General features: G+C 60.9%; 98 protein-coding genes, 7 tRNA genes and 3 rRNA genes (1 of these 108 running past the window's edge). 52 read left to right on the top strand and 56 right to left on the bottom strand.

From position 1 onward, the window contains the following. From rplJ to tyrS, 18 genes are all read right to left on the bottom strand, one after another. Window positions 1–249 carry the 5' end (the start) of a 50S ribosomal protein L10 gene (rplJ, locus tag ACVWZP_RS23785; RefSeq protein ID WP_016969477.1) on the bottom strand. It extends 252 nt beyond the left edge of the window, so only the first 249 of its 501 coding nucleotides appear in the window; the start codon lies at window positions 247–249; the stop codon falls past the left edge of the window. A gap of 199 nt (window positions 250–448) precedes the next feature. After that, window positions 449–1144, bottom strand: coding sequence for a 50S ribosomal protein L1 (gene rplA / locus ACVWZP_RS23780; RefSeq protein WP_003232403.1), 696 nt, complete (start codon window positions 1142–1144; stop codon window positions 449–451). After that, entirely contained in the window at window positions 1144–1575 is a 432-nt protein-coding gene (gene rplK / locus ACVWZP_RS23775; RefSeq protein ID WP_003176435.1) for a 50S ribosomal protein L11, read from the bottom strand. Before rplK ends, rplA begins: the two co-directional genes overlap by 1 nt. A 116-nt stretch (window positions 1576–1691) precedes the next feature. After that, a complete protein-coding gene (gene nusG, locus ACVWZP_RS23770; RefSeq protein WP_003176436.1) occupies window positions 1692–2225 on the bottom strand; it encodes a transcription termination/antitermination protein NusG in 534 nt (177 codons plus the stop codon). 9 nt (window positions 2226–2234) lie between these two features. Beyond that, on the bottom strand, window positions 2235–2603 hold the full coding sequence (secE, locus tag ACVWZP_RS23765) for a preprotein translocase subunit SecE (RefSeq protein ID WP_003194658.1): 369 nt from the start codon (window positions 2601–2603) through the stop codon (window positions 2235–2237). A 45-nt stretch (window positions 2604–2648) separates the two neighbouring features. Beyond that, window positions 2649–2724: transfer RNA gene (locus tag ACVWZP_RS23760), tRNA-Trp, on the bottom strand. A 161-nt stretch (window positions 2725–2885) separates the two neighbouring features. Further along, window positions 2886–2961 (bottom strand) — tRNA-Thr (locus tag ACVWZP_RS23755). A gap of 26 nt (window positions 2962–2987) precedes the next feature. Further along, window positions 2988–3061 (bottom strand) — tRNA-Gly (locus ACVWZP_RS23750). 24 nt (window positions 3062–3085) lie between these two features. Beyond that, window positions 3086–3170: transfer RNA gene (locus ACVWZP_RS23745), tRNA-Tyr, on the bottom strand. A gap of 142 nt (window positions 3171–3312) precedes the next feature. Further along, the gene (locus tag ACVWZP_RS23740) at window positions 3313–3759 is read right to left on the bottom strand and encodes a hypothetical protein (RefSeq protein WP_017848796.1); all 447 of its coding nucleotides are present in this window, start codon (window positions 3757–3759) and stop codon (window positions 3313–3315) included. Between the two features lie 7 nt (window positions 3760–3766). Continuing rightward, window positions 3767–4516 carry a pantothenate kinase gene (locus ACVWZP_RS23735; RefSeq protein WP_017848795.1) on the bottom strand — a complete coding sequence of 250 codons (750 nt, stop codon included), beginning with the start codon at window positions 4514–4516 and terminating at the stop codon, window positions 3767–3769. Then, on the bottom strand, window positions 4506–5465 hold the full coding sequence (birA, locus tag ACVWZP_RS23730; RefSeq protein WP_017848794.1) for a bifunctional biotin--[acetyl-CoA-carboxylase] ligase/biotin operon repressor BirA: 960 nt from the start codon (window positions 5463–5465) through the stop codon (window positions 4506–4508). The genes ACVWZP_RS23735 and birA overlap by 11 nt, the downstream gene beginning before the upstream one ends. Window positions 5466–5632: 167 nt before the next feature. Next, window positions 5633–5748 (bottom strand): 5S ribosomal RNA (gene rrf, locus ACVWZP_RS23725). Between the two features lie 156 nt (window positions 5749–5904). Continuing rightward, window positions 5905–8796: ribosomal RNA gene (locus tag ACVWZP_RS23720) — 23S ribosomal RNA — on the bottom strand. A 247-nt stretch (window positions 8797–9043) separates the two neighbouring features. Further along, window positions 9044–9119 (bottom strand) — tRNA-Ala (locus ACVWZP_RS23715). A 27-nt stretch (window positions 9120–9146) separates the two neighbouring features. Further along, window positions 9147–9223 (bottom strand) — tRNA-Ile (locus ACVWZP_RS23710). Window positions 9224–9305: 82 nt separating this feature from the next. Next, window positions 9306–10842 (bottom strand): 16S ribosomal RNA (locus tag ACVWZP_RS23705). The 16S, 23S and 5S rRNA genes sit together here with 2 tRNA genes alongside, the layout of an rRNA operon. A gap of 552 nt (window positions 10843–11394) precedes the next feature. Next, window positions 11395–12594, bottom strand: a complete 1200-nt coding sequence (tyrS, locus tag ACVWZP_RS23700; RefSeq protein WP_017847777.1) for a tyrosine--tRNA ligase — start codon at window positions 12592–12594, stop codon at window positions 11395–11397. Between the two features lie 209 nt (window positions 12595–12803). Here tyrS and ACVWZP_RS23695 point away from each other — a divergent pair, with 209 nt between their 5' ends. Continuing rightward, on the top strand, window positions 12804–14222 hold the full coding sequence (locus tag ACVWZP_RS23695; RefSeq protein ID WP_046381874.1) for a peptidoglycan DD-metalloendopeptidase family protein: 1419 nt from the start codon (window positions 12804–12806) through the stop codon (window positions 14220–14222). Window positions 14223–14225: 3 nt separating this feature from the next. Further along, the gene (locus ACVWZP_RS23690; protein ID WP_026140132.1) at window positions 14226–15317 is read left to right on the top strand and encodes an anhydro-N-acetylmuramic acid kinase; all 1092 of its coding nucleotides are present in this window, start codon (window positions 14226–14228) and stop codon (window positions 15315–15317) included. Window positions 15318–15395: 78 nt separating this feature from the next. Here ACVWZP_RS23690 and erpA read toward each other — a convergent pair whose 3' ends face one another. Both erpA and argC read right to left on the bottom strand, forming a co-directional pair. Next, complete coding sequence (erpA, locus tag ACVWZP_RS23685) at window positions 15396–15746, bottom strand: iron-sulfur cluster insertion protein ErpA (protein ID WP_007906865.1); 351 nt, start codon at window positions 15744–15746, stop codon at window positions 15396–15398. A gap of 165 nt (window positions 15747–15911) precedes the next feature. Next, window positions 15912–16946: an N-acetyl-gamma-glutamyl-phosphate reductase gene (gene argC, locus ACVWZP_RS23680; protein ID WP_457370193.1), complete on the bottom strand. Its 1035-nt coding sequence runs from the start codon at window positions 16944–16946 to the stop codon at window positions 15912–15914. Window positions 16947–17082: 136 nt separating this feature from the next. On the opposite strand from argC, the gene hemJ reads away from it, so the two are divergent. The 6 genes from hemJ (at window position 17083) to coq7 (ending at window position 21521) form a co-directional block, all read left to right on the top strand. Continuing rightward, window positions 17083–17511, top strand: coding sequence for a protoporphyrinogen oxidase HemJ (gene hemJ / locus ACVWZP_RS23675; RefSeq protein WP_017847782.1), 429 nt, complete (start codon window positions 17083–17085; stop codon window positions 17509–17511). 24 nt (window positions 17512–17535) lie between these two features. Continuing rightward, window positions 17536–18498 carry an NAD(P)H-dependent flavin oxidoreductase gene (locus ACVWZP_RS23670; protein ID WP_079444811.1) on the top strand — a complete coding sequence of 321 codons (963 nt, stop codon included), beginning with the start codon at window positions 17536–17538 and terminating at the stop codon, window positions 18496–18498. Window positions 18499–18567: 69 nt separating this feature from the next. Continuing rightward, window positions 18568–19518 (top strand): DUF805 domain-containing protein, encoded by a 951-nt coding sequence (locus ACVWZP_RS23665; RefSeq protein ID WP_017847784.1) that lies wholly within the window; start codon window positions 18568–18570, stop codon window positions 19516–19518. A 63-nt stretch (window positions 19519–19581) separates the two neighbouring features. Next, window positions 19582–20370 carry an SDR family NAD(P)-dependent oxidoreductase gene (locus ACVWZP_RS23660; RefSeq protein ID WP_017847785.1) on the top strand — a complete coding sequence of 263 codons (789 nt, stop codon included), beginning with the start codon at window positions 19582–19584 and terminating at the stop codon, window positions 20368–20370. Between the two features lie 46 nt (window positions 20371–20416). Further along, entirely contained in the window at window positions 20417–20755 is a 339-nt protein-coding gene (locus ACVWZP_RS23655; RefSeq protein ID WP_017847786.1) for a histidine triad nucleotide-binding protein, read from the top strand. 118 nt (window positions 20756–20873) lie between these two features. Beyond that, window positions 20874–21521 carry a 2-polyprenyl-3-methyl-6-methoxy-1,4-benzoquinone monooxygenase gene (gene coq7 / locus ACVWZP_RS23650; protein WP_017847787.1) on the top strand — a complete coding sequence of 216 codons (648 nt, stop codon included), beginning with the start codon at window positions 20874–20876 and terminating at the stop codon, window positions 21519–21521. Between the two features lie 57 nt (window positions 21522–21578). On the opposite strand, the gene ACVWZP_RS23645 is transcribed toward coq7, so the two are convergent. After that, window positions 21579–22001: an OsmC family protein gene (locus tag ACVWZP_RS23645; protein ID WP_005792019.1), complete on the bottom strand. Its 423-nt coding sequence runs from the start codon at window positions 21999–22001 to the stop codon at window positions 21579–21581. A gap of 248 nt (window positions 22002–22249) precedes the next feature. Here ACVWZP_RS23645 and crp point away from each other — a divergent pair, with 248 nt between their 5' ends. Further along, entirely contained in the window at window positions 22250–22894 is a 645-nt protein-coding gene (crp, locus tag ACVWZP_RS23640) for a cAMP-activated global transcriptional regulator CRP (RefSeq protein ID WP_017847788.1), read from the top strand. Here crp and ACVWZP_RS23635 read toward each other — a convergent pair. From ACVWZP_RS23635 to ACVWZP_RS23570, 14 genes are all read right to left on the bottom strand, one after another. Then, window positions 22891–23586, bottom strand: coding sequence for a lipoate--protein ligase family protein (locus ACVWZP_RS23635; protein ID WP_457370192.1), 696 nt, complete (start codon window positions 23584–23586; stop codon window positions 22891–22893). The two genes, crp and ACVWZP_RS23635, sit on opposite strands and share 4 nt — an antisense overlap. Before the next feature lie 167 nt (window positions 23587–23753). Then, window positions 23754–24590, bottom strand: coding sequence for an indole-3-glycerol phosphate synthase TrpC (gene trpC / locus ACVWZP_RS23630; protein WP_046381871.1), 837 nt, complete (start codon window positions 24588–24590; stop codon window positions 23754–23756). After that, a complete protein-coding gene (gene trpD, locus ACVWZP_RS23625; protein WP_017847791.1) occupies window positions 24587–25636 on the bottom strand; it encodes an anthranilate phosphoribosyltransferase in 1050 nt (349 codons plus the stop codon). The genes trpC and trpD overlap by 4 nt, the downstream gene beginning before the upstream one ends. Window positions 25637–25645: 9 nt before the next feature. Next, entirely contained in the window at window positions 25646–26239 is a 594-nt protein-coding gene (locus ACVWZP_RS23620) for an aminodeoxychorismate/anthranilate synthase component II (RefSeq protein WP_102618118.1), read from the bottom strand. Between the two features lie 20 nt (window positions 26240–26259). After that, window positions 26260–27741 (bottom strand): anthranilate synthase component I, encoded by a 1482-nt coding sequence (gene trpE / locus ACVWZP_RS23615; protein ID WP_046381870.1) that lies wholly within the window; start codon window positions 27739–27741, stop codon window positions 26260–26262. A 69-nt stretch (window positions 27742–27810) separates the two neighbouring features. Further along, window positions 27811–28629: a phosphoglycolate phosphatase gene (locus ACVWZP_RS23610; protein WP_046381869.1), complete on the bottom strand. Its 819-nt coding sequence runs from the start codon at window positions 28627–28629 to the stop codon at window positions 27811–27813. Next, window positions 28626–29300, bottom strand: a complete 675-nt coding sequence (gene rpe / locus ACVWZP_RS23605) for a ribulose-phosphate 3-epimerase (protein WP_017847795.1) — start codon at window positions 29298–29300, stop codon at window positions 28626–28628. The genes ACVWZP_RS23610 and rpe overlap by 4 nt, the downstream gene beginning before the upstream one ends. Before the next feature lie 84 nt (window positions 29301–29384). Then, window positions 29385–30533, bottom strand: coding sequence for an iron-containing alcohol dehydrogenase (locus ACVWZP_RS23600; RefSeq protein ID WP_046381867.1), 1149 nt, complete (start codon window positions 30531–30533; stop codon window positions 29385–29387). Between the two features lie 123 nt (window positions 30534–30656). Then, on the bottom strand, window positions 30657–31481 hold the full coding sequence (locus ACVWZP_RS23595; protein WP_017847797.1) for an ABC transporter permease: 825 nt from the start codon (window positions 31479–31481) through the stop codon (window positions 30657–30659). Between the two features lie 12 nt (window positions 31482–31493). Beyond that, window positions 31494–32741, bottom strand: coding sequence for an ABC transporter permease (locus ACVWZP_RS23590; RefSeq protein ID WP_046381866.1), 1248 nt, complete (start codon window positions 32739–32741; stop codon window positions 31494–31496). A gap of 148 nt (window positions 32742–32889) precedes the next feature. Next, a complete protein-coding gene (locus ACVWZP_RS23585) occupies window positions 32890–33930 on the bottom strand; it encodes an ABC transporter substrate-binding protein (RefSeq protein ID WP_057005388.1) in 1041 nt (346 codons plus the stop codon). Window positions 33931–33974: 44 nt separating this feature from the next. Next, entirely contained in the window at window positions 33975–35087 is a 1113-nt protein-coding gene (locus ACVWZP_RS23580) for an ABC transporter ATP-binding protein (RefSeq protein WP_046381864.1), read from the bottom strand. A gap of 225 nt (window positions 35088–35312) precedes the next feature. Next, window positions 35313–35942 carry a response regulator gene (locus ACVWZP_RS23575; RefSeq protein WP_017847801.1) on the bottom strand — a complete coding sequence of 210 codons (630 nt, stop codon included), beginning with the start codon at window positions 35940–35942 and terminating at the stop codon, window positions 35313–35315. A gap of 18 nt (window positions 35943–35960) precedes the next feature. After that, the gene (locus ACVWZP_RS23570; protein WP_046381863.1) at window positions 35961–37955 is read right to left on the bottom strand and encodes a sensor histidine kinase; all 1995 of its coding nucleotides are present in this window, start codon (window positions 37953–37955) and stop codon (window positions 35961–35963) included. 77 nt (window positions 37956–38032) lie between these two features. On the opposite strand from ACVWZP_RS23570, the gene ACVWZP_RS23565 reads away from it, so the two are divergent. Beyond that, window positions 38033–39007, top strand: coding sequence for an alpha/beta hydrolase family protein (locus tag ACVWZP_RS23565; RefSeq protein WP_046381862.1), 975 nt, complete (start codon window positions 38033–38035; stop codon window positions 39005–39007). Window positions 39008–39030: 23 nt separating this feature from the next. Here the strand turns inward: ACVWZP_RS23565 and ACVWZP_RS23560 are convergent, their stop codons facing one another. From ACVWZP_RS23560 to ACVWZP_RS23550, 3 genes are read right to left on the bottom strand one after another with little or no spacing between them, the layout of a single operon-like run. Continuing rightward, a complete protein-coding gene (locus ACVWZP_RS23560; protein WP_017847804.1) occupies window positions 39031–39798 on the bottom strand; it encodes a TerB family tellurite resistance protein in 768 nt (255 codons plus the stop codon). A 1-nt stretch (window position 39799) separates the two neighbouring features. Further along, a complete protein-coding gene (murU, locus tag ACVWZP_RS23555; protein ID WP_046381861.1) occupies window positions 39800–40474 on the bottom strand; it encodes an N-acetylmuramate alpha-1-phosphate uridylyltransferase MurU in 675 nt (224 codons plus the stop codon). Continuing rightward, entirely contained in the window at window positions 40471–41496 is a 1026-nt protein-coding gene (locus ACVWZP_RS23550; RefSeq protein ID WP_046381860.1) for an aminoglycoside phosphotransferase family protein, read from the bottom strand. Before ACVWZP_RS23550 ends, murU begins: the two co-directional genes overlap by 4 nt. Window positions 41497–42798: 1302 nt before the next feature. Here ACVWZP_RS23550 and ltrA point away from each other — a divergent pair. From ltrA to ACVWZP_RS23490, 12 genes are all read left to right on the top strand, one after another. Then, window positions 42799–44508: a group II intron reverse transcriptase/maturase gene (gene ltrA / locus ACVWZP_RS23545; RefSeq protein WP_457370191.1), complete on the top strand. Its 1710-nt coding sequence runs from the start codon at window positions 42799–42801 to the stop codon at window positions 44506–44508. 143 nt (window positions 44509–44651) lie between these two features. Then, window positions 44652–47453 (top strand): LPS-assembly protein LptD, encoded by a 2802-nt coding sequence (locus ACVWZP_RS23540; protein ID WP_457370190.1) that lies wholly within the window; start codon window positions 44652–44654, stop codon window positions 47451–47453. Continuing rightward, window positions 47428–48768: a peptidylprolyl isomerase gene (locus ACVWZP_RS23535; RefSeq protein WP_026140134.1), complete on the top strand. Its 1341-nt coding sequence runs from the start codon at window positions 47428–47430 to the stop codon at window positions 48766–48768. Before ACVWZP_RS23540 ends, ACVWZP_RS23535 begins: the two co-directional genes overlap by 26 nt. Further along, window positions 48765–49754: a 4-hydroxythreonine-4-phosphate dehydrogenase PdxA gene (gene pdxA, locus ACVWZP_RS23530; RefSeq protein WP_017847809.1), complete on the top strand. Its 990-nt coding sequence runs from the start codon at window positions 48765–48767 to the stop codon at window positions 49752–49754. Before ACVWZP_RS23535 ends, pdxA begins: the two co-directional genes overlap by 4 nt. Beyond that, a complete protein-coding gene (gene rsmA, locus ACVWZP_RS23525) occupies window positions 49751–50563 on the top strand; it encodes a 16S rRNA (adenine(1518)-N(6)/adenine(1519)-N(6))-dimethyltransferase RsmA (RefSeq protein WP_017847810.1) in 813 nt (270 codons plus the stop codon). The genes pdxA and rsmA overlap by 4 nt, the downstream gene beginning before the upstream one ends. Before the next feature lie 107 nt (window positions 50564–50670). Next, window positions 50671–51051, top strand: coding sequence for a Co2+/Mg2+ efflux protein ApaG (gene apaG / locus ACVWZP_RS23520; protein ID WP_017847811.1), 381 nt, complete (start codon window positions 50671–50673; stop codon window positions 51049–51051). After that, window positions 51051–51902 carry a symmetrical bis(5'-nucleosyl)-tetraphosphatase gene (locus ACVWZP_RS23515; protein WP_017847812.1) on the top strand — a complete coding sequence of 284 codons (852 nt, stop codon included), beginning with the start codon at window positions 51051–51053 and terminating at the stop codon, window positions 51900–51902. Before apaG ends, ACVWZP_RS23515 begins: the two co-directional genes overlap by 1 nt. Before the next feature lie 33 nt (window positions 51903–51935). Next, window positions 51936–52265 carry a thiosulfate sulfurtransferase GlpE gene (glpE, locus tag ACVWZP_RS23510; RefSeq protein WP_046381857.1) on the top strand — a complete coding sequence of 110 codons (330 nt, stop codon included), beginning with the start codon at window positions 51936–51938 and terminating at the stop codon, window positions 52263–52265. A 285-nt stretch (window positions 52266–52550) separates the two neighbouring features. Then, window positions 52551–54473, top strand: coding sequence for a PrkA family serine protein kinase (locus ACVWZP_RS23505; protein WP_017847814.1), 1923 nt, complete (start codon window positions 52551–52553; stop codon window positions 54471–54473). Window positions 54474–54586: 113 nt separating this feature from the next. Continuing rightward, window positions 54587–55858 carry a YeaH/YhbH family protein gene (locus tag ACVWZP_RS23500; protein ID WP_017847815.1) on the top strand — a complete coding sequence of 424 codons (1272 nt, stop codon included), beginning with the start codon at window positions 54587–54589 and terminating at the stop codon, window positions 55856–55858. Then, a complete protein-coding gene (locus ACVWZP_RS23495) occupies window positions 55855–57417 on the top strand; it encodes a SpoVR family protein (protein ID WP_017847816.1) in 1563 nt (520 codons plus the stop codon). Before ACVWZP_RS23500 ends, ACVWZP_RS23495 begins: the two co-directional genes overlap by 4 nt. Before the next feature lie 63 nt (window positions 57418–57480). Continuing rightward, a complete protein-coding gene (locus tag ACVWZP_RS23490) occupies window positions 57481–58710 on the top strand; it encodes a multifunctional CCA addition/repair protein (protein ID WP_017847817.1) in 1230 nt (409 codons plus the stop codon). On the opposite strand, the gene folK is transcribed toward ACVWZP_RS23490, so the two are convergent. Together folK and folB are read right to left on the bottom strand one after the other, a co-directional pair. Continuing rightward, on the bottom strand, window positions 58705–59223 hold the full coding sequence (folK, locus tag ACVWZP_RS23485) for a 2-amino-4-hydroxy-6-hydroxymethyldihydropteridine diphosphokinase (protein ID WP_046381854.1): 519 nt from the start codon (window positions 59221–59223) through the stop codon (window positions 58705–58707). The two genes, ACVWZP_RS23490 and folK, sit on opposite strands and share 6 nt — an antisense overlap. Beyond that, window positions 59214–59567, bottom strand: a complete 354-nt coding sequence (gene folB / locus ACVWZP_RS23480) for a dihydroneopterin aldolase (RefSeq protein WP_026140135.1) — start codon at window positions 59565–59567, stop codon at window positions 59214–59216. Before folB ends, folK begins: the two co-directional genes overlap by 10 nt. A gap of 72 nt (window positions 59568–59639) precedes the next feature. On the opposite strand from folB, the gene plsY reads away from it, so the two are divergent. Beyond that, entirely contained in the window at window positions 59640–60209 is a 570-nt protein-coding gene (gene plsY / locus ACVWZP_RS23475) for a glycerol-3-phosphate 1-O-acyltransferase PlsY (protein ID WP_046381852.1), read from the top strand. 33 nt (window positions 60210–60242) lie between these two features. Here the strand turns inward: plsY and tsaD are convergent, their stop codons facing one another. Next, complete coding sequence (tsaD, locus tag ACVWZP_RS23470; RefSeq protein WP_017847821.1) at window positions 60243–61268, bottom strand: tRNA (adenosine(37)-N6)-threonylcarbamoyltransferase complex transferase subunit TsaD; 1026 nt, start codon at window positions 61266–61268, stop codon at window positions 60243–60245. A 203-nt stretch (window positions 61269–61471) separates the two neighbouring features. On the opposite strand from tsaD, the gene rpsU reads away from it, so the two are divergent. From rpsU to ACVWZP_RS23445, 5 genes are all read left to right on the top strand, one after another. Next, a complete protein-coding gene (gene rpsU, locus ACVWZP_RS23465) occupies window positions 61472–61687 on the top strand; it encodes a 30S ribosomal protein S21 (RefSeq protein ID WP_002551877.1) in 216 nt (71 codons plus the stop codon). A 448-nt stretch (window positions 61688–62135) separates the two neighbouring features. After that, window positions 62136–64106 carry a DNA primase gene (gene dnaG, locus ACVWZP_RS23460; protein WP_057005397.1) on the top strand — a complete coding sequence of 657 codons (1971 nt, stop codon included), beginning with the start codon at window positions 62136–62138 and terminating at the stop codon, window positions 64104–64106. Between the two features lie 67 nt (window positions 64107–64173). Continuing rightward, on the top strand, window positions 64174–66024 hold the full coding sequence (rpoD, locus tag ACVWZP_RS23455; protein ID WP_017847823.1) for an RNA polymerase sigma factor RpoD: 1851 nt from the start codon (window positions 64174–64176) through the stop codon (window positions 66022–66024). A 133-nt stretch (window positions 66025–66157) separates the two neighbouring features. Further along, window positions 66158–69901, top strand: coding sequence for an EAL domain-containing protein (locus ACVWZP_RS23450; protein ID WP_046381851.1), 3744 nt, complete (start codon window positions 66158–66160; stop codon window positions 69899–69901). A gap of 15 nt (window positions 69902–69916) precedes the next feature. After that, a tRNA-Ile gene (locus ACVWZP_RS23445) sits at window positions 69917–69993 on the top strand. Window positions 69994–70067: 74 nt separating this feature from the next. Here ACVWZP_RS23445 and ACVWZP_RS23440 read toward each other — a convergent pair. Next, window positions 70068–70493, bottom strand: coding sequence for a VOC family protein (locus tag ACVWZP_RS23440; RefSeq protein WP_457370189.1), 426 nt, complete (start codon window positions 70491–70493; stop codon window positions 70068–70070). Between the two features lie 113 nt (window positions 70494–70606). Here ACVWZP_RS23440 and ACVWZP_RS23435 point away from each other — a divergent pair, with 113 nt between their 5' ends. The 10 genes from ACVWZP_RS23435 to pqqE all read left to right on the top strand — a co-directional run bounded on the left by ACVWZP_RS23435 (window position 70607) and on the right by pqqE (window position 80527). Beyond that, window positions 70607–71476, top strand: coding sequence for a LysR family transcriptional regulator (locus ACVWZP_RS23435; protein ID WP_457370188.1), 870 nt, complete (start codon window positions 70607–70609; stop codon window positions 71474–71476). A gap of 35 nt (window positions 71477–71511) precedes the next feature. Then, the gene (locus ACVWZP_RS23430; protein ID WP_017847827.1) at window positions 71512–71958 is read left to right on the top strand and encodes an Lrp/AsnC family transcriptional regulator; all 447 of its coding nucleotides are present in this window, start codon (window positions 71512–71514) and stop codon (window positions 71956–71958) included. A gap of 165 nt (window positions 71959–72123) precedes the next feature. Further along, the gene (locus ACVWZP_RS23425) at window positions 72124–73806 is read left to right on the top strand and encodes a flavin monoamine oxidase family protein (RefSeq protein ID WP_046385157.1); all 1683 of its coding nucleotides are present in this window, start codon (window positions 72124–72126) and stop codon (window positions 73804–73806) included. An 11-nt stretch (window positions 73807–73817) separates the two neighbouring features. Beyond that, the gene (locus tag ACVWZP_RS23420) at window positions 73818–74612 is read left to right on the top strand and encodes a carbon-nitrogen hydrolase family protein (RefSeq protein WP_046381847.1); all 795 of its coding nucleotides are present in this window, start codon (window positions 73818–73820) and stop codon (window positions 74610–74612) included. A 48-nt stretch (window positions 74613–74660) separates the two neighbouring features. Further along, the gene (pqqF, locus tag ACVWZP_RS23415) at window positions 74661–77057 is read left to right on the top strand and encodes a pyrroloquinoline quinone biosynthesis protein PqqF (protein WP_457370187.1); all 2397 of its coding nucleotides are present in this window, start codon (window positions 74661–74663) and stop codon (window positions 77055–77057) included. A 159-nt stretch (window positions 77058–77216) separates the two neighbouring features. Then, on the top strand, window positions 77217–77291 hold the full coding sequence (pqqA, locus tag ACVWZP_RS23410) for a pyrroloquinoline quinone precursor peptide PqqA (RefSeq protein WP_003194766.1): 75 nt from the start codon (window positions 77217–77219) through the stop codon (window positions 77289–77291). Between the two features lie 71 nt (window positions 77292–77362). Continuing rightward, a complete protein-coding gene (gene pqqB / locus ACVWZP_RS23405) occupies window positions 77363–78274 on the top strand; it encodes a pyrroloquinoline quinone biosynthesis protein PqqB (RefSeq protein ID WP_017847831.1) in 912 nt (303 codons plus the stop codon). Window positions 78275–78379: 105 nt separating this feature from the next. Then, a complete protein-coding gene (gene pqqC, locus ACVWZP_RS23400) occupies window positions 78380–79132 on the top strand; it encodes a pyrroloquinoline-quinone synthase PqqC (RefSeq protein ID WP_017847832.1) in 753 nt (250 codons plus the stop codon). Further along, window positions 79129–79404, top strand: coding sequence for a pyrroloquinoline quinone biosynthesis peptide chaperone PqqD (pqqD, locus tag ACVWZP_RS23395; protein WP_046381845.1), 276 nt, complete (start codon window positions 79129–79131; stop codon window positions 79402–79404). The genes pqqC and pqqD overlap by 4 nt, the downstream gene beginning before the upstream one ends. Further along, window positions 79397–80527, top strand: coding sequence for a pyrroloquinoline quinone biosynthesis protein PqqE (gene pqqE / locus ACVWZP_RS23390; RefSeq protein WP_017847834.1), 1131 nt, complete (start codon window positions 79397–79399; stop codon window positions 80525–80527). Before pqqD ends, pqqE begins: the two co-directional genes overlap by 8 nt. 5 nt (window positions 80528–80532) lie before the next feature. Here the strand turns inward: pqqE and ACVWZP_RS23385 are convergent, their stop codons facing one another. Next, complete coding sequence (locus tag ACVWZP_RS23385; protein WP_010207008.1) at window positions 80533–80691, bottom strand: YqaE/Pmp3 family membrane protein; 159 nt, start codon at window positions 80689–80691, stop codon at window positions 80533–80535. A gap of 182 nt (window positions 80692–80873) precedes the next feature. Then, window positions 80874–82142, bottom strand: coding sequence for an aspartate aminotransferase family protein (locus ACVWZP_RS23380; protein ID WP_046381844.1), 1269 nt, complete (start codon window positions 82140–82142; stop codon window positions 80874–80876). 209 nt (window positions 82143–82351) lie between these two features. Here ACVWZP_RS23380 and ACVWZP_RS23375 point away from each other — a divergent pair, with 209 nt between their 5' ends. Beyond that, on the top strand, window positions 82352–83251 hold the full coding sequence (locus tag ACVWZP_RS23375) for a LysR family transcriptional regulator (RefSeq protein WP_046381843.1): 900 nt from the start codon (window positions 82352–82354) through the stop codon (window positions 83249–83251). Between the two features lie 226 nt (window positions 83252–83477). On the opposite strand, the gene ACVWZP_RS23370 is transcribed toward ACVWZP_RS23375, so the two are convergent. The 10 genes from ACVWZP_RS23370 to bioB form a co-directional block, all read right to left on the bottom strand. Next, a complete protein-coding gene (locus ACVWZP_RS23370; protein WP_046381842.1) occupies window positions 83478–85256 on the bottom strand; it encodes an acyl-CoA dehydrogenase C-terminal domain-containing protein in 1779 nt (592 codons plus the stop codon). 122 nt (window positions 85257–85378) lie between these two features. Further along, window positions 85379–87148 (bottom strand): acyl-CoA dehydrogenase C-terminal domain-containing protein, encoded by a 1770-nt coding sequence (locus tag ACVWZP_RS23365; protein ID WP_457370186.1) that lies wholly within the window; start codon window positions 87146–87148, stop codon window positions 85379–85381. Window positions 87149–87238: 90 nt separating this feature from the next. Next, on the bottom strand, window positions 87239–88528 hold the full coding sequence (locus ACVWZP_RS23360; RefSeq protein ID WP_046381840.1) for a GGDEF domain-containing protein: 1290 nt from the start codon (window positions 88526–88528) through the stop codon (window positions 87239–87241). A 205-nt stretch (window positions 88529–88733) separates the two neighbouring features. After that, a complete protein-coding gene (locus ACVWZP_RS23355) occupies window positions 88734–90539 on the bottom strand; it encodes a phenylacyl-CoA dehydrogenase (protein ID WP_169881916.1) in 1806 nt (601 codons plus the stop codon). 249 nt (window positions 90540–90788) lie between these two features. After that, window positions 90789–91070, bottom strand: coding sequence for a hypothetical protein (locus ACVWZP_RS23350; protein ID WP_046381838.1), 282 nt, complete (start codon window positions 91068–91070; stop codon window positions 90789–90791). Between the two features lie 104 nt (window positions 91071–91174). Continuing rightward, window positions 91175–91855, bottom strand: a complete 681-nt coding sequence (gene bioD / locus ACVWZP_RS23345) for a dethiobiotin synthase (RefSeq protein WP_046381837.1) — start codon at window positions 91853–91855, stop codon at window positions 91175–91177. Further along, window positions 91852–92664 (bottom strand): malonyl-ACP O-methyltransferase BioC, encoded by an 813-nt coding sequence (gene bioC / locus ACVWZP_RS23340; RefSeq protein ID WP_057005405.1) that lies wholly within the window; start codon window positions 92662–92664, stop codon window positions 91852–91854. Before bioC ends, bioD begins: the two co-directional genes overlap by 4 nt. Then, the gene (locus tag ACVWZP_RS23335) at window positions 92657–93388 is read right to left on the bottom strand and encodes an alpha/beta fold hydrolase (RefSeq protein WP_457370185.1); all 732 of its coding nucleotides are present in this window, start codon (window positions 93386–93388) and stop codon (window positions 92657–92659) included. The genes bioC and ACVWZP_RS23335 overlap by 8 nt, the downstream gene beginning before the upstream one ends. Beyond that, the gene (gene bioF, locus ACVWZP_RS23330; RefSeq protein WP_017847845.1) at window positions 93381–94562 is read right to left on the bottom strand and encodes an 8-amino-7-oxononanoate synthase; all 1182 of its coding nucleotides are present in this window, start codon (window positions 94560–94562) and stop codon (window positions 93381–93383) included. Before bioF ends, ACVWZP_RS23335 begins: the two co-directional genes overlap by 8 nt. 154 nt (window positions 94563–94716) lie before the next feature. Continuing rightward, window positions 94717–95772 (bottom strand): biotin synthase BioB, encoded by a 1056-nt coding sequence (bioB, locus tag ACVWZP_RS23325; protein WP_017847846.1) that lies wholly within the window; start codon window positions 95770–95772, stop codon window positions 94717–94719. Between the two features lie 92 nt (window positions 95773–95864). Here bioB and ACVWZP_RS23320 point away from each other — a divergent pair, with 92 nt between their 5' ends. From ACVWZP_RS23320 to rarD, 5 genes are all read left to right on the top strand, one after another. Beyond that, the gene (locus ACVWZP_RS23320; RefSeq protein ID WP_046381835.1) at window positions 95865–96602 is read left to right on the top strand and encodes a ComF family protein; all 738 of its coding nucleotides are present in this window, start codon (window positions 95865–95867) and stop codon (window positions 96600–96602) included. Window positions 96603–96660: 58 nt separating this feature from the next. Further along, window positions 96661–97425: a TOBE domain-containing protein gene (locus ACVWZP_RS23315; RefSeq protein WP_057005408.1), complete on the top strand. Its 765-nt coding sequence runs from the start codon at window positions 96661–96663 to the stop codon at window positions 97423–97425. 90 nt (window positions 97426–97515) lie between these two features. Then, a complete protein-coding gene (locus tag ACVWZP_RS23310) occupies window positions 97516–99414 on the top strand; it encodes a PhoX family protein (protein ID WP_457370184.1) in 1899 nt (632 codons plus the stop codon). A 273-nt stretch (window positions 99415–99687) separates the two neighbouring features. Further along, complete coding sequence (locus tag ACVWZP_RS23305) at window positions 99688–100662, top strand: serine/threonine protein kinase (protein WP_017847850.1); 975 nt, start codon at window positions 99688–99690, stop codon at window positions 100660–100662. A 119-nt stretch (window positions 100663–100781) separates the two neighbouring features. Beyond that, window positions 100782–101666, top strand: coding sequence for an EamA family transporter RarD (rarD, locus tag ACVWZP_RS23300; protein ID WP_017847851.1), 885 nt, complete (start codon window positions 100782–100784; stop codon window positions 101664–101666). A gap of 222 nt (window positions 101667–101888) precedes the next feature. Here the strand turns inward: rarD and ACVWZP_RS23295 are convergent, their stop codons facing one another. Continuing rightward, entirely contained in the window at window positions 101889–102407 is a 519-nt protein-coding gene (locus ACVWZP_RS23295; RefSeq protein WP_017847852.1) for a glycine cleavage system protein R, read from the bottom strand. Between the two features lie 388 nt (window positions 102408–102795). Between ACVWZP_RS23295 and ACVWZP_RS23290 the strand changes: the two genes are divergently transcribed. Then, complete coding sequence (locus tag ACVWZP_RS23290) at window positions 102796–104973, top strand: malate synthase G (RefSeq protein WP_046489083.1); 2178 nt, start codon at window positions 102796–102798, stop codon at window positions 104971–104973. Between the two features lie 156 nt (window positions 104974–105129). On the opposite strand, the gene ACVWZP_RS23285 is transcribed toward ACVWZP_RS23290, so the two are convergent. Beyond that, complete coding sequence (locus ACVWZP_RS23285; protein WP_046381830.1) at window positions 105130–105576, bottom strand: response regulator; 447 nt, start codon at window positions 105574–105576, stop codon at window positions 105130–105132. Window positions 105577–105823: 247 nt separating this feature from the next. On the opposite strand from ACVWZP_RS23285, the gene ACVWZP_RS23280 reads away from it, so the two are divergent. From ACVWZP_RS23280 to ACVWZP_RS23250, 7 genes are all read left to right on the top strand, one after another. Then, window positions 105824–107746, top strand: a complete 1923-nt coding sequence (locus tag ACVWZP_RS23280) for a DUF294 nucleotidyltransferase-like domain-containing protein (protein WP_032804651.1) — start codon at window positions 105824–105826, stop codon at window positions 107744–107746. Beyond that, complete coding sequence (locus tag ACVWZP_RS23275; RefSeq protein ID WP_017847856.1) at window positions 107743–108450, top strand: 3'-5' exonuclease; 708 nt, start codon at window positions 107743–107745, stop codon at window positions 108448–108450. Before ACVWZP_RS23280 ends, ACVWZP_RS23275 begins: the two co-directional genes overlap by 4 nt. A 97-nt stretch (window positions 108451–108547) precedes the next feature. Next, window positions 108548–109066: an RNA polymerase sigma factor gene (locus ACVWZP_RS23270; protein WP_026140138.1), complete on the top strand. Its 519-nt coding sequence runs from the start codon at window positions 108548–108550 to the stop codon at window positions 109064–109066. Then, window positions 109063–110031 (top strand): FecR domain-containing protein, encoded by a 969-nt coding sequence (locus ACVWZP_RS23265; RefSeq protein WP_046381829.1) that lies wholly within the window; start codon window positions 109063–109065, stop codon window positions 110029–110031. Before ACVWZP_RS23270 ends, ACVWZP_RS23265 begins: the two co-directional genes overlap by 4 nt. Window positions 110032–110259: 228 nt before the next feature. Then, window positions 110260–112689 (top strand): TonB-dependent siderophore receptor, encoded by a 2430-nt coding sequence (locus ACVWZP_RS23260; RefSeq protein WP_372814042.1) that lies wholly within the window; start codon window positions 110260–110262, stop codon window positions 112687–112689. Window positions 112690–112751: 62 nt separating this feature from the next. Beyond that, entirely contained in the window at window positions 112752–113855 is a 1104-nt protein-coding gene (locus tag ACVWZP_RS23255) for a PepSY-associated TM helix domain-containing protein (RefSeq protein WP_046381827.1), read from the top strand. Continuing rightward, entirely contained in the window at window positions 113852–114034 is a 183-nt protein-coding gene (locus ACVWZP_RS23250; RefSeq protein ID WP_046489074.1) for a hypothetical protein, read from the top strand. The genes ACVWZP_RS23255 and ACVWZP_RS23250 overlap by 4 nt, the downstream gene beginning before the upstream one ends. The last annotated feature ends 1309 nt before the right edge of the window (window positions 114035–115343 follow it).

The raw sequence follows: 115343 nt of genomic DNA, 5'->3' as shown, positions 1-115343 counted from the left end.
CGCGATCAGAGTCGGGCCGGTGAACACGTCGTTGAGGACACTGTATTCAGTGTCAGCAACAGCGCGCTTGAGCAGGGTGTTACGTACAACACGTACGTATACGCCAGCTTCACGAGCCTCTTTACGGAGTCCGGTCATAGCGCCTACTGTCACACCACGGGCATCAGCCACGACAGCGGACAGAGCAGCTTTGGCAGCCTCGTTGACTTCAGCGACGATGGCCTTCTTGTCTTCGAGATTAATTGCCACGGGTTTAACTCCTGCTTGTTACCGTTTCATCTGGCCGAAGCCGGATGTCGTTTTGGTGTCTGATTCGGTAAGGAACCGGGAGCACCATCTGCGTAGGCTTGAGGTTTAAGACTTGCGTCGCCTACGGTCTTGGATAGCCCCCGCCAGGCAGGGACCCCAATTTTTTCAATTGGCGCGATCGCTCACGCCAACTTGTGTCTTATACGTCCAGCGAGCCTTGGTCGATGACCAGACCTGGGCCCATAGTGGTGCTCAGGGTAACGCGCTTGACGTAGATGCCTTTCGAGGAAGCTGGTTTGATACGCTTCAGATCAGCGATCAGGGCTTCAACGTTTTCCTTCAGCTTGACGGCATCGAAGCCGACTTTGCCAACGGAAGTGTGAATGATGCCGTTTTTGTCGGTGCGATAACGAACCTGACCAGCCTTGGCGTTTTTAACCGCGGTAGCGACGTCTGGGGTTACGGTGCCGACTTTTGGGTTAGGCATCAGGCCACGTGGACCAAGGATCTGACCCAACTGACCTACAACGCGCATTGCATCCGGGGAAGCAATAACGACGTCATAGTTCAGGTCGCCGCCTTTCATTTCGGCAGCCAGGTCGTCCATGCCAACGCGATCGGCGCCGGCGGCCAGAGCAGCTTCAGCTGCTGGACCTTGGGTGAAGACAGCAACACGTACAGTCTTGCCAGTACCGTGTGGCAGCACAGTAGCGCTACGAACGACCTGGTCGGATTTACGTGGGTCAACACCCAGGTTCACAGCAACGTCAACCGACTCGCTGAACTTGACAGTCGACAGCTCGGTCAGCAGGGCAGCAGCGTCTACAAAGTTGTAGGCCTTGCCTGCTTCGATTTTGCCGGCGATAGCCTTTTGGCGCTTGGTCAGCTTAGCCATTACACACCCTCCACGTTAAGGCCCATGCTACGAGCAGAACCGGCGATGGTACGCACGGCTGCATCCATATCAGCTGCAGTCAGATCCGCGTTTTTGGTTTTCGCGATTTCTTCCAGCTGAGCACGAGTCACGGTGCCAACCTTAACGGTGTTAGGACGAGCGGAACCGCTAGTCAGACCAGCAGCTTTCTTCAACAGAACCGAAGCCGGGGTCGACTTGGTTTCGAAGGTGAAGCTACGGTCGCTGTATACAGTGATGATCACTGGAGTCGGCAGACCTGGCTCAAGACCCTGAGTACGGGCGTTGAAGGCCTTGCAGAATTCCATGATGTTCACGCCGTGCTGACCCAGAGCTGGACCGACGGGTGGGCTAGGGTTGGCCTGAGCGGCCTTCACTTGCAGCTTGATGTAAGCGGTAATCTTCTTGGCCATGAGGCACTCCAATTACGGGTTCGAACGCCTCGAAAGGCTCCCCGGTTACTTGCGCGTTTATCCCAGTGACGACAAAACCCCACAGCCTAGGCTGCGGGGTTGGGATGCTTGCTCAGTTAGACCTTTTCGACCTGACTGAACTCCAACTCTACCGGAGTAGAGCGTCCGAAAATGAGCACTGCCACTTGGATCCGGCTCTTTTCGTAGTTAACTTCTTCGACGGTGCCGTTGAAATCAGCAAACGGACCATCGGTGACACGAACAACCTCACCTGGCTCGAACAACGTCTTCGGCTTAGGCTTGTCGCTACCGTCAGCAACACGACGCAGAATCGCTTCTGCTTCTTTGTCGGTGATCGGAGCAGGCTTATCGGCAGTACCGCCAATGAAGCCCATGACACGAGGGGTATCCTTGACCAAGTGCCAAGTACCTTCATTCATGTCCATCTGAACCAGCACGTAGCCTGGGAAGAACTTGCGTTCACTCTTGCGCTTCTGCCCATTCCGCATTTCAACCACTTCTTCAGTGGGAACCAGAATTTCGCCGAAGCCATCTTCCATGCCTGCCAGCTTTACGCGCTCCAGCAAAGAGCGCATAACATGCTTCTCGTAACCCGAGTAAGCATGCACAACGTACCAACGCTTAGCCACGGGACACCCTTAGCCAACAATCAAGGAAACAAGCCAGCCGAGCAGGGAATCAAGCCCCCACAACAGCAACGCCATAACCAGAACAACAGCCACAACAATCAACGTGGTCTGCGTGGTTTCTTGGCGAGTCGGCCAAACGACTTTACGAATTTCGGTGCGAGCTTCCTTTACCAGGACCGCGAAAGACTTGCCTTTGGCAGTCTGCAGGCCTACAAAGGCAGCTACAGCAGCGAGGGCGAGCAAAGCGAGTACGCGGTACAGGATCGGCGAAGCAGAATAGTACTGATTGCCAACAACGCCTACGACCACCAATGCGACTACAGCGAGCCACTTGACCAGATCGAAACGAGAGCTTTGAGCTTCAGCCTTAGGAGTCATCTATGAAGATCCTGTGAAAAGAAAGCCAGATACACCACGTGAATCTGGCAGGTCAGGAGGGAATCGAACCCCCAACCTACGGTTTTGGAGACCGTCGCTCTGCCAATTGAGCTACTGACCTAAAACAAAATCAGGCCGACCATTATGCAGGCCTGAAAAAGACTTTACAACAGCCAACCCCTAGAGACTTGAAACCAACCGGCGAAAACGCCCGTTACAACAGAATCAAGCCGAGATAGCCGTTAAAACAAAGGCAGATATTTTCATATCTGCCTTGTTATATGGAGCTCTTGAGCGGATTTGAACCGCTGACCTCACCCTTACCAAGGGTGTGCTCTACCAACTGAGCTACAAGAGCAAAACACGCTGCACAACCTGCAAACTTGGAGCGGGTAGCGGGAATCGAACCCGCATCATCAGCTTGGAAGGCTGAGGTTCTACCACTAAACTATACCCGCGGAGCTTGCAGCTCACGCTAAAAATGGTGGAGGGGGAAGGATTCGAACCTTCGAAGTCGTAGACGTCAGATTTACAGTCTGATCCCTTTGGCCGCTCGGGAACCCCTCCTAAGCGAGCCGGCATTCTACATCATGCCAGCCTTCTGTCAAGCATTTTCTCATTAAAAATATGAGGTTAGCTGCGTTGACCTTCGCTTCACACTGTAGGCCTTAAAGGTCTTCACTGCGAAGCGGGCGCCATTCTATGCAAACTATTCGAGAGTTGCAATGCCTTCGCACAGCATTATTTTATGTTTTAACTCATTGAATTCCTTAGCAAGGTTTTCAAACGGCAGATCCTCAGCCAGACGCCGGCTTTCAGGGGCCACACGAAGCCAGTAACCGGACGCCTCAGGTGTGCTCAACAGTTGAACCTTGACCTTTATATCCAGGCTCGTGAGGCGCTGCTCAAGCGACTGCGCCTGGCGCTGGTCGGCAAAGCCGCCGATGTATAAGCAGGTATTCTGCGCCTCGGGCGCTTTTGCTCGGTCACGCCGGGACACCGAGTCCGAGGACTCGCTTAGCAGCCGAATATCCTGCTGAGGGCCACGATACAGACTCAGGGGCGTGACATCCTTGGCGCGCAACGGCGCCTCTTGCTGATGCCAAACGTAATAGAAGGCATTAAGAACGAGTAAAAGTAAAAACAGCCAACGCATAAACACCTCAGGACAATGGACACGCCATGGCCAGACCAACGAAAACCAGGTCCGGGATCAACCGCGCCTGCGGCACGGCGTCCGAGACCAGATCAGCATCCCCACCCGTCAGGAATACGGTGAAATCATCACCCCAGTAGCTTCGGGCCAACTCGAGCTGGGTCAACACGAAGCCCCTGAGCATCAGCGTACAACCACGCTCGACAGCCTCCGCGGTCGTGCGCCCGGGGGAGAGCCGCTCCAGGGCACGCTCAGCCGCCGCGTCGTCGTAGCGTATCTTGCGGGTGTGCGTGCGCAACTGGTTGCGCATCAACGGCATGCCGGGGCAAATGAAGCCGCCCAGGTGCTGACCGTCTGCCGCGATGAAATCGGCGGTGGCTGCGGTACCAAAATCGAGTACCAGGCACGCGCCCGAAGCCAACTTGAAGCCACCCAGCATCGCCAGCCAGCGATCAAGACCAAGGCGTTCGAAGTCTTGGTAGCCATTGCGCACGCCAGCCATCTCACGCGCGGGGACAGCACAGGAGACGACAACACCGAAAGCCCCTTGCAAAGCCTCGACCAGCTTATTGGTCTCTTCTGAAGCCCGAACACTCACCAATCGGCAACGCGCCAACGACAGGCCTGGTAGCGCTGCCAGGCTTTCGATCAATGCGAGGTCCGACCCCACAACACCTTCGGCGCAAGCTTTCGCCTGATCCGATTCAAGTACGCGCCATTTGATAAAGCTATTCCCACAGTCGAGCTCAAGAATCATCACGCAACCTCAGGCTTAGCTCACCACCGCTGTATATTTTTTCAACACCATCGACGCTCAAACGCAACGCACCCTGGCGGTCGACCCCCAGAACCACCCCGTCAACCTGATTGACTCCAGCAATGAGGGACACCGCCCTGCCCTGCCACAAGTGATTCTGCTCCCACTCCTCCTGAAGCGCCGCAAAGCCGGAGGCGGCGTGTCGCTCCAAGTAACGTTGCAACTGCAGCCCCAACCGCGCCACCAGTAGATTGCGATCTACGGGAGAGCCCGTTTCAAGCTGCACCGACGTCCACTGCTGATCGATTGCCGCGACTTTCTGCATATTTACGTTGATGCCGATCCCGAGCACAACGTGGCAGATATCAGCAGGATCGCCGACCAACTCCAGCAGGATACCGGCAATTTTCTTCTGCCCCACCAAGACATCGTTTGGCCATTTCAAGGCGGCTCCTTGCACGCCCGACTCGCGCAAGGCCTGCATGACCGCAAGCCCCACAACCAGGCTCAACCCCTCTAGCTGCCGCAGACCGCCTTCGATGCGCAGCACGAGGCTGTAATACACATTCTGAGCGAACGGGCTGACCCACTTGCGCCCCCGTCGACCTCGCCCGGCGCTCTGCTGCTCGGCGAGCACCAGGAATGGTGCCGCGCAACCCGCATCGACAAGGCGCAAGGCTTCAGCATTGGTGGAGTCAATGGAATCGGATATGTGGACGGGCCACGCCAGAGAAGGCGCCTTCAGCGCGATGTCTTCGGCATTCAAGAACACCAGCGGCGATGCCAATTGGTACCCCCTGCCACGCACTTTGTGGATGGGCAGGTTTAACTCAGCCTCAAGATGCTGAAGCTGCTTCCATACAGCACTGCGACTGACGCCCAGGGCAGCGCCCAGCGCTTCCCCGGAGTGGAATCGACCATCTTTCAGAAGTTTTAACAACGTCAGCATGCAAGTATCGCCTCACAATGAGGCACGCATGATAGCCATGCGCAGGGTCATTGCATAGAAAGGCCGGGCCTTAGCACTGACGTCCGTCGCAAAGAGCCACTTGACCTTTTCGACCGCCCAAAACAAAACCCCTGTCTGCGTGAGCAAACAGGGGTTCTGGAATTTAATCTTGACGATGACCTACTCTCACATGGGGAAACCCCACACTACCATCGGCGATGCATCGTTTCACTGCTGAGTTCGGGATGGGATCAGGTGGTTCCAATGCTCTATGGTCGTCAAGAAATTCGGGTACTGAGTCGTGGCCTATTGGCCTCGCTTCAGCAAATTGGGTATGCGATAGTTTTCGGTGTTTTGTAAGAGTCGAACTTTCGGTTCGTTTCGTCTTCACACACCGCAATCTGGTCTCTTTCGAGTTCGCAAATTGCTTGGGTGTTATATGGTCAAGCCTCACGGGCAATTAGTATTGGTTAGCTCAACGCCTCACAGCGCTTACACACCCAACCTATCAACGTCGTAGTCTTCGACGGCCCTTCAGGGGACTCAAGGTCCCAGTGAGATCTCATCTTGAGGCTAGTTTCCCGCTTAGATGCTTTCAGCGGTTATCTATTCCGAACATAGCTACCCGGCAATGCCACTGGCGTGACAACCGGAACACCAGAGGTTCGTCCACTCCGGTCCTCTCGTACTAGGAGCAGCCCCTCTCAAATCTCAAACGTCCACGGCAGATAGGGACCGAACTGTCTCACGACGTTCTAAACCCAGCTCGCGTACCACTTTAAATGGCGAACAGCCATACCCTTGGGACCGGCTTCAGCCCCAGGATGTGATGAGCCGACATCGAGGTGCCAAACACCGCCGTCGATATGAACTCTTGGGCGGTATCAGCCTGTTATCCCCGGAGTACCTTTTATCCGTTGAGCGATGGCCCTTCCATACAGAACCACCGGATCACTAAGACCTACTTTCGTACCTGCTCGACGTGTCTGTCTCGCAGTCAAGCGCGCTTTTGCCTTTATACTCTACGACCGATTTCCGACCGGTCTGAGCGCACCTTCGTACTCCTCCGTTACTCTTTAGGAGGAGACCGCCCCAGTCAAACTACCCACCATACACTGTCCTCGATCCGGATAACGGACCTGAGTTAGAACCTCAAAGTTGCCAGGGTGGTATTTCAAGGTTGGCTCCACGCGAACTGGCGTCCACGCTTCAAAGCCTCCCACCTATCCTACACAAGCAAATTCAAAGTCCAGTGCAAAGCTATAGTAAAGGTTCACGGGGTCTTTCCGTCTAGCCGCGGATACACTGCATCTTCACAGCGATTTCAATTTCACTGAGTCTCGGGTGGAGACAGCGCCGCCATCGTTACGCCATTCGTGCAGGTCGGAACTTACCCGACAAGGAATTTCGCTACCTTAGGACCGTTATAGTTACGGCCGCCGTTTACCGGGGCTTCGATCAAGAGCTTCGCGTTAGCTAACCCCATCAATTAACCTTCCGGCACCGGGCAGGCGTCACACCCTATACGTCCACTTTCGTGTTTGCAGAGTGCTGTGTTTTTAATAAACAGTCGCAGCGGCCTGGTATCTTCGACCGGCATGAGCTTACGGAGCAAGTCCTTCACCCTCACCGGCGCACCTTCTCCCGAAGTTACGGTGCCATTTTGCCTAGTTCCTTCACCCGAGTTCTCTCAAGCGCCTTGGTATTCTCTACCCAACCACCTGTGTCGGTTTGGGGTACGGTTCCTGGTTACCTGAAGCTTAGAAGCTTTTCTTGGAAGCATGGCATCAACCACTTCGTCATCTAAAAGATAACTCGTCATCAGCTCTCGGCCTTAGAATCCCGGATTTACCTAAGATTCCAGCCTACCACCTTAAACTTGGACAACCAACGCCAAGCTGGCCTAGCCTTCTCCGTCCCTCCATCGCAATAACCAGAAGTACAGGAATATTAACCTGTTTTCCATCGACTACGCTTTTCAGCCTCGCCTTAGGGACCGACTAACCCTGCGTCGATTAACGTTGCGCAGGAAACCTTGGTCTTTCGGCGTGGGTGTTTTTCACACCCATTATCGTTACTCATGTCAGCATTCGCACTTCTGATACCTCCAGCAAGCTTCTCAACTCACCTTCACAGGCTTACAGAACGCTCCTCTACCGCATCACTTACGTGATACCCGTAGCTTCGGTGTATGGTTTGAGCCCCGTTACATCTTCCGCGCAGGCCGACTCGACTAGTGAGCTATTACGCTTTCTTTAAAGGGTGGCTGCTTCTAAGCCAACCTCCTAGCTGTCTAAGCCTTCCCACATCGTTTCCCACTTAACCATAACTTTGGGACCTTAGCTGACGGTCTGGGTTGTTTCCCTTTTCACGACGGACGTTAGCACCCGCCGTGTGTCTCCCATGCTCGGCACTTGTAGGTATTCGGAGTTTGCATCGGTTTGGTAAGTCGGGATGACCCCCTAGCCGAAACAGTGCTCTACCCCCTACAGTGATACATGAGGCGCTACCTAAATAGCTTTCGAGGAGAACCAGCTATCTCCGAGCTTGATTAGCCTTTCACTCCGATCCACAGGTCATCCGCTAACTTTTCAACGGTAGTCGGTTCGGTCCTCCAGTTAGTGTTACCCAACCTTCAACCTGCCCATGGATAGATCGCCCGGTTTCGGGTCTATTCCCAGCGACTAGACGCCCTATTAAGACTCGCTTTCGCTACGCCTCCCCTATTCGGTTAAGCTCGCCACTGAAAATAAGTCGCTGACCCATTATACAAAAGGTACGCAGTCACCTAACAAAGTAGGCTCCCACTGCTTGTACGCATACGGTTTCAGGATCTATTTCACTCCCCTCTCCGGGGTTCTTTTCGCCTTTCCCTCACGGTACTAGTTCACTATCGGTCAGTCAGTAGTATTTAGCCTTGGAGGATGGTCCCCCCATATTCAGACAAAGTTTCTCGTGCTCCGTCCTACTCGATTTCATGACTAAGAGATTTTCGCGTACAGGGCTATCACCCACTATGGCCGCACTTTCCAGAGCGTTCCGCTAATCTCAAAGCCACTTAAGGGCTAGTCCCCGTTCGCTCGCCACTACTAAGGGAATCTCGGTTGATTTCTTTTCCTCAGGGTACTTAGATGTTTCAGTTCCCCTGGTTCGCCCCTTACACCTATGTATTCAGTGTAAGGTAACCATCTTATGATGGCTGGGTTCCCCCATTCAGACATCTCCGGATCAAAGTCTGTTTGCCGACTCCCCGAAGCTTTTCGCAGGCTACCACGTCTTTCATCGCCTCTGACTGCCAAGGCATCCACCGTATGCGCTTCTTCACTTGACCATATAACCCCAAGCAATCTGGTTATACTGTGAAGACGACATTCGCCGAAAATTCGAATTTCTCAATTAAGAGAACTCACAAATTTTACCTTAGCCTGATCCGTTACCAGTGAAAGTAACGTTCAGTCTATCTTTCTATCACATACCCAAATTTTTAAAGAACGATCTAATCAAAGACTAGAAATCAACATTCACCATCATCACGATGGAATGCTCATTTCTAAGCTTTCAACTTCCAGAAGCAGTAGTGGTGGAGCCAAACGGGATCGAACCGTTGACCTCCTGCGTGCAAGGCAGGCGCTCTCCCAGCTGAGCTATGGCCCCGTATTTCTACAGGTTCCCACACAAAATTGGTGGGTCTGGGCAGATTCGAACTGCCGACCTCACCCTTATCAGGGGTGCGCTCTAACCAACTGAGCTACAGACCCAATTTCGGGCTGCTTCTTATCGTCTTCTTCAATGAATCAAGCAATTCGTGTGGGAACTTATGGAGCAGCTGATGTCGTCGATTAAGGAGGTGATCCAGCCGCAGGTTCCCCTACGGCTACCTTGTTACGACTTCACCCCAGTCATGAATCACACCGTGGTAACCGTCCCCCCGAAGGTTAGACTAGCTACTTCTGGTGCAACCCACTCCCATGGTGTGACGGGCGGTGTGTACAAGGCCCGGGAACGTATTCACCGCGACATTCTGATTCGCGATTACTAGCGATTCCGACTTCACGCAGTCGAGTTGCAGACTGCGATCCGGACTACGATCGGTTTTCTGGGATTAGCTCCACCTCGCGGCTTGGCAACCCTCTGTACCGACCATTGTAGCACGTGTGTAGCCCAGGCCGTAAGGGCCATGATGACTTGACGTCATCCCCACCTTCCTCCGGTTTGTCACCGGCAGTCTCCTTAGAGTGCCCACCATTACGTGCTGGTAACTAAGGACAAGGGTTGCGCTCGTTACGGGACTTAACCCAACATCTCACGACACGAGCTGACGACAGCCATGCAGCACCTGTCTCAATGCTCCCGAAGGCACCAATCTATCTCTAGAAAGTTCATTGGATGTCAAGGCCTGGTAAGGTTCTTCGCGTTGCTTCGAATTAAACCACATGCTCCACCGCTTGTGCGGGCCCCCGTCAATTCATTTGAGTTTTAACCTTGCGGCCGTACTCCCCAGGCGGTCAACTTAATGCGTTAGCTGCGCCACTAAGAGCTCAAGGCTCCCAACGGCTAGTTGACATCGTTTACGGCGTGGACTACCAGGGTATCTAATCCTGTTTGCTCCCCACGCTTTCGCACCTCAGTGTCAGTATCAGTCCAGGTGGTCGCCTTCGCCACTGGTGTTCCTTCCTATATCTACGCATTTCACCGCTACACAGGAAATTCCACCACCCTCTACCATACTCTAGTCAGTCAGTTTTGAATGCAGTTCCCAGGTTGAGCCCGGGGATTTCACATCCAACTTAACTAACCACCTACGCGCGCTTTACGCCCAGTAATTCCGATTAACGCTTGCACCCTCTGTATTACCGCGGCTGCTGGCACAGAGTTAGCCGGTGCTTATTCTGTCGGTAACGTCAAAACAATCACGTATTAGGTAACTGCCCTTCCTCCCAACTTAAAGTGCTTTACAATCCGAAGACCTTCTTCACACACGCGGCATGGCTGGATCAGGCTTTCGCCCATTGTCCAATATTCCCCACTGCTGCCTCCCGTAGGAGTCTGGACCGTGTCTCAGTTCCAGTGTGACTGATCATCCTCTCAGACCAGTTACGGATCGTCGCCTTGGTGAGCCATTACCTCACCAACTAGCTAATCCGACCTAGGCTCATCTGATAGCGCAAGGCCCGAAGGTCCCCTGCTTTCTCCCGTAGGACGTATGCGGTATTAGCGTCCGTTTCCGAACGTTATCCCCCACTACCAGGCAGATTCCTAGGCATTACTCACCCGTCCGCCGCTCTCAAGAGAAGCAAGCTTCTCTCTACCGCTCGACTTGCATGTGTTAGGCCTGCCGCCAGCGTTCAATCTGAGCCATGATCAAACTCTTCAGTTCAAACATCTTTGGATTTTTAAGAAACCCTAAACTTGGCTCAGCAATCGTTGGTTACATCTTTGATTTCTCGCGGAGTAACTTGTGATGCTGATAATCTTGTTGACTATCAGTCTGACTCCACAAGCACCCACACGAATTGCTTGATTCAGTTGTTAAAGAGCGGTTGGTTAAGATCTTTCGTCTCAACCGAGGCGCGCATTCTACAGCAGCCTCATTTGCTGTCAAGTGATTATTTCAAGAAGTTTTCAAAGTTTCCTTTGTAACTTCAACCACTTGCGCTTCCGATCTCTCGTTAGCGGGAGGCGAATTCTACAGCGTTACACGCTGCTGTCAACACCTCTTTTTCTCCGCTTTCGACCGAGAAGATCGAAACGTTAATAGAGCCAAACAACACTGCTCTACCAACTCCTTCCAGGCTTCGATGAACTGAAGCAGGCCGCTGTCGAATCTTGCGTAACTCTTTGTTTACCAAGGAGTTTTCCGTTTCGACTGCGCCGGAAGTGGGGCGAATTATAGACAGATATAAATCGCCGTCAACAGTTAATTTCAGACTTATTCGGATTTGAGCGTAATACGCGCAAATGCCTTCTTCCCAGCCTGGCAAACATGGGTCGCACCCAGCGCGTATATAAAGGTGCGATCAACCACTTCACCATCGATACGCACACCACCGGAACCCAAGAGGTCACGCGCGACCGCCGAGTTCTTCACCAGGCCTGCCTTATTAAGGACGGCCGCGATCGGCATTGCCTCGGCAGCAGTCAGCTCGATCTCCGGCAGATCATCCGGCAGCTCACCATCCTTCATCCGGTTGCCCGCCGCACGGTGAGCGCTGGCCGCAGCCTCCTCGCCATGGAAACGCGCAACAATCTCTTCAGCCAGCTTGATCTTCACGTCGCGAGGATTGGCACCCGCCTCGACATCCGCACGCAGCGCATTGATCTCATCCATCGAGCGGAAGCTCAACAGCTCGAAGTAACGCCACATCAGCGCATCCGGAATCGAAACCAGCTTGCCGTACATCACGCCCGGCGCCTCCTGGATACCGACATAGTTGCCCAGGGACTTGGACATCTTCTTGACGCCGTCCAACCCTTCCAGCAACGGCATGGTCAGAATGCACTGAGCCTCTTGCCCATACGCACGCTGCAGCTCACGCCCCATCAGAAGGTTGAACTTCTGATCGGTGCCACCCAACTCAACGTCAGCGCGCAACGCCACCGAGTCATAGCCCTGGACCAGCGGGTACAGGAACTCATGAATCGCGATCGGCTGGTTGGTCGAATAGCGCTTGTCGAAGTCATCGCGCTCAAGCATGCGCGCCACGGTGTACTGGGATGTCAGACGAATGAAGTCCGCCGGCCCCATCTTGTCCATCCAGGTGGAGTTGAACGCCACCTCGGTCTTGGCCGGATCGAGAATCTTGAACACCTGGGTCTTGTAGGTCTCGGCATTCTCGAGAACCTGTTCACGGGTCAGCGGTGGACGCGTGGCGCTCTTGCCGCTTGGATCACCGATCATCCCGGTGAAATCCCCTATAAGGAAGATCACCTGATGCCCCAGGTCCTGGAACTGGCGCAGCTTATTGATAAGCACGGTATGGCCCAGGTGCAGATCCGGCGCAGTCGGATCAAAGCCGGCCTTGATACGCAGGGGCTGGCCACGCTTGAGCTTTTCGATCAGCTCCGCCTCGACCAACAGTTCTTCCGCACCACGTTTTATCAGCGCTAGCTGCTCTTCAACCGACTTCATAACAGACCCGCAAGGCTCAGATTCAAAAGGGAACCAACCATACAAGATCAGGGACTAATTACAAGTTTTGCCCTGCGCACGGACACCGTTCAACAAGCCCGGCGTTCGCGAGCTTGCGTCACAGATGATTTGGTTATATTTTATACAGTTATTTCATCTTCATCATGTCAGTCATCTTTTCCATTTCATCTTCAAAGTCAAAATTACCTATGACCACAGAACCGTCTAAAGCGCCGCCGCTTTACCCAAAGACCCACCTGCTCGCTGCAAGTGGTATCGCCGCCCTTCTGAGCCTGGCACTCCTGGTATTCCCTTCCAGTGACGTAGAAGCCAAACGAACATCCCTGAGCCTTGACCTGGAAAGTCCCGCAGAACAACTGACACAAGATCAAGACGCTTCCGACGCGCAACAAGCCACAAATGCACCCGTCGATTCGCCGTTTGCCCAGATCGAAAGCGCCCCGGACGAAACCGACAAAACCGCCCAGCAGCAGGCTGCACCTGCCGTAGCGCAGGCCAAGAGCCCTCAGCATCGCGAGGTGCTCGTCGGCAAGGGCGACACGCTTTCCACCCTGTTCGAGAAGGTCGGCCTACCTGCCACTACGGTTAATGAGGTCTTGGCCAGCGATAAACAAGCCAAGCAATTCACCCAGCTCAAACGCGGTCAAAAACTCGAATTCGAACTGACCCCAGATGGCCAGCTGAACACCCTGCACAGCAACCTCAGCGACCTGGAAAGCATCACCCTGACCAAGGGTGCCAAGGGTTTCGCGTTCAATCGCATCACCACCAAGCCAGTGATGCGCTCCGCCTACGTACATGGCGTCATCAACAGCTCGCTGTCGCAATCGGCCGCCCGTGCCGGCTTGTCCCACAGCATGACCATGGACATGGCCAGCGTGTTTGGCTACGACATCGACTTCGCCCAGGACATCCGCCAGGGTGACGAATTCGACGTGATCTACGAGCAGAAAGTCGCCAACGGCAAAGTGGTCGGCACCGGCAATATCCTCTCCGCGCGCTTTACCAACCGCGGCAAGACCTACACCGCCGTGCGCTACACCAACAAACAAGGCAACAGCAGTTACTACACCGCTGATGGCAACAGCATGCGCAAGGCCTTTATCCGCACACCTGTGGATTTCGCCCGCATCAGCTCGCGCTTCTCCATGGGACGCAAGCACCCCATCCTGAACAAAATCCGCGCCCACAAAGGCGTCGACTATGCAGCGCCGCGCGGCACGCCCATCAAGGCCGCAGGTGACGGCAAGGTACTGTTGGCCGGACGTCGCGGCGGTTACGGCAACACCGTGATCATCCAGCACGGCAACACCTACCGCACGCTGTATGGCCACATGCAAGGCTTCGCCAAGGGCGTACAGACCGGCGGCAACGTGAAGCAGGGCCAGGTGATCGGCTATATCGGCACGACCGGCTTGTCCACCGGCCCACACTTGCACTATGAATTCCAGGTCAATGGCGTACACGTCGACCCGCTGGGCCAGAAACTGCCGATGGCCGACCCGATCGCCAAGGCCGAACGCGCGCGTTTCATGCAACAAAGCCAACCGCTGATGGCACGCATGGATCAGGAGCGCTCCACCCTGCTGGCTTCGGCGAAGCGCTAAGGTATGCCGCTCTATATAGGTGTGATGTCAGGGACCAGCCTCGATGGCCTGGATATCGCCCTGATCGAACAAGAGGCGGCGATCAAGCTGATCGCCACTCACTACATCCCCATGCCAGACAGCTTGCGCGCGGAGCTGCTTGGCCTGTGCGCCAGCGGCCCGGATGAGATCGCCCGCTCGGCAATGGCCCAGCAGCACTGGGTGACACTCGCCGCCCAGGGCATCCATGCCCTGCTCGACCAGCACAACCTCAAGCCCCAGGACATTCGCGCGATCGGCAGCCATGGGCAGACTATCCGCCATGAACCGGCACGCGGCTTCACCGTACAGATCGGCAACCCTGCCTTGCTCACCGAATTGACCGGCATTACCGTGGTCAGCGACTTCCGCAGCCGCGACGTTGCCGCAGGTGGCCAGGGTGCGCCATTGGTACCGGCCTTTCATGAAGCACTGTTTGACGAACGCAGCGGGAATCGTGCGGTTTTGAACGTCGGAGGTTTCAGCAACCTCAGCCTGATCGAGACCGGCAAACCCGTAGCCGGCTTCGATTGCGGCCCGGGCAATGTCTTGCTGGATGCCTGGATTCATCAACAGCGCGGCGAACACTTTGATCGCGAGGGTCAATGGGCCGCCAGCGGCAAAGTCGAACCTCAGTTGCTCAACGCGCTGCTCAGTGACCCTTTTTTCTTGACCAAAGGCCCGAAAAGCACCGGGCGCGAAGTGTTCAACCTGGGATGGCTGCAACAGCACCTGGCGCGCTTGCCCGCCTTCGCCCCCCAGGACATCCAGGCCACGCTGCTGGAACTGACGGCCCTGACCATCGTCGAGGCCCTGCAAACCGCCCAACCCCAGACAAACACCCTGCTTGTCTGCGGCGGCGGCGCGCATAACCGCACGCTGATGAAGCGCCTGGCCACGCTATTGCCATCGACCCAGGTCAGCAGCACCGCCACCTGCGGCGTAGACCCCGATTGGGTCGAAGCCATGGCCTTTGCGTGGCTGGCCCATTGCTGCCTCGAAGGCATCGCCGCCAACCGCCCCAGCGTCACTGGCGCACGCGGGCTACGGGTGCTGGGCGCGATCTACCCCGCCTGACTGCCCGCCAGAATCCGCAGACAGCAAAACGCCGCTTGGCCGATCAAAGCCAAGCGGCGTTTTTATATCCGCTACCGATCAGATCGAGAACGAAGACCCGCAACCACACGTAGTCGTGGCATTAGGGTTCTTGATCACGAAACGCGAACCCTCCAGACCTTCCTGGTAATCCACCTCGGCGCCTGCCAGGTATTGGAAACTCATGGGGTCCACAACCAGGCTCACGCCCTCGCGCTCGACGATGGTGTCGTCATCGGCCACTTCTTCATCGAAGGTAAAACCGTACTGAAACCCTGAACAACCGCCGCCCGTAACAAATACGCGCAGCTTCAAGCGATCATTACCCTCTTCATCGACCAGGCTCTTCACCTTGTGCGCAGCACCGTGGGTGAATTGCAAAGCCGTGGGGGTGAAGGACTCAACGCTCATGCTGATAATCTCCCGGCGTACCGCCGCCATATGCGTAATGGTCGGTATTATCCGCTTCTCCTAGAAAAGCGGTCAACTATTGTTACGGTATATCAATCTGCGCAGCCGCCATTAAAAACACAAAAGGCCCGATCGACGGGCCTTCTGCTTGGCGACCTGACAGCCTTACGGCAGCATGCCTGCGTGGGACAAGCCCAGCTTCTCATCCAGGCCGAACAGGATGTTCATGTTCTGCACCGCCTGGCCCGAAGCGCCCTTGACCAGATTGTCGATCACCGACAGCACCACCACCAGATCACCGTCCTGCGGCCGATGCACGGCAATCCGGCACACGTTGGCGCCGCGCACGCTGCGGGTTTCCGGATGGCTGCCGGCCGGCATCACATCGACGAACGGCTCGTTGGCGTAACGCTTTTCAAACAGCGCCTGCAAATCCACCGAGCGATCCACCACCGTCGCATACAGTGTCGAGTGAATACCACGGATCATCGGAGTCAGGTGCGGCACGAAGGTCAGCCCCACATCCTTACCGGCGGCGCGACGCAGCCCCTGGCGGATTTCCGGCAGATGACGATGCCCTTTTACCGCGTAGGCCTTCATGCTTTCCGACGTCTCGGAGTACAGCGACCCCACCGCCGCCCCACGCCCGGCGCCGCTGACGCCCGACTTGCAGTCGGCAATCAAGCGCGAAACGTCGGCCAGCCCGGCTTCGAGCAATGGCAGGAAGCCCAACTGCGTCGCGGTCGGATAGCAACCCGGCACGGCGATCAGGCGCGCTTGCTTGATCTGCTCACGATTGACTTCCGGCAGGCCGTACACCGCCTCTTCCAACAGCTGCGGCGCGCCGTGTGGCTGGCCGTACCATTTGGCCCACTCGTCGGCATCCTGCAGGCGGAAGTCCGCCGACAGATCGATGACCTTGGTGCCCGCGGCCAGCAACTCGCCGGCCAGCGCATGGGCCACGCCGTGGGGGGTGGCAAAGAACACCACGTCACAGGCGCCGAGGGTCTTGATGTCCGGCACGCTGAACGTCAGGCCGTCGTAATGGCCTCGCAGGTTCGGGTACATATCGGCCACAGCCAGGCCGGCCTCGGATCGGGAAGTGATGACCACCACCTCAGCTTGCGGATGCTGCGCCAACAGACGCAGCAATTCGACACCGGTGTAACCCGTGCCGCCGACGATACCGACCTTGACCATAAACCTGCCCTCAAAGAACCCACTGGAAAGCCGTCGATAATAGGGGCCGCATTGTCCTGCGACAACCGCCAAGGTGACGTAAGGACGCATGAGCCACTACTATCTTCAGTTACCGTGAACCTGGGAATAACTAAAAATGCTTTATCTATGGGTCAAAGCCTTCCATATCGTCAGCATCGTGTGCTGGTTTGCCGGGCTGTTCTACCTGCCGCGCCTGTTCGTCTATCACGCCCAAAGCGAAGACACCGTCAGCAAGGAACGCTTCAGCGTCATGGAGCGCAAGCTGTATCGCGGCATCATGGGCCCGTCGATGCTTGCCACGCTGGTCTTCGGCATCTGGATGATCGCCCTCAACCCCGGCCTCTTCCATATGGGCGCCTGGCTCCACGTCAAGCTGACCCTGGTCGTTCTGCTGATCGGTTACCACCACATGTGCGGCGCACAGGTAAAACGCTTCGCCCGTGGCGAAAACACCCGCAGCCATGTCTTTTATCGCTGGTTCAATGAATTCCCGGTTCTGATATTGCTGGCTATCGTAATTCTGGTCGTGGTCAAACCGTTCTAACGTCAATGCCTCGGGGTACCTCCAATGTCGCTGCCCGCTTTGCTTGAACAACATCTGCGCCTGCCCGTCGTGGCCGCGCCGATGTTCCTGATTTCCAATCCGCAACTGGTCCTGGCGTGCTGCCGCAATGGCGTGGTCGGAAGTTTCCCGGCACTGAACCAGCGCGAAAGCAGTGGTTTCAAGGCCTGGCTGGAGGAAATCGAAGCGGGCCTGGCGCAGTTGAGCAACCCTGCGCCCTACGCCGTCAACCTCATCGTCCACCACAGCAACCCACGGTTGGAGGCAGACCTGGCGATCTGCGTCGAGCACAAGGTGCCAATCGTCATCACCAGCCTCGGCGCGGTGAAGGCGTTGGTCGATGCGGTACACAGCTACGGCGGCCTGGTCTTCCATGACGTCACCACTCGACGTCACGCCGAGAAAGCCGCCGAAGCCGGGGTGGACGGCCTGATCGCCGTGGCCGCCGGCGCCGGTGGCCATGCCGGCACCTGGAGCCCGTTCGCGTTGATCGCCGAGATTCGCCAGTTCTTCGACAAAACCCTGCTGCTGGCCGGCTGCCTCAACCACGGGCACGAGATCCTGGCCGCCCAGTTACTGGGCGCGGACCTGGCGTATCTGGGCACGCGGTTTATCGCCACCGCCGAAAGCCACGCGCCGGATGCGTATAAAGAGATGCTGCTCACATCAGGCGCCGTCGACATCGTGCACACTGCCGCAGTCTCCGGCGTGCCCGCGAGCTTCATGCGCCAGAGCCTGGCAAACGCCGGTTTCGACCTGGCCGCCCTGCAAGGCAAAGGCGAAGTCAATTTCGGCGCCAAGCTCAAGCCGCTGAACGACGAGGCCAAGGCCTGGAAGACCGTATGGTCTGCCGGCCAGGGCGTCGGTGAAATCGATGATTTGCCCGGCGTCGATGAACTCGTTGCGCGCCTGGATGCCGAATACCGCGAAGCCCGCGAGAAGGCGGCACAGTTGCGCTGGCCGCGCTGATACACTTGCCGGACCCGCTCATTGAAGCGGGCCTGCCCCCCACCCCTGTAACATGACAAGGATGCCCGCATGAGCGACAACCGTTTCAAGATTGTGTTTGATGGAGCCCTGCTCCCGGGTGTCGAAAGCACCACCGCTAAACTGAATCTCGCCGAATTGTTCAAAAGCAACGTTGAGGCCATCGAGAAGCTCTTTACCGGTCGCCCCGTCGCCCTCAAGCGCGACCTCGCGCGCCCCGATGCCGAAACCTACCTCACCGCGCTGAAGAACGCTGGGATCGACGCGCGTATCGAAGCCGAACAGCCCGTGGCCTTCAGCCTTGACGAAACCCACGAGACCGAGCCCTCTGCCCGCCCTGCCGCCTCCCCGTATGCACCACCGCGTGCCGCAGTAGGCGACGATTTGCCGGAGTACGCCGAGCTCAAGATCTTCACGATCCATGGCCGCATCGGTCGCCTGCGCTACCTGGCCTGGACGCTGGTACTCACCGTCGCGATGCTCGTCGCCTCGGGCATCCTCGCCACTGCCGGCTTCGCCGTGGCGACCGCTTCGCCGACGGCGGGCATCATCCTGGGCTCGCTGCTGGGTTTCGCGCTGTTCGTGGCGATTGTCTGGGTCAGCGTGCAAATCGGCGTGCAGCGTCTGCACGACCTGGGCTGGTCCGGCTGGCTGTACCTGCTGAACCTGGTGCCGCTGGTGAACAGCATTTTCCCGCTGCTGCTGCTGGTGTTGCCAGGTAACACCGGCGCCAACCAGTACGGTGCGCCGCCACCGCGCAACTCCACGGCAGTGAAAGTCCTGGCCTCCCTGTGGCTGGCATTTATTCCGTTGATGCTCATCATCTTGATGGCCTTGGGGATGAACGGCTACCTGGACCAACTCGAAAGCAACGTGGACAGCAGCTACGAAAGCAGCTCCATCACCTCCGATGAAGACGCCGATCAAAGCGTGATCGTCAATGAAGAAGACGTGCAAAGTGCTGACGACGCGGCCGAACCTGTAGACTCTCCAGAACAGTGAAAAAACGCCCGCCGCCTGTGATGCCTCTGTCACAGGTCCGGCGGCGTTGCGATGGAGAAAGGCATGACCCGTTACGCTCTGATCACCGGTGCCTCCAGCGGCATCGGCCTGGCCTTGGCCGAAGCACTGGCCCGGCGTGGCCGCAGCTTGATTCTGGTGGCCCGCCAGCGTGATCAGTTGGAAAGCATTGCAATCGAATTGACGCAACGCTTCGGCGTCGAGGTGCTGTTCCGCGCCTGCGACCTGGGTGAGCCGCTGCGTTTGTCCGGGTTCCTGTTGGAGCTTGAGGAAGGCGAGCGGCAGATCGACTTGCTGGTCAACTGCGCCGGCATGGGCACCAGCGGGCCGTTCCTGGCCCAGGACTGGATGACCGAGCAGGACCTGATCGAAGTCAACATCCTCGCCCTGACCCGTATGTGTCACGCCCTCGGCAATGCCATGGCCCTGCATGGCGGCGGGCAGATCCTCAACGTCGCCTCGATCGCCGCATTCCAGCCCGGCCCGTGGATGAGCAGTTACTACGCCAGCAAAGCCTATGTATTGCACTTCTCCGAAGGTCTGCGCGAAGAATTGAAAACCTGCGGCATCAAGGTCTCGGTGCTGTGCCCCGGCCCGACGCGCACGGCCTTCTTCGGCACGGCGCAAATGGACACCGCCAAGCTCGAGCGCAGCGCGCACTTGATGAGCCCGGAAGAAGTGGCGCTCTACACCGTGCGCGCCCTGGAAAAAAACCAAGCCATCATCATCCCCGGCCGCCGCAATCGCTGGCTCGCCTTCAGTCCGCGCTTGAGCCCACGCTGGCTGACCCGCAAGCTCGCCGGCGCGATCAACAAGGCCTATTGCCCGCGCTGAAGGCCTGAGTACACTCACCCTGCACATTCACCATGGAGAAACAGCTTTGGATACTCTGTTCACCAAGATCATCAACAGAGAAATACCCGCGAAGATCATCTATGAAGATGATCAGGTCCTCGCCTTCCACGATATCGCCCCACAAGCGCCGGTACATTTTCTGGTTATCCCGAAAAAACCGATCCGCACCCTGAACGATCTGACCGAAAGCGACAAAACCCTGGCTGGGCACATCCTGTTCACCGCTCAGCGCCTGGCCCTGGAACAGGGCTGCGAGAAGGGCTTTCGTGTGGTGATGAACTGCAATGAAGACGGTGGACAGACCGTTTACCATATCCACATGCATGTGCTGGGTCAGCGCCAGATGAACTGGCCGCCGGGCTGATACGCCTGACACACGGGTCGCCGGCCTCCCGCATGCGACCCCATGCCCTTGACTCAACGCAAACGCTTCGCCCTCTCTTGCGGTAAACTGGCCGCCGAGATTCTTCCCGGAGGTCAGCATGACTACCCAACGTCACTACTCGCCAATTGACCGTCTGTTGTTGCAAGCCGACACGGCCATACGCACGCTGCTGCCATTCAGCGGCCAGCCGTATCGCCCGTCGCCCGCCATCGTGCAGCCCGATGCACAGATGAACGAGACCGACACCCGCCACGTCGCCGGCCTGATGCGTATCAACCATACCGGCGAAGTCTGTGCCCAGGCGCTGTACCAGGGCCAGGCGCTGACCGCCAAGCTGCCGCAAGTGCGCGCAGCCATGGAGCATGCCGCCGAGGAAGAAATCGACCACCTGGCCTGGTGCGAGCAACGCATTCGCCAATTGGGCAGCCATCCCAGCGTGCTGAACCCGCTGTTCTATGGCCTGTCGTTTGGGATTGGCGCCGCAGCCGGCTTGATCAGCGACAAAGTCAGCCTGGGGTTTGTCGCAGCCACGGAACAGCAAGTATGCAAGCACCTGGATGAGCACCTGGAACAGTTACCGACCGAAGACGAAAAGTCCCGGGCGATTCTTGAACAGATGCGTATCGACGAAGAACACCACGCAGAAAGCGCACTGGACGCCGGTGGTTTCCGCTTCCCGGCGCCGGTGAGGTTTGGCATGAGCCTGATGGCCAAGGTCATGACCAAAAGCACCTACCGCATCTAACCTGCAAAAAAGGGCGCTATCAAAGCGCCCTGTCTTTATTGCCGACGAATCCCTGGATCAGCCCAACTCAATGATTTCGTAATCATGGGTAATGGCGACACCGGCCGCGCCCAGCATGATCGACGCCGAGCAATACTTCTCGGCCGACAGCTCGATGGCACGTTTGACCTGGGCTTCTTTCAGCGCCCGGCCCTTGACCACGAAATGCATATGGATCTTGGTGAACACCTTGGGATCTTCAGTCGCACGCTCGGCTTCGAGGAAGGCTTCGCAGCTTTCCACGGCCTGGCGGGACTTTTTCAGAATGCTGACCACGTCGAAATTGCTGCAACCGCCTACACCAAGCAGGAGCATTTCCATCGGGCGTACGCCCAGGTTGCGGCCACCGGCTTCCGGCGGACCGTCCATGACCACGACATGGCCACTGCCCGACTCACCGAGGAACATGGCTTCGCCCGCCCATTGGATGCGTGCCTTCATCGCCCAGACTCCACTGCTAAAAAAGGGTCGCCAGCTTAGCACACGACCCGCGGCCGGCAGCTTTTGCGCGTAAAGCCATCAATCGCCACAGTTACCCGGTAAATTGGCTAATCGAGTCACAATGTGTCTGGTAAGCTGGCGCCAAATGAATGGCGCATTGCCATCCTTTGTACAACGTGTATCAATGCAGATACAGCTGGATAAAAACAATTCCAACCACCCTGTGCAGTCTTTTTCGGGATACAACCATGGTTGCTTTTACTCCCATACCCAAGATCAAGAATCTCGACAGACTGCTGACGCATTGCCAGAGTCGTCGTTACCCGGCCAAGCACAACATCATCTGCGCAGGCGAACGCTCCGAAACACTGTTCTTCATTATCAAGGGCTCGGTCACCATCCTGATCGAGGATGAAGACGGCCGCGAGATGATCATTGCCTACCTCAATACCGGCGATTTCTTCGGCGAACTGGGGTTATTTGAACAAGCCGGCAAAGAACAGGAGCGCAGTGCCTGGGTGCGGACCAAAATCGAGAGCGAAGTGGCCGAGATCAGTTACACGAAGTTTCGTGAACTGACCCAGCACGATCCCGACATCCTCTATGCACTGAGCGGCCAGATTGCCCAGCGCCTGCGGGACACCACGCGCAAAGTCGGCGACCTGGCATTCTTTGATGTCACCGGCCGTGTGGCCCGCTGCCTGTTGGAGCTGTGCAAGCAGCCCGACGCGATGACTCACCCCGATGGCATGCAGATCAAAGTCACGCGCCAGGAGATCGGGCGCATTGTCGGTTGTTCACGGGAGATGGTCGGTCGCGTGCTCAAGGATCTGGAAGAACGCAACCTGGTAGACGTCAAAGGCAAGACGATGGTGGTGTTCGGCACCCGTTAAACCGGCAGGAAGCTGGCCAGCATCTGCCGGTACAACGCATCCAGCCGACTGAGCGCGTCCGGTGCGGGGAAAGCTTCGTGCAGGGCGATATGGCTGTCGGCGCGAACGCGCTGTTCCAGGCCGCAGGCTTGATTGAAGCGATTGACCGCCGCGATCAGTTCTTCGCGATCGTTGTCCAGCAACAAGGCTCCGTGTACCAGCCCCACCGGACGGCCACCACTTTGACGCCAGCGCTGGGCGGTGCCGACCATTTTGCGGCCATTGAGGTTGACGTTGTAGCGGCCGTCGCAGAACGCGCCGTCGATTTCGCCGACGGAAGCATCGCCGCCCAGTTCGATCAGCAAGTCACAGATCGGCTGGCACAAACGCAGGTAGCCGGTTTCGATGCGCCCCTGATCGCCTTCGCTGCGCGGCGGTGCGTAGACCAGGGCGATATTGACCGTGGCGTTTGATTGCGGCACCGGCTCGCCGCCGGTTTCGCGTAACAGCACCGGCCAGCCGGCCTGCGCCGACACCTGGCTAGCCAGCTCGAACGCCGGCAAGCGGCTCAAACGACGCGGCATCACCAATGCCTGGTCGCTGGGTTGCCAGAACAGCAGGCCAAACGCCTGCTCCCCTGCACAAACAGCCGCCAGCAGGTTTTGCTCGGCAGCAAGCCCGGCTTCGACGCTCATCGATACTGGCTGGATCATCGAACACCTACCTCGCTGAATAAACACAAAACCCAATGTGAATGTGGGAGGGGGCTTGCCCCCGATGGCGGAGTGTCAGTCAGTACATCTATCAACTGATACACCGCCATCGGGGGCAAGCCCCCTCCCACATGTTGACCGCACTTCAAATACTGACCCCGGTTTGATCAATCCAGGGTCGAACCGCTGACTGCCACACCACGCTCCGGGAAGAACAGGCGTTGCAGTTCGGCGCCCGGGTTCTCGGCGCGCATGAAGGTCTCGCCCACCAGGAACGAATACACGTCGCTGATTTCCATCAGTTCTACGTCGGCGCGGTTAACAATGCCGCTTTCGGTAATCACCAGGCGGTCGCGCGGGATACGCGGCAGCAGGTCGAGGGTGTTTTCCAGGCTGACTTCGAAGGTGTGCAGGTTGCGGTTGTTGACCCCCACCAGCGGTGTGTCGAGGGTTTTCAGCGCACGTTCCAGCTCATCGCCGTCGTGGACTTCCACCAGCACGTCGAGGCCGACGCTTTTGGCCACGGCCGCCAGCTCGGCCATCTTCACGTCATCCAGCGCGGAGACGATCAGCAGCACACAGTCGGCGCCCAGGGCACGGGCTTCAACGATCTGGTATGGATCGATCATGAAGTCCTTGCGGATCACCGGCAACTTGCACGCGGCGCGGGCCTGTTGCAGGAACAGGTCGGAACCCTGGAAGAAATCGACATCAGTCAGCACGGAGAGGCAAGTCGCCCCGCCTCTCTCATAGCTGACGGCGATGTCGGCCGGTACGAAGTTTTCGCGGATCACGCCTTTGCTTGGCGAGGCCTTCTTGATTTCAGCGATGACAGCCGGCTGCTTGAGCTTGGCCTGGGCGATCAAGGCCTTGGCGAAGCCACGCGGCGCATCGGCGATTTTCGCCTGGCTTTCCAGCTCGGCCAGGCTCACGCGGGCACGGCGTTCCGCGACTTCTTCGGCTTTGCGGGCCAGGATCTTTTCCAGAACGGTCGGCACACTCATCCTTCATTCTCCATCTTGAACACCGCAGTAAAGGCCCCCAGTTCTTCGAGCTTCTCGCGGGCAAGGCCGGTGTGCAATGCATCATGCGCGAGGGCCACGCCTTCGTTAAGACTATAGGCGTGATCGGCGGCATAAAGCGCGGCACCGGCATTGAGCACAATCATTTCGGCGGCTTTCTGGCCGTTTTCGGTCTTGCGACGCCCCAAGGCGTCCTGAATCAGCGCCAGGGAGTCCGCCGGGCTTTCCACTGCCAGGCCGTGCAGGCTCTGGCTCTTCATGCCGAGATCTTCAGGCTCGACCCAATATTCGGTGATCTGATCATTCTTCAGCTCCGCCACAAAGGTCGGCGCCGCCAGGCTGAATTCGTCCAGGCCATCTTTGGAATGCACCACCAGCACATGCTTGCTGCCCAGGCGCTGCAACACTTCGGCCAACGGCCGGCACAACGCCTGGCTGAACACGCCGACTACCTGATGCTTCACACCGGCCGGATTCGTAAGCGGGCCGAGCATGTTGAACAGGGTGCGCAGGCCGAGATCCTTGCGCGGGCCGGCGGCGTGTTTCATCGCGCCGTGGTGGGACTGCGCAAACATGAAGCCGATGCCCACGTTGTCGATGCAGCGCGCCACTTGTACGGGGGTCAGGTTCAGGTAGATCCCGGCCGCTTCGAGCAGATCCGCGCTGCCGCTTTTGCCGGACACCGCTCGGTTGCCGTGTTTGGCCACGGTGCAACCCGCTGCCGCGACCACGAAGGAGGCCGCCGTGGACACGTTGAAAATATTCGCACCGTCACCGCCGGTGCCGACCACGTCGACCACGCCGTCGAGGGTCTTGAGCTCGACCTTGTCCGCCAGCTCGCGCATCACCGACACGGCGCCGACGATTTCGTCGATGCTCTCGCTCTTCATACGCATCGCCATCATGAACGCGCCGATCTGCGCGTCGGTGCATTGACCGGTCATGATCTCACGCATCACATCGCTCATTTCCGCGGTGCTCAGGTCCAGATGGCCGACGATACGGCTCAGGGCAGTCTTGATATCCATGAAAAGTCCTTAGCGCGTGCCGCCGCTCTGCTTGAGAAAGTTGGCGAACAGCTCGTAGCCCTGCTCGGTCAGGATCGACTCGGGGTGAAACTGCACCCCTTCGATGTTCAGTGTCTTGTGGCGCAAGCCCATGATCTCGTCGACCGAGCCGTCTTCCAGCTGGGTCCAGGCGGTCAATTCCAGGCAGTCGGGCAGGGTTTCGCGCTTGACCACCAGCGAATGGTAGCGCGTCACGGTGACCGGCAGGTTGAGGCCTTCGAACACACCGAGGTTTTTATGGAACACCGGGCTGGTCTTGCCGTGCATCACTTGGCGCGCCCGCACCACCTCACCGCCAAACGCCTGGCCGATGGACTGGTGGCCCAGGCACACGCCGAGGATCGGCAGCTTGCCGGCGAAGTATTTGATCGCCTCCAGGGAGATGCCCGCCTCGGTCGGCGTGCAGGGCCCCGGCGAAACCACAATGCGCTCCGGGTTCAGGGCGGCGATTTCGGCGACGGTCAGTTCGTCGTTGCGCACCACCTTGACCTCGGCACCGAGTTCGCCCAGGTACTGCACAACGTTGTAGGTAAAGGAGTCGTAGTTATCAATCATCAGCAACATGGGGGAAACCTCAAGAATTCTTAGCCCTGGGGGGTCTGTTCAGCCAACGCCACTGCACGGAACATGGCGCGGCGCTTGTTCAGGGTTTCTTCCCATTCGAGGGCCGGCACCGAGTCGGCGACGATCCCGCCACCGGCCTGCACATGCAGTTCCCCGTCCTTGATCACCGCCGTGCGAATCGCAATGGCGGTGTCCATGTTGCCGTTCCAGGCGAAATAGCCCACGGCGCCGCCGTAGACACCGCGCTTGACCGGCTCGAGCTCGTCGATGATCTCCATCGCGCGAATCTTCGGCGCGCCCGACAAGGTGCCCGCCGGCAGAATCGCCCGCAGCGCGTCCATCGCGGTCAGGCCGGCCTTCAATTCGCCAGTGACGTTGGAGACGATGTGCATCACGTTGGAGTAGCGCTCGATGACCATCTTCTCCGTCAACTTCACCGAACCGATTTCCGAGACGCGCCCGGTGTCATTGCGGCCCAGGTCGATCAGCATGAGATGCTCGGCGATTTCCTTGTCGTCGCTGAGCAGCTCTTCTTCGAGCGCTAGGTCCGCTTCCTCGGTCGCGCCACGCGGGCGAGTACCGGCGATCGGGCGCACGGTGATCAGGTTGTCTTCGACGCGCACCAGCACTTCCGGCGAACTGCCGACGACGTGGAAGTCGCCGAAGTTGAAGAAGTACATGTACGGCGTCGGGTTGAAGCAACGCAGCGCGCGGTACAGGTCGATCGGCGCGGCCTTGAAGTCGATGGACATGCGTTGCGACGGCACCACCTGCATGCAGTCTCCAGCGAGGATGTATTCCTTGATGGTATCGACCGCCCGCTCGTAGTCATCCTGGGTAAAGCTGGAGCGGAACACCGGGTCGGCCGCCGGCGGACGGCGCAGGTCCAGGCCGCGACGCGGGGTGATCGGCTGGCGCAGTTTTTCCAGCAGGGCTTCGAGGCTGGCCAGGCCTTGCTCGAACGCATCGCTCTGGGCGGGGTCGGCCAGCACGATTGCATGCATCTTGCCGGCGAGGTTGTCGAACACCACCACGGCGTCGGAGACCATCAGCAGAATGTCCGGAACGCCCAATGGATCGGGGTTCGGGCATTTACCCAGGCGTTTTTCCACATAACGCACGCAGTCGTAGCCGAAATACCCGACCAGGCCGCCGTTGAAACGCGGCAGCCCAGGGATGGTCGGCACGTTGTAGCGCGCCTTGAAGGTTTCGACGAAGGCCAGTGGGTCTTCGACGTCATGGCTTTCGATCTCGACGCCGTCATGGGTGATGCTGACGTGATGGTCGTACACGCGCATGACGGTGCGGCACGGCAGGCCGATGATCGAGTAACGGCCCCACTTCTCGCCGCCCTGTACCGATTCAAGCAGGTAGGAGTTTGGCGCGTCGGCCAGCTTCAGGTAGATCGACAGCGGCGTGTCGAAGTCGGCCAGGGTTTCGCAGGCCAGAGGGATACGGTTGTAGCCGGCAGCGGCCAAGCGCAGGAATTCTTCGCGGATCATGAGGTGCCTCGTGGCATGAGGGTCTAACGGTCAGGTGTGCAAACGTGCCGCAGCGCGGCCAGGATTCAGTCAGGCGCGCCAACGCCAGCGGGCCAGGGCCTTGATAACTTTCATCCAGAGTTTGCGAGTGACTACCACGATGGTATTTCCAGAAGGGGATGGATCGGTGTCGGCCAACGTTATCTCAGCGCCCGCTCCCAAGCAACCGGGGATTAGTCGGCGCAGGTCATCAATTACCAGCGCGGGCGACTCTTCGGCGATCGGCCGACCGTGGTTATAGCCGTAACTCAAGGCCACGCACTGCACGCCCGCCGCCTTGGCCGCCAGCACATCGCTGCGCGAATCGCCGACAAACAACGACTGGGACGCCGGGATATTGGCCATTTTCATCACGAAAAACAGCGCCGCCGGGTCGGGTTTCTTCTGCGGCAAGGTATCGCCACCGATGATCCAGCGGAAATAACGGCCGATTTTCATCTGGTCCAGCAACGGCGCGACGAAGCGCTCCGGCTTGTTGGTGATCAGGGCCATTTCCACGCCCTGCTTGCTCAGCCATTTGAGGGTGTCGCGCACGCCGGGGTACACCACGGTCAGTTCGTGGTGGTCTTCATAGGCGAGGTTGAACAATTCCAGGGCGTGTTCGGCCTCGACATCATCGACCCCCTCGGCCTCGATGTGGTTGGCCAGCGCCCGGCGTACCAGTACTTGCGCGCCGTTGCCGACCCATTTGCGCACCGACTCGATGCCGACCGGCTTGCGCCCCAGCTTGAGCAGCATCTCGTCCACCGCCGCCGCCAGGTCCGGCACCGAGTCGATCAACGTACCGTCCAGATCGAACATCACCAGCCGTGGCAGTTTGCCGGGGAACAGCCGCTCGAAGCCGCTCATGGACGCGCCAGCGCCAGTTCCGCTCGCATCTTGGCGATGACGTCCTGGTAGTCCGGCGCATTGAAGATCGCCGAGCCGGCGACAAAGGTGTCGGCGCCGGCGGCAGCGATTTCGCGGATATTGTTGACGTTGACCCCACCGTCGATTTCCAGGCGGATCTCACGCCCCGAGGCATCGATCAGCGCACGGGCTTCGCGCAGCTTGTCGAGGGTGCCGGGGATGAACTTCTGCCCGCCGAAACCTGGGTTGACGCTCATCAGCAGCACCATGTCGACTTTGTCCATCACGTACTTGAGCACGTCCAGCGGGGTGGCCGGGTTGAACACCAGGCCCGCCTTGCAGCCGCCTTCGCGGATCAGTTGCAGGGTGCGGTCGACGTGCAGCGAGGCTTCCGGGTGGAAGGTGATGTAAGTCGCGCCCGCTTCAATGAAGTCCCCGACGATGCGGTCTACCGGGCTGACCATCAGGTGCGCGTCGATCGGCGCGGTGACACCGTACTTGCGCAACGCCGCGCAAACCATCGGGCCGATGGTCAGGTTGGGGACGTAGTGGTTGTCCATGACATCGAAGTGGACGAAGTCGGCACCGGCGGCCAACACGTTGTCCACTTCCTCACCCAGACGGGCGAAGTCGGCGGAGAGAATCGATGGAGCGATAACGAAGGGCTGCATGACGCACCTTTTTTGAGCTAAATCACAATGGCGCGCATTGTATACCTCATGCTTTGCCCAGCGCACCGTGACCTAACTCAACGGCTAGTACGCCGCCCGATAGATTTTCTCGATATCGGCAGCGCTGAGTTGGCGCGGATTGTTGCACATCAGGCGCTCGATGCCCGCCGCTTCCACGGCCATGGCCGCGAGGGCGTCTTCGGGGATACCGAAGCTGCGCAGGCCCGATGGGATCTCCACCGCGGCGCACAGTCGCGTCATCGCCTCGACCGCCTGGTCGGCGGCGTCATTGATGCTCAGGCCGGTGACATTCACGCCCATGGCCTGGGCAATGTCCTGCATGCGCTCGACACACGCCAGCTTGTTCCAGTGCATGACATACGGCAGCAACAGCGCATTGCTCACGCCATGGGCGATATTAAAGCGCCCGCCCAGCGGATACGCCAACGCATGCACCGCGCCGACCCCGGCGTTACCGAACGCCATCCCGGCCATCAGACTGGCGGTGGCCATGTCGTCGCGGGCCTGCAGGTTGGCCGGGTTGGCGTAAGCCTTGGGCAACGCCTTGGCAATCAGCTTGATCGCGCCGATGGCCAAGGCATCGGTAATCGGCGAGGCGTTCAGCGACAGGTAGGACTCAATGGCATGCACCAGCGCATCCACGCCACTGGCGGCGGTGACGCTGCGCGGGCAGGTCAGGGTCATCTGCGGGCTGATGAGTGCGACGTCCGGCAGCAGGAAGTCACTGACGATGCCCTTTTTCAGTTGCGCGGCCTTGTCGGAGAGGATCGCGACGTTGGTCACTTCCGAGCCGGTGCCGGCCGTCGTGGGAATGGCGATCAGCGGCGGGCCCTTGCGCGGCACCTGATCGACACCGAACAGGTCCGCCAGCGCGCCGTGGTATCCGGCATAGGCCGCCACGCTCTTGGCGATATCGATCGCACTGCCGCCGCCCAGGCCGATCAGGCCGTCATGCCCGCCTTCGCGGTAGGCGCGCATGCAGTCTTCGACAATGGCGATTTCCGGGTCGGGCAGCACCCGGTCGAAGATCTCGTAGGAGCGCTCGCCCAAATGCGCCAGCGCCAGCGCCACGGTGCCGGACTTGACCAGCGCGGCATCGGTGACGATCAGCGGGTTGTCGACATCCAGCCGCGTCAACTCTGCGGCCAATTGCTCGATGGCGCCGGCGCCAGTCAACAGTTTGTGGGCGATCTTGAATGAGGAAGTACTCATGTGCGCGGCCTCTTGTCGATTGTGGGCTGGCACAAGAGTAGCTGACGGAGATCGGTTGTCTTCCATTCAACAGCTGAATGGTCACAGAGCCGATTGTGGGAGGGGGCTTGCCCCCTCCCACATTTAGACCTGGGCGGTGCGCAACTTCTCGCTACGGCCGCGCAGCCATTCCAGGGTCAGCAGCAGCAACACCGAGAAAGCAATCAGCAAGGTCGCCGCGGCGGCAATCGTCGGGCTGAGGTTTTCGCGGATACCGCTGAACATCTGGCGCGGCAGGGTCGCTTGCTCGGGGCCGGCGAGGAACAGCGTCACCACCACTTCGTCGAACGAGGTGGCAAACGCGAACAGCGCCCCGGAAATCACCCCCGGCGCGATCAGCGGCAAGGTCACCCGGCGAAACGCGGTCAACGGCGATGCCCCCAGGCTGGCCGCTGCCCGCACCAGGTTATGGTTGAAACCCTGCAAGGTCGCGGACACCGTGATGATCACAAACGGCACGCCCAATACGGCGTGGACCACAATCAGCGAAAAGAAACTGTTACCCAGCCCCAGCGGCGCGAAGAACAGGTAACTGGCCACGCCGATGATCACCACCGGCACCACCATCGGCGAAATCACCAGGGCCATCACCAGCGCCTTGCCGGGGAAATGCCCACGGGTCAGGCCGATCGCCGCCAACGTGCCGAACACCATGGCCAGCACGGTGGCCGCCGGGGCGACGATGACGCTGTTCTTCAGCGCCCGCATCCATTCGGCCGAGGCGAAAAAGTCCTGGTACCAGTGCAGCGAGAAGCCTTGCAGCGGGTACACCAGGAAGCTGCCGCTGTTGAACGACAGCGGGATGATCACCAGCACAGGCAGAATCAGGAACAGCAGGATCAAGCCGCAGAGGATCCGCAAGCTGTAGAACCACACCCGCTCCACGGGCGACATATAAGGGCTCAGCATCGCAAGGTCTCCTTAGCTCAGGCGCAGGCGACTGGCGCCCACCAGCCGGTTGTAGATCAGGTACAGCAGCACGGTGGCCAGCAGCAGCAAGCCGCCCAACGCGGTCGCCATGCCCCAGTTGATGCTGGTGTTGGTGTAGAAGGCCACGAAGTAGCTGACCATCTGGTCGTTCGGGCTGCCCAGCAAGGCCGGGGTGATGTAGTAACCAATCGCCAGGATGAACACCAGCAGGCAGCCTGCGCCCACACCGGCGTAGGTTTGCGGGAAGTACACGCGCCAGAAGCTGGCGAATGGGTGACAGCCCAGGGAAATCGCGGCGCGCATGTAGGTCGGCGAGATGCCTTTCATCACGCTGTAGATCGGCAGAATCATGAACGGCAGCAGGATATGCACCATGGAGATGTAGACCCCGGTGCGGTTGAACACCAGCTCCAGCGGCTTATCGATCAGGCCCATGCCCATCAGCGCGCTGTTGATCAAGCCACCGGACTGCAGCAGCACGATCCACGCCGCCACGCGCACCAGGATCGAGGTCCAGAACGGCAGCAGCACCAGAATCATCAGCAGGTTGCTTTGCCGTGCCGGCAGGTTCGCCAGCAGGTAGGCCAGCGGATAGGCCAACAGCAGGCAGACAAAAGTGATCACCAGGCCCATCCAGAAGGTGCGGGCGAAGATGTCCAGGTAGATCGCCTGGTCCGGCGTGGCCGGGGCCACTTCGCCGAGGTCGTCGATACGGTGATCGACGGCCGCCAGCAGATAGTACGGCGTCAGGCTGCTGGTATTGCGCCGGATCGCCTGCCAGTACGCCGGGTCGCCCCAGCGTTCGTCGAGGGTTTCCAGCGCTTCTTTATAAGAGGCCGGCGCTTCGGTAAACGGCAGCGCCCGCGCGGTTTTGGTCAGCAGGCTGCGATAGCCGGCCAGTTCCATGTTCAAGCGTTTCGACAGATCGCCGAGGGTCTGGTTCTTGCGCGCTTCGCCAAGGTCTTCGCTGAGCGCCTGGTACACCGGCTCGCCAGGCAAGCCGCGACCGTCCCAGGTCTTCACCGCCACCACCGTGCGCGGCAGGCCGCCCACGACTTCCGGGTTGCCGACACTTTTGTACAACAGCGCAACGATCGGCACCAGGAACACCAGCAGCAAAAACAGCACCAGCGGCGCAATCAAGGCCTGCGCCTTCCAGCGATTAAGCCGCTCGGCACGCGCCAGGCGCTGCTTGAGGGTGGGGCTGTTGACCTCGGTCGAGGGAACGGCGATGGCCATGGCTAACTCCGAAACTTGAAAATGAATGCACTCTGCCAAACGCAGCAGATCCCCTGTGGGAGGGGGTTTGCTCCCGATGGCGGTGTATCAGTTGATAGATGTTCTGACTGACACTTCGCTATCGGGGGCAAGCCCCCTCCCACATGGCTTATTTGGCAGCCCAGGAATTGAAGCGCTGCTCAAGTTGCTCGCCGTTATCCGCCCAGAAGCTCACATCGATCTGCACCTGGTTGGCGATGTTCTCAGGCGTGGTCGGCATGTCTTTGAGCACGTCCTTGGCCAGCAACGGTACGGCTTGGGTGTTGGCCGGGCCGTAAGCGATGTTTTCCGAGTAGATCTTCTGCTGCTGCGGCTGCACCGAGAAGGCGATGAACTTCTTCGCCGCTTCTGCGCGATCCTTGGCCAGGCCTTTTGGAATAGCCCACGCGTCGAAGTCGTAGATGCCACCGTTCCAGACCACTTTCAGGTTGCTCTCTTTCTGTACGGCAGCGATGCGACCGTTGTAGGCCGAGCTCATCACTACGTCACCCGAGGCGAGGTACTGCGGCGGTTGCGCGCCGGCTTCCCACCACTGGATCGACGGCTTGAGTTCGTCGAGCTTTTTGAACGCACGGTCCTGGCCGTCTTTGCCGGCCAGCACTTTGTACACATCCTTCGGCGCCACGCCGTCAGCCATCAACGCGAATTCGAGGGTGTATTTGGCACCCTTGCGCAGGCCGCGCTTGCCAGGGAATTTCTTGGTGTCCCAGAAGTCCGCCCAACTGGTCGGCGCGCTGCTCAGCTTGTCAGCGTTGTAGGCGAGTACGGTCGACCACACGAAGAAGCCCACGCCGCATGGCTGGATCGCGCCTTTGACGTAGTCAGCGCTGTTGCCGAACAGTTTCGGGTCCAGCGGCTCGAACATGTCTTCGTCGCAACCACGGGACAGTTCCGGCGATTCCACTTCCACCAGGTCCCAGGACACGCTCTTGGTGTCGACCATGGCTTTGATCTTGGCCATCTCACCGTTGTACTCGCCGGCGACGATTTTGCCGTTGCCTGCACTTTCCCACGGTGCATAGAAAGCCTTGACCTGTGCGGCCTTGTTCGCGCCACCAAAGGACACGACCGTCAGATCCGGGCCGGCCATGGCCTGGGTCGCGCCGATCAAGCCGATCGCCAGTGCGGAATACTTAAGGGATCTCAACATTGTTGTTCTCTCCACGTGCAGGGTTGGTGAAGCCATGGGGGCGATTATTTCGCCTCTAGAAGTGGGTCGAGTGCGCGAACGTGCTCGACTTGCCAGCCAATCGGTACCACGTCGCCGACCGCCAGTGCCGGGTCCAGCTCGGCGATCGGTTGTTTCACAAAAAAATCAGTCATGCCGCAGACTTCCAGGCGCACGCGCACGTGGTCGCCCAGGTAGACAAATTCCGCTACTCGCCCAGAGAAGCGGTTCACGCAACGTTCGCTGGAGCCATTGAGGCTGACGCGCTCAGGCCGCACCGACAAGGTCACCGGGCCGCCAACCTGGCCGACGTTCACCGCCAGCGCCTCGACTTTCTCGCCGCGCGCCAGTTCCACCACGCAGCGGTCGCCGGTGTGGCTGTGCAGGCGACCGTTGAGGCGGTTGTTTTCGCCGATGAAGTTGGCGACGAAGGTATTTTTCGGCTCTTCGTACAGGGTACGCGGCGCCGCGATCTGCTGGATCTCGCCCTGATGGAACACGGCCACCCGGTCGGACATGGTCAAGGCTTCGCCCTGGTCGTGGGTCACATACACCACGGTCACGCCGAGGCGTTGGTGCAGGTGCTTGATCTCCATCTGCATGTGTTCGCGCAATTGCTTGTCGAGGGCGCCGAGGGGTTCGTCCATCAGCACCAGCTGCGGTTCGAACACCAGCGCCCGGGCCAACGCCACACGCTGTTGCTGGCCGCCGGAGAGTTGCGCCGGGTAGCGTTGGGCGAAGGCGTCGAGCTGGACCATACTCAGCACGCGCTTGACCCGCTCGCTGATATCGGTCTTGCTCAACCCTCGCACCGACAGGGGAAACGCCAGGTTCTCGGCCACGGTCATGTGCGGGAACAACGCGTAGTTCTGGAACACCATGCCGATATCGCGCTTGTGCGGCGGCACGTGGTTGATGGCACGCCCGGCCAGCTGGATTTCGCCGGCAGTCGGCGTTTCGAAGCCGGCCAGCATCATCAGGCTGGTGGTCTTACCCGAACCCGACGGCCCTAGCAGGGTGAGGAACTCGCCCTTGCGAATCTCCAGGTTGAGGTCCTTGACGATCAGGTTCTCGCCGTCGTAGCTCTTCTGCACGCCACGAAAGCTGACCAGCACATCATTTGAATCCGCCTCGCTCATACCCGCACCTTTGTATTTTGGACTGCTGTGGCACAAGCGTAGTCCAGGGGCGGGGCCCCGGAAATCGGGGGCCAGGAGAGAATCACATCAGCCAGATGGAAGGTTGGGGGTAGGGAACGCCCTACAGCGATGGCGGGGATAGAACAGCGCCGCTATGAGCGCCAGCCTGCAAGCGCCGAGAACGGGCAAATGGCGCTCTGAAGGAGGTCGCAAACAGGCATGTCGTCAGAGCAGCTTGTGCTCCATGGCGTACTTCACCAGTTCGGCCAGGGAGGTGATATTGAGCTTTTGCATCAGGCGTGCCTTATGGGTGCTGATGGTCTTGCTGCTCAACGCCAGTTGCTGGGCGATGTCGTTGACGTTGGCGCCCTGGGCCAGGCGTTCGAACACCGAGAACTCGCGTTCCGACAGCAGCGAATGCAAAGGTCGCGAATCGGTCAGGCCGACCTCGAAGACCATGCGATCGGCCAGGTCCGGGTCGATATAGCGCCCGCCAGCCGCGACCTTGCGAATCGCCATCAAGAGCAGGGCCGGGTCGCTGTCCTTGGTGGCATAACCGGCCGCGCCTACCTTCAGGGCCCGCGCGGCCATCTGCGCTTCATCGTGCATCGACAGCACCAGGATCGCCGGCGGATTGCTCAGCGCACGAATCCGCGCGATGGCTTCCAGGCCGTTGACGCCAGGCATCGAGATATCCAGCAACACCACCTCGCAAGGCACATGGCGCAAGGTCTCCAGCAACTGCTCGCCATTGCCCGCCTCGCCCACCACCAGCAAGTCTTTGGCTAGGCCGATCAATTGCTTGATGCCTTCACGCACGATGGTGTGGTCTTCGGCTACCAGTACACGGATCACAGGGGTTTCCTCTTATTGTTATGCATCCAATGGCACCGTCACACTCAGGGTGGTGCCCTCCCCCGGCTGGCTGTCCAGGTTCAACTGCCCGCCCATGATCAGCACGCGCTCACGCATGCCGACCAGGCCGAACGACACCGGGCGCCCCTTGGCCTCGATGAAACCGACGCCGTCGTCGCTAATGGTCAGCCGCAGTTGCTTGCCCTCCACCGCCAGGGTCAGCTCGACAGTATGCGCCTGGGCATGGCGCATCACATTGGTCAGCGCCTCCTGCAGGATACGGAACAGGCCAATGGCCTTGGCATCGCTCAAGGCCGGCAGGTTATCCGGGACTTGCACCAGGCAGGGAATCTGCGTGCGCGCTTCGAAGCGCCGCGCCTGCCACTCGATGGCCGAGGCGATCCCGGCGTCGAGAATCGGCGGGCGCAACGCCGTGGCCACGTCGCGCACCAATTGAAACAGTTGGGCGATCAGGCGTTTCATGCTGTTCAAGCGCTCGTTCAGGCCGGGGTCCAGTTGCGCATAGGCCAGCTCGCACATGGAGGTTTCCAGCTTGAGTACGGTGAGCATTTGCCCGAGTTCGTCGTGTACTTCGCGGGCGATGCGCGCCTTTTCTTCTTCACGCACGGTTTCCAGGTGCGCCGACAGTTCGCGCAACTGCGCTTCGCTTTGCAGCAACGCAGCCACATAACGGCGACGTTCGGTGACGTCATTGAGGTAGACCACCAGGTATTCGCCGTCGGCAAACCGCAGAAAGCTCAACGACACCTCGGCCGGCAGGATGCTGCCGTCTGCGCGCAGGCAGTCGGCGGCGAAATGCTGTGGGCCCTCTTCGCTGGCACGCGCGCGTTTCCACAGGTTCAGCCAACGGTCCATGCTCAGGCTCGGGTCGAAATCGGCCAGCGGACGCTCGATCAGCGCGCCGGGGCCATAACCGAGCATGGTTTCCGCCGCCAGGTTGGCGTAGCGCACATGGCTGTCCCAATTGACCCAGAGGATGCCGACGGTACTTTGATCGATGGAAAACTGCGTCAGGCGCAGCGCTTCGGCACCGGCGGCGCGTGCGGCGCTTTCTTCGCGAGCGGCGAGCAGTTTGTGTTCCAGCACTCGTTGCTGGCGACGCTGCCAGAACACCACCGCCAGGCTGGCGAGCAGCAGCAACCCCAGCAGCAGGCTGAGGTTTTGCCACAGGCCGGGAGACTCGGACAGACGCGGGTATTTGGGTTGCAGCCAGCGGTTGTGCAATTGGTCCAGATCGCGGGCGGGGATGGCGCGCAACGCGCTTTCCATGATGCCGGACAGTTCCGGCCAGTCGCGGCGGGTCGCCACCCGCAGCAATTGCGGCAGGCCGATATCGCCGACCACCGCCAGCCCGGAGAACTCAGGCTCGCCCGACAAGCGGCTCAGTTGCGCCTCATCCACCACGGCGTAACGCGCCTGCTGACTGACCAGCAACTGCAAGGCCTGGCGCTCCATGGGCACGCCTTGCAGGTTGAGACCGGGATAGGTGCTGCGCAGGTAATCGGCCACGGCGCTGGGCATACGCACGGCGACGCGGGAATGTTCGTCGAGTTTTTCCAATTCCACCGCACCGCCGCCCTCACGCACACCGACGATACGCTGGGGCACGCGCATGTACGGGTCGGTGAACAACCACAGGCGCAAACCGGCCGGGGTTTGCTGCAGACCGGGGGCGATGTCCACCTCGCCGTCGCGCAGGGCGGCTTCCAGTTGCTCCTGAGTGGGGAAATTGCGCCACGTCAGCTCGATGTTCAGGGCCTTGGCCAGCCATTGCATCAACTCGACATTGGCCCCCGACAAACGCTGCAGGCGCCGGTCGTATTGCGCATACGGCGCCTGCAAGACCAGCCCCACCCGCAACTCCGGGTGCTGCGCCAGCCATTCGCGTTGCGGCACAGAGAGCTGCGCTTGCGCAGCGACAGGCACGGGCGCGGCCCCCGCCATCAAGGCAAAGCACATACAGCCGATAACCAGCAGACAGCGAAAACCCATGATCCACGTCTCACATCACTGACAAATACTGACCAACCCATTAGGCTGCTGGAATCACTTCTGGCCGGGAATTAACGATGCCCTATCGAAACCGTTCGGCACTGCCAGCATTGTGCCTGTCACTCCTCTTTACCGCCGTCTTTTCTGCCCAGGCCGCCGACGCGCCTGCGCCGGTTGCGGAAAAACCGCTCGAACGCCAGCCCCTGCCGGAGCGGAGCCGGGAAGAAGCCAGCGCCCTCGAACGCCAGATCCCACGCGAAGAACAGCAACAGCTGCAGGCCGGCAGCGATTCATTCCTGGCCCTGTGGAAACCGGCCAACAGCGCCGAAGCCGAAGGCGTGGTGATTATCGTACCTGGCGCGGGTGAAAATGCTGACTGGCCGCAAGCAATTGCACCATTGCGGCGTAAATTGCCGGATGCCGGCTGGGGCACCCTCAGTCTGTCACTGCCGGACGTGAACCTGGACACCTTGCCACCACGGGTGATCGAAGCGCCCAACGCGGCCGTCGACACCAGCAGCAAAGACGGCAGCACCGCCGCCAAACCGATCGAGCAAGCCGCCAGCGCGGAAGCCGAAGGCACCGACCCGGCCGTGGTGCCGGGCGCGGACGAACAGGACAAGACCGATGCCAAGCGTATCTTCGAGCGCATCGATGCCGCCGTCGCTTTCGCCCAGACCCAAGGCGCCCGCAGCGTGGTGCTGCTTGGCCATGGCAGCGGCGCCTGGTGGGCCGCGCGGTACTTGAGCGAGAAACAACCGAGCCAGGTGCAGAAGCTGGTGATGGTGGCGGGCAAGGCCCCCGTGGGTCGCCAACCGGACCTGCAACAACTCGCCCCGGGCTTGAAAGTCCCCACGGCGGATGTCTTCTACCAGGACCTCGCCCAGGACCGGAACACCGCACGGGAGCGCGCCCAAGCCGCCAAACGCTTGAAGAATGGCGGCTACAAGCAAGTGTCGCTCAAGACCTTGCCCGGCAACAGTTCGGCCGAGCAGGAGCAGTTGTATCGGCGGGTGCGCGGGTGGTTGAGCCCAGAGCCAAAAGACAGCTGAGCGCCCGCGCCCAAATGGGATGACTAACGGAAATCCCGCCGCTCGCGAATCAACGTATAGGCGTTATGCAGTTCGCGGGTTCGCTCGGTGGCCTCACGCACTTGCGCGGGGCTGGCGCCGCTACCGGCGATCTTGTCTGGATGGTGGCGGCTGAGCAGGCGGCGGTAGGCGCGCTTGATCGCCGAGGGCTCGGTGGTGCTGGTCACCCCCAGAATCCGCAACGCCTCCTGATACGCGGCGCCACGGCTGGCCACCGGCTTGCGCTCCGGCGCGTAATCGGCGGCCAGCGCCTGAAGCTGTTGCGGCGTCCAGCCCAACCACTTGCCCCACAAGTTGATCAAGTCGCGCTCGGCATCATCCGCGCGGCCATCCGCCCAGGCCATGCGCCAACAGGCGCGCAACACGCCTTCTGACGCATGGGGCTGGGACTTGAGGACGCGCAGGTAGGCGCGCACCCGGTCAGAGCCGGATTTACCGCGGTTGAACGCCGCAATCGCCCGACGCTGGGCCGGTTCGGTCATGTCCAGCGCGCGCATTTCCTGGCGTGCCTGCTGGATATGCCCGTCCGCCACGCGGCCATTGCTTTTGGCCAGGCGGCCCAGCAGCACAAACAACAGTTCGTCATTGCGCAACGCCGGGCGCCCGCCCAGGCGCTCACGCAACTGTGCCCAGCTGTGCAGTTGCAGGCGGCGATCCAGCGCCTGCCCAAGCAAGGCTCCCAACAAGGCCCCCGGAATACTGGCAATGGCAAAGCCAGCCCCGGCGCCGATCAGCGTCCCAGGCCACAACATCTTAGCGCCCCGCTGTCAGCAGGGTTTCGACTTGCGCCAGGCGCTCCAGCGTGCCGACATCGATCCAGCGTCCCGTCATGTGTTCTCCCGTTACTTGACCTTGCGCCATGGCCGCGCGCAACAGCGGCGCCAGCTTGAAGGCACCGGTGCTGCACCCCGCGAACAACTTGGGGTCGAGCACTGATATGCCACTGAAGGTCAGGTTATCGGCACCGGGCGCCGCATCATGAAGCACACCATGATCCAGGTGGAAATCCCCGCCCGAGGGGTGATGCGCCGGGTTATCGACCATCACCAAGTGGGCCAGGCCCTGGAGCGGGCGCTGGAGTTGGGCGAAGTCGTAATCGGTCCAGATATCGCCATTGACCACCAGAAAGGGTTCATCCCCCAGCAACGGCAGCGCCTGGAAAATCCCGCCGCCGGTTTCCAACGGTTCGCCCTCGGGGGAGTAGCGGATGCGCAGGCCAAACTGCGCACCGTCGCCCAGGTAGTTTTCAATCTGCTGGCCGAGCCAGGCATGGTTGATCACGACATCGGTGAACCCGGCCCTGGCCAGCGCCTCCAGGTGATACTCGATCAGGCGCTTGCCGCCCGCCTGCACCAGCGGCTTGGGCGTGTGCAAGGTGAGCGGGCGCATCCGCTCGCCTTTGCCGGCCGCCAGGATCATCGCCTTCATACGCTCGCCTCGGCGGGTTGGCGCAGGCTGGCCAGCAGCTCAGCCAGTTCGCCCAACTCCGGACGGTCCGCCAGTACCGCGTCTATATAGGCAAAGAAGCGCGGCACGTCGGCCAGGTAGCGTGGCTTGCCGTCGCGGTGGCAGATACGCGCGAAAATACCGATCACCTTGAGGTGACGCTGCACGCCCATCAGGTCGCTGGCGCGCAGGAAGTCATCGAAATCCGCCTGCACCGGGATGCCCAGGGTTATGGCGCGCTGCCAATAACCGCGCTGCCATTCGCGCACGCGGGCCTGGGGCCAACTGAGGAACGCGTCCTTGAACAGGCAGGTGATGTCGTAGGTCACCGGGCCGTAGACCGCGTCCTGGAAATCCAGCACGCCGGGGTTCGGTGCGCTGATCATCAGGTTGCGCGGCATGTAGTCGCGGTGTACCAGCACTTTCGGCTGGGCCAGGGCGCTGTCGATCAGGCGCTCGCTGACACGCTGCCAGAGCGCCTGCTGGTGCGCGTCGAATTCGATCCCCAGGTGGCGGCGCACGTACCATTCGGGGAAGAGTTCCAGCTCGCGGCGCAGTAAAGCGACGTCATAGCTGGGCAGCGGCGCGTCCATCGGCAACTGCTGGAAAGCCAGCAAGGCGTCGATGGCATCGGCGAACAATTGATCGGCATTTTGCTCGTCAATCACGTCCAGGTAGGTTTTTCTGCCCAGGTCGTTGAGCAAAAGAAAGCCGCGCGGCAAATCTTCTGCATAAATTTTTGGCACATTGATTGCCGATTTCGCCAGTAAATCGGCGATATCGACGAAAGGTTTGCAGTTTTCCTGGGGGGGTGGAGCGTCCATCACCACGAAAGTATGCGCCCCGCCTTCCCAGCGGAAGTAGCGCCTGAAACTCGCGTCGCTACTGGCCGCGGTCAATGTGGCCGGGGGTACGACGCCCCAATCCTGAGCGTTGAAGAGGATCGGCAACTGCTCATCCAGCCAGACTTTCAGCTGTTGTAAACGTAGATCTTGCTCGGGCATTACAAGGGTCTCCGACGGCGCTAGCCGTCAAGCGGGTCATGCTTTATTATCACGCATCTTGTGCGACACGCGTAGCGTGTCTCCAGGTTGGCGGTGAGACGTCACCGTCAATGGTTTTCCCCAAGAAAACCGATAGCCCGGTAGCCAATCCGGGAAACAAAACAGCCCAGGGGTCCCACTGCTTAGAAGGACTCGTTGTCGCTGCGGCGACAATAGCGAACCCCAAAGCCGCTTAGCACTCAGAAGCGCGGCTATGGTCCGAATTTCGGACTGGGAGTGCCTACTTCACTACTGATGAGGTCTCTATGCGGAAACGTCTAGCCCTTAAAGCTGATGTATCGGCAAGTCAGACAGATATCTCCAAAGCTCTCGATGACGTCTTGTATCGACTGACTTGGAAATTTGCGGGAATGATATCGGCCTTTACGGTCGTCATTATTTGCGCCGTCTTCTACATCAGATAGCGAATCCACTCAGGCCCTAGGCCTACCCTTGCGGGATGAATCCCCGCAGGGATTCCTCCTGCCTTAAAACAGGAGGAAATACTCTTTGAGCGTGCTGCCTTGCAGTCCTCCGCTCACATCAAACCGGAGACACGAGCGAAAACTCTGTCTGTCATTGTCCAACTATCTTAGTTTGAGATAGCAGCGGACTCGTTGTGCGACCAACGATAGCCTAGGAAAACATGCGTCACTGGTAACGGTGGGGTGTGAAGCTTTTCCGACAATGTAGTCCCCATCAGGGTGTGCTTTTGCCGTGAGGCAAAGTACAGACGCTCGGAGCAGTACCGGGTCGAGACGCTAGGCTGGTTGGCATGGGTAACGTAAGTGAACTGCTGATAAACGCCGTAATGATAAACATGCCAAAACTGCTGTCAGGCATGGACCAAAAGGTATGGGGCCAGTTATTCCTGTGGGATGTGGGAATACGTCGCTACAAGGCCTCCGGTGAAAAGGCAGACCCTAAACCAATCGTGTGACAGGTAGGGAACGTGGTAAGCCCGTATGGCCGCCTTCGGGCAGGTGAACCGCAAGGGGATCTGTTGGCTGTGCGGGTATGGGATCGCAGAAAAAGCGAACGCCGAGCTGTAATGGCGCGGATAGGGGTTGGAACATTACCCCACGGGAAACCGGGCAGACTTCTGCGTGGTCTTTTATCGCATGAACGCTGAGTAAACCTGTCTCAATCATCTTCGAAGTCCGGCAGTAATGGGCTTCTTATTCATCCACTCCTGACGGGAGCGTCCATTCCCGTCAGGGGATGCGTACGTCTTCTGCTCGGGAAACTTGAGAGGAAGGCAGCATGTTAGTACCTAGCCAACTGGCCGGGTCTGCGCCTTCCGGCGTTCCGCAGCATTGGCATGACATCGATTGGTGTCGTGTGCAGCAGAACGTACGGGCGATGCAGATACGGATTGCGAAGGCTTGTCGGGAAGGCAACTGGCGCCGGGTGAAAGCCCTGCAACGGATGTTAACCCGCTCTCGTTCGGCCAGATACTTGGCCATACGGCGAGTCACTGAAAACCAGGGCAAGCGCACGGCGGGAGTCGACCGCGTGCTCTGGGATACACCCGATGCCAAATGGAAAGCGGCAAATGGGTTGAAGCGCCACGGGTATAAGCCACGGCCACTACGGCGTGTGTTTATCCCGAAATCGAATGGAAAAGAACGCCCTCTGGGCATTCCAACCATGACTGACAGAGCTATGCAGGCGCTATACCTGCTAGCCCTGGCACCTATCGCTGAGACCACCGGCGATCCAAACAGCTACGGCTTTCGGATCGAACGCTCCACGGCGGATGCGATGGGACAGTTGTTCGTTTGTCTATCCAAGAAGGCTTCGGCCCAATGGGTATTGGAAGCGGACATCAAAGGCTGCTTTGATCACATCAACCATGACTGGCTGATCGAAAATGTCCCAACGGACAAAGAAATCCTCCGAAAATGGTTGAAAGCTGGAGTGATTCACAAAGGCCAGCTACAGGCAACGAATGCCGGTACACCACAGGGCGGGATTATCTCGCCCACCTTGGCTAATTTGGTGCTGGATGGACTGGAATCACAGCTCAAGCAACATCTGGGCGTGACGAAGGCGAAGAAGCTGAAAATTAACGTGGTGCGATATGCGGATGATTTTGTGATTACCGGTAGCTCGAAAGAGATGCTCGAAAATGAGATCAAACCTTGGGTTGAGCAGTTTCTCGCGGTGCGAGGATTGCAGCTGTCGCTTGAGAAAACCCACGTCGTCCACATAGATGAAGGCTTCGACTTCCTTGGTTGGAATTTCCGCAAATACGGCGGAAAACTCCTGATCAAACCTGCCAAAAAGAACGTGAAAGCGTTCTATAGGAAGGTAAAAGAGGTCATCAGCACTAACAAAGCGGTGAAACAGGAGGAGTTGATCCGCCTGCTTAATCCGATACTGCGAGGCTGGGCGCTGTATCACCAGCCTGTGGTCGCCAAGAAGGCGTACAGCCGCATGGACCACCAAATATTCCAAGCGCTTTGGCGTTGGGCGAAAAGGCGGCACCCAAACAAAAGTCTCGATTGGGTAAGGGAGAAGTATTTCCAAACCTACGAAAATCGAAGCTGGGTGTTTGCCACCACGGTCATAACGGAGTCAGGAGGCAAAGAGGCAATTCGGTTATACGCCCTAGAAACCACGCCGATTGAGAGGCACAGGAAGATCAGCGGGGATTTCAATCCGTTTGATCCCTCTATGGAAGAAATGGGAGAGGCATTGCGGATGTCCCGGATGCTCGGGAAATTGAAGTACCGCAAACAAATTCTTCATCTATTTCAATCCCAAAAAGGACTGTGCGTACTATGCAAAAGCCCAATATCTAGGGAGACTGGGTGGCACGACCACCACATCATTTATCGCTCACAAGGCGGTGGTGACTCGCTGGACAACCGGGTACTATTGCATCCCATTTGCCACCAGCAGCTTCACGCTCGTGGACTAACAGTGTACAAACCGGCTCCCCCAAGGGGGGGCTTCGTAAAGACTTGAGCCGTATGCGCTGAAAGGCGCACGTACGGTTTTTAGGGGGGAGCAGACCAGAAATGGTCTGTTCCTACCCAACTTTCAGACCATCGAGAGGCGTGCGGCCCACACCGCGGGCAGATGGCACGCAGGAAGCCCGGACTAATAAGATGGCATTGAAATCCCCCGCGTTTCGTAGAAAATTTCCGTTGCTGGTAACCGGCAGTCTGCTGGCCATGCAACCTTTCGCCACCTCATTCGTGGTCGCCGCGGAACAGTATGACTGCTCAGTCTCTGCTTCGGGTGCCTGGGATTGCGCGCCGAAAACCGCCGCCGCCCCATTGCCACCGCGCCCGGTGCATGACGGTGCAGCCGTCAGCTCGGCCAACGGCACGGCGCAAGCCAACGCTGAAGGCGGCACCGAGGCCGAGCCGAAGACCATGCTGGTCACCGAATCCAAGGGCCGTGGCCTGCGTTCGCGCAGCGCCGACTACAGCCACTTGGACTGGGTGCCTCGCGAGAAGCTGACCGCCGCCCAACTGGCGGAAACCGGTCCTTATTGCTCCGGCGCGTACATCGAGCCGATTCGTCCTGGCATGAACGACAAGACGAACCAGAGCGATGCGCCGACCTTCATCGGCGCCAAGGCCTCGCGTTACGAGCAGGAACAGCAGGTCGCGACCCTGGCCGGTGACGTCGTCATGCGCCAGGGCAGCATGCAGCTGGAGTCTGAAGAAGCCAGCCTGTACCAGGCCGAGAACCGTGGCGAGCTGAACGGCAACGTCCGCCTGCGCGACAACGGCGCCCTGATCGTCGGCGACCACGCCCAGGTCCAGCTCGATACCGGCGCGGCACAGATCGACAACGCCGAATACGTGATGCACAAGTCACGCATCCGCGGTAACGCGCTGTACGCCAAGCGCGCCGAAAACGCGATCATCCGTCTCAAGGACGGTACGTACACCACCTGCGAGCCAGACAGCAACGCCTGGCAGCTCAAGGGCAACAACATCACGTTGAACCCGGCCACCGGTTTCGGTACGGCCACCAACGCGACGTTGCGGATCAAGAACATCCCGATCCTGTATACCCCTTACATCTATTTCCCGATCGACAACCGTCGTCAATCCGGCTTCCTGCCGCCGAGCTTCAGCACCGGCAGCGAGACTGGCTTTACGCTGGTGACGCCGTACTACTTCAACCTGGCACCGAACTACGACGCCACGTTGTACCCGCAATACATGACCAAGCGCGGCTTGTTGATGGAAGGCGAATTCCGCTACCTCACCAAATCCAGCGAAGGCCAGTTCGGCGGCGCGTACCTGAACGACGACAGCAACGAACGCAGCAAGCAGACCGATTACGAAAAAACCCGTTATATGCTCAATTGGCAGCATAAGGGCGGGCTGGATTCGCGCCTGACGACTCAGGTGGATTACACCAAGATCAGTGATCCGTTCTACTTTCAGGATCTGAAGTCATATGAAGAAGGCGTAGAGAGCCGAGACTTCCTCAACCAACAAGGCTCTTTGACCTATCGTGGCGACTCTTACCAGGCGCGCCTGAACGTCCAAGCGTATCAATTGGCGACGATCTCCCAAATCACGCCTTATGACCGACTGCCTCAGATCACTTTTAATGGCGCTCTGCCGTATCACCCCGGCGGCCTGAACTTCTCTTATGAGACTGAAGCTGTACGGTTTGATCGAGACCTCAGAAGCGGCAATGTCACCAATGAAGATGGTGGCCCGTTCAATGCGGATGGTACGGTAGGTGAGCGTCGTCTGGACACCTACGTCACAGGCCTGACCCGTGCAAACGGTACGCGCTTGAACGCGGCTCCCGCCGTCGACTACCCGATGAACTGGACCTACGGCTTTATTACGCCGAAGTTGAAGTACGTCTATACCAAGTACGATCTCGACCTTGACGGTACGGGCAAGACGCAAATGGCTGCAGCCGGCCAGACGTTCAAGAGCTCGCAAGATCGCACTGTGCCAATCGCCAGCGTCGACAGTGGCCTGTACTTCGACCGCAACACCAACTGGTTCGGCAAAGACTATCGCCAAACCCTCGAGCCGCGCGCGTTCTACCTTTATGTACCGAATAAAGACCAGAGCGACATCCCGGTTTTTGACAGCGGCGAATACTCGTTCAGCTATGCCTCGCTGTTCCGTGACAACCGCTTCAGCGGCACAGACCGGATCGGCGATGAGAACAAGCTGTCCCTGGGCCTCACCAGCCGCTGGATCGAAGAGAACGGCTTCGAACGCCAACGCGTCAGCGTCGGCCAGGCCCTGTACTTCAAGGACCGCGAAGTTCAACTACCAGGCGTCCTGGCAGCCGACCGCGCCGACGCCCAGAGCGACGTTTCGCCGATCGCGCTGGACTACGAGTTCCGCTTCAACCGCGACTGGCGCGCCACTGCCGATTACAACTGGGACACGGAAAGCCACGCCCCACGTTCCGGCAGCGCGATGTTCCACTACCAGCCGGAAGACAACCCGAACAAGATCGTCAACCTCGGTTATCGCTATCGCAACGACCAAGTGGTCTACAACCAGCTGACCGGCAAATGGCAGTTTGGTGGCGACTACGGCACGGAAGGCCAACCAAACTTCGTGAAGGATTACTACAAAATCCAACAACACGACTTCTCGATGATGTGGCCGATCATTCCCCAGTGGAACATGATTACCCGCTGGCAGTACGACTACGCCCGCAACCGTACCCTGGAAGCCTTCGGTGGTTTCGAGTACGACAACTGCTGCTGGAAACTGCGCGTCATCAACCGTTACTGGGTTTCCAACGACGAATACAGCCAGATCGCCCCGCTTAACGAAAAGGGTGACCACGGGCTCTTCTTCCAGATCGTCCTCAAAGGACTCGGCGGCCTGACCGGCGCCAAGGTAGAGAGCTTCCTCGACAAAGGCATTCAAGGTTATCGTGAACGTGAAGATCAAGCTTTCTGATTGTCTGCGCCCGCTCGTGCTGGGCGCGCTGTTCCTGGGTACCGCATCGGCGCATGCCGCGGTTCAACAGCTGGATAAGGTCGTGGCCATCGTCGATAACGACGTGATCATGCAGAGCCAACTGGACCAACGGGTCAAGGAAGTTCAGCAAACCATCGCCAAGCGTGGCGGTGGTGTGCCGCCGACCAGCGTCCTGGACCAACAGGTGCTGGAGCGCCTGATCGTCGAAAACCTGCAATTGCAGATCGGCGATCGTTCCGGCATCCGTATTTCGGACGAAGAACTGAACCAGGCTGTCGGCACGATCGCGCAACGCAACAACATGAGCATCGATCAGTTCCGCGCCGCCCTGGCCCACGACGGCCTGTCCTATGAGGACGCGCGTGACCAGATCCGCCGCGAAATGATCATCAGCCGTGTGCGTCAGCGTCGTGTGGCCGAGCGGGTTCAGGTGTCCGAGCAGGAAGTGAAGAACTTCCTCGCATCGGACCTGGGCAAGATGCAGCTCTCCGAAGAACTGCACCTGGCCAACATCCTGATCCCGACCCCGGACAGCGCCAACTCTGAGCAGCTCAATGCAGCCGCCGCCAAAACCCAGGCTATCTATGATCGCCTGAAGGCCGGTGCCGATTTCGCCCAGATGGCAATCGCCCAATCCGGCAGCGACAACGCCCTGGAAGGCGGCGATATGGGCTGGCGTAAAGCCGCTCAATTGCCACCGCCGTTCGACCGTGAGCTGAGTGCCATGGAAGTGGGAGGCATTACCCAGCCAGCCCGCACCCCAGGCGGCTTCATCATCCTCAAGTTGCTGGAACGTCGCGGCGGCGAGACCTCGCTGAAAGACGAAGTCCACGTTCGTCACATCCTGGTTAAACCAAGCGAAATCCGCACCGAAGCGCAAACCAAGGAACTGGCCCAGAAGATCTATGACCGCATCGAAAGCGGCGAAGACTTTGCCACCCTGGCCAAAAGCTTCTCGGAAGACCCAGGTTCCGCCCTCAACGGTGGCGACCTCAACTGGATCGACCCGAAAGCATTGGTGCCGGAGTTCCAGGAAGTGATGGCCAAGACCCCGCAAGGCGTACTGTCCAAACCGTTCAAGACGCAATATGGCTGGCATGTACTGGAAGTCCTTGGCCGCCGCGCCACCGACAACACCAGCCAGGCCCGCGAACAGCAAGCCCTGACCGTCCTGCGCAACCGCAAGTACGATGAAGAGCTGCAAACCTGGCTGCGTCAGATCCGTGACGAAGCCTACGTAGAAAACAAACTGCCAGGCGCCGAGCAAACAGGCACCAACCAGGCAAACCAGTGAAACCCCAGCGTTTCGCGGTGACACCCGGCGAGCCGGCCGGCATTGGTCCAGACCTGTGCCTGCTGCTCGCCTCGCAGCCCCAGCCACACCCCCTGATCGCCATTACCAGCCGCGACCTGCTCCTTGAGCGGGCCGCGCAACTGGGCGTGGCCGTCAAGCTGCTGGACGTTGCGCCGGGTAACTGGCCCGACCTGCCGGCTCCTGCGGGCAGCCTGTATGTATGGGATACCCCGTTGCAGGCCAAGGTGGTCGCCGGGCAACTGGACAAGGCCAATGCGGCCTTTGTGCTGCAAACCCTGACCCGTGCCGGGCAAGGGTGTATCGACGGCGACTTCGCCGGCATGATCACCGCCCCCGTACACAAGGGTGTGATCAACGAATCCGGCATCGCCTTTTCCGGCCATACCGAATTCCTCGCCGAACTGACCCACACCCCCCAAGTCGTGATGATGCTGGCCACACATGGCCTGCGCGTCGCCCTGGTGACCACGCATTTGCCGTTGCGCGACGTGGCCGATGCCATCACCGTCGAACGCCTGGAGCGCGTCACGCGCATCCTGCATGCCGACCTGCAACAGAAATTCGGCATCGCCCAACCGCGCATCCTGGTCTGCGGGCTCAACCCCCACGCCGGTGAGGGCGGCCACCTGGGCCATGAAGAAATCGACATCATCGAACCCACCCTGGAGCGTCTGCGCCAAGACGGCATGGACCTGCGCGGCCCATTGCCCGCGGACACTCTGTTTACCCCCAAATATCTGGAGCACTGCGACGCAGTGCTGGCGATGTACCATGACCAGGGGCTGCCCGTGCTGAAATACAAAGGCTTCGGCGCCGCAGTCAACGTGACGCTGGGCCTGCCGATCATCCGCACTTCCGTCGACCATGGCACCGCCCTGGACCTGGCGGGCAGCGGCAAGATCGATACCGGCAGCCTGCGCGTGGCCCTGGAAACCGCCTATCAGATGGCCGAGACCCGTATATGACCGAGCATTACCAACACCGGGCGCGCAAGCGCTTCGGGCAAAACTTCCTGCACGACGCTGGCGTGATCGACCGCATCCTGCGCTCCATCCATGCCAAGCCTGAAGACCGTCTGCTGGAAATCGGCCCGGGCCAGGGCGCACTGACCCAAGGCCTGCTGGCCAGCGGCGCGCAACTGGATGTGGTTGAGCTCGATAAAGACCTGATCCCGATCCTCAATCAGCAGTTTGGCGGCAAGTCCAACTTCATCCTGCACCAGGGCGATGCGCTGAAGTTCGACTTCACCAGCCTCAATGCCGCGCCCAACAGCCTGCGGGTGGTGGGTAACCTGCCGTACAACATCTCCACGCCGCTGATCTTCCACCTGTTGAACAACGCAGGGATCATCCGCGACATGCACTTCATGCTGCAGAAAGAAGTGGTTGAGCGCTTGGCCGCCGGCCCTGGCGGCGGCGATTGGGGCCGCCTGTCGATCATGGTTCAGTACCACTGCCGCGTCGAACACCTGTTCAATGTTGGCCCAGGCGCGTTCAACCCGCCGCCGAAGGTCGATTCGGCCATCGTGCGCCTGGTGCCTCACGCCGTGCTGCCGCACCCGGCCAAGGATCACAAACTGTTGGAGCGCGTCGTGCGCGAAGCCTTCAACCAGCGCCGCAAGACCCTGCGCAATACGCTCAAAGCGCTGTTGAGCAACGCCGAGATCGAAGCCGCTGGCGTCGACGGCAGCCTGCGCCCGGAACAACTGGACCTGGCCGCATTCGTGCGCCTGGCCGACCAGCTTGCGATCCAGCCGCCGCCCGTCGCGGACTGAAGCCCGCCCTGCACCAGGCCCGACAGCATGTCTGGCCTAGTGCCCGCCTCTTGGCCTAGACTGATCCGCATCTGCTGTCCTCCGCTTTTGCTTTTAAGGCCTCTTGCATGTCCGATCCTCGCTACCAGATCGACGTCAGCGTCGTTACCCGCTTCCTGGCGGACCAATCGCAACCTGAACACAACCGTTTCGCCTTTGCCTACACCATCACGGTGAAAAACAACGGGCTGGTGCCGGCCAAGCTGCTGTCACGCCACTGGGTGATCACCGACGGTGACGGTCAAGTGGAGGAGGTGCGGGGTGCCGGCGTGGTCGGCCAGCAACCGCTGATCGATATCGGCGCCAGCCATACCTACAGCAGCGGCACGGTGATGACGTCCAAGGTCGGCACCATGCAAGGCTCGTATCAGATGAAAGCCACTGACGGCAAACTGTTCGACGCGATCATCAAGCCATTTCGCCTGGCCGTGCCCGGAGCCTTGCACTGATGGCAACCTATGCGGTCGGCGACCTGCAAGGCTGCCTGCAACCCCTCAAGTGCCTGCTCGAACGCGTGGCCTTCGACCCAGCGAACGATCGCCTGTGGCTGGTAGGCGACCTGGTCAATCGTGGCCCCGAGTCCCTGGAGACCCTGCGCTATCTATATGGCCTGCGCGATTCCCTGGTGTGCGTACTGGGCAACCACGACCTGCACCTGCTCGCGGCCGGCAGTAACATCGAGCGTCTGAAAAAGGCCGATACCCTGCGGGAAATCCTCGAGGCCCCGGATCGCGCCGACTTGCTGGACTGGCTGCGCCGGCAAAAGATCATGCACTACGACGAACAGCGCGACATGGTGCTGGTCCATGCCGGCATTCCACCGCAGTGGACGCTGAAAAAAGCCCTCAAGTGCGCCGCCGAAGTCGAAAGCGCCCTGGCCGATGACAACCTGTACATCGCCTATCTCGACGGCATGTACGGCAATGAACCGGTGAAATGGGACAACGACCTGACGGGCGTCGCCCGCCTGCGCGTGATCACCAACTATTTCACACGCATGCGCTTCTGCACCGCCGACGGCAAACTGGACCTCAAGAGCAAGGAAGGCGCCGACACCGCGCTGCCCGGCTACAAACCGTGGTTCGCCCACAAGGAACGCAAGACCCGCGACACGAAGATCATCTTCGGTCACTGGGCGGCCCTCGAAGGCAAATGCGATGAACCCGGCGTGTTCGCCCTCGACACCGGCTGCGTGTGGGGCGGCGCCATGACCCTGATGAACATCGACACCGGCGAGCGCCTGAGCTGCCAGTGCCCTTCCCCTCTTCCCGTGACCCCGTCGGTTGCCGCGAAGCGCTAGACGCCGCTTGCAGCCAAACCCAAGGAGCCCGCCATGAGCGAATTCAAACGTATCCCACCCGAACAAGCCCAGGCCCTGCGCGAACAAGGCGCGGTGGTGGTGGATATTCGTGATCCGCAGACCTACGCCCTGAACCACATCAAAGGCGCCCGGCACCTGGACAACCACAACATCGCCGATTTCATCCGCGCCGCCGACCTCGACGCGCCGGTGATCGTGGCCTGCTATCACGGCAATTCCAGCCAGAGCGCGGCCGCCTATCTGATCAGCCAGGGCTTCTCCGACGTCTACAGTCTGGACGGTGGCTTTGAGCTGTGGCGTACGACCTATCCTGCAGAAATTGCCTCCGGCGATTCGCAATAATTTTTTTCACACCCCGCCACCCCGCGTGACGCTTGGGCTTGCGCCGTTTCTGACGAACGGCGCACCCAAACTAATTGCGTATCCCTCCTTTACCTCGCGGATTCCGAACTATCCTTAAGCGCAGGCCATCCGAATCAGGGGAGAGCCGGTACACCGGCGTGCGGGTCATCGGTAGCGTTTCAGGGTGTTCTGGGGGGAAAACGGCCATTGGCGTTCGTCAATGACTGCCAGCATCGACTGATTGATCCGGCGTCGGCTCCACGTATCGAGCGAGGTGACGACGTCATGAGTATTTTTAGCCACTTCCAACAACGCTTCGAGTCCACGCAGCAGGAAGAACTCACACTGCAAGAGTATCTCGACCTGTGCAAGCGTGACCGCAGCACCTACGCGTCTGCCGCCGAGCGTTTGTTACTGGCGATTGGCGAGCCGCAGTTGGTGGACACCTCCAACAATTCGCGTCTGTCGCGAATCTTCTCGAACAAGGTGATCCGCCGCTATCCGGCCTTTGAAGACTTCCACGGCATGGAAGAATGCATCGACCAGATCGTCTCCTACTTCCGGCACGCCGCCCAAGGCCTGGAAGAAAAGAAACAAATCCTCTACCTGCTCGGCCCGGTTGGCGGCGGTAAATCGTCCCTGGCCGAAAAGCTCAAACAACTGATCGAGAAAGTGCCCTTCTACGCCATCAAGGGTTCGCCGGTCTTCGAGTCGCCCCTGGGCCTGTTCAACGCCACGGAAGATGGCGCGATCCTCGAAGAAGACTTCGGCATCCCACGGCGCTACCTCAACACCATCATGTCGCCCTGGGCGACCAAGCGCCTGGCCGAGTTCGGCGGTGACATCAGCCAGTTCCGCGTGGTGAAACTCTACCCGTCGATCCTCAACCAGATCGGCGTGGCCAAGACCGAGCCGGGCGATGAGAACAACCAGGACATCTCGGCGCTGGTGGGCAAAGTCGATATCCGCAAACTGGAAGAATTCCCACAAAACGACGCCGACGCCTACAGCTACTCGGGCGCACTGTGCCGGGCCAACCAGGGCCTGATGGAATTCGTGGAGATGTTCAAGGCTCCGATCAAGGTCCTGCACCCACTGCTCACCGCCACCCAGGAAGGTAACTACAACAGTACCGAAGGCCTCGGCGCGATTCCGTTCACCGGGATCCTGCTGGCCCACTCCAACGAATCGGAATGGCACACCTTCCGCAACAACAAGAACAACGAAGCCTTCATCGACCGGATCTACATCGTCAAGGTGCCGTACTGCCTGCGGGTCAGCGATGAAATCAAGATCTACGACAAGCTGCTGTTCAACAGCTCCCTGGCCAAGGCCCATTGCGCGCCCGACACCTTGAAGATGCTCGCGCAATTCACCGTGCTATCGCGCCTCAAGGAGCCGGAGAACTCGAATATCTATTCGAAGATGCGCGTGTACGACGGCGAAAACCTCAAGGACACCGATCCCAAGGCCAAGTCGATCCAGGAATACCGCGACACCGCCGGCGTGGACGAGGGCATGAACGGCCTGTCGACGCGCTTCGCGTTCAAGATCCTGTCCAAGGTGTTTAACTTCGACCCTCACGAGATCGCCGCCAACCCGGTCCACTTGCTCTATGTGCTGGAGCAGCAGATCGAACAGGAACAATTCCAGGCCGAAACCCGCGAACGCTACCTGCGCTTCCTCAAGGAATACCTGGCGCCGCGCTATATCGAGTTCATCGGCAAGGAAATCCAGACTGCCTACCTGGAATCCTACAGCGAATACGGCCAGAACATCTTCGACCGCTACGTGCTGTATGCCGACTTCTGGATTCAGGACCAGGAATACCGCGACCCGGAAACCGGCGAAATCCTCAACCGCGTAGCCCTCAACGAGGAACTGGAAAAGATCGAAAAACCCGCCGGCATCAGCAATCCGAAGGATTTCCGCAACGAAATCGTCAACTTCGTGCTGCGCGCCCGCGCCAACAACAACGGCAAGAACCCCACTTGGCTCAGCTACGAGAAGCTGCGGGTGGTCATCGAGAAGAAAATGTTCTCCAACACCGAGGATCTGCTGCCGGTCATCAGCTTCAACGCCAAGGCCAGCAAGGAGGATCAGCAAAAACACAACGACTTCGTTACACGGATGGTCGAGCGTGGCTACACCGACAAACAGGTACGGTTGCTCTCCGAGTGGTATCTGCGGGTGCGCAAATCGCAGTAAGGCAGCGACGGGCGTGTACTGCCGGGCCCATGGCCTGGCAGTCGACCGCTTGTCTCTAAGCTTCCAGCTCGCGGCTTGAAGCTTGTAACGTGAAGCTGCCCGGAGGGCTCCCCATGAGCTATGTGATCGACCGACGCCTCAATGGCAAGAACAAGAGCACGGTAAACCGGCAACGTTTCCTGCGGCGTTACCGTGACCACATCAAAAAGGCCGTTGAAGAGGCCGTCAGCCGCCGTTCCATCACCGACATGGAGCATGGCGAACAGATCAGCATTCCCGGACGGGACATCGACGAACCGGTGCTGCACCACGGCCGGGGTGGCAAGCAGACTGTCGTGCATCCGGGCAACAAGGAGTTCACCACCGGCGAACACATCCAGCGCCCCCAAGGCGGTGGCGGCGGCAAGGGCCCCGGCAAGGCGGGTAACTCCGGCGAAGGCATGGATGAGTTCGTGTTCCAGATCACCCAGGAAGAATTCCTCGAATTCATGTTCGAAGACCTCGAACTGCCCAACCTGGTCAAGCGCAACCTGACCGGCACCGACACGTTCAAGACCGTGCGCGCCGGGATCAGCAACGAAGGCAACCCTTCCCGGATCAACATCATCCGCACCCTGCGTTCGGCACACGCCCGGCGCATCGCCCTGTCCGGCAGCAGCCGCGCCAAATTGAAGGAGGCCAAGGAAGAGTTGGCGCGCTTGAAACGCGAAGAACCGGACAACTTCGGCGATATCCAGGAAATCGAGACAGAAATCGAGAAGCTCAGCGCGCGCATTCACCGCGTGCCGTTCCTCGACACCTTCGACTTGAAATACAACCTGTTGGTCAAACAACCCAACCCAAGCTCCAAGGCAGTGATGTTCTGCCTGATGGACGTGTCCGGCTCCATGACCCAGGCCACCAAAGACATCGCCAAGCGCTTTTTCATCCTGCTGTACCTGTTCCTCAAGCGCAACTACGACAAGATCGATGTGGTGTTCATCCGCCACCACACCAGCGCCCGGGAAGTCGATGAGGAGGAATTCTTCTATTCACGGGAAACCGGCGGCACCATCGTCTCCAGCGCGTTGAAACTGATGCAGGAAATCATGGCCGAGCGCTACCCGGCCAACGACTGGAACATCTACGCGGCGCAGGCCTCCGACGGCGACAACTGGAATGACGATTCGCCGATCTGCCGCGACATCTTGATCAACCAGATCATGCCATTCGTGCAGTACTACACTTATGTCGAGATCACCCCCCGTGAGCACCAGGCGCTGTGGTTCGAATACGAGCGCATCGGCGAAGCCTTCGCCGATACGTTCGCCCAACAGCAATTGGTCTCGGCCGGCGATATCTATCCGGTCTTCCGTGAACTCTTCCAGCGCAGGTTAGTGACATGACCGCCAAAGAGCATAAACGCCAACCCATTTCCACGGGGTCTGAGTGGACCTTTGAACTGATCCAGGCCTACGACCGGGAAATCAGCCGCATCGCGGCCGGTTATGCCCTGGACACCTACCCCAACCAGATCGAAGTGATCACCGCCGAACAGATGATGGATGCCTACGCTTCGGTAGGCATGCCCCTGGGTTACCACCATTGGTCCTACGGCAAACACTTCCTCAGCACCGAAAAGTCCTACAGTCGCGGCCAAATGGGTCTGGCCTACGAGATCGTGATCAACTCCGACCCTTGCATCGCCTACCTGATGGAAGAAAACACCATCTGCATGCAGGCGCTGGTGGTGGCTCATGCCTGCTACGGGCATAACAGTTTCTTCAAGGGCAACTACCTGTTTCGGACCTGGACCGACGCCAGCTCGATCATCGACTATCTGGTGTTCGCCAAGCAGTACATCATGCAGTGCGAGGAGCGCCACGGCATCGATGCGGTGGAAGACTTGCTCGACTCCTGCCATGCCCTGATGAACTACGGCGTCGATCGCTACAAACGCCCGTATCCGATTTCCGCCGAAGAAGAACGCCTGCGCCAGAAGGAGCGCGAGGAACACCTGCAGAAGCAGATCAACGACCTGTGGCGCACCATTCCCAAACGCGCCGATAAAAACAGCGACAAGGACAATGCGCGCTTCCCCGCCGAACCTCAGGAAAACATCCTGTATTTCCTGGAAAAGCACGCGCCCCTGCTGGAGCCGTGGCAACGGGAAATCGTGCGTATCGTGCGCAAGATCGCCCAGTACTTTTACCCACAGCGCCAGACCCAGGTGATGAACGAAGGCTGGGCGACGTTCTGGCACTACACCCTGATAAACGACCTGTACGACGAAGGCCTGGTCACTGACGGCTTCATGATGGAGTTCCTCACTTCCCACACCAGCGTGGTGTTCCAACCCGGCTTCGACAGCCCGTACTACAGCGGCATCAACCCGTATGCGCTGGGCTTTGCCATGTATCGCGACATCCGGCGCATGTGCGAAAACCCCACTGAGGAAGACCGCCACTGGTTCCCGGAAATCGCCGGCACCGACTGGCTTTCCACCATCAAGTTCGCCATGAGCAGCTTCAAGGACGAGAGCTTCATCCTGCAGTACCTGTCGCCCAAGGTGATTCGCGACCTCAAGCTGTTCAGCATCCTCGATGACGACCTCAAGGACGACCTGGTGGTGCCGGCCATCCACGACGAGCCCGGCTACCGCACCATTCGCGAAACCCTGGCGGCGCAGTACAACCTGGGCAACCGCGAGCCCAACGTGCAGATCTACAGCATCGACGTGCGCGGCGACCGCTCGCTGACCCTGCGTCACCAGCAGCACGACCGCAAACCCCTGGGCGACTCCACCGAGGAAGTACTCAAGCACCTGCATCGGCTGTGGGGGTTCGACATCCACCTGGAAACCCTGCAGGGCGATCAGGTGATGAAAACCCACCACGTCCCCCCACGCAGCGATCACAACGATAACGACTACGGCCGCCTGGACCTGGCCGTCGTTCATCTCTGAAACGGCAAAGCCTCCATTGGCCGGGCACAGGCGTTATCCTGTGCGGCTAATGGAGGCTTTTTCATGAAAATCTACAAAGTCGGCGGCGCGGTGCGTGACCGCCTTCTGGGCATCAAGGTCACCGATATCGACCGTGTCGTCGTCGGTGCAACGGCCGAGGAAATGCTCGCCAAGGGCTATAAACCGGTGGGCGCGGACTTCCCGGTATTCCTCGACCCGAAAAACGGCGACGAGTACGCCCTCGCCCGTACCGAGCGCAAGAGTGGCCGGGGCTATGGCGGCTTTGTGTTTCACGCCAGCCCGGACGTCACGCTGGAAGAAGACCTGATCCGCCGCGACCTGACCATCAACGCCATGGCAGAGGACGACGACGGCAGGCTGACCGACCCCTATCACGGCCAGCGCGACCTTGAAGCTCGCATTTTACGCCACGTTTCCCCGGCGTTCGCCGAAGATCCCCTGCGCGTATTGCGGGTTGCGCGCTTTGCTGCGCGCTACGCCCACCTGGGTTTTACAGTGGCGCCGCAAACCCTGGACCTGATGCGTCAACTCAGCGAATCCGGTGAACTCGAAGCCCTGACGCCGGAGCGCAGTTGGAAGGAAATTTCCCGTGCCCTGATGGAAGACCAGCCCCAGGTATTCATCCAGGTGCTGCGCGATTGCGCCGCACTGAAAACCTTGATGCCGGAAGTCGACGCCCTGTTCGGCGTGCCGCAGCCCGCAGCCCATCACCCCGAGATCGACAGCGGCGTTCACACCTTGAGCGTGCTCGAACAGGCCGCCTTGCATCACCAGCCGCTGACAGTGCGCTGGGCCTGCCTGCTGCATGACGTCGGCAAAGGCCTGACGCCTGTGGATAAGTTGCCACAGCATATTGCCCATGAGCAGCGCGGCCTGAAGCTGATCAAGGCGGTCAATGAACGCTTCAAGGCGCCGAGGGACTGCCAGGAACTGGCGCTGCTGGTGGGCCAATACCACACCCATGGCCATCGCGCACTGGAGCTTAAAGCCTCGACATTACTGGAGTTGCTGCAGAGTTTTGACGTTTACCGGCGGCCGCAGCGCTTTGAAGAGTTCGTGGTCGCCTGCGAAATGGACGCCCGCGGCCGCAAGGGCTTGGAACAACGCAGTTATCCACAGGCGGATTATTTACGCGGCGCCGCAAAGGCCGCGCGCGAGGTCGCGGTGGCGCCGTTGCTGGAGAAGGGTTTCAAGGGCCCCGAACTGGGCGAGGCCCTGAAGCGCGAACGGCTCAAGACCTTGAAAGCCTACAAGGAACAGCACGCCCTATAGCAGCGCGCTCGGCGTCAGTTGCTGGCCCCGCCATTCGAATCCGACGGGCGCCAGCACCTGATCGATCTGTGCATCCCGCCACAGCTCAGCCAGCGTCTTGCCCACTTCAGGATGTACACGATCCGGCGCCATCATCGACAACGGCCACAGCACGAAGGCGTTTTTCAGGATTTCTGCACGCGGCAGGATCAGGCCATCGAAGTTGCCCACCAGATCGCCATACAGCAGCACGTCGATATCCAGCGGCAGGCCCTTGCGATCCGGCGCGTAACGGCCATTGTCGGCCTCGATGGATTTCAGCCGGCGATCCAGCTCCATCAACGACAGGTCGGTATAGGCCGACACCACCAGATTGAAGAACAGCCCGCTCTTGATGCCCACCGGCTGGCTCTCGAACACCGCCGAGCAGCGCATGTCGATCAAGAAGCCCGCGAGTGCATCCAGGCCCGCGCATAGATGGGGCTCGCGCTCGATATTGCTGCCAAGACCAAGGTAAACCTGAGTTAGCGACATCCGCGCTCGATCTCCACGCCCACGCCCTTGGCGGCCGGCACGGCCCCCGGCTTGGTCAACTTGAGGTGCAGCCAGGGAATCTGGAACTCGCTCATCAGCACTTCGGCCAGACGCTCGGCAAAGGTTTCCACCAACTGGTACTGCGACTGCTCGGCAAAGGCCTGGATACGCGCGGACACACTGGCGTAATCCAGTGCCAGGGTGAGGTCGTCACCCGCAGCGGCCGGGCGGTTGTCCCAGGCGAAACTCAGGTCCAGGCGCAAGCATTGCTTGATGCCGCGCTCCCAGTCGTAGGCCCCGATCACGGTGTCGACTTCCAGGCCTTCGATAAACACTCTGTCCAAGCTCTTCTCCGCAGCACGACAAGGGCGCGATGCCCCGTTAGAATCAGGGCGTCCTCGCCCGGAATAGTTAGCATGTTTTGGTCACTGGCGATTTTCGCCTACCTGCTCGGCTCGCTGTCCTTCGCCATTTTGCTCAGCCGCCTGACGGGAAATCCCGACCCGCGAATGGGTGGCTCAGGCAATGCCGGCGCCACCAACATGCTGCGCCTGGCCGGCAAGAAGCTCGCCGTGCTGACGCTGCTGGGCGACGTGTGCAAGGGCCTGTTGCCCGTACTGATCGCCAGCCTCGCCGGCCTTAACCTGCAACAGCAAGCCTGGGTTGGCGTGTGCGCCGTCCTCGGCCATCTGTTTCCGTTGTACTTTCGTTTTCGCGGCGGCAAGGGTGTCGCCACGGCGGCCGGCATGCTGCTGGGGATCTACCCTCCGGCGGCGCTGCTGGCCATGCTCGCCTGGCTGCTGACCTTCTACCTGACCCGCACCAGCTCGCTGGCCGCGCTGATCGCCACGCCGCTCACCCTACCGTTGCTGGCCTGGCAGGAACCGGCGGCGCTGTTGCCGATGAGTGTGCTGACCCTGCTGATCGTCTGGCGCCATCGCGGCAATTTACGCGACCTGTTTGCCGGGCGCGAACGGCATTTTTAAATCCGGCCGATGAATTCCGCTCACCTTGAGCGCCTACAACGGTGACAACTGCTCCATCGGCCAGCGTGCCTGCACGCTGATCGCCAGGCTTTCGTGCTGCCCGGCCTGCAGGCGCTGGCAACCGGCATAAGCGATCATCGCGCCGTTGTCGGTGCAGAATTCAGGGCGCGCATAGAACACATCGCCCTTCATGTCGCCGAGCATTTTTTCCAGGGATGCGCGCAAGGCCTTGTTGGCGCTGACGCCGCCTGCGATCACCAGGCGCTGCATGCCCGCCTGTTTCAGGGCGCGCTTGCACTTGATGGTCAAAGTCTCCACCACCGCCTGCTGGAACGCCAGCGCGATGTCGCAACGGGCTTGCTCACTGTCGTCCCCGGCGCTGACGCTGTGCTGCCAGGTATTCAGGGCAGAGGTCTTCAAACCGCTGAAGCTGAACATCAGCCCCGGGCGATCACACATCGGACGCGGGAAGGTATAGCGACCGGCGACGCCTTTTTCGGCCAGGCGCGCGATTTCCGGACCGCCGGGATAATTGAGGCCCATCATCTTCGCGGTCTTGTCGAACGCCTCACCGGCGGCATCGTCCAGCGACTCGCCCAATAGCGTGTATTGACCGATCCCATCGACCTGAACCAGCTGCGTATGGCCACCCGAAACCAACAAAGCGACGAACGGGAACTGCGGCGGTGTTTTTTCCAGCATCGGCGCCAGCAAATGGCCTTCCATATGGTGTACGCCGAGGGCCGGAATGTCCCAGGCAAATGCCAGCGCCTGGGCGCAAGAAGCCCCAACCAGCAGGGCTCCGACCAATCCGGGGCCGGCGGTGTAGGCGATCGCATCGATCTCGGTCGGCACGCAGCCGGCCTCGTCCAGCACCTGCCGAATCAACGGCAGCATGCGTTTGACGTGATCACGGCTGGCAAGCTCCGGCACCACGCCGCCATAGGCGCGATGCAAGTCGATCTGACTGAACAGCGCATCGGCCAAAAGCCCGCGTTCACTGTCGTAAAGTGCGACACCGGTTTCGTCGCAGGAGGTTTCAAGTCCCAGTACTAGCATGGGTTTGCGCCTTGTAGAGGCTGAATTCGAAGGCGCGCATAATAGTCGCCACTCCCCCTCCCGACTAGCGGTTTTCGATCAGAGGCTTTGCATTCCTGGCAATGAGGGGTTAACATCCGCAACCCTTAAAAACCGACGACCTCAGCCGCGAATTTTTTGCGACGAGAACGTTGATTCCCGGTAATGAAAGAAGGTAGCTCTGGATGCCAGCCGTCAAAGTAAAAGAGAACGAACCCTTCGACGTAGCTCTGCGTCGTTTCAAGCGCTCCTGCGAAAAAGCCGGTGTTCTGGCTGAAGTTCGTAGCCGCGAATTTTACGAGAAGCCAACTTCTGAGCGTAAGCGTAAAGCAGCAGCCGCTGTTAAGCGTCACGCCAAGAAAGTTCAGCGCGAGCAGCGCCGCGCCGTTCGTCTGTACTAATACACAGACGTTCGTAGCAAGCTTCTGCCAAGCCCGGCCCTAAGCCGGGCTGTTGGCATTTGCGGATATCGCTTGATGCTTCACCGTCGACGCCGCCCACGCGACCGAGACACTGCTTCACACGTCAGGACTGGCTCTTCTGCCAGCGGTGCGCGTCTCTTCTGACGAGTCTAACAAGGCTACTGACGAGCACACTTATTTCTTCAAGCAGACGATCGACTGTGTCGGCTGTGCCCATCGATGCGCTTCCGAGGCCCGCCATTGGCCAAGACCGGACGCCGGGGCAACATTTCTTCGCCGAACAGACTGAGTAGAAATTAACGTCAGTGGATGTTCGGCAGATACACTTCCTGACAGCCCAAGCAGACGATTGATGGTCGAGCCATACGATACGTGCGCTTGAGCACTTCACGGGCCCTCATTTCCACGCAGTGATGACGAGAACGCCATGGCCGGGCTGATTCCCCAGAGCTTTATTGACGACCTTCTGAACCGCACCGACATCGTCGATGTGGTCAGCTCGCGCCTGCAAATGAAGAAGGCGGGCAAGAACTACACCGCCTGCTGCCCGTTCCACAAGGAAAAGACCCCGTCGTTCAGCGTCAGCCCCGACAAGCAGTTCTACTACTGCTTCGGCTGCGGCGCGGGCGGCAACGCCCTCGGCTTTATCATGGACCACGACAACCTGGACTTCCCCCAGGCCGTCGAGGAACTGGCCAAAGCCGCCGGCATGGAAATCCCCCGCGAAGAAAGCGGCCGCCCGCACAAACCGCGGCAACCCACCGATTCGCCGCTGTACCCGCTGCTGACCGCCGCCGCCGACTTTTATCGCCAGGCGCTCAAGAGCCATCCGCAGCGCAAAGCCGCCGTCGACTACCTCAAGGGGCGCGGCCTCACCGGCGAAATCGCCCGCGACTTCGGCCTGGGCTTCGCCCCGCCGGGCTGGGATAACCTGTACAAACACCTGAGCAGCGACACCCTCCAGCAAAAAGCCATGATCGACGCCGGCCTGCTGGTGGAAAACGCCGAGACCGGCAAGCGCTACGACCGCTTCCGCGACCGCGTGATGTTCCCGATCCGCGACAGCCGTGGCCGGATCATCGCCTTCGGTGGCCGGGTGCTCGGGGACGACAAGCCCAAGTACCTCAACTCGCCGGAAACCGCAGTGTTTCACAAGGGCCAGGAACTCTATGGCCTGTTCGAAGCGCGCAAGAACAACCGCAACCTCGACGAAATCATCGTGGTTGAAGGCTATATGGACGTGATCGCCCTCGCCCAGCAAGGCCTGCGCAATGCCGTGGCGACCCTGGGCACCGCCACCAGCGAAGAACACTTGAAGCGCCTGTTCCGCGTAGTGCCCAGCGTATTGTTCTGCTTCGACGGCGACCAGGCCGGCCGCAACGCTGCCTGGCGCGCCCTCGAAGCCACGCTGCCGTGTCTGCAGGACGGGCGCCGCGCACGCTTCCTGTTCCTGCCCGAAGGCGAAGACCCGGACACCCTGGTCCGCTCCGAAGGCACCGACGCCTTCCGCGCGCGCATCAACCAGCATGCACAGCCGCTGGCGGACTATTTCTTCCAGCAACTGACCGAAGAAGCCGACCCGCGCTCCCTCGAAGGCAAGGCGCACATGGCCACCCTCGCAGCGCCGCTGATCGACAAAGTGCCGGGCGCGAACCTGCGCACCCTGATGCGTCACCGCCTGCTGGAAATCACCGGACTGAGCGGCGAAGCGGTCAGCCAGCTGGTCCACAGCGCACCGCAAGATGCGCCGCCGGCCTACGACCCAGGCATGGATTACGACGCCATGCCGGACTATTCCGACTTCCACCAACCGCAGGAGGCCTACACGCCCCAGCAGGAGTGGACACCGAAAAAGCCCGGCGCCGGCGGCAAGAAATGGGACAAGAAGCCCTGGAACAAAAACGGCAAGCGTGGTGACCGCGACGAGGCCTACGCCCCGCGCACCCCGGTGGCCGTAGAGGCGCCGACGCTGATTGCCCTGCGCACGCTCATCCACCATCCGCAATTGGCGGGCAAGGTCGAGAGTGCCGAGCACTTTGCCAACGAGAGCAATACCTATGCCCAGGTACTGATCGCGCTGATCGAGGCGGTGCAGAAAAATCCTAAGCTAAACTCCATTCAGCTGATGGCTCGCTGGCATGGCACCGAACAAGGGCGGTTGTTGAAAGCACTCGCGGAAAAGGAGTGGCTAATTGACGGCGATAACCTTGAACAACAGTTTTTAGACACCATTACTAGGTTATCCGCGGGTCAGCACACGCAGACCCTCGATGAACTCATCAAGAGAGCGAGGCAGCCGGGATTATCGGCTGAAGAGCAAATTCAGATAGCAAAACAGATGCGTGACCTCTTAAAACAGAATGTTTCCGCATCAAACCCGACCTCAGCTGGCGCGTGAGGTCATAGCTCGGGTATAATCCTCGGCTTGTTTTTTGCCCGCCAAGACCTTCAGTGGATAGGGTGTTATGTCCGGAAAAGCGCAACAGCAGTCTCGTATCAAAGAGTTGATCACCCTGGGTCGTGAGCAGAAGTATCTGACTTACGCAGAGGTCAACGATCACCTGCCTGAGGATATTTCAGATCCAGAGCAGGTGGAAGACATCATCCGCATGATCAACGACATGGGGATCCCCGTACACGAGAGTGCTCCGGATGCGGACGCCCTTATGTTGGCCGACGCCGATACCGACGAGGCAGCCGCTGAAGAAGCCGCTGCCGCGTTGGCCGCGGTGGAGACCGACATCGGTCGCACGACTGACCCTGTACGCATGTATATGCGTGAAATGGGTACCGTCGAGTTGCTGACACGCGAAGGCGAAATCGAAATCGCCAAGCGTATTGAAGAGGGTATCCGTGAAGTGATGGGCGCAATTGCGCACTTCCCTGGCACGGTTGACCACATTCTCTCCGAGTACACTCGCGTCACCACCGAAGGTGGCCGCCTGTCCGACGTCCTGAGCGGTTATATCGACCCGGACGACGGCATTGCGCCACCTGCTGCCGAAGTGCCGCCGCCTGTCGACCCGAAAGCCGTGAAAGCGGACGACGATGCCGAAGACGACGATGCCGAAGCCAGCACCGACGACGAAGATGAAGTCGAAAGCGGTCCAGACCCGATCATCGCTGCCCAGCGTTTCGGTGCGGTTTCCGATCAAATGGAAATCACCCGCAAGGCCCTGAAAAAGCACGGTCGCTCCAACAAGCTGGCAATTGCCGAGCTGGTGGCGCTGGCTGAGCTGTTCATGCCGATCAAGCTGGTGCCGAAGCAATTCGAAGGCCTGGTCGAGCGTGTTCGCAGCGCCCTTGAGCGTCTGCGCGCACAAGAGCGGGCGATCATGCAGCTCTGTGTGCGTGATGCGCGCATGCCGCGTACCGACTTCCTGCGCCAGTTCCCGGGCAACGAAGTTGACGAAAGCTGGACCGACGCTCTGGCCAAGGGCAAGGCGAAATACGCCGAAGCCATTGGTCGCCTGCAGCCCGATATCATTCGTTGCCAGCAGAAGCTGACCGCACTTCAGACCGAAACCGGCCTGACGATTGCCGAGATCAAGGACATCAACCGTCGCATGTCGATCGGTGAGGCCAAGGCCCGCCGCGCGAAGAAAGAGATGGTTGAAGCGAACTTGCGTCTGGTGATCTCCATTGCCAAGAAGTACACCAACCGTGGCCTGCAATTCCTCGATCTGATCCAGGAAGGCAACATCGGCTTGATGAAGGCGGTGGACAAGTTCGAATACCGTCGCGGCTACAAGTTCTCGACTTATGCCACCTGGTGGATCCGTCAGGCGATCACTCGCTCGATCGCCGACCAGGCCCGCACCATCCGTATTCCGGTGCACATGATCGAGACGATCAACAAGCTCAACCGTATTTCCCGGCAGATGTTGCAGGAAATGGGTCGCGAACCGACCCCGGAAGAGCTGGGCGAACGCATGGAAATGCCTGAGGATAAAATCCGCAAGGTATTGAAGATCGCTAAAGAGCCGATCTCCATGGAAACCCCGATCGGTGATGACGAAGACTCCCATCTGGGCGACTTCATCGAAGACTCGACCATGCAGTCGCCAATCGATGTAGCCACCGTTGAGAGCCTTAAAGAAGCGACCCGCGACGTACTGTCCGGCCTCACTGCCCGTGAAGCCAAGGTACTGCGCATGCGTTTCGGCATCGACATGAATACCGACCACACCCTTGAGGAAGTCGGTAAACAGTTTGACGTGACCCGCGAGCGGATCCGTCAGATCGAAGCCAAGGCGCTGCGCAAGTTGCGTCACCCGACGCGAAGCGAGCATCTGCGCTCCTTCCTCGACGAGTGATCCCAGAACCCCCGGCCCAGGCCGGGGGTTTTGCTTTCTACCGATTACTTTTTATAGATTCACCGCTGCGCCCTCCCTCCCCCGCAATGCCCGTCTACACTCGAAACATTCCCCGTGCCATAACGAGACCGTTATGCCCAGATTGCCGACCGTGCTTTTGCTGTCGCTGCTGACCTGGACCGCAACGGCTGGCGCCTTGACTCTCACGGAGGATGAGCGTGGCTGGTTGGCGGACCATCAGGAGCTGCGCCTGGGGGTGGATGCCTCCTGGCCGCCCTTCGAATACCGCGACGAGAACGGACGCTACCAAGGCTTGGCGGCGGATTACGTGCGCCTGATCCAAGACCGCCTGGGCGTCCGGATCAAGCTGATCGAGCCGGTGAACTGGAGCGCCGTCCTCGAACAGGCCCGCAACAACCAGCTCGACCTGCTGCCGGGCATCATGTCCACCCCCGAGCGCCAGGCCTACATGGCGTTCACGCGGCCTTACCTGGACTTCCCCATCGTCATCCTCGCCCATGAAGGCGGTGCACAACCGCACAACCTGAAGGACCTCTATGGGTTGAAGATTGCCGTGGTGGAAAACTACGCGCCCCATGAATTGCTGCGCACCCACCACCCCGACCTCAACCTGGTGGCCTTGCCGAATGTCAGCTCGACCCTGCAGGCGCTGGCCACCGATGAAGTGGACGCAGTAGTCGGCGATCTGGCTTCGAGCGTATGGAGCCTGCGCCAACTCAAGCTCGATGGCTTGTACGTCAGCGGTGAAACGCCCTACCGCTACCAACTGGCGATGGGCGTGCCTCGTGAAAACAAAATGCTGGTAGGGATTCTGGACAAGGTCCTCGCCGACCTCAGCCCGGACGAAACGCAAGCGATCCAGCGACACTGGGTCGGCAGCCTCACCGATCACCGCACGTTCTGGACGGATCTGCTGACGTATGGCCTGCCCACGGTACTGCTGCTGAGCAGCGTATTGGTCGTCGTGATTCGGATCAATCGTCGGCTCAGTTCGGAAATTTCCCGCCGCGTCGCCCTCGAGCAGGAATTGCGCAGCAGCGAATATCACTATCGCGGCCTGGTGGAGAGCTTGTCCGCCATCGCCTGGGAAGCCAGCATTAGCGATTTCACCTACAGTTACGTGTCGCCGCATGCCGAAGAACTGCTCGGTTACCCCCGCGCCCATTGGCTGATTCCAGGCTTCTGGCGCAGCATCATTCACCCCGCCGACCTGACGCGCACCGAAGCCTATTGCTACCGCGAAACCCGCGCCAACCGTGATCACAGCGTCGATTACCGGGTGATCACCGCCGACGGCCGTTGCCTGTGGGTACGCGACATTGTCAGCCTGATCGAACACGGCCATGAACCGGTGCTCCGTGGCTTGATGATCGACATCAGTGACGCCAAGCGCACGGAAGAGGCGCTGCAATTGTCCGAGCAAAAATTTGCCTCGGTGTTCCAACAGTGCCCAGACATTCTGGTGATCGCACGAATGTCCGACGGCTGCCTGTTGGAGGTCAACAAAGCGTTTGAGGACCAGGTGGGCCTGAAGGCCGAGGACGTGATCGGTAAAACCGCTACTTCGCTGAATATCTGGGGTATCCCGGGCATCGGTCCGGACCTGCTGCAACGGCTGCAGACCACCAGCATCCGCAACCTGGAAATGCGCTTTCTGCGCAGCAACGGCCAAGCCTTTACCGGGCTGATTTCCGCCGAACCGTTCCAACTCGACACGACCGAAGCCCTGGTAATTGTGGTGCGAGACATCACCCAGCTCAAGGAAACCCAGCAACAGCTGCAAACCTCCGAAGAGAAATTCGCCAAGGCCTTCCATGCCTCGCCCGACGGTTTGCTTTTGAGCCGTCAGAGCGATGGCCAACTGATCGAGGTCAACGAAGGGTTCAGCCGCATTACCGGCATTGCCAGCGTGAGTTCCCTCGACCAGTCAACCCTGGACCTGGGCATCTGGGTCGACCTCAACGAACGCAAACACATGCTGGAGCTGCTGCAACGCGACGGGTTTGTCCGCGATTTCATCTGCCATATCCGCCGCAGCGACGGGCAGATCCGGCTCTGCGAGTTGTCCAGCCGTCCGCTGCCCATCGGCGATGACGACTGCATGCTGACCATCGCCCGGGACATTACCGAGCGCCAACAGATGCAGGAAAAACTGCAACAGGCCGCTACCGTCTTCGAAAGCACCGCCGAAGGCGTGTTGATCACCGACACCCGGCAAAACATCAGCGCCGTGAACCGCGCCTTCAGCGAGATCACCGGCTACAGCGAAGCCGAAGCCCTCGGCCATACCCCGCGCCTGCTCGCCTCCGGCCTGCATGACAGCGCATTCTATGCCGCGATGTGGCACCAGTTGACCACTCACGGGCATTGGCAGGGCGAGATCTCCAACCGTCGCAAGAATGGCGAGGTCTACCCCAGTTGGCTGACCATCAGCGCCGTGCGCAACCGCGACCAGGCGATCACGCACTTCGTCGCGGTGTTTGCCGACATCTCCAGCCTCAAACACGCCCAGGCCCGCCTCGACTACCAGGCCCATCACGACCCGCTGACCGGCCTGCCCAACCGCACCCTGTTTGAAAACCGGCTACAGGCCGCGCTCAACAATCAACAGGAGAGCGGCCACCAGGGCGCCGTGCTGTTCCTCGACCTGGATCGCTTCAAACACATCAACGACAGCCTCGGCCACCCGATCGGCGACCTGCTGCTCCAGAACATCGCCGTGCGCCTCAAGGAGCAACTGCGCGACATCGACACCGTCGCCCGCCTGGGCGGCGACGAATTCATCATCCTCCTGCCCGGCCTGCAGCAAGCCAGCGACGCCCAGCACCTGGCCAATAAACTGCTGGCCTGCTTCACCCCGCCGTTCCAGGCGGGTGAGCACGAGTTTTTTATCAGCGCCAGCATCGGCACCAGCCTGTACCCCCAGGACGGCATGGACGTCGCCACCCTGGTCAAAAACGCCGACGCCGCGATGTACCGCTCCAAGGCCAAGGGCCGCAACCGCGTCGAAGGCTACACCCGCGACCTGACCGCCCAGGCCAAAGAACGCGTGGCGCTGGAACATGAACTGCGCCGGGCCATCGAACGCGATGAGCTGAGCCTGTATTACCAACCCAAACGGAGCCTGGAGACCCAGGAACTGATCGGCGCCGAAGCGCTGATCCGCTGGCACCACCCGACCTTCGGCGACGTACCGCCCGAACACTTCATCGCCCTGGCCGAAGAGAACGGCATGATCCTGCAGATCGGCGATTGGGTCCTGGAGCAGGCCTGCCAACAAATGCACGCCTGGCAAACCGTCTTCGATCACTTCGGCCCGCTGTCAGTCAACCTCGCCGGCGCACAACTGCGCCAGCCCAACCTGCTGTCACGCATCGAACAGCTACTGCGCGATTACCGCCTCGAACCGGGCTGCCTGCAACTGGAGATCACCGAAAACTTCATCATGAGCCAGGCCGAAGAAGCGCTGGACGTGCTGCACCAACTCAAACGCCTGGGCGTACAACTGGCGATCGATGATTTCGGCACCGGCTATTCATCCCTCAGCTACCTCAAGCGCCTGCCCCTGGACTTCCTGAAAATCGACCAATCCTTCATCCGCGGCCTGCCCGACGACCCCCACGACGTGGCGATCGTGCGCGCCATCATTGCCCTGGGCCACAGCATGCAATTCACCATCATCGCCGAAGGCGTAGAGACCCCCGCCCAACAAACCTTCCTCGCCGCCGAGGGCTGCGAACAGATGCAAGGCTACATCGTCAGCCTGCCCCTGCCCCCGGAGCTTTTTGCCGCGACGTTTCTTCGTATGAGGGTTCAGGATTTTTCGGATAGCACAGCGGAGAAACCATCGCTATAATCCGCGACCTGTTAAGGGCCTATAGCTCAGTTGGTCAGAGCAGAGGACTCATAATCCTTTGGTCCACGGTTCAAGTCCGTGTGGGCCCACCAACTCCAAAGCCGCGCATTGCGCGGCTTTTGTGTGTCTGTCGCTGCCGTTTTAGCCAGCGCCCTCGCCCTCAGGCTCACGTCGCAAACAACTGCCCGATATCCCGGAACGCCTTGAACTCCAACGCGTTACCGCAGGGGTCAAACAAAAACAGTGTCGCCTGCTCCCCCACCTGGCCTTTGAAGCGAATGTGCGGTTCCAGCACGAACGCGGTCTGCCGTGCCTGCAAGCGCGCCGCCAGGGCATGCCAGTCGTCCCAGCTCAATACCACGCCGAAATGCGGCACGGGGACGTCGTGGCCGTCGACTGCGTTGGTGTGCGCCGCAGCCTGGGAGGCTGTTTTGGGGTGTTCATGAATCACCAGTTGATGGCCGAAGAAGTTGAAGTCGACCCAGCGGTCGCTGGAGCGCCCCTCTTGCAGGCCGAACACGTCAGCGTAGAAATGCCGGGCAGCGGCCAGGTCGAATACCGGAATGGCCAAGTGAAAAGGTGCCAGTGTCATCAGGTCAAACCTCTGCGGGTCGTGGAGAGGCTCGAGTTTAGCCTTGCTGCTGGCGATGAAAAGACGATAGTTTTTGCGCCGAGCTCAAATAATTTCGATGAGTTGAGGCGCCCATGCTGCGTGAATTGAAGACCTTTATCGCGGTAACACGCCACGGTACGTTCGCCGCGACGGGCATGCATATCGGGCTGACGCAATCGGCGGTCAGTGCGCAGATTCGTCAACTGGAGCAGGCGCTCGGGGTGGCGTTGTTCGACCGCACCGGGCGCCAGGCTACGCTGAATGCCGCAGGCGTTCGCGCCTTGCCGCTGGCCAAGGAGATTCTGGAGACGTTCAACCGCATGGCAGTGCCGGTGGAGGCCAATGAATACCGGGGCGAGCTGAAAGTCGGGGCGATCAGCACTGCGCAGACCGGGTTGTTGCCCCAGACCCTGGTCCGGTTACGTCAGGCCGCGCCGACCGTGGAATGCAAGTTGGTGCCCGGCGTGTCCCTGGAATTGCTGAGCCAGGTGGACGCCGGCGAGCTGGACTCGGCGATTATCATTCGACCGCCTTTTGACTTGCCTAAGGAGCTGCACGTACAGGTGCTGCGCAAGGAGCCTTTTGCGCTGATCGTGCCGCATGCACTGGCGGGCGATGACCCCTTGCAGTTGCTCGGCAGCCAACCCCATGTGCGCTACGACCGGGCGTCGTTTGGCGGTCGATTGGTCAGCCGGTTTCTGCGCGAGCAGAAACTCGAGGTGCAGGTGGCGCTAGAGTTGGATGAGCTGGAAGCCATCGTCAAGATGGTCGAGTGTGGCCTGGGGGTGTCGCTGATTCCTCAGGCGGGGCTGTGGCTCGAACGCTCGCCCCTGGTACGAATTATTCCGCTAGGCCAGCTGACCTTTTACCGGGAGATCATCCTGCTCAGTCGCTACAACCACCGCAACCTGCCCGTGCCGCAACTGTTTGCCCGCTGTCTGTTGGCTGACGCAAGCCTGTAACATATGCCCCCTATCCGTCCGCACCGGAGCTGCCCTTGCCTGTCCTCGATGAAATCGACCGCCAACTGATCGCCGCGTTGCAGATCAATGCCCGTGAAAGCGTCGCCATGCTGGCACGGCAACTCGGCATTGCGCGCACCACGGTGACGTCGCGCCTGGCTCGTCTGGAGAAAACCCAGGTGATTACCGGTTATGGCGTGCGCCTCGGCCAGCGTGTGGTGGATGGCGGGCTGCAGGCGTATGTCGGCATCACCGTGCAGGCGCGCTCGGGCAAGGACGTGCTGCGCAAGCTCAGCGCCATGGCCCAGGTTCAGCAACTGTGCGCGGTGAGCGGCGAGTTCGATTACGTGGCATGGCTGCGCACCGATTCGCCAGAACAGCTCGATCAATTGCTGGACCAGATCGGCAGCGTCGACGGCGTGGAAAAAACCACCACGTCGATCATCCTCAGCAACAAACTCGATCGCAGACAACCAATCTGACCGCCAACCTCGTCACTTTGACTGAAAACAATTCAATTCGACGACACTTTGCGTCTTATTAACGAACGCTACGCTCCCTAAACTGGCTGCCATCTTTTCCTATACTCAGCGGGTACGTCCCGCGAGCCGCTAGTAAGGTCAGCCATGAGCATTCCGTCCAGCAGCATCAGCAAGACCAATCGCCACCCCGCCGACGGTAAAAAACCGATCACCATCTTCGGCCCGGATTTCCCCTTTGCGTTTGATGACTGGATCGAACACCCCGCCGGCCTGGGCAGTATTCCGGCCGCCAACCACGGCGCCGAAGTGGCGATCGTCGGCGCCGGGATCGCCGGCCTGGTGGCCGCCTACGAACTGATGAAGCTGGGCCTCAAGCCCGTGGTGTACGAGGCCTCGAAGATGGGCGGCCGTTTGCGCTCCCAGGCGTTTGAAGGCGCCGAAGGGATCATCGCCGAGTTGGGCGGCATGCGTTTCCCGGTGTCGTCCACCGCGTTCTACCACTATGTCGACAAGCTCGGCCTGGACACCAAACCCTTCCCCAACCCGCTGACGCCGGCTTCCGGCAGCACGGTCATCGACCTGGAAGGCCAGACCCACTACGCACAAAAACTGTCCGACTTGCCTGCGCTGTTCCAGGAAGTGGCTGACGCCTGGGCCGACGCCCTGGAAGCCGGCTCGCAGTTCGGCGATATCCAGCAAGCCATCCGCGACCGCGACGTACCACGCCTCAAAGCGCTGTGGAACAAACTCGTGCCGCTATGGGACGACCGCACCTTCTACGACTTCGTCGCCACCTCCAAGGCCTTCGCCAAGTTGTCGTTCCATCACCGCGAAGTGTTCGGCCAGGTCGGCTTCGGCACCGGCGGCTGGGACTCGGACTTCCCCAACTCCATGCTGGAAATCTTCCGCGTGGTGATGACCAACTGCGACGACCATCAACACCTGGTGGTCGGCGGCGTGGCGCAGGTGCCCATGGGTATCTGGCGCCATGTGCCGGAGCGCTGCGCCCACTGGCCGGCGGGCACCAGCCTGAGTTCGCTGCACAGCGGCGCGCCACGGGCCGGAGTCAAGCGCATTGCCCACGCGCCCGGCGGCCGTTTCGCCGTGACCGACAACTACGGCGATACCCGCGAATACGCCGCCGTGCTGACCACCTGCCAAAGCTGGCTGCTGACCACCCAGATCGAATGCGACGAAACCCTGTTCTCGCAAAAGATGTGGATGGCCCTGGACCGCACCCGCTACATGCAATCGTCGAAGACCTTCGTGATGGTCGACCGCCCGTTCTGGAAAGACAAAGACCCGCAAACCGGCCGCGACCTGATGAGCATGACCCTCACCGATCGCCTGACCCGTGGCACTTACCTGTTCGACAACGGCGACGACAAGCCGGGCGTGATCTGCCTGTCGTACTCATGGATGAGCGATGCGCTGAAAATGCTCCCGCAGCCCATCGATAAACGCGTGAAGCTGGCCCTCGACGCACTGAACAAGATCTACCCGAAAGTCGACATCAAGGCGCGCATCATCGGCGACCCGATCACCGTGTCCTGGGAAGCCGACCCGCATTTCCTCGGGGCCTTCAAAGGTGCGTTGCCCGGTCACTATCGCTACAACCAGCGGATGTACGCGCACTTCATGCAGAAGGACATGCCCGCCGAGCAACGTGGGATTTTTATCGCCGGCGATGACGTATCCTGGACACCGGCCTGGGTCGAAGGCGCGGTGCAAACCTCATTGAACGCGGTGTGGGGCATCATGACCCACTTCGGCGGCCACACTCACCCAGAGAACCCGGGGCCGGGTGATGTGTTCGATGAAATCGGGCCAATTGCCCTGGCCGATTAAGGAGCCAAGCCATGCGTGTCGCCCTGTACCAATGCCCGCCGCTGCCGCTGGACGTGGCCGGCAACCTCGAGCGCCTGCACCGACTCGCGCATGAGGCATCCGGCGCCGACCTGCTGGTGCTGCCGGAGATGTTCCTCACCGGCTACAACATCGGTGCCGAAGCTGTCGGCGCATTGGCCGAGGCGCAGGATGGGGAGTCGGCGCGAACGATTGCCGAACTGGCGCGAAGTGCCGGGCTGGCAATCCTGTACGGCTACCCGGAGCGCGCCGCGAACGGGCAGATCTATAACGCCGTGCAGTTGATCGATGCCCACGGCCAGCGCCTGTGCAACTACCGCAAGACGCACCTGTTCGGCGACCTCGATCATTCGATGTTCAGTGCCGGCGGCGATGATTTTCCGCTGGTGGAACTCAACGGCTGGAAACTGGGCGTGCTGATCTGTTACGACCTGGAGTTCCCGGAAAACACGCGACGCCTGGCCCTGGCCGGCGCCGATCTGATCGTGGTGCCCACCGCGAATATGGTGCCGTTCGACTTTGTCGCCGACGTCACCGTGCGGGCGCGGGCTTTCGAGAACCGGTGCTACGTGGCCTACGCCAATTACTGCGGGCACGAAGGCGAGATTCAGTATTGCGGGCAAAGCAGCATCGCCGCGCCGGATGGGCAGCGAATCGCCCAGGCCGGCCTGGATGAAGCCTTGATCGTCGGCACGCTGGAACACCAATCGATTCTCGATGCCCGCGCCGCCAATGACTACCTGCAAGACCGCCGCCCCGAACTGTACGGCACGCTGCACAAGCCCTGATCTGGAGGGTTTGCTAGCATAGGCACTTCCCTCGTATCGGAAGTGCCCATGCCTGCGCCGGCCCAGCCCCATCACCTTCACCTTCACCTGACCCTGGCCAACGGCCTGCGGGTTTCCCTGCGCCATACCCCGCGTTTAAAGCGTTGCGCCGCTGTTTTGCGGGTGGCGGCCGGCAACCATGACGTGCCGTTGGCGTGGCCCGGCCTGGCGCACTTTCTGGAACATCTGTTGTTTCTTGGCACTGAGCGTTTTCCGAGCGATGAAGGGCTGATGACCTACGTGCAGCGCCACGGTGGCCAGGTCAATGCCAGCACCCGCGAGCGCACCACGGATTTCTTCGTTGAACTGCCGTTGTCGACCTTTGCCGATGGGCTCGAACGCCTGGCCGATCTGCTGACCCATCCGCGCCTGGCGCTGGACGATCAACTGCGCGAGCGCGAAGTGCTGCACGCGGAATTCATCGCCTGGTCCCAGGACGCCAACGCACAACAACAGGTCGCGCTGCTGGAGGGCTTGGCGGCCGATCATCCGCTGCGCGGCTTCCATGCGGGCAATCGCGACAGCCTGCCGGTGGAACGTCAGGCGTTTCAGCAAGCATTGCGGGATTTCCACCAGCACTTCTATCAGTCGGGGCAAATGACGTTGAGTCTGGCCGGCCCACAACCGCTGGCAGAACTGGAACGCCTGGCGCGGCGCTTCAGTGAGCAACTGCGCGCAGGCCCGCGACACCCGCAGGCGGCCCCGCCGGCGCTGATGCCCGCTCATACACAGCATTTCCAACACAGCGCCGACGGCCATCTGCATCACGTCATCAGCGTCGACGCCCCCAGGGAAGCCCTGGATTTCCTCTGTTTCTGGCTCAACGCCTCGGCGCCCGGAGGGTTGCGCGCAGAACTGCAAGCGCGGCAATTGGCGAGCACCGTGCAGGCCTCCGTGCTCTACCATTTCGCCGGGCAAGCGCTGCTGGATCTCGACTTTACCCTCGGAACTCATAGCGACGCGGCGACACAGATCGAAGCGTTGTTGTACGACTGGCTGAGCTTTTTCGCACACAGCGACTGGACATCTCTGCGCGAGGAATTCGCCCTGCTCAACGCACGCCAACAGCAGGTCCAAGGCGCCCTCGCGTTGGCGCGGCATGACAGCGAAGAACTCGAAGCGCCGGTGTCGGAGCAGCACGTTGCCGCCCTCAAGACCCTGCTCGACGCCCTGCCGCTGCAAGCCTGCCGACATGCGTGGCAACTGCCGCCCAACAACCCGTTCCTGCACCCACCCGTGAAGGACGAACGCGCCGGCCTGATTCGCGGCCAGACCAGCGCCCACCGGGGCCTGCGCACCTTTGCCCAGGACCGTTCCCGAGGGCGGCGAGAGCTGTCGGCGTTGTCGTTCAGCCCGGCGTTGGCCGATGCCCATGAGGAGGGCGCGCTCTACCTGCGCTGGCGGCTGGATTGCGCGCGCCCATCGACGCTGGAAAACACCCTGGCACCGTTGCGCGAAAATGCCCGCCAGGCCGGCGTCGACTTATCCTTCGACGCGATCGGCAATGACTGGCTGGTGAAGATGGTCGGTCTTCACCAACCCATGCCGGCGATACTCGATGAACTCGCGCGCAGCCTGAACCTGCTTGAGGAGGATCGGCAACACGCCACTGCCGGCACACCGCCGATTGCCATCCGGCAATTGCTCAAGGCGCTGCCGGCGTGCTGTGTCGGCGTTCGACCAAACCCGCCTGCGCCCTCGCTGTCGTGGACCCACGCACGCTGGGAAGGCCTGGGCATTGGGCTGCCCGCCCACTGCGAAGCGGCGCTCAGATCCGCCGCCACCCGCTTGCCCGGGCAACCGGCCATTCTTGAATCCGAATGCCCCAGCCTCAACGGCCAGCGTCTATGGCATGAGGTCCACACCGATGCCCTCGATGCGGCCTTGCTGCTGTTCTGCCCGACGCCGACGCGCTCCCTGGCAGATGAAGCCGCATGGCGCCTGCTGGCGCACCTGCTCCAAGGGCCGTTCTACCAACGCCTGCGGGTAGAACTGCAAATCGGCTACGCGGTGTTCAGCGGTATCCGACAGATCAATGGGCAAACCGGCCTGCTGTTTGGCGTGCAGTCGCCCAGCGTTTCCCTTGAGGGCATCATGCAGCACCTGCGCACCTTCCTCACGCAATTACCGGCATTGATCGACGCCAGCGACGACCTCGGCCACCCAGCGCTGGCGCAACAATTCACGGCGCAGGCGCTGCCCCTCGCCCAGGCCGCCGAACTGTTGTGGCAGGCGCGCCTGGCCGGCCATCCAGCAGATTATCTGGCGCTGCTTCAACACCAGATTCAAGCCCTGACGCACGCGGATCTACAGCGCGCCGCCCAACAGGTGCAGGACGCCGCGGGCGGCTGGCGCTGCATCGCCAACGGCCCGCGCAGCGGCGGTGACTGGCAATCGGCAGACTGATCGTTGCCGCTGCCGCAATAGGCTTTTTCCACCAAGACAGCGCTAACTTGGAAAAAAATGCGTAATATTCATAGGCACACATCTGAACATCTCCGACTGGAGGTGGACTATATGTATTACTTGGTAGTAAACGTCCCATCCCTTCGTAGGAGTAAGAATATGACTTGGTCCAAACCTGCTTACACTGATCTGCGCATCGGTTTCGAAGTGACTATGTACTTCGCCAGCCGCTGATTGGCTGGGTAAGACAACGCCTCGGCTCGTCCGGGGCGTTTTTGTTTTCAGCTTTGTTTGATGGAGCGGCCATGTTTGTCCAGATTCTAGGTTCCGCCGCCGGCGGCGGCTTCCCGCAGTGGAACTGCAACTGCGCGAACTGCGCAGGCTTTCGTGATGGCAGCCTGCGAGCGCAGGCGCGTACCCAGTCATCCATCGCGATTTCCGACGATGGCGTGAATTGGGTACTGTGCAATGCCTCGCCGGATATCCGCGCACAACTGCAGGGCTTCGCGCCGATGCAACCCGGCCGCGCCCTGCGCGACACCGGCATCAGCGCGATCATCCTGATGGACAGCCAGATCGACCACACCACTGGCCTGCTGAGCCTGCGCGAAGGCTGCCCGCACCAGGTGTGGTGTACCGACATGGTCCATGAAGACCTCAGCAGCGGTTTCCCGCTGTTCACCATGCTCACCCATTGGAATGGCGGCCTGGCCTGGAACCGTATCGAGCTGGACGCCAGCTTCACCATCCCGGCCTGCCCCAACCTGCGTTTCACCCCGCTGCCGCTGCGCAGTGCCGCACCGCCGTATTCGCCGCACCGCTTCGACCCGCACCCCGGCGACAATATCGGCCTGATCGTCGAAGACCTGCGCACCGGCGGCAAACTGTTCTACGCCCCAGGGCTGGGCAAGGTGGACGCGCCATTGCTGGAAATCATGGCCGGCAGCGACTGCCTGCTGGTGGACGGCACGATGTGGGACGATGATGAAATGCAGCGCCGTGGCGTCGGCACCCGCACCGGCCGCGAGATGGGCCACCTGGCGCAGAACGGCCCCGGTGGCATGCTCGAAGTGCTGGAGCACCTGCCGAAGCAGCGCAAGGTACTTATCCACATCAACAACACCAACCCGATCCTCGATGAAGATTCTCCCGAGCGGGCCGAGTTGGTGCGGCGCAATGTCGAAGTGGCTTACGACGGCATGAGCATTGAACTGTAGGAGCGAGCTTGCTCGCGAAAAACGCAAAAACACCGCAGATACTCAGGGTGCACGCGTCACCGTTAACGACCTTCGCGAGCAAGCTCGCTCCCACAGGAGACCCATATGACTGATATACCGATGAGCACCGATGCATTTGAAAAAGCCCTGCGGGCCAAGGGCGCCTTCTACCATATCCATCACCCGTACCACGTGGCGATGTATGAAGGCCGCGCCACCCGCGAGCAGATCCAGGGCTGGGTCGCCAACCGCTTCTACTATCAAGTGAACATCCCGCTGAAGGACGCCGCGATCCTGGCCAATTGCCCGGACCGTGAAATCCGCCGCGAGTGGATTCAGCGCCTGCTCGACCACGACGGCGCCCCCGGCGAAGACGGCGGCATCGAAGCCTGGCTGCGCCTGGGCCAGGCCGTCGGCCTCGACCCGGACCAACTGCGCTCCCAGGAGCTGGTGTTGCCCGGCGTGCGCTTTGCGGTGGACGCCTACGTCAACTTCGCCCGCCGCGCCTGCTGGCAGGAAGCCGCCAGCAGCTCGCTGACCGAACTGTTCGCGCCGCAGATCCACCAATCGCGCCTCGACAGCTGGCCGCAGCATTACCCGTGGATCGACCCCACCGGCTATGAATATTTCCGCACCCGCCTGGGCCAGGCCCGCCGCGATGTCGAACATGGCCTGGCGATCACCCTGCAGCACTACACCACCCGCGAAGGCCAGGAGCGTATGCTGGAAATTCTGCAGTTCAAACTGGACATCCTGTGGAGCATGCTCGATGCCATGAGCATGGCCTACGAATTGAAACGCCCGCCCTATCACAGCGTGACCACACAGCGGGTCTGGCATAAAGGGATCGCCCTATGAGCTTTGATCGCAGCAAGAAACCGACCTGGCGCCAGGGTTATCGCTACCAGTACGAGCCCGCGCAAAAAGGCCATGTACTGCTCTACCCCGAGGGCATGATCAAGCTCAATGAAAGTGCCGCCTTGATCGGTGGACTGATCGACGGCGAGCGCGACGTCGCCACGATCATCGGTGAGCTGGATAAACAATTTCCCGGTGTGCCTGAGCTGGGCAATGACGTAGAGCAATTCATGGAGGTCGCCCGTGCCGAGCACTGGATCACCCTTGCCTGAAAAACCAGCCATCGGCCTGCCCTTGTGGCTGCTCGCCGAGCTGACCTATCGCTGCCCGCTGCAGTGCCCGTATTGCTCCAACCCGCTGGATTTCGCCGAGCAGGGCAAGGAGCTGAGCACCGAGCAATGGTTCAAGGTATTTCGCGAAGCCCGTGAGATGGGCGCCGCGCAGTTGGGCTTTTCCGGCGGTGAACCGCTGGTGCGCCAGGACCTCGCCGAACTGATCGCCGAAGCGCGCAAGCTGGGCTTCTACACCAACCTGATCACCTCCGGCATCGGCCTGACCGAGCAGAAGATCAGCGACTTCAAGAAAGCTGGCCTGGACCACATCCAGATCAGCTTCCAGGCCAGCGACGAACAGGTGAACAACCTGCTGGCCGGCTCGAAAAAGGCCTTCGCGCAAAAGCTGGAAATGGCCCGCGCAGTGAAGGCCCATGGCTATCCGATGGTGCTGAACTTCGTCACCCATCGGCACAATATCGACAAGATCGACCGCATCATCGAGCTGTGCATTGCGCTGGAAGCGGATTTTGTCGAACTCGCCACCTGCCAGTTCTATGGCTGGGCGCAGCTCAATCGTGTGGGGTTGTTGCCGACCCAGGAACAGTTGGTGCGCGCCGAACGCATCACCAACGAATACCGCGCCAAGCTCGAAGCCGAAGGGCACCCGTGCAAGCTGATTTTCGTCACCCCGGATTACTACGAAGAACGCCCGAAAGCCTGCATGAACGGCTGGGGCAGCATCTTTCTGACCGTAACTCCGGACGGTACCGCCCTGCCCTGCCACGGCGCCCGACAGATGCCGGTGCAGTTTCCCAACGTGCGCGACCACAGCATGCAGCACATCTGGTACGACTCTTTCGGTTTCAACCGCTTTCGCGGCTACGACTGGATGCCCGAGCCGTGCCGTTCATGCGATGAAAAGGAAAAGGACTTCGGCGGCTGCCGCTGCCAGGCGTTCATGCTGACCGGGGATGCGAGCAATGCCGACCCGGTGTGCAGCAAGTCCGAGCACCACGGCATCATCCTTCAAGCACGGGAAGAGGCCGAACACGCCACCCAGACCATCGAGCAACTGGCCTTTCGCAACGAGCGCAACTCACGACTCATCGCAAAAAGCTGAGAGCCTCAGCGCTTGGCGATGATGTACACCGCGTGAATGATGCCTGGGAAGTAACCGCACAAGGTCAGCAGAATATTCAGCCAGAACGCGCCGGCGAAACCCACTTGCAGGAACACACCCAGTGGCGGCAACAGAATGGCGATGATGATACGAATGATGTCCATGGGTTCAGCTCCTGAAAATCGGCTCGTGTGAGCCGTGTAGCTAATCGACCTTGGACGTTCGTGAGGGTTCAGTAGGATCTGGCACCGCGACCGTCGTTCGCTGCACAAAAAAAAACGCCCCCAGCCAAAAAAAACAAGCTGGGGGCGCCGCGTATACCGCGAGACGGTTCAGGAATAAGGGGTCAGACGGCGATGCCCTTGCGGCATTGCAGTTGTGCGGTGCGTACCCGGGAAAAGGCGTGCCCCAGGCGCAGGAGCATTTCGTCGATGTTGCTTTTGCTCACCGTCAGGGCCGGGGTGAAGCGCAGGCAGTTGGGTTGCGGGGCGTTGAGGATCAGTCCTTCGTCCAGAGCCGCTTTTACTACGGCATCCGCAGAATCATCCGATAACGTCAGGCCCCACATCAGGCCCTGGCCGCGCAGTTGACCGTGGCCATAGCGATAAGCCAGGCGCGCCAGACCTTCGCCGAGGTAACAACCAGACTCACGCACATGCTCGAAGAAACCATGCCCCAGCACAGCATCGAGCACCGCCCCTCCGGCGCAGGCCATCAGCGCATTGCCATGATGGGTGCCTTCCAGCTCACCGACTTCAAAGCAACAAGCCTTGCCACGCGCCAGCAGTGCCGCCAGCGGTACACCACCGCCCAGGCCTTTGCCGAGCGCAATGATGTCGGCGCGTACACCGTAGTACTCTTCGGCGAGCAAGGTGCCGCAACGGCCGATGCCGGTTTGCACTTCGTCGAGGATCAGCAGAATGCCCAGCTCGCGGCACAGCCGCTCGACACCCTTGAGGTAATGCTCGGTCGCCGGGATGACGCCGGCTTCGCTCTGGATCGGCTCGAGCATGATGGCAACGGTTTGCGCGTCAACGGCGGCGTGCAGCGCCGCCAGGTCGTTGAGCGGGACGTGACTGAAGCCCGGCAATTGCGGTTCAAAGCGGTTTTCACGGCTGCTCGCCGAGGCCGACATCGCCGCGAAGCTGCGCCCATGGCAACCGTTGCTGGCGCTGATGATGCGATAAGCACCGCCGCGATACAGCTGGCCCCACTTGCGCGCCAGTTTGATCGCCGCTTCGCAGGCTTCCGCGCCGCTGTTGAGCAAATACGCCTGGTCGCTGCCGGTGCGGTGGCACAAACGGTCGACGAGGTTGAGTTGGGGACGGTTATGCAAGCCGTTACCAGGATTGATCAGCGCCTGGGCCTGATCGGCCAGGGCCCGGATCAATACCTGCGGGCTGTGGCCGAGGCTGTTGGCCGCGCAGCCCTGGCTGAAGTCCAGATAGGCACGATCATCGCTGTCCCACAACCAGGAACCCTGGCCGCGCACGAAGACCTGCGGGGGGCGCGCTACGGTAGGCATCAGGCATCCACTGGGAAAATCTTCGCCACAAGCATCCAGGATCAGGTCATCCAGACTGGCCGCCGAGCGGCGCAAATTGAACAGGTTCACACTTTTCCTCCCATGGCAACCATGCCGTGGTCGGTGTACCCCGCAAAACCTACCTGGAGGTTTTTTGACTTGCCTATGCAAACACCATCAACATAAACGCTAATCATCGCCCGATCTGGCCCTGTAAGCCTTGTGGATAGGCGCTAGACTAGGCGTCTTGGGGGCCAACGGCCATTTCGATTTTCCAGCTTTTTCGATAAGAATTACTTATGGATTTTAAGCAACTGCGTTATTTCGTCGCGGTGTATGAGGAAGGCCACGTAGGCCGTGCCGCTGAGCGTCTGTCGATCTCCCAACCGGCCCTGTCACAGCAGATCCGCCAGCTCGAACAAAACCTCGATGTGAGCCTGTTCGAACGCAGCAGCAAGCGCCTGCTGCCGACCCTCGCGGCCCATACGTTATACAACCACGCCTTGCCGTTGATCGATGGCATGCAGCAAGCCGTGGAGGCGTTGCGCAACTTCAAGGGCCAGGCATTGCGCACCTTGGCCATCGGTGTGTTGCAAACCGTACACACCAGCCTGGTGCCGCAGATGCTGGAGCGTGTGCGCAAGGCCCAGCCGCACCTGGTGGTGCAAATCTACGAACTGACCGGGCTGGAGATTGAACGGCGCCTGCTCAATGGTTCGCTGGACATCGGCATCAGTTACCTGCCGCCCCGCCAGCCGGGGTTGCACGGCGTGCTGCTGTATGAAGATGAGCTGAAGGTGGTCATCCCGGAGGATCACCCCCTGCGTGAATTCAAGAAAGTCTCCCTGACACAAGCGGCCGAGTTGCCGATGTTGCTGCTCGGGGAGGAGTTTCAGATCCGGCAGATCTGGCAGGGCCAGCTATCCAACCTCGGGCGGCGCCCGCAGGTGCAGGCGGAGTTGAATACCATGGTGGGGATTCTCGACAGCCTGCCGCATACCAAACTGGCCACGGTACTGCCGGGACGTTCCCAGGACCAACACAACAGCCAGGCGCTGCTGTGGAAACCCTTGAGTGAACCGAGGGTGCCGCTGAAAGTCGGGTTGGTGTGCCGCGATGTGCAGCGCCAGCAAGCGACGTTGGCGCTGCTGCGCACCTTGCTGGAGGACGTGATGAACGCTCCGCAGGTGCCGGGCTGACTTTTTCGCGGGCAAAAGAAAACCCCGCCGAAGCGGGGCTTTGCAGACTGTTTCCCTGACATCCATTTCACTCCGCCATCCTGGCAGAATCCTACGTGTCCGTGTTGTTGCTTTGCGCTTCCTGCGCGACGTCCATGTGAAGTAGATTATCCGTGGATCCAATTTGGCGATAGAGGACGATTAGCAGCACGTCATGTAAGATAATGCTTACAAAGCCTCTACACCCTTAGAACAGGGCCTCATCCAGCAAGAACAGCGATTCGCTACCGGCTTTTACCGACGCGCTCAACGACTGAATACGCGGCAGCAGACGGGCAAAGTAGAAACGTGCGGTGCCCAACTTGCTGGCGTAGAAACCTTCCTCGGCTTCTTTGCCCAGCGCCGCCTTGGCCATCCTTGCCCACATGTAGGCGTAGGCCATGTAACCGAATGCATGCAAATACTCCACCGAGGCCGCACCGATTTCATTCGGGTTGCTCTTGGCACGGTCCAGCACCCAGGCCGTCAACTCATCCAGGCTATCCACCGCGGCATTGAGCGGCGCGGTGAACTCAGCCAGCTCCGCGCCCGCGGTGGCGGTGAACTGGCGGATCTCGTCAGCGAACAGGGTGTAGAACGCGCCGCCACTGCCGACAATCTTGCGTCCCATCAGGTCCAGGGCCTGAATGCCGTTGGTGCCTTCGTAGATCTGGGTAATGCGTACATCACGCACCAATTGCTCCTGACCCCACTCGCGGATGTAACCGTGGCCGCCAAAGATTTGTTGGCCGAGCACCGTGGTTTCCAGGCCCAGATCGCTGAGGAATGCCTTGGCCACCGGGGTCAGCAAGGCCACCAGGTTATCCGCGCGCTCGCGGGCGGCGGCGTCTTCGCTGAACTTGGCGATATCCAGCTGCATCGCCACATATGTGGAGAATGCACGGCCGCCTTCGTTCGACGCCTTCATGGTCAACAGCATGCGACGCACGTCGGGGTGGACGATGATCGGGTCGGCGACTTTGTCCTTGGCCTGGGCACCGGTCGGCGCACGGCTCTGCAGGCGGTCGCGCGCATATTCAATCGCGTTCTGGTAGGACCGCTCACCGGACGCCAGGCCCTGGATGCCTACGCCCAGACGCTCGTAGTTCATCATGGTGAACATTGCCGCCAGGCCCCGGTTAGGCTCGCCCACCAGGTAACCCACGGCTTGGTCGAAGTTCATCACACAGGTCGCCGACGCTTGAATCCCCATCTTGTGTTCGATGGAGCCGCAGCTCACCGGGTTACGCGCGCCCAGGCTGCCGTCGGCATTGACCATGAACTTCGGCACCAGGAACAGCGAAATGCCCTTCGGCCCCGCAGGCGCATCCGGCAGTTTGGCCAGGACCAGGTGGATGATGTTCTCGGTGAGGTCGTGTTCGCCGCCGGTGATGAAGATCTTGGTGCCGCTGATGGTGTAGGAACCGTCCGCCTGAGGCTCGGCCTTGGTGCGGATAATGCCCAGATCGGTGCCGGCATGGGCCTCGGTCAGGCACATGGAACCGGCCCACTTGCCGGAGTACATATTCGGCAGGTAAGTGGCCTTGAGTGCTTCATTGGCGTGGGTGTTGATCGACACGCAGGCGCCGGAAGTCAGCATCGGGTACAGGCCAAACGCCAGGCTCGACGAGTTGATCATCTCTTCGACTTGCGCCGACACCGCCTTGGGCATGCCCATGCCGCCAAACGCCGGATCGCCGCCTACGCCCACCCAGCCGCCTTCGGCGTAGGTGGTGTAGGCCTGTGGAAAGCCGTCCGGGGTGCTGACAACCGTGTCGGCCCAGCGGCAGCCCTGTTCATCGCCGCTGCGGCTGAGCGGGGCGATGGATTTGGCGGTGACTTTACCGGCTTCTTCGAGGATTGCCTCAACGGTTTCGGCGTCGACAGTGTCTGCCAATGCCGGCAATTGGGCCCAAAGTGTGGCGACCTCAAAAACTTCGTTGAGGACGAAGCGCATATCACGCAACGGCGCTTTGTAATCAGCCATGGCAAACCTCGTGAGAACGTGAAAAGTAATTCGATAGGGTCGGTTTTACAGGCGCCGAGTGTACCCGAACAACTTTTCAGACACATAGGGTCCACTTTTGACTGATTGGTATTTTTAAGTCATCAGCCGCCGAATGCCTCCGCAGGCAGACTCATCAGGCACTCGCTGCCCGCTTGCACGGCAGCCCGATGGGTGGCAGTGCGCGGCAGCAGGCGCTTGAAGTAAAAGTCGCAGGTGGCCAGCTTGGCCTTGGCGAAGTCGGCATCGTCGTGGGTCTGCGCCGCGATCGCCATGCGCAGCCACAAATAGGCGAGGACGATGTAGCCGCTGTACATCAAGTAGTCCACCGCGGCGGCGCCCACTTCGTCAGGGTTTTTCATCGCGGCCATGCCGACCTCGGTCGTCAGCTCGCCCCATTGCCGGTTCAGTTGATCGAGCTGCGCCACATACGTCTTGAGCTGCGCATGCTCGGCATTCGCCTCACAGAACTTATGCACAATCCGGGTAAAACCGCGCAGCAGCTTGCCCTGGCTGCCCAACACCTTGCGCCCCAGCAAGTCGAGCGCCTGGATCCCGTTGGTGCCTTCGTAGATCGACGCAATGCGGCAATCGCGCACCAACTGCTCCATGCCCCACTCGCGAATAAAACCATGGCCGCCGAACACCTGCATGCCGTGGTTGGTCACTTCCAGCCCGGTGTCGGTCATGAAGGCTTTGCAGATCGGCGTGAGGAATGCCAACAGGTCTTCGGCCTCCTGGCGCTGGCCGGCGTCGGCGCTCAAGTGCGCGGTGTCGAGCAGTTGCGCGGTGAAATAGGTGAGCGCCCGGTTGCCTTCGTTGAACGCCTTCATGGTCAGCAGCATGCGCCGCACGTCGGGATGGACGATGATCGGGTCGGCGGCTTTTTCAGGGGCCTTGGCGCCGGTCAGCGCGCGCATTTGCAGGCGGTCGTTGGCGTACCTGATCGCGCCCTGGAAGCTCGCTTCGCCGTTGCACAGCCCTTGCATCCCGGTGCCGAGGCGCGCGTGGTTCATCATGGTGAACATGCAGTTGAGGCCTTTGTTCGCCTCGCCGATCAAAAAGCCCTTGGCCCCATCGAAGTTCAGCACGCAGGTGGCCGAGGCCTTGATCCCCATCTTGTGCTCGATGGAACCGCAATGCACCGCGTTGCGCTCGCCCGAATCGGCATGGAACTTGGGCACGATAAACAGCGAGATGCCTTTGGTGCCGGCCGGGGCGTCCGGCAGCTTGGCCAGTACCAGGTGGATGATGTTGGTGCTCAGGTCGTGCTCACCGGCAGAGATGAAGATCTTGCTGCCGCTGACCGCATAGCTGCCATCCGCCTGGGGCACGGCGCGGGTCTTGATCAGGCCCAGGTCGGTGCCGCAGTGGGCTTCGGTCAGGCACATGGTGCCGGTCCATTCGCCAGCGGTGAGTTTGCTCAGGTAGGTGGCTTTCTGTTCGGCGCTGCCGTGGGCGTGGATCGCCGACATCGCGCCGTGGGTCAGCCCCGGGTACATGCCCCAGGAAGTGTTGCTGGAGCCGATCATTTCGCTGAGCACCAGCCCCAGGGATTGCGGCAGGCCTTGACCGCCGTAGGCCGGGTCGGCTGCCACGCCGTGCCAGCCGCCTTGCACATACTGAGCGAAGGCTTCCTTGAAGCCCTTGGGCGTGGTCACCACGCCTTTGTCGAAATGGCAGCCTTCTTCATCGCCGCTGCGGTTGAGCGGCGCGAGCACGTTCTCGCAGAATTTCGCACCTTCTTCGAGGATCGCGCTGACCATGTCCGGGCTGGCGTCCGTCGCGCCAAGGGCGGCGTAGTGAGCGTGGAAATCAAACACGTTGTCGATCAGAAAGCGCATGTCGCGCAGGGGAGCTTTGTACTCAGGCATGGCGATGTCTCCGGCAGCAGATGGTTTCAACCTACTGCCGGCCACCGCCCCGGACAATCACTGTAGCGCCGCTGAATACAGCACCATCACTCAACCGGCAGCACTCTGCGTGCGTACCGCGCCACGGCGGGTTTGCCCGGCCGCAATCACGCAGTTACGCCCCGCGCCCTTGGCGGCATACAGCGCCTGGTCGGCGGATTTGAGCACCTCTTCGGAGGTGCGGTGCTCGGCCTGGCGCTCGGCCACGCCGATGCTGACGGTCACCGAGACACTCGACGCACCGCTACCCGCGCGCCGCTGGCGACCTTGCAGGTCATCCTGCGGGCGGTCCGGGTTGCGCAGCTTGATGTCGTAGTTGGCGATGATCTCGCGGATTTCTTCCAGGTGCGGCATGCATTCATCCAGGGTCTTGCCGGCAAACACCACGGCGAACTCTTCACCGCCATAACGGTAGGCGCGTCCGCCGCCATTGACCTTCGACAGCTTGCTGGCGACCAGGCGCAGCACCTGGTCGCCGACATCGTGGCCATGGGTGTCGTTGAAGCGCTTGAAGTGATCGACGTCGCTCATCGCCAGCACATAGTTGCGCCCCAGTCGCTGCATGCGCTCATTGAGTGCGCGACGCCCCGGCAGGCCGGTCAACTCGTCACGGAACGCCATCTGATAGGCCTCGTGGGCCACCGCGGCCGCAATCATCAGCATCACCTGGCTGCACATGATGTTCAGAGTGAACGGCAGGATAAACGTCTGCGGCAACATCCAGAACAATCCCACCAGCCCCACCATCTGCGCCGCGTGCAGCGGGCGCGGCTGGTACCAGTATTGCGCCGCCAGGGTCAGGAAACCGATCAGGAACATCGGGTACGACAGCTGGATCAGGCTCATCCAGGCGCCATGCAGCGCCGGCCAGCGAATTTCCGCCAGCCAGTTCAGCAGCGCCTGGGGATAACTTTGCTCCAGCGCCAACGCGACGCTGCCGACCGCCAGCAGCACCGCACAGCGCGCGACAAAATCACGGAACAAGTGGGTTTTTTCCTGCCACAGCCCATAGAGGCCGAACAGCAGCGGCAGCAACAGGCAGCACAAGTGGAACACCACCGCGGCGTCTTCGCGCACGCGGCCGTTGTCGCGGTAGTAGTCGGTCTGGGTGTCGAGCAGGAAGTAGGCGATGTACACCGTGATCATCAGGAACAGTTCACGCTGGCGACGATAGACCGCGCAATACGAACCGCCGAGCAACAGCACCAGGGTCGGCAACACGTTGAACAGCGAGGTGAAGAAGACGTTGAGGTCCTTGACATACGCAGCCGAGAGCCCGGCCAGTAACAGCAGCAATGAAGGGAGGAAATGACTGAAACGTAAAGCGGACGCGCGTGACAAGGGTAAAACTCCGACCCGCCAGGAATGATGGCACTGTGCCTTACTCCAGACAGTTAAACATACCCTGCCCGGCCTGTATCACATTGCCATCACTGTAACGGCAGCCAATCGCAATCCCTGAGCGCCCCGCTGCGTTTTTTATCGGCAAAAAAAAAACCGTCGCCCCCAACAGGAGCGACGGTTTTTCAAGTGGGCTCGGTGAGGCTTAGTAAGCCAGGCCGAAGTCCTCTTCTTTCATGTCCATCAGGTTGTTGGCGCCCGACAGCATGGTGGCCACATGAGTACGGGTACGCGGCAGGATGCGCTGGAAGTAGAAGCGCGCGGTCTGCAGCTTGGCGGTGTAGAACGCCGCTTCGCTGGTGCCGGCGGCCAGTTTTTCGGCCGCCAGGCGTGCCATGTCGGCCCAGAAGTAAGCCAGGCAGGCGTAACCGGAGTACATCAGGTAGTCCACCGACGCGGCACCGACTTCTTCACGGTCTTTCATCGCCGCCATGCCGACCTTCATGGTCAACTCGCCCCACTCTTTGTTCAGCGCGGCCAGCGGTGTCACGAACTCTTTGACCGCTTCGTTGCCTTCGTTGGCCTGGCAGAACTTGTGGACGATCTTGGTGAAGCCCTTCAGCGCTTCGCCTTGAGTCATCAGCACTTTACGGCCGAGCAGGTCCAGCGCCTGGATGCCGGTGGTGCCTTCGTACAGCATCGAAATGCGGCTGTCGCGCACGTTCTGCTCCATGCCCCACTCGGCGATGAAGCCGTGACCGCCGTAGATCTGCACGCCGTGGTTGGCGGACTCGAAGCCGACTTCGGTCATGAACGCCTTGGCGATCGGGGTCATGAAGGCCAGCAGGCCATCGGCCTGTTTCTTGGCTTCGTCGTCGGTGCCGTACTTGACGATGTCCACTTGCTTAGCGGTGAAGTACACCATCGCACGGTTACCTTCGGCGAAGGCTTTCATGGTCAGCAGCATGCGGCGCACGTCGGGGTGGACGATGATCGGATCGGCCGCTTTGTCCGGCGCTTTCGGGCCGGTCAGGGAACGCATTTGCAGGCGATCGCGAGCGTATTTCAGGCCGCCCTGGAAGCCGATCTCGGCGTGGGCCAGGCCTTGCAGCGCGGTGCCCAGGCGAGCGGTGTTCATAAAGGTGAACATGCAGTTCAGGCCTTTGTTCGCCGGGCCGATCAGGAAACCGGTGGCTGCGTCGAAGTTCATCACGCAGGTGGCGTTACCGTGGATGCCCATCTTGTGTTCCAGGGAACCGCAGGTCACCGCGTTGCGCGCACCGATCGAGCCATCGGCGTTCGGCAGGAATTTGGGCACGATGAACAGCGAGATGCCTTTGGTACCGGCCGGTGCGTCCGGCAGGCGGGCCAGGACGATATGGACGATGTTGTCGGCCATGTCGTGTTCGCCGGCCGAGATGAAGATCTTGGTGCCGGAGACTTTGTAGGTGCCGTCGGCCTGAGGCTCGGCCTTGGTGCGCAGCATGCCCAGGTCGGTGCCGCAGTGAGGCTCGGTCAGGCACATGGTGCCGGTCCATTCGCCCGACACCAGCTTGGTCAGGTAGGCGTCTTGTTGCTCGGGGGTGCCGTGCTCGGAGATGGTGTTCATCGCGCCATGGGACAGGCCTGGGTACATGCCCCACGACCAGTTGGCTTCGCCGACCATTTCGCTGACCGCCAGGCCCAGGGATTCCGGCAGGCCTTGGCCACCGTGCTCCACGTCGTGGGCCAGGCTCGGCCAGCCGCCTTCGACAAACTGTTTGTAGGCTTCTTTGAAACCACTAGGGGTCTTAACGCCTGACTCGCTCCAGGTACACCCTTCGATGTCACCCACGCGGTTCAACGGTGCCAGTACTTGCTCACAAAACTTGGCGCCTTCTTCAAGAATGGCGTCAACCATGTCCGGAGTAGCGTCCTGGCAAGCCGGCAGGCTTTGATAATGCGCTTCATAGCCGAGCAGTTCGTCACGAACGAAGCGAATATCACGCAAGGGGGCCTTGTAGTCAGGCATAGCGATAAACCTCTGCTGATGTGTCTGGGATGAACAACCGCGTGGGATTTGTTATGGCGGTCAAACAGGTGTTTGAAACATACGTTTACCACCTGGGGATGTCAAGCGTCGTCCCGCTGCCGTTTGTCATGACACCGCTCAAGAGCGCGCACGACGATGCCTGCGGCGAGGCGCCACAAGGGTTATCGGGAAAAAGGCGAAGGTGCAGGCGCGAGCGGTGTGCCTGGCACACCGCGTTGCTTCAGGGGGTCAGGCGAAGGTGTCGATCAACGTGCCGAGCATTTCATCGGAAGCCTTGGCGACTTTCGCGCCCAGCTCCACCTGAAACTTGCCTTGGGCCATTTCGACCATATTGCTCGCCGAGTTGGTCGGCTGGGCGCGGTCATTGGCCTGCAGCAGGTCGCTCTGGGCGTCCGACGGCTGGGTAGTGGCGGCGCTGGCAATCCTGCCGGCGGCCTGGTCGACGCGGCTCTGCCCGGCCTGAATGGTGCTCAGGCCTGAATAAAACGCGCTGCTGCCAGAGATTTCCATGGCGTGGACCTGCTGAGAGAATCGTGAAGTTGAATTGAAACAGACATCCGGGCAAAAGGCCCGTCAAAAACACTAATGGCATAATGCCTTATCGATAGCCAAAATCAGTCAAGCAAGTCCAAGTGCAGGTACTCAGCCACCGCGGCGCTGCTGGCGTGCTTGAGTTTGGGCACCCGGCCCAGGCACGGCGCGGGCAAGCGTTCGGCCAGGGTGGCGAGGTTTTCTTCCAGACGAGAGGTCTTCGGCTCGATGATATTCGCCACCCAACCGGCCAGCGGCAGGCCATCGCGCGCGATCGCTTCGGCGGTGAGCAGGGCATGGCTGATGCACCCCAGGCGCACGCCCACCACCAGGATCACCGGCAATTGCAGCGCCATGGCCAGGTCGGACAGGTTGTCCTGGTCGGCCAACGGCACGCGCCAGCCGCCCGCGCCTTCGATCAGGGTGAAATCCGCTTTTCGCGCCAGGATCTGTTGCATGGGTTTGAGCAGCGATTGCACCGTCAGCGCAACGCCCGCCTCGCGCGCGGCCAGGTGCGGCGCGATGGCCGGCTCGAACGCCACCGGGTTGACCTCGGCATAACTCAACGGCAACGAACACTCGGCCAGCAGTGCCAGCGCATCGGCGTTGCGCAAGCCTTTGGCGGTGACCTGGCAACCGGAAGCCACCGGCTTGCCGGCGGCGGTGCTTTTGCCGGCCAGGCGCGCGGCATGCAGCAGGCCGGCGGCGATGGTGGTCTTGCCGACATCGGTATCGGTGCCGGTGATGAAATAAGCGGCGTTCATAGAGGCTTCTCCAGTACGGCGTACACCACTTGGTAGGTGGCCGGCAGGCCCTGGGCCTGGCGGAACTGCTCGTAGGCGTCGATCAGTGCAACAATCCGCGCGCGGCCCGTCAACCCTCCCGGCCGCCCCGGGTTGAGATTGTGCGCGCCAAGCGCTTTCAATTCGTGGGTCAGGCTGCGCACATCCGGGTAATGCAACACATGAGCACGCCGCTCCAGGCTCCGCACCTTGAAGCCACTGGCCGCGCACAGCTGTTGATAGGCTTCGAAGCTGCGGAAGCGGTTGACGTGGACCCGCCCGTCCACCGCCCGCCAGCTTTCGCGCAACTCGTCCAATGTGCCCACGCACAAGCTGGCGAACGCCAGCACGCCGCCCGGCTGCAGCACGCGATAGGCTTCGCTGAGCACCGCCGCGAAATCCGCGCACCATTGCACCGCCAGGCTGGAGAAGATCAACCCGCAGCTGGCCGCCTGCAACGGCAGGCGCTCGGCGTCACCGGCGATGAAATGCTGCGCGCCGCCCAACGGCCGCGCATGGTCGAGCATGCCTTGGGCAATATCCAGCGCCACGCCTTGGCCGGCCGGCAGCCGTTCGCCCAGCACGCGGCTGAAATAGCCGGTGCCGCAGCCCATGTCCAACCAGCGCTGCGCACTGCAGGCCGGCGGCAGACGGGTCAGCAATTCATGTCCCACCGCGCGCTGCAACTCGGCCACGCTGTCGTAACTGGCGGCGGCACGGGAAAAGGAGGCCGCCACCTGGCGCTTGTCCGGCAACGCGCCTGGCAGGCAGGCATGGGCTAAATCAGTCATCAACGCACTCGTGCAAAAAAACCTGGATGGCCCCCGCTACACCGTGGGGGTCCTCCAGGAGAAAAGCGTGGCCGGCCTGTTCAATCAGGCCGATTTCGACATCGGGCAGCAGGCTCAGCAGGTCGCTGGCGGCTTCGGCGGGCACCAATTCATCCAGGCCCGCGAACAGGTGCAATTGCGGGCCGCGGTAGGCCACCAAGGCGTCGCGAGTATCCAGTTGGGCAAGCAGCTCGAGGCCGCTCATCAACACGTCCGACGGCGTCTGTGGTGCCGCGCTGGTCAGCAGACGCGCCAACCCGCGCGGGTCCGCGGCGCCTTTGGCGCACAACAGGCCGAAGCGCTTGAGGGTGACCGGGGCGTCGGCGTGGTAACCGGCGAGGAACGCCTCGAAAGTTGCGCCGGGCATCGCGTTCGGCCAACTATCACGGGCGACGAAACACGGGTTGCTCGCCAGGGTCAGCAACCCACAACAACGCTCGCCGCGCCGCGCGGCCAGCTCGGAAGCGAGCATGCCGCCCAACGACCAGCCACCGAGCCAGGCGTTGTCCGGCAGGCTCGCGTCGAGTTCGTCGAGCCATTCATCCAGGTCGCTGGAGGCCAACGCTGGCAACGGCTCGACCTGTACGCGCAGGTGTTCGTTCAGGCCGTGCAGGGCGGCGGCCAACGGCTCCAGCGGCGACACGCCGAGGCCCCAGCCGGGCAGCAGGATCAAGCGATCACGCATGGTCGGGCTCCGTCGTACCGGACAAGCGGAAACACGCTTCCAATGCGTTTAACAATAGCTGCACCTGCGCCGCGCTGTGGGCCGCGGTCAGCGTCACGCGCAAACGGGCGCTGCCGGCGGGCACGGTGGGTGGGCGGATCGCGGTGACCATCAGGCCGCGCTCGCGCAACATCCGCGACAACGCCATGGCCTTGGCACTGTCGCCGATCAGGATCGGCTGAATCGGCGTGAAGCTGTCCATCAGCGTCAGGCCGATCTGCTCGGCGCCGTGGCGGAACTGGCGGATCAGGCCGTTGAGGTGCTCGCGCCGCCAATGCTCGGTGCGCAGCAGCTCCAGGCTTTTCAGGGTGGCGCAGGCCAGGGCCGGGGGTTGGCTGGTGGTGTAGATGTAGGGCCGGGCGAACTGGATCAGGCTTTCGATCAAATCGTCACTGCCTGCGACAAAGGCGCCCGCAGTGCCGAACGCTTTGCCCAGGGTGCCGACCAGCACCGGCACATCCGCCTGGCTCAGGCCGAAATGCTCGACGATACCGCCGCCGTTCGCGCCCAACGGGCCGAAACCATGGGCGTCGTCCACCATCAACCAGGCGCCTTTGGCCCGCGCTTCACGGGCCAGCGCCGGCAAGTCGGCGAGGTTGCCGTCCATGCTGAACACGCCATCGGTGACCACCAGGGTATTGCCGGTGGCTTTCTCCAGGCGCTTGGCCAGGCTGGCGGCGTCGTTGTGCAGGTAGCGATTGAAGCGCGCCCCGGACAGCAGGCCGGCATCCAGCAATGAAGCATGGTTGAGGCGGTCTTCCAGCACCGTATCGCCCTGCCCCACCAGCGCCGTGACCGCACCGAGGTTGGCCATGTAACCGGTGGTAAACAACAACGCACGCGGGCGTCCGGTGAAGTCGGCCAGGGCTTCTTCCAGCGCATGGTGCGGCGTGGCATGCCCGACCACCAGGTGCGAAGCGCCACCGCCCACGCCCCAACGGGACGCACCGGCACGCCAGGCCTCGATCACCTGCGGGTGATTGGCCAGGCCCAGGTAATCGTTACTGCAGAACGCCAGTAGCGGTTGACCGTCCACCACCACTTCCGGACCTTGCGGGCTGTCCAGCAGAGGGCGTTGGCGGTAAAGGTGTTCGGCACGACGGGCAGCGAGACGCGCGGCGAGATCGAAAGACATGCAGGCCTCGGCAGATCAGAGAAATGTAAGACAGGGCGCGATCCCCTGTGGGAGCTGGCTTACCTGCGATAGCGGCAGGACTGTCACCACCGAAGTGTCAGAAAGACCGCTATCGCAGGCAAGCCAGCTCCCACATTTGGATCGCCGTGGTGCTTTAAACCGCGGCGTTGTAGAACTGCTCGCTGCTTTTCTGTTCCACCAACGCTTGCTCGATCGCCGCCTGGTGGACTTCGTCGGCGTGCTCTTCCCGCGCTTCCGGCAAGATGCCCAGGCGCGAGAACAGTTGCATGTCCTTGTCGGCCTGCGGGTTGGCGGTGGTCAGCAGTTTGTCGCCGTAGAAAATCGAGTTGGCGCCGGCAAAGAACGCCAGGGCCTGCATCTGCTCGTTCATCGCCTCACGGCCGGCCGACAGCCGCACATGGGACTGCGGCATCAGGATGCGCGCCACCGCCAGCATGCGGATAAAGTCGAACGGGTCGATCTCCTCGGCGTTTTCCAGCGGCGTGCCGGCCACCTTCACCAGCATATTGATCGGCACCGATTCCGGATGCTCCGGCAGGTTGGCCAGCTGGATCAGCAGGTTGGCGCGGTCGTCGAGGGACTCGCCCATGCCGAGAATGCCGCCGGAGCAGATCTTCATCCCCGAATCGCGCACATAGGCCAGGGTTTGCAGGCGCTCGGCGTAGGTGCGGGTGGTGATGATCGAGCCGTAGAACTCCGGCGACGTGTCGAGGTTGTGGTTGTAGTAGTCGAGGCCGGCCTGGGCCAGGGCTTCGGTCTGGTCCTGGTCGAGACGGCCGAGGGTCATGCAGGTTTCCAGGCCCATGGCCTTCACGCCTTTGACCATCTGCAGCACGTAGGGCATGTCTTTGGCCGACGGATGTTTCCACGCCGCGCCCATGCAGAAGCGGGTCGAACCGATGGCCTTGGCGCGGGCCGCCTCTTCGAGGACCTTCTGCACTTCCATCAGCTTTTCTTTTTCCAGGCCGGTGTTGTAGTGGCCCGACTGCGGACAATATTTGCAATCTTCCGGGCAGGCGCCGGTCTTGATCGACAGCAGGGTCGACACCTGCACACGGTTCGCATCGAAATGCGCGCGGTGTACGGTCTGCGCCTGGAACAACAGGTCATTGAACGGTTGCACGAACAGTGCTTTGACTTCGGCCAAGGACCAATCGTGACGCAGGGTGGCAGTGGTGCTGGCGCTCATGGGCGATTCCTTGATTATGCTTTGGCAAACGCTGTGGGAAGGGCAATACCCACAGGCACGACACGGATGCTCGGCATATTTAAGGAAGATTCATGCACTGTCAACCTGGATACAAACACCAAGTTTACATATGGTCAAAAAACGTACAGAACTGTTTAATCTGCGATGAAGCCACTGAGTCGGCCGATTGTGTGTGCAACGCCTGCGAAACCGAGCTGCCCTGGCTGATGGAGCAGTGCGAGGTCTGCGCCCTGCCCCTGCCGCTGGACGGTCTGATCTGCGGCCAATGCCAGAAACACCCGCCAGCCTTTAAACAGGTCATTGCCGCCTGGCGCTACAGCTTCCCCGTCGATAGTCTGATCAGCCGCTTCAAGCATCAGGCGCGCTGGCCCCTCGGGCATCTGCTGGGGCGCTTGCTGGGACGCCACCTGCAACACCGCTTCGACAACGCCGAACTGCCGCGCCCCGACTGCCTGCTGCCGGTGCCCATGGCGCGCAAACGCCTGCGCGAGCGCGGTTATAACCAGGCGTTGATGCTGGCACGCTGGCTCAGCGCCGAACTGCACATTGCCTACAATGAACACCTGTTGTTACGCCCCAGTGAAACCGTCGCGCAACAGGCGCTCGACGCCAAGAGCCGCCAACGCAACCTGCGCGGCGCCTTCGCCCTGGCGCGCGACATACCGGTACACGACCGCCACTTTGCGCTGGTCGACGACGTGCTCACCACCGGCGCAACCGCCCATAGCCTGGCACGTCTGTTGATGGAGGCCGGAGCGCGACAGGTCGACGTGTACTGCCTGGCGCGCACGCCCAAACCGGGTGCCTGACTTGACTCCGGCCGGCCTTGCCCGCAACGTTCCGCTCATCTCATCGAAGCGTAACCCCATGTCTCTGCCGACCTCCCTCAGCCAACACATCATCCGTCGCCCGCAGCGCATCGCTTTGCTCGCGCATATCGCCGAGCAGGGCTCGATCACCCGCGCGGCGAAAAGCGCCGGCTTGAGCTACAAAGCGGCCTGGGACGCCATCGACGAACTGAACAACCTCGCGCAAAACCCGTTGGTGGAACGCAGCGTCGGCGGCAAGGGCGGCGGCGGCGCCAGGCTGACGGCCGAAGGCGAGCGCGTGCTGCGCCTCTATCAGCGCCTGCAAGTGTTACAGGCCGAAGTGCTCGGCTCGGACGAAGCCGCCAGCGACTTCAACCTGCTGGGCCGCCTGATGTTGCGCACCAGTGCGCGCAACCAACTGCATGGCCAGGTCGTCGCCATCGAGCGTCACGGCCGCAATGATCTGATCCGCCTGCAACTGGCCGGCGGCCTGAGCCTGAGCGCGCAGATCACCCACGACAGCACGCAACGGCTGGAGCTGGAAGCCGGTGTTGAAGTGGTCGCCCTGATCAAGGCCGGCTGGCTGGAGGTGTGCGCCAGCCAGCACCCAGAAACACCTGGACACAATTGCCTGATCGGCAGCGTCGACGCCATTCTCGACGCCGAGGACGGCCCCAGCGAAGTGCGAATCGCCCTGCCCAACGGCCAGGTACTTTGCGCCCTGGCCCAGCCCCACGCGCTCAAGGCCCTGGGTGCCGCCGAAGGCCAGCCGATCCAGGTGCAATTCGCGCCGAGCAATGTATTGCTCGGCACGCCCGTCTAAGCGCCGGGCCTGCTGCGCCCGCCGTCAAACTGCAACAATTTCGTCATGCCCGCTCCTTATGGTGTCTGCAAAAACCGCAGGGAGCCTGACATGAGCCTATTAGAAGAAAACCAAGCCACCGACCTCGAACAGATGGTCGGCCTCACCCGCCGCCGCTTCATCGGCGCCGGTGCCCTGTGCGGAGCCGCGATGTTCCTCGGCGGCAACCTGCTGACCCGCAGCGCGCTGGCCGTGAATGCCGCCAACGCCAGCCCGCTGCTGGGGTTCGCCAGCATCGCCGCCGCCGCCAGCGACAGCATCACCCTGCCGCCCGGCTACAGCGCCTCGGTGCTGATCAGTTGGGGCCAGCCGCTGCACAAGAATGCCCCGGCGTTCGACCCGTCCGGCAACGGCACGGCCAAGGCCCAGGAGCAGCAGTTCGGTGACAACAACGATGGCATGAGCCTGTTCGCCTTCCCCGGCGACGACAACCGCGCGCTGATGGCGATCAATAACGAATACACCAACTACCGCTACCTCTTCGCCCACGGCGGCGCGCCGCAATCGGCCGAAGACGTGCGCAAGGCCCAGGCCAGCGAAGGTGTGTCGGTGATCGAAGTGCGCCGCCAGGGCGACACCTGGCAGTTCGTCCAGGACTCGCGCTACAACCGGCGCATCCACGGCAACTCGCCGATCCGCCTGAGCGGCCCGGCGGCCGGCCATGACTGGCTGAAAACCAGCGCCGACAAATCCGGCAAAAAAGCCCTCGGCACCTTCCAGAACTGCGCCAACGGCAAGACGCCGTGGGGCACTTATCTGACGTGCGAAGAGAACTTCACCGACTGCTTCGGCAGCAGCAACCCACAACAAACCTTCGACGCCGGGCAAAAGCGCTACGGCGTGGTGGCGGCGAGCAAAGAGATCAACTGGCACCTGCACGACCCGCGTTTCGATATGGCCAAGAATCCCAACGAGCTCAATCGCCATGGCTGGGTGGTGGAAATCGACCCGTTCGACCCGCATTCCACCCCCGTCAAACGCACCGCCCTTGGCCGCTTCAAGCATGAAAACGCAGCCCTCGCGGAAACCCGCGACGGCCGCGCCGTGGTGTACATGGGCGACGACGAGCGCGGCGAATTCATCTACAAGTTCGTCAGCCGCGACCCGATCGACCACCAGAACCCCAAGGCCAACAAAGACCTGCTCGACCATGGCACGTTGTTTGTGGCGATCTTCGACGCCGGCGACGGCAACGCCGACCACCCCAAGGGCAACGGCCAATGGGTCGAGCTGACCCATGGCAAGAACGGCATCGACGCCAGCACCGGTTTCGCCAGCCAGGCCGAAGTGCTGATCCATGCACGCCTGGCTGCCAGTGTGGTGAAAGCCACGCGCATGGACCGCCCGGAATGGATCGTGGTCAGCCCCACCGACGGCCAGGTCTATTGCACCCTGACCAACAACGCCAAGCGCGGCGAAGACGGCCAGCCGGTCGGTGGGCCCAACCCACGCGAGAAAAACGTCTACGGCCAGATCCTGCGCTGGAAGCCCAACGCCGATAACCACGGCGCCGCCGATTTCACCTGGGATCTGTTTGTGGTCGCGGGCAACCCCGGCGTGCATGCCGGTACGCCGAAGGGCGGCTCGTCGAACATCAACCCACAGAACATGTTCAACAGCCCCGATGGCCTGGGTTTCGACAAAGCCGGGCGCCTGTGGATTCTGACCGACGGTGACTACAGCAACGGCGGCGACTTCGCCGGCATGGGCAATAACCAGATGCTCTGCGCCGACCCCAACACCGGCGAAATCCGCCGTTTCATGGTCGGGCCGGTGGCGTGCGAGGTGACGGGGATCAGCTTCTCGCCGGATCAGAAGACCTTGTTCGTGGGGATTCAGCATCCCGGCGAAACCGGCGGTTCGACCTGGCCGGAGCATCTGCCCAATGGCAAGCCGCGTTCGTCGGTGATGGCGATTCGGCGGGATGATGGTGGGATCGTGGGCGCCTGACAGACCGCTATCGGGGGCAAGCCCCCTCCCACATTTTGATTTGTGAATACCTTCAACTGTGAGAGGGGGCAAGCCCCCTGCCACATGTTGATTTGTGAATACCTTCAACTGTGAGAGGGGGGCAAGCCCCCTGCCACATTTTGATTTGTGAATACCTTCAACTGTGGGAGGGGGCTTGCCCCCGATAGCAATGGCACAGCCGCCCCCTATCTCAGGCCCGGTGCGTTACCATACCCGGCCGGACGCGGCGCCCTGCTGCGCGCAGGAGTTCGCATGGCCCATCCGTTTGAAACACTCACCCCCGACCTGGTGCTCGACGCTGTCGAAAGTATCGGCTTCCTCAGCGATGCGCGCGTATTGGCGCTCAACAGCTACGAAAACCGTGTGTATCAAGTGGGCATCGAAGACGCCGAGCCGCTGATCGCCAAGTTCTACCGACCGCAGCGCTGGAGCAACGAAGCGATCCTCGAAGAACACAGCTTCACCTTCGAGCTGGCCGAGTGCGATGTGCCGGTGGTCGCGCCGATGATCCATAACGGCTCAAGCCTGTTCGAACACGCCGGGTTCCGCTTCGCTCTGTTCCCGCGCCGTGGCGGCCGAGCGCCGGAACCGGGCAATCTGGACCAGCTCTATCGCCTTGGCCAGTTGCTCGGGCGCTTGCACGCGGTCGGCGCGACCCGCCCGTTCGAACACCGCGAAGCCCTGGGCGTGAAGAACTTCGGCCACGACTCCCTGACCACCCTGCTCGAAGGCAACTTCATTCCCAAAAGCCTGCTGCCGGCCTACGAGTCCGTGGCCCGCGACCTGCTCAAGCGTGTGGAAGAGGTGTACAAGGCCACGCCGCACAAGAACATCCGCATGCACGGCGATTGCCACCCCGGCAACATGATGTGCCGCGACGAGATGTTCCACATCGTCGACCTCGATGACTGCCGCATGGGCCCGGCCGTACAGGACCTGTGGATGATGCTCGCCGGCGACCGTCAGGAATGTCTGGGCCAGCTGTCGGAGTTGATGGACGGCTACCAGGAATTCCACGATTTCGACCCACGCGAACTGGCGCTGATCGAACCGCTGCGGGCCTTGCGCCTGATGCACTACAGCGCCTGGCTGGCGCGGCGTTGGGATGACCCGGCGTTCCCCCACAGCTTTCCGTGGTTCGGCAGCGAGCGGTATTGGGGTGATCAGGTGTTGGCGTTGCGCGAACAGTTGTCGGCGCTCAACGAAGAACCGCTGAAACTGTTCTGACGGCGTTGCTTCCTGTGGGAGGGAGCAAGCCCCCTCCCACATAAAGCACTGCAGGCCCCACGAGCGGACAAATATCCTTACAATCGCGCTTTGTTAGCTGCCTAAGCAAGGATTCTGCAATGCACGCCGCCAACCCCCGCAAGGGCTACATCCTGGGCCTGAGCGCCTATGTCATCTGGGGTCTGTTCCCGCTCTATTTCAAAGCCATCGCCAGTGTCCCCGCCGCCGAAATCATCGTACACCGCGTGCTCTGGTCGGCGCTGTTCGGCACGCTGTTGCTGATGGTCTGGAAACACCCCGGCTGGTTCCGCGAACTGCGCGATAACCCGCGGCGCCTGGCGATCCTGGCGCTCAGCGGGGCGTTGATTGCGGCTAACTGGCTGACCTATGTGTGGTCGGTGAACAGCGGACGCATGCTCGAAGCCAGCCTGGGTTACTACATCAACCCGCTGGTGAACGTGTTGCTCGGCATGCTGCTCCTCGGCGAACGCCTGCGCCGCCTGCAATGGCTCGCCGTCGGTCTCGCCGCCGCGGGGGTGGCGCAACAGGTGTGGCAGGTGGGCAGTTTGCCGTGGGTGTCGCTGGCGCTGGCGCTGACCTTCGGTTTCTATGGCCTGATCCGCAAGCAGGCGCCGGTCAAGGCACTGCCGGGGCTGGTGGTGGAAACCTGGATGTTGGTGCCGATCGCCGTCGCCTGGTTGCTGTTCAACCCGTCGGCGCACAGCGCGCAGTTGGCATTCTGGAGTACGTCCGAAGCCTGGTGGCTGGTGGCCGCCGGCCCGGTGACGCTGATCCCACTGGTGTGCTTCAACGCCGCCGCACGGCATTTGCCCTACACCGCCCTGGGCTTTTTGCAGTACGTGGCGCCGACCCTGGTGCTGCTCGAAGCGGTGCTGCTGTTTGGTGAACAACTGGCAACCAGCACGCTGATCGCCTTCGCCTTTATCTGGGCCGGCCTGGTGGTCTACAGCCTGGACGCCTGGCTGACCGTGCGCAAACGCTGATCAAATAACGTACAAACCTCTGCAAGCCACGGCCCGCATGGCTTGCAGAGATCCACCCCAAGGTTATCCACAACCTGATCCCCGCCATTTGTGTACAAGCCCTTGAAACTGCTCGTTTTTTGCTCAGGTGATGGAGAAGCACGGCCGGCGTGGCCTGGCGCCGGGTCTCTACAGGTTATCCACAGGCCCATGCAAGATTTCCATGCATAACCTTGTGGGTGGTTATTCCTCGCGGCGCAGTTCCAACTCCACCATCAAGTCGTCGGCCAGGGTTTCCAGGGCCGCTTGCAGGGTGTCCAGCGCCAAGCCAGACGGCACCGCCAGTGATGCATCGGCGTGGAACAGCGGATCGCCGCTCATCGGCGCCGGGCGCACGTCGGTGCTCAAGCGTTCGAGGTTCACCCCCTGCTTGCTCAACAGCGCGGTGATCTCACGCACGATCCCCGGCCGGTCGTTGCCCACCAGCGTCATGGTGATCGGTTTGGACGCCGCCGCCTGCCCGGCGCCGCTCTCGCCCACCAGCACGCGGATACCGTGTGTGGATAAGTCCTCCAGCGCATTCACCAGGGCCTGACGGTTCTCGGCGGGAACGCTGACCCTCAGAATCCCGGCAAACTGCCCGGCCATGTGCGCCATGCGGCTCTCCAGCCAGTTGCCGCCGTGGGCCGCGATGTTCTGCGCAATGCGTTCAACCAGGCCGGGTTTGTCGGCGGCAATGATAGTGAGTACAAGATGGTCCATGGCGAAGCCCTCTGGAATTCAATCTACAAGGTGGACGCAGATGCCCCCGAAAACAAATCGTGTACCATTTTTATATTTATCTGGAACAATCCATCTGTTTCTTGAGAACATCCAAGACCCCACTGTGACCATACGACCAAAGTGGGTCGCTAAACGACGTATTTAGTCTAATTTTCACAAGCGCAAGTCATCATGTAGTATGCGCAATCGCGCACTACATAACGTTGGGTCGATGTCTGCCACGGCAACCATGCTCCGCGACACAGCCTGCCCAGCCGCCTTCACAGGCATGTACCGGCGCAGCGTGCCCGCGGTTTAAATGGCCAGAGGCTTCATTGGTAAATTGAAAAGCTGAAAAGCGCATAAGCTCCGCAGAGTGAGGCAAGCAATGACTGAACACGTTCAAGTCGGTGGCCTGCAGGTCGCCAAAGTCCTGTTCGACTTCGTGAACAACGAAGCCATTCCCGGTACCGGCATCACTGCCGACCAGTTCTGGGCCGGTGCCGACAAGGTCATCCACGACCTGGCACCGAAGAACAAAGCCCTACTCGCCAAACGCGACGATTTCCAAGCGCGGATCGACACCTGGCACCAGACTCACGCCGGCCAGGCGCATGACCCGGTGGCCTACAAAGCCTTCCTGCAAGATATCGGATACCTGCTGCCAGAAGCCGCAGACTTCCAGGCCTCGACCCAAAACGTCGATGACGAAATCGCCCGCATGGCCGGCCCCCAGCTGGTTGTGCCGGTGATGAACGCCCGTTTCGCCCTCAACGCCTCCAATGCGCGCTGGGGCTCGCTGTATGACGCGCTGTATGGCACCGACGCCATCAGCGAAGCCGACGGCGCCGAAAAGGGCCAGGGCTACAACAAGGTGCGCGGCGACAAGGTCATCGCCTTCGCCCGCGCCTTCCTCGACGAAGCCGCGCCGCTCAGCGCCGGCAGCCACGTCGATTCCACTGGCTACAAGATCGTTGACGGCAAACTCGTGGTCAGCCTCAAAGGCGGCAGCAACAGCGGCCTGCGCGACGATGCCCAGTTGATCGGTTTCCAGGGCGACAGCGCCCAGCCGATTGCGATCCTGCTCAAACACAACGGCCTGCATTTCGAAATCCAGATCGATGCCAGCACCCCGGTCGGCCAGACCGACGCGGCCGGCGTCAAAGACGTGCTGATGGAAGCCGCGCTGACCACCATCATGGACTGCGAAGACTCCGTCGCCGCCGTCGATGCCGACGACAAAGTGGTGATCTACCGCAACTGGCTCGGCCTGATGAAAGGCGACCTGGCCGAAGAAGTGGCCAAGGGTGGCAAGACCTTCACCCGCACCATGAACGCCGACCGCGTCTACACCGGCGTGAATGGCCAGGACGTGACACTGCACGGTCGCTCGCTGCTGTTCGTGCGCAACGTTGGCCACTTGATGACCATCGACGCGATCCTCGACAAAAACGGCAACGAAGTACCGGAAGGCATTCTCGACGGCCTGCTCACCAGCCTGGCGGCGATCCACAGCCTCAACGGCAACAGCAGCCGCAAGAACAGCCGCACCGGTTCCGTGTACATCGTGAAACCGAAAATGCACGGCCCGGAAGAAGCGGCGTTCACCAACGAGCTGTTCGGCCGCATCGAAGACGTGCTGAACCTGCCGCGCAACACCCTCAAGGTCGGGATCATGGACGAGGAGCGCCGTACCACGGTCAACCTCAAGGCCTGCATCAAGGCCGCCAGCGAGCGCGTGGTGTTTATCAACACCGGCTTCCTCGACCGCACCGGCGATGAAATCCACACCTCCATGGAAGCCGGCGCGATGGTGCGCAAGGCCGCGATGAAGACGGAAAAATGGATCGGCGCCTACGAAAACTGGAACGTGGATATCGGCCTCGCTACCGGCCTGCAAGGCCGTGCGCAGATCGGTAAAGGCATGTGGGCCATGCCCGACCTGATGGCGGCGATGCTCGAACAGAAAATCGCCCACCCGCTGGCCGGCGCCAATACCGCCTGGGTGCCGTCGCCGACGGCGGCTGCGTTGCACGCGTTGCACTACCACAAGGTCGACGTGTTCGCGCGCCAGGCCGAACTGGCCAAGCGCGAGCGCGCGTCGCTGGACGATATCCTGACCATCCCGCTGGCGAACAACCCTAACTGGTCGGACGAAGAAATCCGCAACGAGCTGGACAACAACGCCCAGGGCATCCTCGGTTATGTGGTGCGCTGGATCGACCAGGGCGTCGGCTGCTCGAAAGTGCCGGACATCAACGACATCGGCCTGATGGAAGACCGCGCCACCCTGCGCATTTCCAGCCAGCACATCGCCAACTGGCTGCGCCACGGCGTGGTCACTCAGGATCAGGTGATGGAAAGCCTCAAGCGCATGGCGCCGGTGGTAGACCGTCAGAATGCCGGGGATGCGTTGTACCGCCCGCTGGCGCCGGACTTCGATAGCAATATCGCGTTCCAGGCGGCGGTGGAGTTGGTGATTGAAGGCACCAAACAGCCTAATGGTTATACCGAGCCGGTGTTGCATCGCAGGCGTCGGGAGTTCAAGGCTAAAAACGGCCTGTAAATGAAAAAGCCCTGGTCTTGCGATCAGGGCTTTTTCTTTGAGGCTTGTGGTGTCCGGAATGGCCTCATCGGGGGCAAGCCCCCTCCCACAGGATGTACGCGGTCAACTGTGGGAGGGGGCTTGCCCCCGATGAGGCCTTTACATACACCGCAAAAATCAGGACCTCATCCCCAACTCGCGCTTGACCATCTTCGCCAACTTCACGCTATCAATCGGCTTGAGCAGAAAGTCCACCACGCTCAAATGCATCGCATCGATCACATCCAGCGCTCCGGCGTTCCCGGACACGACGATGATCGGCAGCGCCGCGCGCTCGGATTCGCGCACTTCGCGAATCAACTGGAGGCCGTTGCTCGGCGCCATGCGCAGGTCGGTGATCAGCAACCCAATGGAGCGGCTCGACTTCAAGAGTTTCAAGGCTGCCTCACCACTCTCGGCGGTCATGCAGCGAATCCCGTCCAGGCCCAGGATTTCCGCCAGCAGTTCGCGCGCATCCTTGTCGTCGTCGACGATCAACACGCGTTGTGGCGGTAAATCAGGCTTCAGCATCACAGCGCTCAGCGCTTCGCGCTCGGCATCACTCAAAATATCGTGGTCGGACATACGGTTCTCAGCTAGCTCTCATCAATCTCCCAGCACACTCGTCAGACATCTGCGGAAGGGCGAACAATGTGCACTTCGTCGGAAAGTTTGCCTAGTGGGCGTTCTACGGGGTTTGGACGATCGTCATGTAAGGTTTTTCCCTAGTTATGCGCCGTTTTCATCGACCTAGACTTACGTCCAATGGGCACCCGCCGTGCAGGAGTCGACCATGCAGGACGATAACGACAAAAACATCGCGGTCATAGTTATGAGTAAAGCTGATGCATTCGCCCAGGCGGGAAAAACTGCGGTGTTGCAGAACATCCACGGCACCTTGCAGTTCCTGCAACGCTTCCCGCCGTTCAACCAAATGGAAAACGCGCACCTCGCGTTCCTGGTAGAGCAGTGCCAATTGCGCTTTTATGGCCCCGGCGAAAGCATCCTCAAGCCGTCGGCCGGGCCGGTGGAGCACTTTTACATCGTCAAGCAGGGCCGGGTCATCGGCGAACGGCCGGATTCGGCCGAACCCACCTTTGAGATTGCCACCGGCGAGTGCTTCCCCCTTGCGGCACTGCTGGGCGAACGTGCGACGCGCACCGAGCACAAGGCCGCCGAAGACACCTTCTGCCTGCAACTGAACAAGCCGGCGTTTATCAAGCTGTTCGCGCTGTCCAGCGAGTTCCGCGATTTCGCCTTGCGCGGCGTCAGCAGCCTGCTCGATCAGGTCAACCAGCAAGTGCAGCAAAAAGCCGTGGAAACCCTCGGCACCCAATATTCCTTGAACACCCGCCTCGGTGAGTTGGCCATGCGCCACCCGGTGACGTGCAGCCCGGCTACACCGTTGCGCGAAGCGGTGACGCTGATGCACGAGCAACAGGTCGGCAGCATTGTGATCGTGGATGAGCACAAGGCGCCCCTGGGGATCTTCACCCTGCGCGATCTGCGCCAGGTGGTGGCCGACGGCACCAGCGATTTCACCCTGCCGATCGACGCACACATGACCCATGCGCCGTTCTTCCTCACCCCGGACCACAGCGCCTTCGACGCCGCCATCGCGATGACCGAGCGGCATATCGCCCACGTGTGCCTGGTCAAAGACCAGCGTCTGTGCGGCGTGGTGTCCGAGCGCGACCTGTTTTCCCTGCAACGCGTGGACCTGGTCCACCTGGCCCGTACCATCCGCAACGCGCCCAAGGTGGAAAACCTGGTGGCGATACGCGGCGAGATCGGCCAGTTGGTGGAGCGCATGCTGGCCCACGGCGCGTCGTCGACCCAGATCACCCACATTATTACCCTGCTCAACGATCACACCGTGTGCCGGGTCATCGAGCTGACCCTCGCCGACAAAGGCGACCCCGGCGTGCCGTTCACCTGGCTGTGTTTCGGCAGCGAAGGCCGGCGCGAGCAGACGCTCTACACCGACCAGGACAACGGCATCCTGTTCGACGCCAAGGACGCCGCCGAAGCGGCTGAGATCCGCGCGCGCCTGCTGCCCCTCGCGCAGCAGATCAACCAGAGCCTGGCGCAGTGCGGCTTCACCTTGTGCAAAGGCAACATCATGGCCGGCAACCCCGAGCTGTGCCTGTCGCGGGCCGAATGGGCGCGACGGTTTGCGGCGTTCATCCGCGAAGCCACGCCGGAGAACCTGCTGGGGTCGACCATCTATTTCGACCTGCGGGTGGTGTGGGGCGATGAACAGGGCTGTGAACAACTGCGCCAGGGCATTCTCGACCAGGTCGCGGATAACCGCCTGTTCCAGCGCATGCTGGCGGAGAACGCCTTGCGCCAGCGCCCGCCGGTGGGGCGCTTCCGCGATTTCGTGCTGACGCGCAAAGGCGGCGAAAAAGCCACCCTCGACCTCAAGGTGCAAGGCCTGACGCCCTTTGTCGACGGCGCGCGCCTGCTGGCCCTGGCCAACGACGTCCACGCCATCAACACCCTGGAGCGCCTGCGCCAGTTGGTGGTCAAGGAAGTGATCGAGCCGCTGGATGGCGCCGCCTATGAAGAGGCGTACCACTTTATCCAGCAAACCCGCATGCAGCAGCACCAATTGCAGATGCGGGAAAACCAGCCGTATTCCAACCGCGTCGACCCCGACAGCCTCAACCATCTGGACCGGCGCATCCTGCGCGAATCCCTGCGCCAGGCCCAGCGCCTGCAAAGCAGCCTGACCGTGCGGTATCAGCTGTGAACTTATTTGGTTGGTTGCGCACGGCCAAACCCCATCTCGACGCAACACAACAGCAGCGCCTGGCGCAGTTACCCCAGCCGGTCGCGCTGGGCGACGCGGCATTGCGCAGCCAGCGCTGGGTGGTGCTGGACCTGGAAACCAGCGGCCTGAACCTCAACCGCGATCAGGTGTTGTCCATCGGTGCGGTGGTGATCGAGGACGGCGCGGTGGATTTTTCCCAGATGTTCGAGCGCACCCTGCAACGCGCCGAAACAAAACTCAGCCCCAGCGTGTTGATCCACGGTCTCGGCCCCAGCGCGATCGCCGCCGGCAGTGACCCGGTGGACGCGTTGCTGGATTTCATGGAGTTCGTCGGCGACAGCCCGTTGCTGGCCTTCCATGCGCGGTTCGATCAACACATGCTGGCCCGGGCGCTCAAGGACAGCCTGGGTTATCGCCTGGCCCATACCTTCCTCGACGTGGCCGACATCGCCCCGCTGCTGTACCCCGAGGCGCTGCTGCGCGAAGCCGGGCTGGACGACTGGATCGACCACTTCCACCTGCAGGTGGGCGAACGCCATCACGCCAGCGCCGACGCCCTGGCCACTGCGGAGCTGATGCTGATCCTGCTCAGCCGCGCGCGCCAGCAGCACATCGACACACCGCGCGCCCTGCAAGCACGTTTGAGCCAATGGAAACGGCGCAAGCAGGCGCCATCGTTTTAATAGCACCGCCGGACAGACGCCAATTGCGCCCGCTGCACGCCTCTGACACAATCGCGAATAATTCTCGTTAGTTTAAACTTGTTTATTCGGTGATGCCTTGTCGTCGGTCCAGACCCCACACAGTGAGCTTGTCGGTGCGTTGTATCGCGACCATCGCGGCTGGCTGCTGGCCTGGCTGCGGCGCAATGTGGCCTGCCCGAGCCGCGCCGAAGACCTGAGCCAGGACACCTTCATGCGCCTGCTCGGCCGCGACGGGTTGCGCGAACCCCGCGAGCCCCGCGCCTTCCTGGTGGCGATCGCCAAAGGCTTGCTGTTCGACTACTTCCGCCGCGCCGCCCTGGAACAGGCCTACCTCAGCGAATTGATGCTGATCCCGCAAAGCGAACAGCCGTCGCCGGAGGACCAGCAACTGATCCTCGAAGACCTCAAGGCCATCGACCGCCTGCTCGGCACGCTGTCGAGCAAGGCCCGCGCCGCGTTCCTCTACAACCGCATCGACGGCCTGGGCCACGCCGACATCGCCCGGCGCCTCGGCGTGTCGGTGCCGCGCGTGCGCCAGTACCTGGCCCAGGGCATCCGTCAATGCTACATCGCGTTGTATGGCGAGCCGCTGTGAGTGCGATCAGTTGCAAACCGGTGTCGGCCCGGGTACTGGATGCGGCGATTGCCTGGCAGCTGTCCCTCGACTCAGGGGACGGCAGCGCCGTGGAACAGGAGGAGTTCGCCAAATGGCTGGCCAGCGATGCAGAACATGCCCGCGCCTGGCGCCAACTGGGCCTGCTCGACCAGCGCTTCAGCGTGGCCTCGGGCCCGGCGCGGGCGGCGTTGTTGCAGTCACGCGAGGGCATTCGCCAGCGCGTGCGCAAACTCGGCAGCGGCCTGGCGAGTATCGCACTGGTCTGCGGCCTGGCCTTGTTTGCCGGGGAACGTTATGTACCGCTCCACTATTGGCTGGCCGATCAACGCACCGCCACCGGCGAACAACGCACGCTGACACTGGCGGACGGCACGCAGATCAACCTCAACACCCACAGCGCCATCGATGTGCGCTTCGATGAAAAACGCCGGCTGATCGTGTTGCAGGAAGGCGAAATCCTCGTCGAAACCGGCCACAACGATGCGCGCCCGTTCTATGTGCAGACCCGCGACGGCAGCCTGCGCGCACTGGGCACGCGGTTTATCGTCAAGCGCGAGGACGCCGCCACGCGCCTGAGCGTGCTGCAATCGGCGGTGGCCGCACAACCCGAGGCGCTGCATCAGGAACAGATCTTCAAGGCCGGCCAGCAAGTGCTGATGCGCAGCGACAGCCTCGGCCCGCTGCTCGCCGTCACCCCCGCCACCGACGCCTGGACCCGCGGCATGCTGGTGGTGGACAACGCCCGCCTGGGCGATGTGGTCGAGGAACTGAGCCGTTATCGCCGCGGCTACCTGGGTGTGGATAACGCCGTGGCCGACCTGCGCATCACCGGCAGCTTCCCGCTGCACGACACCACCCTGGCGCTCAACGCACTGCTGCCGACGCTGCCGGTGCGGATCGAACAGCGCACGCCGTGGTGGGTGACGGTGAAGGGTAGGCCCTAGGTCCGGCGGTGTCGGGGATATTGCTATCGCGAGCAAGCCCGCTCCCACCTTCGACCGCGTTGTATCAGGCTGAACGCGGTCGAATGTGGGAGCGAGCTTGCTCGCGATGACGCCCTCCAGAACACCAAATATCCCCAGACCACAATTATTTTCACCCCGCCCTATCACTTTTCGAATCTCGCTCGGCACATGGGTAATTGCGAATTACTTCCATTCAGGAGCCGCCCCATGTCCCGCACGCTAGACACCTTGTTGCGCCCCAGCCTGTTAGCCGTGGCCATTGCCCTCAGCACCCCGCTGACCAGCAGCGTGCTGATCGCCGCCGAGCAAGCGTCCAGCGTGCGCGCGTACAACCTGCCCGCCGCGCCATTGGCCGCCACCCTGAACCAGATCGCCAGCCAGGCCGGCCTCGCACTGACCCTCAGCCCGGCACTGGCCGCGGGCAAAACCTCGGCGCCGGTCCAGGGCCAGTTCGACGCCCCGGGCGCACTGCGCGAGGCACTGCGCGGCAGCGGCTTGCAGGTGGAGCAGAGCAGCGCGGGGACTTACACGCTGGTGGCGATTGCGGACGGGGTCGTGGCGTTGCCGCAAACCAGCATCGTTGCCCAGGGCAACACTGAAAGCGCCTGGGGCCCGGTGCAGGGCTACCTGGCGACGCGTACCGCCGCCGGCACCAAGACCGATACCGCGCTGGTCGAAGCACCGCGCTCGATCTCCGTCGCCACCCGCGAGCAGATGCAGGACCGCAACGTCCAGAACCTGGATGACGCCGTCAAATACATGCCCGGCATTGTGTCCGCCAGCTACGGCAGCGACACCCGCTACGACTGGATGCGCGTTCGCGGCTTCGAACCGACCCAATTCCTCGACGGCCTGCCGTTGCCACGCGGCGTGTACGCCAACCCCAAGGCCGAAACCTGGAACCTGGATCGCCTCGCCCTGCTGCGTGGCCCGGCCTCCTCGGTCTATGGCCAGACCCCGCCGGGCGGCCTGCTGGACATGGTCAGCCGGCGCCCCAGCGCGGAGTCGAGCCATGCCATTCAAGTGCAATACGGCAGTGACAACTATCGCCAGATCAATTTCGCCAGCACCGGCAAGATCGATGATGAAGGCCAGTTCCTTTACGGCGTCAGCGGCGTGGTCCGGGATGCTGGCACCCAGGTCGACCACATCGACAACAAGCGCTACAACATCGCCCCCAGCCTGGTCTGGAACATCGACACCGACACCAAGCTGACCCTGCTCTCGCAGTTCACCCGCGACGATACCGGCACCACCAGCCAGTTCCTGCCGATCCAGGGCACCAAGATCAAATCGCCGCTGGGCGAGGTCTCCCACCACAAGAACCTCGGCGATCCGGACTACGAGTTCTACGACCGCACCTACTACGCGCTGGGCTATGCGTTCGAGCATCGCTTCAACGATACATGGCAGTTCCGCCAGAACCTGCGCTACACCAAGTCGGAGCTGGCGTTCCAGCAACTGACCGTGGGCTCACTGATCTACGGCCCTGCCGACGCTGCGGGCAACATCGGTCGTTCGTCGACCAACGTTGACGAAAACATCGGCCAATTCGCAGTCGACAACCATTTCCAGGCTGACTTCAACACGGCTGACATCACGCACACGCTGTTGCTGGGGCTCGATCATCAACGCACCGACACTTCGTATCTGTCGATTTTCGGCAGCGCCGGGACGACCAATATCTTCAACCCGACCTACGGCCAGACGATCGTCCGCCCGCCGCGCTCCGACGCGTACTACGACTACAACCAGAAAACCATACAGACCGGCCTCTACGTGCAAGACCAGATGGCCTTCGACAAATGGCGCCTGACCCTCGGCGGGCGTGAAGACTGGGTGCATCAGGGCACCACGTACTTCAACAAGGACGACGCGACCAACACCGACCGCAGCCGGAACTTCAGTGGCAACGCGGCGCTGAGCTATGTCTTCGATTCGGGCTTCGTGCCGTACCTGTCCTACGCCGAGTCCTTCCAGCCGGCGAGCAATGCCAGCGTCGACCCGGTCAAATCGTACAAGCCCACGCAGGGCAAGCAATGGGAACTGGGGGTCAAGTATCAGCCTCCCGGCTCCAACACATTGCTCAGCGCAGCGGTTTACGACCTGACCCAGAAAAACGTGCTGGTCACCAGCTTCGGCGCCGGGGGCGAATCGGTGACCGACCAGACCGGCGAAGTGAAGGTCAAGGGCCTGGAACTCGAAGCCGTGTCTGACGTGAGTGAAAACCTCAAGCTGATAGCCGCCTACACCCTGGCCAAGTCCGAAGTGCAAAAAGGCCAATACAAGGGCAACCGCCTGCAGCTGATGCCGAACCAGCAAGCCTCCCTGTGGACGGACTACACCTGGCACAGCGGCATGCTCGACGGTTTCGGCATTGGCGCCGGGGCCCGCTACACCGGCAATACCTATGGCGACCAGGGCAATACCTGGACGGGCAAGGCCAACGCCTACACGGTGTTCGACGCCGCCGTGCATTACGACCTCGGCCGCCTGGACAACAGCCTCAAAGGCGCCTCGCTGAAACTGAACGCGACCAACCTGTTCGACAAGGACTACCTCTCCACCTGTGACGGTTCCTACTGCTACTTCGGCGACCAGCGCAGTGTGGTCGCCAGCGCCACCTACCAGTGGTAAACGACTGAGTTGACCTCCCGGCCGCCCCCAGGGGCGGCTTGGGTGTGTCTGAAGGCCAACAAATGAAAAGCCGAACCATCCGCCGCTGGTCTTTTATCCACACCTGGACCAGCCTGATCTGCACCTTGTTCCTGCTGTTGCTCGCCCTTACCGGCCTGCCGTTGATTTTCCACCACGAGCTCGATCACCTGCTGGGCAACGAACCCGAGTTGCAGCAGATGCCCGCCGACACACCACAGCTGAACCTCGAGCAACTGGTGGCCAAAGCCCAGGCGCATCGCCCTGGCGAAGTCATGCAATACCTGGCGTGGGACGAAGACGACCCGCACGGCGTGATCGCGATCATGGCCGCCACCGCTGGCACCGAACCCAATGCGTCGCACACGTTCATGCTCGACGCGCGCACCGGCGCAACCGTGGAGATGCCGTCGGCCAACGGCGGCTTGACGCTGTTCCTGCTGCGCCTGCATGTGGATATGTTCGCCGGCCTGCCGGGCAAGTGGCTGCTGGCGTTCATGGGCCTGTTGTTTGTGCTGGCGATTGTCTCGGGCACGCTGCTTTACCTGCCGTTCATGCGCCGCTTGACGTTCGCCACCGTGCGCCAGGACAAATCCACCCGCCTGCGTTGGCTCGACCTGCACAACCTGATCGGCGTGGTCACCCTGACCTGGGCGCTGGTGGTCGGCGTGACCGGCGTGATCAGCGCCTGCGCCGACCTGATCATCGCCGCCTGGCGCAACGACAGCCTCAGCGCAATGATCGAACCGTACCAGCACGCCCCGCCGCTGACCCTGCGCGCACCGGCCAACGATCTGCTCAAGATCGCCGCCGCAGCCGCACCCGGCATGCAGCCGAACTTCATCGCCTTCCCCGGCACGCGCTTTTCCAGTGAGCACCATTACGCGGTGTTCATGAAGGGCAGCACCCACCTGACCTCGCACCTGCTCACGCCGGTGCTGATCGACGCCAGCAGCCTGGCCGTCACCGCGATCGCCGAGCGGCCGTGGTACATGGACGCCATGGGCATGTCGCAGCCGCTGCACTTCGGCGACTACGGCGGCATGCCGATGAAAATCCTCTGGGCGCTGCTGGATGGGCTGACCATCGTCGTGCTCGGCAGCGGTGTGTACCTGTGGTGGGTGCGGCGCAAGGCGGGCAAGGCATGAGGCCGCGTCAATCGAGTTTCTGGAAAGTGTTCGGCATTCCGCTGGGGATCGGCCTGCTCAGCGCCGTCGGTTTGTTTGCCGCGTTGCTGGGGGATGGGCTGTGGGATGCGCTGAGTTGGGTCGGGTTGGGTATTCCTGCGGTCATTGGGACTTGGGCGTTGTTCAGGCGGCGTGGCTGAGGACGCCATCGGGGGCAAGCCCCCTCCCACATTTGGAATGCATTCCCCTGTGGGAGGGAGCTTGCCCCCGATGAGGCCCTCAAGAACCACAGGAATCCCCCTCGCCAGCCACCGCGCAACCCACTAGGCTAGCGACTGCCCATCCCATCCAGAGGGATTGGCTGTGGGATGCGCTGAGTTGGGTCGGGTTGGGTATTCCTGCGGTCATTGGGACTTGGGCGTTGTTCAGGCGGCGTGGTTGAGGACGCTATCGGGGGCAAGCCCCCTCGCACATTTGGAATGCATTCCCCTGTGGGAGGGAGCTTGCCCCCGATGAGGCCCTCAAGAACCACAGCCCCCCCTCGCCAGCCACCGCGCAACCCACTAGGCTAGCGACTGCCCATCCCATCCAGAGGGATTGGCTGTGGGATGCGCTGAGTTGGGTCGGGTTGGGTATTCCTGCGGTCATTGGGACTTGGGCGTTGTTCAGGCGGCGTGGTTGAGGACGCTATCGGGGGCAAGCCCCCTCGCACATTTGGAATGCATTCCCCTGTGGGAGGGAGCTTGCCCCCGATGAGGCCCTCAAGAACCACAGCCCCCCCTCGCCAGCCACCGCGCAACCCACTAGGCTAGCGACTGCCCATCCCATCCAGAGGGATTGGCTGTGGGATGCGCTGAGTTGGGTCGGGTTGGGTATTCCTGCGGTCATTGGGACTTGGGCGTTGTTCAGGCGGCGTGGCTGAGGACGCCATCGGGGGCAAGCCCCCTCGCACATTTGGAATGCATTCCCCTGTGGGAGGGGGCTTGCCCCCGATGAGGCCCTCAAGAACCACAAGAATCCCCCTCGCCAGCCACCGCGCAACCCACTAGGCTAGCGACTGCCCATCCCATCCAGAGGGATTGGCTGTGGGATGCGCTGAGTTGGGTCGGGTTGGGTATTCCTGCGGTCATTGGGACTTGGGCGTTGTTCAGGCGGCGTGGTTGAGGACGCTATCGGGGGCAAGCCCCCTCCCACATTTGGAATGCATTCCCCTGTGGGAGAGGGCTTGCCCCCGATGAGGCCCTCAAGAACCACAGCCCCCCCCTCGCCAGCCACCGCGCAACCCACTAGGCTAGCGACTGCCCATCCCATCCAGAGGGATTGGCTGTGGGATGCGCTGAGTTGGGTCGGGTTGGGTATTCCTGCGGTCATTGGGACTTGGGCGTTGTTCAGGCGGCGTGGCTGAGGACGCTATCGGGGGCAAGCCCCCTCCCACATTGGAATGCATTCCCCTGTGGGAGGGGGCTTGCCCCCGATGAGGCCCTCAAGAACCACAGGAATCCCCCTCGC

Source organism: Pseudomonas sp. TE36184 (genome assembly GCF_054060055.1).
This window is presented reverse-complemented; position numbering and strand designations above follow the sequence as displayed.

What these genes read in the sequence shown, in the direction of transcription:
- pqqD (WP_046381845.1), top strand. Translation starts at nt 79,129, where the DNA reads ATGAGCTTTGATCGCAGCAAGAAACCGACCTGGCGCCAGGGTTATCGC.
- crp (WP_017847788.1), top strand. Translation starts at nt 22,250, where the DNA reads ATGGTTGCTTTTACTCCCATACCCAAGATCAAGAATCTCGACAGACTG.
- ACVWZP_RS23280 (WP_032804651.1), top strand. Translation starts at nt 105,824, where the DNA reads ATGAGTAAAGCTGATGCATTCGCCCAGGCGGGAAAAACTGCGGTGTTG.
- ACVWZP_RS23385 (WP_010207008.1), bottom strand. Translation starts at nt 80,691, where the DNA reads ATGGACATCATTCGTATCATCATCGCCATTCTGTTGCCGCCACTGGGT.
- ACVWZP_RS23505 (WP_017847814.1), top strand. Translation starts at nt 52,551, where the DNA reads ATGAGTATTTTTAGCCACTTCCAACAACGCTTCGAGTCCACGCAGCAG.
- coq7 (WP_017847787.1), top strand. Translation starts at nt 20,874, where the DNA reads ATGACTACCCAACGTCACTACTCGCCAATTGACCGTCTGTTGTTGCAA.
- ACVWZP_RS23435 (WP_457370188.1), top strand. Translation starts at nt 70,607, where the DNA reads ATGCTGCGTGAATTGAAGACCTTTATCGCGGTAACACGCCACGGTACG.
- plsY (WP_046381852.1), top strand. Translation starts at nt 59,640, where the DNA reads ATGTTTTGGTCACTGGCGATTTTCGCCTACCTGCTCGGCTCGCTGTCC.
- trpD (WP_017847791.1), bottom strand. Translation starts at nt 25,636, where the DNA reads ATGGATATCAAGACTGCCCTGAGCCGTATCGTCGGCCATCTGGACCTG.
- rpoD (WP_017847823.1), top strand. Translation starts at nt 64,174, where the DNA reads ATGTCCGGAAAAGCGCAACAGCAGTCTCGTATCAAAGAGTTGATCACC.
- ACVWZP_RS23320 (WP_046381835.1), top strand. Translation starts at nt 95,865, where the DNA reads ATGCACTGTCAACCTGGATACAAACACCAAGTTTACATATGGTCAAAA.
- bioF (WP_017847845.1), bottom strand. Translation starts at nt 94,562, where the DNA reads ATGTCTTTCGATCTCGCCGCGCGTCTCGCTGCCCGTCGTGCCGAACAC.
- tsaD (WP_017847821.1), bottom strand. Translation starts at nt 61,268, where the DNA reads ATGCTAGTACTGGGACTTGAAACCTCCTGCGACGAAACCGGTGTCGCA.
- rplK (WP_003176435.1), bottom strand. Translation starts at nt 1,575, where the DNA reads ATGGCCAAGAAGATTACCGCTTACATCAAGCTGCAAGTGAAGGCCGCT.
- ACVWZP_RS23365 (WP_457370186.1), bottom strand. Translation starts at nt 87,148, where the DNA reads ATGCCTGAGTACAAAGCTCCCCTGCGCGACATGCGCTTTCTGATCGAC.
- ACVWZP_RS23540 (WP_457370190.1), top strand. Translation starts at nt 44,652, where the DNA reads ATGGCATTGAAATCCCCCGCGTTTCGTAGAAAATTTCCGTTGCTGGTA.
- ACVWZP_RS23550 (WP_046381860.1), bottom strand. Translation starts at nt 41,496, where the DNA reads ATGCCCGAGCAAGATCTACGTTTACAACAGCTGAAAGTCTGGCTGGAT.
- ACVWZP_RS23695 (WP_046381874.1), top strand. Translation starts at nt 12,804, where the DNA reads ATGACCACAGAACCGTCTAAAGCGCCGCCGCTTTACCCAAAGACCCAC.
- birA (WP_017848794.1), bottom strand. Translation starts at nt 5,465, where the DNA reads ATGCTGACGTTGTTAAAACTTCTGAAAGATGGTCGATTCCACTCCGGG.
- ACVWZP_RS23570 (WP_046381863.1), bottom strand. Translation starts at nt 37,955, where the DNA reads ATGGGTTTTCGCTGTCTGCTGGTTATCGGCTGTATGTGCTTTGCCTTG.
- ACVWZP_RS23295 (WP_017847852.1), bottom strand. Translation starts at nt 102,407, where the DNA reads ATGGACCATCTTGTACTCACTATCATTGCCGCCGACAAACCCGGCCTG.
- pqqB (WP_017847831.1), top strand. Translation starts at nt 77,363, where the DNA reads ATGTTTGTCCAGATTCTAGGTTCCGCCGCCGGCGGCGGCTTCCCGCAG.
- ACVWZP_RS23450 (WP_046381851.1), top strand. Translation starts at nt 66,158, where the DNA reads ATGCCCAGATTGCCGACCGTGCTTTTGCTGTCGCTGCTGACCTGGACC.
- ACVWZP_RS23495 (WP_017847816.1), top strand. Translation starts at nt 55,855, where the DNA reads ATGACCGCCAAAGAGCATAAACGCCAACCCATTTCCACGGGGTCTGAG.
- ACVWZP_RS23580 (WP_046381864.1), bottom strand. Translation starts at nt 35,087, where the DNA reads ATGAGCGAGGCGGATTCAAATGATGTGCTGGTCAGCTTTCGTGGCGTG.
- ACVWZP_RS23670 (WP_079444811.1), top strand. Translation starts at nt 17,536, where the DNA reads ATGTCGCTGCCCGCTTTGCTTGAACAACATCTGCGCCTGCCCGTCGTG.
- folK (WP_046381854.1), bottom strand. Translation starts at nt 59,223, where the DNA reads ATGTCGCTAACTCAGGTTTACCTTGGTCTTGGCAGCAATATCGAGCGC.
- ACVWZP_RS23590 (WP_046381866.1), bottom strand. Translation starts at nt 32,741, where the DNA reads ATGGCCATCGCCGTTCCCTCGACCGAGGTCAACAGCCCCACCCTCAAG.
- argC (WP_457370193.1), bottom strand. Translation starts at nt 16,946, where the DNA reads ATGGTCAAGGTCGGTATCGTCGGCGGCACGGGTTACACCGGTGTCGAA.
- dnaG (WP_057005397.1), top strand. Translation starts at nt 62,136, where the DNA reads ATGGCCGGGCTGATTCCCCAGAGCTTTATTGACGACCTTCTGAACCGC.
- ACVWZP_RS23290 (WP_046489083.1), top strand. Translation starts at nt 102,796, where the DNA reads ATGACTGAACACGTTCAAGTCGGTGGCCTGCAGGTCGCCAAAGTCCTG.
- murU (WP_046381861.1), bottom strand. Translation starts at nt 40,474, where the DNA reads ATGAAGGCGATGATCCTGGCGGCCGGCAAAGGCGAGCGGATGCGCCCG.
- ACVWZP_RS23255 (WP_046381827.1), top strand. Translation starts at nt 112,752, where the DNA reads ATGAAAAGCCGAACCATCCGCCGCTGGTCTTTTATCCACACCTGGACC.
- ACVWZP_RS23335 (WP_457370185.1), bottom strand. Translation starts at nt 93,388, where the DNA reads ATGCGTGATCGCTTGATCCTGCTGCCCGGCTGGGGCCTCGGCGTGTCG.
- ACVWZP_RS23585 (WP_057005388.1), bottom strand. Translation starts at nt 33,930, where the DNA reads ATGTTGAGATCCCTTAAGTATTCCGCACTGGCGATCGGCTTGATCGGC.
- ACVWZP_RS23560 (WP_017847804.1), bottom strand. Translation starts at nt 39,798, where the DNA reads ATGTTGTGGCCTGGGACGCTGATCGGCGCCGGGGCTGGCTTTGCCATT.
- ACVWZP_RS23355 (WP_169881916.1), bottom strand. Translation starts at nt 90,539, where the DNA reads ATGCCTGACTACAAGGCCCCCTTGCGTGATATTCGCTTCGTTCGTGAC.
- bioD (WP_046381837.1), bottom strand. Translation starts at nt 91,855, where the DNA reads ATGAACGCCGCTTATTTCATCACCGGCACCGATACCGATGTCGGCAAG.
- ACVWZP_RS23420 (WP_046381847.1), top strand. Translation starts at nt 73,818, where the DNA reads ATGCGTGTCGCCCTGTACCAATGCCCGCCGCTGCCGCTGGACGTGGCC.
- ACVWZP_RS23660 (WP_017847785.1), top strand. Translation starts at nt 19,582, where the DNA reads ATGACCCGTTACGCTCTGATCACCGGTGCCTCCAGCGGCATCGGCCTG.
- glpE (WP_046381857.1), top strand. Translation starts at nt 51,936, where the DNA reads ATGAGCGAATTCAAACGTATCCCACCCGAACAAGCCCAGGCCCTGCGC.
- ACVWZP_RS23285 (WP_046381830.1), bottom strand. Translation starts at nt 105,576, where the DNA reads ATGTCCGACCACGATATTTTGAGTGATGCCGAGCGCGAAGCGCTGAGC.
- ACVWZP_RS23565 (WP_046381862.1), top strand. Translation starts at nt 38,033, where the DNA reads ATGCCCTATCGAAACCGTTCGGCACTGCCAGCATTGTGCCTGTCACTC.
- ACVWZP_RS23305 (WP_017847850.1), top strand. Translation starts at nt 99,688, where the DNA reads ATGGCCCATCCGTTTGAAACACTCACCCCCGACCTGGTGCTCGACGCT.
- pqqF (WP_457370187.1), top strand. Translation starts at nt 74,661, where the DNA reads ATGCCTGCGCCGGCCCAGCCCCATCACCTTCACCTTCACCTGACCCTG.
- rpsU (WP_002551877.1), top strand. Translation starts at nt 61,472, where the DNA reads ATGCCAGCCGTCAAAGTAAAAGAGAACGAACCCTTCGACGTAGCTCTG.
- rsmA (WP_017847810.1), top strand. Translation starts at nt 49,751, where the DNA reads ATGACCGAGCATTACCAACACCGGGCGCGCAAGCGCTTCGGGCAAAAC.
- trpE (WP_046381870.1), bottom strand. Translation starts at nt 27,741, where the DNA reads ATGATCCGCGAAGAATTCCTGCGCTTGGCCGCTGCCGGCTACAACCGT.
- hemJ (WP_017847782.1), top strand. Translation starts at nt 17,083, where the DNA reads ATGCTTTATCTATGGGTCAAAGCCTTCCATATCGTCAGCATCGTGTGC.
- trpC (WP_046381871.1), bottom strand. Translation starts at nt 24,590, where the DNA reads ATGAGTGTGCCGACCGTTCTGGAAAAGATCCTGGCCCGCAAAGCCGAA.
- ACVWZP_RS23490 (WP_017847817.1), top strand. Translation starts at nt 57,481, where the DNA reads ATGAAAATCTACAAAGTCGGCGGCGCGGTGCGTGACCGCCTTCTGGGC.
- ACVWZP_RS23370 (WP_046381842.1), bottom strand. Translation starts at nt 85,256, where the DNA reads ATGGCTGATTACAAAGCGCCGTTGCGTGATATGCGCTTCGTCCTCAAC.
- ACVWZP_RS23315 (WP_057005408.1), top strand. Translation starts at nt 96,661, where the DNA reads ATGTCTCTGCCGACCTCCCTCAGCCAACACATCATCCGTCGCCCGCAG.
- ACVWZP_RS23735 (WP_017848795.1), bottom strand. Translation starts at nt 4,516, where the DNA reads ATGATTCTTGAGCTCGACTGTGGGAATAGCTTTATCAAATGGCGCGTA.
- ACVWZP_RS23635 (WP_457370192.1), bottom strand. Translation starts at nt 23,586, where the DNA reads ATGATCCAGCCAGTATCGATGAGCGTCGAAGCCGGGCTTGCTGCCGAG.
- ACVWZP_RS23595 (WP_017847797.1), bottom strand. Translation starts at nt 31,481, where the DNA reads ATGCTGAGCCCTTATATGTCGCCCGTGGAGCGGGTGTGGTTCTACAGC.
- ACVWZP_RS23515 (WP_017847812.1), top strand. Translation starts at nt 51,051, where the DNA reads ATGGCAACCTATGCGGTCGGCGACCTGCAAGGCTGCCTGCAACCCCTC.
- ACVWZP_RS23440 (WP_457370189.1), bottom strand. Translation starts at nt 70,493, where the DNA reads ATGACACTGGCACCTTTTCACTTGGCCATTCCGGTATTCGACCTGGCC.
- rpe (WP_017847795.1), bottom strand. Translation starts at nt 29,300, where the DNA reads ATGCAGCCCTTCGTTATCGCTCCATCGATTCTCTCCGCCGACTTCGCC.
- pqqC (WP_017847832.1), top strand. Translation starts at nt 78,380, where the DNA reads ATGACTGATATACCGATGAGCACCGATGCATTTGAAAAAGCCCTGCGG.
- ACVWZP_RS23600 (WP_046381867.1), bottom strand. Translation starts at nt 30,533, where the DNA reads ATGAGTACTTCCTCATTCAAGATCGCCCACAAACTGTTGACTGGCGCC.
- ACVWZP_RS23690 (WP_026140132.1), top strand. Translation starts at nt 14,226, where the DNA reads ATGCCGCTCTATATAGGTGTGATGTCAGGGACCAGCCTCGATGGCCTG.
- ACVWZP_RS23665 (WP_017847784.1), top strand. Translation starts at nt 18,568, where the DNA reads ATGAGCGACAACCGTTTCAAGATTGTGTTTGATGGAGCCCTGCTCCCG.
- rplA (WP_003232403.1), bottom strand. Translation starts at nt 1,144, where the DNA reads ATGGCTAAGCTGACCAAGCGCCAAAAGGCTATCGCCGGCAAAATCGAA.
- erpA (WP_007906865.1), bottom strand. Translation starts at nt 15,746, where the DNA reads ATGAGCGTTGAGTCCTTCACCCCCACGGCTTTGCAATTCACCCACGGT.
- ACVWZP_RS23620 (WP_102618118.1), bottom strand. Translation starts at nt 26,239, where the DNA reads ATGTTGCTGATGATTGATAACTACGACTCCTTTACCTACAACGTTGTG.
- secE (WP_003194658.1), bottom strand. Translation starts at nt 2,603, where the DNA reads ATGACTCCTAAGGCTGAAGCTCAAAGCTCTCGTTTCGATCTGGTCAAG.
- ACVWZP_RS23500 (WP_017847815.1), top strand. Translation starts at nt 54,587, where the DNA reads ATGAGCTATGTGATCGACCGACGCCTCAATGGCAAGAACAAGAGCACG.
- ACVWZP_RS23350 (WP_046381838.1), bottom strand. Translation starts at nt 91,070, where the DNA reads ATGGAAATCTCTGGCAGCAGCGCGTTTTATTCAGGCCTGAGCACCATT.
- ACVWZP_RS23375 (WP_046381843.1), top strand. Translation starts at nt 82,352, where the DNA reads ATGGATTTTAAGCAACTGCGTTATTTCGTCGCGGTGTATGAGGAAGGC.
- ltrA (WP_457370191.1), top strand. Translation starts at nt 42,799, where the DNA reads ATGTTAGTACCTAGCCAACTGGCCGGGTCTGCGCCTTCCGGCGTTCCG.
- ACVWZP_RS23250 (WP_046489074.1), top strand. Translation starts at nt 113,852, where the DNA reads ATGAGGCCGCGTCAATCGAGTTTCTGGAAAGTGTTCGGCATTCCGCTG.
- apaG (WP_017847811.1), top strand. Translation starts at nt 50,671, where the DNA reads ATGTCCGATCCTCGCTACCAGATCGACGTCAGCGTCGTTACCCGCTTC.
- ACVWZP_RS23740 (WP_017848796.1), bottom strand. Translation starts at nt 3,759, where the DNA reads ATGCGTTGGCTGTTTTTACTTTTACTCGTTCTTAATGCCTTCTATTAC.
- ACVWZP_RS23260 (WP_372814042.1), top strand. Translation starts at nt 110,260, where the DNA reads ATGTCCCGCACGCTAGACACCTTGTTGCGCCCCAGCCTGTTAGCCGTG.
- ACVWZP_RS23610 (WP_046381869.1), bottom strand. Translation starts at nt 28,629, where the DNA reads ATGAGCGGCTTCGAGCGGCTGTTCCCCGGCAAACTGCCACGGCTGGTG.
- bioC (WP_057005405.1), bottom strand. Translation starts at nt 92,664, where the DNA reads ATGACTGATTTAGCCCATGCCTGCCTGCCAGGCGCGTTGCCGGACAAG.
- ACVWZP_RS23310 (WP_457370184.1), top strand. Translation starts at nt 97,516, where the DNA reads ATGAGCCTATTAGAAGAAAACCAAGCCACCGACCTCGAACAGATGGTC.
- ACVWZP_RS23645 (WP_005792019.1), bottom strand. Translation starts at nt 22,001, where the DNA reads ATGAAGGCACGCATCCAATGGGCGGGCGAAGCCATGTTCCTCGGTGAG.
- rarD (WP_017847851.1), top strand. Translation starts at nt 100,782, where the DNA reads ATGCACGCCGCCAACCCCCGCAAGGGCTACATCCTGGGCCTGAGCGCC.
- tyrS (WP_017847777.1), bottom strand. Translation starts at nt 12,594, where the DNA reads ATGAAGTCGGTTGAAGAGCAGCTAGCGCTGATAAAACGTGGTGCGGAA.
- bioB (WP_017847846.1), bottom strand. Translation starts at nt 95,772, where the DNA reads ATGAGCGCCAGCACCACTGCCACCCTGCGTCACGATTGGTCCTTGGCC.